Origin of the sequence: Pseudomonas sp. MWU13-2105, from assembly GCF_023242315.1 — a bacterium.
Taxonomy (GTDB): Bacteria; Pseudomonadota; Gammaproteobacteria; order Pseudomonadales; family Pseudomonadaceae; genus Aquipseudomonas.
In genome coordinates this window covers 168165-268952 of the sequence record NZ_JALLIY010000012.1, presented here as the reverse complement: position 1 = coordinate 268952, position 100788 = coordinate 168165, and the positions used below count along the sequence as shown (strand labels likewise).

Genomic DNA, 100788 nt, shown 5'->3' with positions numbered 1-100788 from the left:
CTTGTCGAATTCGTCCCAGCTGAGCATCAGGTATTCCTTGTGTGGGGTGTTTGTAGGCCTGGTTCACTGCCTTTTCGTCAGACAGGTAGACACGTGTTCAGGGCTCCCGTTCAACAGGATTCACGGCACAAGCAGGCATTGGAAAACCCTGGCGCTCCAGGGTGATGAGAGGTGCCGTAGGAGAAGGCTGGCACATCATGTAGTGTTTTTATTTGTCGTTGGCACACTATATGGTGGTTTTGTCAGGTGGTCAATCCGAGAGACGGCAACAGCGCTGTTTCGTCGCAGCTCTTCGGTGAGCTGTCTAGAGGGCGGCTTTCAGGCCTCGGGTTTTGAACAGGCGCAGGTAAACCGTGAGGTTGAGCGCCAGCACCAAGGCCCCGAAACCAAGCTGTATCGTCGGTGTCAGCCCGGCGGGGTAGATCAGCGGAATCAGGTAGTGCTCGATAAAACCCTCGCCATAACCGCCTTGGCCGGCGGCCTGGCGAAAGAGGTTTTCCCAGCGGGTCAACGGGCACTCCAGATGCAGGACTTCAACGGCCACGCCCCAGGTCGCGGCGGGCAGGTGCAGCCAGATCAGCCGGCGCCATTTGAGCACCAACAGCCCGCCAAACAACACGAACAGGATGAACAGCAGGTGAAACGACACCAGCCCGTCGGCCGCTATCCGGTAGAACATCTCGACTTCCTTTTCTGATTCATGACGTAAGTCTGGATATCCTACTCGGGTCGCTGGTCCGGACTCTACCGGGCGTCGGGCTTGAGCGCCGCGAGGATGTCTTTCAGGCGCCGGACAGTGGCCTCGCTGCTGGTTTGCATGGGCGCGCGCAGCTCGTCACGAATCAATCCCTGGAGGGCGAGGGCGGTTTTCACCGGGCCGGGGTTGGGCTCGACGAACAAGGCCTGGATCAGCGGTGTCAGCTGGAAGAACGTCGCCCTGGCCGCCGCGAGCTGCTGCTCCTGGATCTGTCGGTGCAACTGGACGAACAACTCGGGATGGATATGCGCCGAGGCGGCAATCGCACCGGTTGCGCCGAGACACAGCGCGTTGAATATCTGGTTGTCCTCGCCGCACAGCACATCGACCAGGCCGCTGGCCAGCAATGCCAGGGTGTTGCCCAGGTTGCCGCCGCAGTCCTTGATGGCGACGATGTTGTCATGGGCGACGATCCTGAGCAGGGTCGCCTGCTCGAAGCTCACCCCGGTACGGTAGGGAATGTCGTAGACAATGATCGGTACACTGGAAGCATCGGCGACAGTCTTGAAAAACGCTTCCAGGCCGGCCTGGGACGGGCGGATGTAGTAGGGCGCGGGCACCAGCAGCCCGGCCAGGGGCCGCTTGAGTATCTCGCCCTGGAACTGCAGCAACTCGCTGAGGTTGTTGCCCGCCAGGCCCATCACCACCTGTTGCGGCGGGACCAGCTCCAGCACGGCATCCAGCACCGCCAGCTGTTCGTGCTTGCCCAGTGCGGCGGCTTCCCCGGTGGTGCCACAGACCACGATGCCGTCGACACCACTGTCCAGCAGATGGGTGACGAGGCGCCGCAGGGCGACGAAGTCGATGGCCTGGTTAACGAACGGCGTGACGAGGGGAACCCAGATACCTTGAAACGATGACATGCACTTTCTCCTGATGGTTGACCGTGTCGTCACCGTCAGAAGCATAGAAGGATGTTGGCAAGGAGGAGGGGTGACCCGTCGTCGCGCTCAATGTCCTGTCAGCTCATCTGACGGGACAGCGCGCCCCGGTCACATGAGCGACTGTTTCTTCGATTTAGGGGCAAACGCAACGCACACCGCTGCCTTGGCATTCAAGCCAACGGCGATAGCGATGAGGTTGAGCGTTGCGGACATGTTTGTTTGCACCCTGGATCAGGCGTCCATTTTTAAAAGCTGGCGATGGTTTTGTCAATTGCCGATGCGGATCGAATCTGGCTCAGGCCTCGGCGCCCAGATGTTGTTTCATCAATTCCAGGTTTTCGTCGACCGAGTCGACCATCATCATTCTGTCGGCCTCGGCCGCGGCAAGGGCGGCGCGTTCGAACATCACCCGTTCATGGGCTCGAACCGCGGCTTTCCAGTCCTGGTCGTCCAGCAGCGCATCCGCCAGGTCCACTGCGTCGCGCAATGCCAGGTTGGCGCCTTCACCAGCGGGTGGCATCAGGTGCGCGGCATCGCCCAGCAGGGTGACACCGTCGCGGCGCTCCCAGCGATGGCCGATCGGCAGCACATGAACCGGCCAGGGGCGCACAGGCTCGTCTGCTACATGAAGCAGTTGCAGCAATGAGGCGTCCCAGTCCTTGAACTCGTGGAGCAGGTCGGCCTTGGTTTTAGTCGCCTGGGGGTTCGTCTGCCGGTGCAAGGCCGCATACACGCGGATATGGGCGTTGGCATTGCGTTGGGCAAAGATTGTCTGGCGTTTGCCCTTGGCGATCAGCATGCCGCGCCCCACCCGTTGCGAGACCTCGGGATAACGGGCATCGGCATCGGGGATCGACAGTTCATGCAGCGTGAGCCCACTAAAGGCTGGCTGTGTGGCCGAGACAAGTGCACGGACCTTCGACCAGGCGCCGTCGGCGCCGACCACCAGTTCAAAACGCTGCTTCAGGCCGTTATCGAAGTGCAGTTCGGTATAACCATCGTCCTGTCGTTCGGCTTCCCTGAGGGTGTGGCTCCAGCGCAGGGTGTCGTCCGGGATCGATTCCAGTAGCAGCTCCCTGAGCTGGCCGCGATCGATCTCGGGGCGGTCGCCGCTGGCCGCATCGGCCTTTTCCAGCAGCAGGGTGCCGTGCTGGTCGAACAGCCGCAGGCCCTGGTCTTCGTAGCGGGCCAATTGCTCAAAGGTTTCGAACAACCCACCCAGGCGCAGCGCGTATTGGCCGGTCTCCACGTGCAGGTCGAGCATGCCGCCCTGTGGCCGCTGCGAGACGGACTCATCACGTTCGAAGATCAGGAAAGGCACATTCTTGAGATACAGCATGCGGGCGAGCATCAAGCCGCCGAGGCCGGCGCCGACGATGGCGATACGTGGGTTCGATACCATGGTGTCATTCCAAAGCGCGGTTTGTCATAGGTACCTATGATGTATTAGCATAGGTACCTATGACAAGAGGCCGTTGGATGAGTGATTTAGATTTGAACCGAGTGCCGTCGTTCCTGATCAAGCGTGTATCACAGGCGTTGATCCGGCAGGCCGAGGAGGGGTTGCGGCCCTTGGGCATCGGCATGGCCAGCATGTCGGTGCTGGGGGTGCTGCACCGCGGGGAGGCGCGGACCCAGGCCGAGCTCGCACGCTTGCTGCAGGTCGAGCAGCCGTCGATGGCCCAGACCCTGGTCCGTCTGGAGCGCGATCAACTGATCCGCCGCCGACCGGATCCGGAACACAAGCGGATTCAGATCGTGGAGTTGACCGAGCTGGCGCTCAGCCGAATACCCCAGGCGAAAGAGATTCTCTGGCAGGGCAATATCAAGGCGCTGACCGGCTTCAGTGCCGAGGAGGTGGAGCGTTTTGTGGACTTTCTGCAGCGGGCCAATAGCAATTTGCGCGCTGACTCCTGAAGGGCGTCGCCTGAGGCCTAGGCTTTCTTGAGCATCCGTCAGAATCTGCAGGAGGTGTTCCAGCCGTAACCGATAGGCACCGTAGGCGGGTTCTCGCATGACTTCAGCCAACGTTGGATGCACCTCTTTATGTCCGGCATTTGCCGATTGGTATCAGGCAAATGCCGTAAAACTGAAAGCGCAGTCCGTTTCAGGTTTGGGTGGATTGACTTTCCGTCGACGCCGCTTCGATCACCAGTTCCCGAAATCGCCGCAACACCGACGAGCCATCGCCCACGCGGGTTGCCAGGTGCAGCGGGGCGATCAGTCCCGGGCACTGTGACAGTCCGCGATAGGCGATGCCGTCGCCGCGCAGGCGCTGCATCGAGGCCGGGACGATGGAGACTCCCAGGCCGGCGGCGACCAGGCTCAGGGTGGCGGCCATGCGCGGGGCTTCCTGAATCACCTGCGGGCTGAATCCCGCTTCACGGCACGCCACCAGAATGGCGTCGTAAAGCCCCAACCCCACCCGGCGTCGGTACAGCACAAAGGCTTCGCCGGCGAGCGCGGACAAGGGCAGGGGGGCGCTGGTGTCCTGTGCCAGGGGATGGTCCATCGGCAGCGCCAGCAGCATCGGTTCAACCAGGATCGGTTCGGCCTGCAAGGTCGGTGTGCCGCTCAGGGGCGAGCGCACGAAGGCGGCATCCAGGCGCTCGTGGACCAGCGCGTCCATCAACTCGCCGGTACCGGCTTCTTCCAGGACGACCGAGACGCCGGAAAACGCCTCGCGAAAGTGCCGCAGCACGCCCGGCACAAACGGGTGCAGCGCCGCCGAACTGGTGAAGCCGATACCCAGCCGCCCCTGTTCACCCCGCGCCGCGCGACGCACTACTTCAGTCACACCCTCGGCCCGCGCCAACACGGCACGGGCTTCTTCCAGCAATGCCAGGCCCGCCGTGGTCGGACGAACACCCCGTGGCAGGCGCTCCATCAAAGTCACGCCCATCTCGGCCTCCAGCTTCTGCAGCAGGCGGGTGAGGGGCGGTTGCTGCATATGCAGGCGCTCCGCCGCCCGGGTGATATGGCCTTCTTCGGCGATTACCACAAACGCATGCAAACGACGCAGCTCGAGCATTTCAATACCTTTTCAGTATGGCAGCTTGTCATTATTAGCATTTGTCATCATGGCGCGCAAAACCTACGCTTGTGCTCATTCCCCCCACACAAGAGGAAGCGTGATGACCTGGTCAGCGAAGCAGTATTCGACGTTTGAAGAAGAGCGCACCCGTCCGGTCCGCGATTTGGTGGCCGCTATCCCCACCGGTACAGTCCGTGTGGCTGTCGACCTGGGTTGCGGTCCGGGCAACTCCACCGAAGTCCTGGCCCGGCGTTTTCCCCAGGCGCGGGTCACTGGCATGGACAGCTCCGACGACATGCTCGTCAGTGCCCGGACGCGCTTGCCCGGGTTGAATTTCGAACTCGCCGATATCGCCACCTGGAACCCGGACCAGGCCTTCGATGTGATCCTGGCCAATGCCTCGCTGCAATGGCTGCCGGATCACGCCACGCTCTACCCCCATCTGGTGGGCAAGCTGGCGGCTGGTGGCAGCCTGGCGGTGCAGACCCCGGACAATATGCAGGAGCCATCGCACCGGTTGGCGCGTGAAGTGGCCGCCAACGGGCCGTGGGCGGACAAGATCGCGACGGTCCGGCATCCGCCGCGGCACGAGGCGAGTTTCTATTACGAACTGCTGCGCCCGCACTGCAGTCACGTGGATGTCTGGCGCACCACCTATCACCATCCGTTGGCCGGTGGTCATGCCGCTGTGGTGGAGTGGTTCAAGGGCTCGGCGCTGCGGCCGTACCTGGCACCGCTGGATGAGGAGCAGCAAACGGCGTTCCTGCAGGCTTACCTGACGGTGATCAGCGGGGCTTACCCGGCGCTCGCCGATGGAACGGTGCTGTTGCCGTTTCCCAGGTTGTTCGTGGTTGCGACGCGCTGAAACCCGTCCAAGGGGCCCTTGATGCTGGCTTCGAGGGCGCTGTAATAGCCTTTGAGTGCATCTGACTACTGACGAAATCAGTCCTGCAACGATATGTTGGCGCAGGAGGGCGATCTGTTTGCACCGGCTCGGCAGGTACAAACAGATCGTTGTCGCGGGATCAGCTCACCACGCGATAGCAAGGCACATAGGCCGCGCCACCGGGGAGTTTCATGCGGTGTTGCTCAACGAAGGCCTTGAGCAGCTTGTCCAGCGGTCGCATCACCGCGGCATCGCCGTGGATCTCGTAGGGGCCGTGCTCCTCGATCAGGCGAATGCCCTTGTCCTTGACGTTGCCGGCGACGATCCCGGAAAACGCCCGGCGCAGGTTGGCCGCCAGTTCGTGGGCGGGCAGGCTGCGGCTGAGATTGAGGCTCGCCATATTGGCGTGGGTCGGATCGAACGGGTGCTGGAAGCCACCGTCGATCTTCAGTAGCCAGTTGAAGTGGAAGGCGTCGTTGCGTTCGCGGCGGAACTGTTTGACCGCCTTCAACCCATGGGCCATCTGCCGGGCTACCTGGGCCGGGTTGTCGATGATGATTTCGTAGTGTTTTTGTGCCGCTTCACCCAGGGTCGCGATCACGAAGGCGTTCAGTTGCTCCAGGTAGGCCTGCGCGCTGCGTGGGCCGGTCAGGATCACCGGGAACGGCAGCTCGCGGTTGTCCGGGTGCATCAGGATGCCGAGCAGGTAGAGGAACTCTTCGGCGGTACCGGCACCGCCCGGGAAGATGATGATGCCGTGGCCCACGCGCACGAACGCCTCCAGGCGTTTCTCGATGTCGGGCATGATCACCAGTTCGTTGACGATCGGGTTCGGCGCCTCGGCGGCGATGATCCCCGGTTCGGTCAGGCCCAGGTAGCGGCCGCTGGTGATGCGTTGCTTGGCGTGGGAAATGGTCGCGCCTTTCATCGGCCCCTTCATCACGCCGGGACCGCAACCGGTGCAGATATCCAGGCTGCGCAGGCCCAGTTCGTGGCCGACCTTCTTGGTGTACTGGTATTCCTCGGTGCTGATGGAGTGACCGCCCCAACACACCACCATTTTCGGTTCCAGGCCGGGACGCAGGGTGCGGGCGTTGCGCAGCAGGTGGAAGACGTAGTCGGTGATGCCCTGGGAGCTGTCCAGGTCGATGCGCTGGCTTTCCAGCTCATTCTCGGTATAGACGATGTCGCGCAGGGCGCTGAAGAGCATTTCGCGGGTGCTGGCGATCATTTCGCCATCCACGAAGGCGTCGGCCGGGGCGTTCAGCAGTTCCAGGCGGACACCGCGATCCTGCTGGTGGATACGGATTTCGAAGTCCTTGTAGGCTTCGAGGATGGTCTTGGCGTTGTCGACATGGGCGCCGGTGTTGAGGATGGCCAGGGCGCATTGGCGGAACAAGGTGTAGATGCTGCCGGAGCCGGCTTCGCTCAGTTGCTGCACTTCACGTTGGGAAAGGGTTTCGAGGCTGCCCTTGGGGCTAACCGAGGCGTTGATTACCGATCGTTGGGTCATGCTTTATTCCATCAAGGCGATGTCGCCGGGCTGCTAAGGCGCCGGCTGCACCAGAAAGGCTTCGCGCGCACGCGTTTTCCTAGCATAGCTAAATCAGGCACCCAGGTGGTCGGTGCCGGTGGGTTCAGCTTGCAGGATTTTAACGCGCCGCGAAACCCGCGGGCATGTCGTCAGTGCTCAGCTTGCGTTGGCGTCCAGCTCGAGTTCGGCGCACAGGCCGCCACCGTCACGATTGCTCAGGGTCAGTGTGGCGCCCATGGCAACGGCCAGTTGCTGGGCGATGGCCAGCCCCAGGCCGGTGCCGCCGGTGCTGCGGTTGCGTGAGCTTTCCACACGGTAGAAGGGCTTGAGGACTTCTTCCAGCTCCGCCGGGGCGATTCCCGGGCCGCGATCCAGAACCAGGATCGACAGTCGCCGGTTTTCCCGGGTAGTGATCACGATCTGCGCCTGCCCGGCGAATTTCAGCGCGTTATCCACCAGGTTGACCAATACGCGTCGCAGGGCATGGGGACGGGTGTCGATCAGCACGCCGTTCTTGCCGAGCAGCTCCACGGCTTGCCCGGTGTCCTGGTAGTCGAACACCAGGCTGTCGAGAAACGCGTCGAGGTCGATGCGGCAATTGGCTTCGGTGGCGCCATGCACGCTGCGGGCATAGGCCACGCCTTCGCGGACCAGGTGCTCGATTTCCCCCAGATCCTGCCAGAGCTTGTCCTTCTCGCTGGAGTCGTCCATGAACTCGGCCCGCAGCTTCATGCGCGTGATGGGGGTTTGCAGGTCATGGGAAATCGCCGCCAGCAGTTGCATGCGCTCCTTGAGATAGGCGGCGATGCGCGCCTGCATGGCGTTGAATGCGGCAGCAGCGTGGGCCACTTCGGTCGGGCCGGCTTCGTCCAGGTGTACGCCGTGGGTATTGGGGTCGAGGTTTTCCACGGCGTGGGCCAGGCGGGTCAGCGGGCGTACGGCAATCCGCACCGCCAGCCAGGCACAGCCGAGCATCAGCAGCAACTGGCCGAGCAGGACAAAGGGCAACCAGGGCGACATGGGCATGATCGACGGGGTGACGTCGAGGGTCACCGGGCTGCCGTCGCGCAGTTTCAGGTGGGCCTGGAAGTGTTTGCGCGGGCCGGGAATGTCGGTAAAGCTCAGCGAGTAGTCGTGGCCGATGGCGTCTTCAAGCGTGGGGACGGCGATCGGTACTTCATCCGGACTCATGGGCGTCCCGGGAGCGCCCTCGTTCAGGACGTAGTGGTAGTTGCGCCGGGCGAGGCGCGGCAACCAGCTTTCCCGCTCGTTCGCCGGCAGGCGTTCAAGGATGGCGATGGAGGTCGAGACATCGGTTTCCAGGTTGCCGAGCATGGCGCTCTTGGCGCTTTGATAGCGCTCGTAGGATTGCGCGCCGAAGGACAGCGCCTGGGCGAGGATCAAGCCGGCGAGGAAGATCAGCGACAAGCGCGAGCCCAGGGTGCGCGGCCAGCGCAGAAACCGTGTCATTGGCTTGCACCGAGGATTTCCACCGGCAGCGAGAACACATAACCCTCGCTACGCACGGTCTTGATATAGGCCGGCTCACGGGCATCGTCCAGCAATCTTTGGCGCAGGCGGCTCACCAGCAGGTCGATGGAGCGGTCGAACAGGTCGGCGTCGCGACCCTGGGTAAGGTTGAGCAATTGGTCGCGGTTCAGGACCCGCTGCGGATGGTCGAGGAACACCCGCAACAAGCGATATTCGGCGCCGCTGAGGGCTACCAGGGTGCCGTTTTCATCCAGCAGGTGGCGGGCACTGGTGTCGAGCTTCCAGCGGCCGAAGCCCAGCAGTCGACCGCTTTCGGTGACGATCAGGTTCGGTGGCAGCATCCGCGTACGGCGTAGCACCGAGTTGATCCGGGCCAGCAGCTCGCGCGCGGCAAAGGGTTTGACCAGGTAATCGTCGGCGCCCATTTCCAGGCCGATGATGCGGTCGGTTTCGTCGCTGCGGGCGGTCAGCATCAGCACCGGCGTGGCCTTGTGCTTGCCGGCGCGCAGTTCACGGCACAGCAGCAGGCCATCGTCGCCGGGCATCATGATGTCCAGCACGATCAGGTCCACCGGCGTGGTTTCGAGGAAGGTGCGCATCTGCCGGCCGTCGGCGACCACGGTGGTGCGCAGGCCGTTCTTCTTGAGGTAGTTGCCCACCAGCTCTCTGATCTCGCGGTCATCGTCCACGATCAGGATGTGATCGACATGATCCATGGGGCCGAGCTCCATCAATGTTGGTTTAGAGCACAGTCTAGCGAGAGCGGCGGCGGCTGGCATCGGGCCTTTGTATTGCAGTGTATCTGACGGACTACGGATACACGGGTATGCAAAAACGCCTGGCGGTCGCGGGGCAAGGGCTGCCACTGGGTGAGCGATTTGTATCGATCTGTATCCCAGCGCCCCTGGGACACGTGAGCTTATATCCGGGTCGGTTCGCGACACATTCGGGATACCTCAAGGGCATTCAATGAGCTCCATCGAGGCGATGCAGATCACCTCGGCCTCACTGAACAACTCACCCTTGAACCGATAGGAATCCACCATGAACAGCAAAGCCATCTACGCCGCCTGCCTTTTTGCCGCCCTCAATATCTGCACGCTGTCGGCCCGTGCCGAATCTCAGGTACAGCCTGAGACCTACACCTACGGTAGCCATCTGGATATTCAGAAAGTGTTGTCCATCACCGAGGGTGATGGTGCCGCCTGCAGTGTCATCAATGCCCGGATGACCTACCTCGATTCCCAGAGCCAGGAGCACGTCCTCGATTACCGCAAGTTCTCTGACCACTGCAACGAAGGCAGCTGAGTTGCCTGCGGGTTTTGGCCTCTTGCCAGGCACTGTTGGCAGCGCCATGAAAAAGTAGCGCCCACGACAAGTGCCTTGGATTAATCAAGTTCGATTGCTCGGATAACCCTAAAAAAGCTACCGCACAAAGTGCAGAACACTCAGCGCAGTAGCTAAAACTTACCAAAGGGATGATGAAGTCGAGATGACTCAATAACTGTTCCGGGCAAGTGTCCGGAGAATAGTTGAGGCATAACGTTGCCATCGGCGCGAACAGTACCATTGTCGCCGGATGATGGCTTATCAGCCGTATCGATAGTCAGTATTGATACAAATCTGCGCGATTGTATCGGCGGCGACGTCGCAACATCCGCCGCCGAGCCTCGCCCTCTATCTCCAGCGCATCCATCCGTCAGTCGCTGAAGTTGGCGTACTCGGCCCCCATGCGACCGTTGCGCTTGACCCGGTAGAGCAGTTCATCGACCTTCTCGACAAAACCCAGTGCCTGTTCGTCGAGGGCGGGGCGCGTGGTGCCGACGCCGAGGCTGAGGCTCAGCAGCCCGGAAATCGCCGACTTCTCATGTTCGATCTGCTGCTGGCGAATCAGTTGCAGGCATTTCTCCGCCACTTGCCGTGCCTTGTCCGCCGGTGTTTCGGGCAATAGCCAGATGAACTCCTCGCCGCCGATCCGGGCAATGAAGTCCCGTGGCCGATTGGTCGCCTGGGACAAGGTCTGGGCTACTTGTCGCAGGACTTCGTCACCCTTGATATGCCCGTAGTGGTCGTTGTACTGCTTGAAAAAGTCGATATCCAGGATAATCAGCGACAGCGGCAGTTGATTGCGCTGGGCATGTTCCCACTCTCGGGCGAGCACGGTGTCGAACATGCGGCGATTGGCGATACCGGTCAGGCCATCCTGGAACGAGTACTCCTCCAACTGCTTTTGCAGGCGGATCAGGTGTTCTTCGGTTTTCTTGCGCTCGCTGATATCGAACATGAAGCCGATCAGCGCCTCGACTTCGCCGTCCTTGCGCACCACATGCACCACATCGCGGATCCAGACGTATTCGCCGTCGCGGGTCAGCGCCCGGTAGTCGGCCTCGTGGTCGACGCCGGCCTTGGACTGCGACACACAGAAGTTCACCACATACTCGCGGTCATCCGGGTGCATGCGGGCCACCCAGTCATCGACCCCGACCCAACTGTCCGGTGTCCAGCCGAGCAGGGTCTCGATCTGCGGGCCGATGTAGCTGAAGGTCATGGTTTGCCAGTCAATCCGCCAGGGAATGGCCCTGGTTGATTCGAGCAGGGTCTTGTAAACGTCACTATGGGTTTCGGCGGAGGGCGTGGCGCTCATGGTCGATCAGGCTTCGCTGGCGGGGATGGGCGCTAGAATGTTGTGCACAAGGCGGTTAATCAAGGTCCAGGCGATACATGGCAAGGGAATTTGCTTTCCCCGCGCGGGCCTGTGTTGTAAAAGCAGTGACGCATCGGCTTTTTGAACGTCTATGACTAGAATCCGCGACGCTGCTTACCGCCAGTGTCGATATCGGCCTATGAAAAAAGGGAACCTTATGATCATCAAACCACGCGTTCGTGGCTTTATCTGTGTGACTACCCATCCAGTGGGTTGCGAAGCCAACGTCAAGCAACAGATTGACTACGTCACCCAGCAAGGCCCGGTCAGTGACGGACCGAAGAACGTCCTGGTGCTCGGTGCATCCACCGGTTACGGCCTGGCGGCACGCATCACCGCGGCCTTCGGTTGCGGTGCCAATACCCTGGGCGTGTTCTTCGAGCGCGAAGGCGACGAAGGCAAGCTCGGCACTGCGGGCTGGTACAACAGCGCCGCGTTCCACAAGTTTGCCGAAGCCAAAGGCCTGTACGCCAAGAGCATCAATGGCGATGCATTCTCCGATGAAGTCAAGCGCCTGACCATCGAGACCATCAAGCGCGACATGGGCAAGATCGACCTGGTGGTCTACAGCCTGGCGGCGCCGCGTCGTACCGATCCGAAAACCGGTGAAGTCTACAGTTCGACGCTCAAGCCGATCGGCAAGTCGGTCACCCAGCGTGGCCTGAACACCGACAAGGAAGAGGTCAACGTCACCACGCTGGCCGAGGCGACCCAGGAAGAAATTGACGGTACAGTCAAGGTCATGGGTGGCGAAGACTGGCAGCTGTGGATCGATGCGCTGGACGAAGCCGGCGTGTTGGCTGACGGTGCGAAAACCACCGCGTTCACCTACCTGGGCGAAAAGCTGACCCACGACATCTACTGGAACGGCTCCATTGGCGCGGCCAAGAAGGACCTGGACCAGAAGGTCCTGAAGATTCGCCAGCGCCTGGCGGCCAAGGGCGGCGACGCGCGGGTTTCGGTGTTGAAAGCCGTGGTGACCCAGGCCAGCTCGGCGATCCCGATCATGCCGCTGTACCTGTCGTTGCTGTTCAAGGTGATGAAGGAGCAGGGCTCCCACGAAGGTTGCATCGAGCAGGTCTACGGCCTGTACAAGGACAGCCTGTACTCGCCGACGCCGATCCTCGACGAAGACGGTCGCCTGCGTGCCGACTACAAGGAGCTGCAGCCGGAAGTCCAGGCGCAGGTGGCGAAGCTGTGGGATGCGGTCACCACCGAAAACCTCAACGAACTGACGGATTTTGCCGGCTACAAGGCCGAGTTCCTGCGTCTGTTCGGTTTCGGGGTCGAAGGTGTGGACTACGATGCTGACGTCAGCCCGGACGTGGCGATTGTCAATCTGATCCAGGCCTGAATCGGCGCCCGCGTCCTGCGGGGTTGAGGCGGGCGCTTGAGGAGCTGGTCAATCCAGCTCCTCAAGGCGATTACCGGGTCTGGCCGCGCAGCTTCGAAGGCGCGGCGCAACCTCCAGCCGTTGTTACTTGATGACCTTCCAGTTTTTGTAGAAACCCTGGCGCAGGGTGAACGCCGCGCTGGCGAACGCCGCGATCGCGCCGCTGATAATGCGCGGAGCGTAGGATGGGCGGACGATATCGATGAACAGGCAGTAACGCTTGGCGTCGTTCTTGTTGAAGGACGCATGCAGCAGTGTGTCATCGAAAATGAACAGCGGGTCGTCATGCCAGTAGTGTTTCTGATTCCGGCACTGGATATAGACGCCGTCATGGTGTGGCGCCGGAGCCATGTTGTAGAGCACGCGGAACATCATGCGCAGTGGGCCGAAGTGGAAGGAGGTCGAGCGGTTTTCATTGAATACCGACACACCCACGGTCTTGACGTAGGGGAATTTCTGCTGGAGTTCCGCAATGTCCAGTTCGGTATCGATCTTGCGCCCGTACCATTGGAAGAACAGCATGCCGCGCTTGTTTTCCGCCATCCGCGAATCGAGATACTGGATAATCTCGTCCTTGTGGCTCATTGCCTTGTCGATGACCTGCTGCAGGTCGCGCTGGCAGTCTTCCGGCAGGTCCTGCATCTTGTAGATGCCGCGATTGGGCTTGCTGATCAGGTCGAACAGGGTGTTGAAGGGTGACAGCACCCAAGTGTTGCGCCCGTTGCCGATAAAATATTTCTTCGCCAGCTCGGCGGTGTAGATGCCGTTGCGCAGGAAGTCATAGATACCGCAAACGACAACCAGGAGCAGGAAGCCGAGGATGGTTTTCGGAAAGCAGTAGATCAGCAAGAGTACGGCCAGGGTCCAAAGGGCGGAAACGACTTTCTTGCGGATGTTGCGAATACTCATGAAACACTGCTCCCTAGAGCGACTGCGGCATCTGTGGCGTGCGCCGGGACGGCGCGGTAAAGCCTGGAAAAAAGTGCTGAATGTTACTGTTTTGTAGTGGCATTTAACAGTTTTTGTTAAAAGCGGATCTTGATCTGAAGCTATGGTCATGATGTTTTGAGCGCCATGATGGCGCCCTATGGGATAGGAAAACCAATGAAATTATCTTCTGTAATCGCCTTGTTCATCGTCCTGACGGTGGGCCATGCCGGTCTCGGCGAAGCCCGGCAGTCGAGGCAGCAGACCGAATCGGTGGCGGGGGTCTTCGATTATTACCTGCTGACCTTGTCCTGGTCGCCGACCTTCTGTCTGACCCATGCCAACGATCAGCAGTGCAGTGGCAAGGGTTATGGCTTTGTGCTCCATGGCTTGTGGCCGCAGTATGCCAAGGGCGGCTGGCCGCAATCCTGCCCGCCACTGACACCCCTGACGCAGCAGGAGCGGCAGAAGGGCCTCACGCTGTTTCCCTCGGGCAAACTGCTGGCGCATGAGTGGGACAAGCACGGCACCTGCAGTGGCCTGGGCGCTTTGGGCTACCTGAATGCGGCCGACAAGGCGCTGGGAGCGGTGGTGGTCCCGCAGGCCCTGCAACCCTCGACGACGCCGCGCGAATACTCCGCCGAGCAGATTGTCCAACTGTTCCGCCAGAGCAACCCGGGGCTGCCCGAGGGCGGTGTGACGGTGCGCTGCAGCGGACCGGAACTGGCCGAGGTGCGTGTCTGCCTGACCAAGGACCTGGGCTTCGGCGAGTGCGGCAAGGGCGTCAGGAATCAATGCCGGCAAGGGCCGGTGCGCGTGCCGCCGATTCGCTGATCGGGCCGGGCTACCTGGGCGGCGCTTGAATCGAGGCGCTGCTCAAGTGTCGTGTTGTGCACAAATGTTCAAGACAGGCGCGCGACGGGCTGGCAAAGTCAGCGTCTTTTTCCTTGTGCCCGAGTCTTATGTCCGATCATCTGTTACCTCGCGCCGCTTTCCTGCGCGGCGCCGTGGCCATCCTGCCGTTGTCCCTGGCGACCGCGCCCTGGGGATTGCTGGCCGGCTCCATGGCCATCGAGGCCAACCTGACGCCGCTGCAGGGCCAGGGCTTGTCCGGCATCGTGTTTGCCGGGGCCGCGCAACTGGTGGCGATCGGCATGCTCAAGGGGGGCGCGGGGATTTTCTCGATCCTGCTCACCACCGCGCTGCTGACCTCGCAACACCTGTTGTACGGCATGAGCATGCGCTCGGTGATTTCCCCGTTGTCCGGCCGCTGGCGGGTCGGCTTGGGCTTCCTGCTGACCGACGAATTGTTTGCCTTGACCAGCCAGCACGACAAGCAACGATTCAACCGCTGGTACGCGCTGGGGGTGGGGCTGACGTTCTATATCGCCTGGAACCTGTTCACCCTGGCGGGGATCGTGCTGGGCCGCAGCATTCCCGGCCTTGAACACCTGGGGCTGGATTTCTCCATCGCGGCGACCTTTATCGCCTTGATCACCCCGGTGGTGCGCAATGTGCCGACCGTGGTCTGCGTGGCGGTGTCGTTGTTCTGTTCGGTGCTGTTCAGCTACTGGCAGTTGGGTTCGGCGCTGGTGCTGTCGGGGCTGGCGGGAATGACGGCGGGATTTCTCTGCAACAAGCTGTATCGGGGGCGCGAATGATGGTCTGGGCGGTGATTTTCGGGATGGGCCTGTTGGTGTTCCTCAACCGTTATGTGTTTCTCGAACCGCGCTTGCCGGTGCGCCTGAGCAGCAATGCCCGGCAGTTCCTCGGCTTTGCCGTGCCGGGCATGCTCACGGCGATCTGCGGGCCGATCGTGTTCATGCCCGATCACCAGTTGAACCTGCAATACGACAATCCGTACCTGCTCAGTTCGCTGGTGGCCATCGGCCTGGTGCTCTACACCCGCAACACCTTGCTCAGCATGTTGCTGAGCATGGCGTTCTTTTTCCTGCTGCGCTGGTGGTTGGGGTGATCTTCGGCTGAGCTGCTGGTGCGGCTTATTTGAAGTTGGTATCGGCCACCGGCATGATTGTCGCGACACGCCAGCCGTCGGCGTTGCGCAGCAGGGTCTGGCTGATCAGGAAGGTGTTTTTCTGCGGCGTTTCACCGGCGTGGCTGCGGGTGAAAGTCACGGGCACCAGGATCTGCGCCACCGTGTCATTGAGCTGCGTAGTGCGGAATTTGCTCATGTCCGGGTCCAGTTGCCAGACGCCCTGATAGTAGTCTTTCAAGCGTTCGACCACCGCATCCGGTCCCCAACTGGCGCCGCCCCGGGCGTACCAGAGCATCTGCGGCGAATCCCAGAGCATCGAGCGGATCTGCTTGAGGTCGTGGGCGTTCTGCGCCTTGACGAAATCGCTGAAGAACCCGCGCACCTCGTCTTCGTTCGAGGCGGCGAAGGCGCTGCTGGTGGAGAGGGTGATCAGTGCACCCAGCAGCAGGGAACAGGTGGCGATGCGGGTGGTGGGAAACAGCTTCATGGTTGCTCCTGGCAGGCGTTCTGCGACTCAAAGGACAATGCGTGTTCATCTGTGAGCCAGCCTAATCGTCCGAGGACCATGAAAAGTGCCGTTTAACCCTCGTTTCGGGACGTCCAGGCGGGTGGGTCACTCAAAGGTGAACGCGGTTTTGTGGCGAGCGGGCTTGCCCGCGCTCGGCTGCGAAGCAGTCGTTAAATCGGATATCTCGCTCTTTCTGAAACACCGCGTTCGCCGGTTTTAGGGCCGCTTCGCGCCCCAACGCGGGCAAGCCCGCTCGCCACAAGTCCATGTTCATCTTCAGGTTTGAGGTAAGCCCAGCTTGCATTTCGACTCAAGAAATGGCTTCGCGCTGTTGCGTCGGCCCGGTCTTGACTCGGGCATTGCGCCGCATGGCCCGTGGCGGTTCGCCGAACGCCCGGACAAAGGCGCGGCGCATCCGCTCGCTGTCACCGAAACCGGGAAAGGTGATGAGACCGATACGCAGGATACTGACTCCGAAGCACCCTGGACCTGCGGGAAGAATAGATTACCTCAATCATGAAATCTGCAGAGTGAGTCCAGACCGAGTTGTTTCCCCTTCACGGCCCCGCGTGCTTCAACAACTCCTTGCGCAACTTGCCCGGTGACAGGCCGAACAGGCTCTGGAAATGCCGGATGAAATGCGGCGCGTCGGCAAAGCCGCATTCAAAGGCTATTTCGCCGATCTGCCGATCCGAGCTGACCAGCAGCCAGCGCCCGAAGCGTAGCCGCACCTGGCGGTAGAACTGCGCCGGGCTGGTATCGGTTTCCGCCATGAACAGCCGTTCCAACTGGCGTTTGCTGGTGCCGACCCAATGGGCGATGGCTTCGATTTCCAGCGGTTCGGCCATGTGTTTTTCCATCAGCATCACCGCCTCGTGCAGGCGCCGGTTGGACGAGCTGGCATAACCCAGGGCCTTGCGCCGCTCGAGAAAGCTGCCGGTGCCGCTCTTGGCCACGGTCATCTGGTGCACCACCTTGCCGGCGCGGTCCGGCCCGCAGTGCATGCCAATCAGATGCACCGCCAGCTCGATCACCGAGACACCGCCGGCGCAGGTAATACGGTCCTTGTCGATCAGGAAGTCGTTGTGGGTGATAAACCGCAGCGTCGGGAACAGGCGTTTCCAGTCATCGGCATGGTAGGCATGCACACAGGCGGTGTGACCTTCCATCAGGCCGTGGCGGGCCAGCACGAAGCTGCCGGTGCACAGGCCGATCAAGGGCACACCGGCCGCCGCGGCCTGGTGCAGGAACGCCGGGTAGCTTTTCGGCACATCGGCCAGCGAGTCCAGCAGGCCGCCGATCACCACTATGTAGTCGAAGCGTTGCGGGTCGCCCATCTCGCTGTCGATGGGCACATCCAGCCCACCGCTGGAGGCGACGCGTTGCCCCGGCGTGCCCAGCACTTTCCATTCGCAGCGGATCGGCCGGCTCTGGTCGCCGGTGTCGGCGGCATGGCGCAGCGCGTCGGTCAGCCCGGACAACGACAGCAGCGGAAAACGCGGCCAGAGCACGATGCCCACCGACAGTTCCGCCGTTCCGCGACGCTTGCGCGGGGCGGGGGCCGGTTGCTGGTCAAGGCGCGCCACCAGGCTCGGCTCGCCGGCCTCGTTCGCGGTTTCATGCAGATGTCGCAAATATTCAATCATTCGTGCAAAGCATCCAACTGATTCAGGTGCCCTCGGCCCTAGGATGAAGGCCTGCCCAACATCCTGTCGTTCAATAAGAAAACCAACGAGGTGCACACGATGAACAAGCCTGACATACAACGTTTTACCGGCCTTTGTGCCGGATTGATACTGTCCCTGCTGGCCGCGGGCCCGGCGTTCGCGCTGGACACCGTGGAGCCGGGCAGCCTGACCATCGCCTTCAGCGGTGACATGCCGGGGACCGGTTATCAAGATAGCAAGATGGTCGGCTACGACGGTGAAATCCTTCAACAAATTTCCGAGAAGCTCGGGATGAAGGTCAAGCCGGCGCTGATGGAGTGGTCGGGGACCATTGCCTCGGTGCAGGCCCGCCGCGTCGACGTCATGGCCGGGACCATGGGCTGGACCGAGCAGCGCTCGAAAATCATGGCCCTGAGCGATCCGATCCACTATTTCAAGAACGGCATCACCCAGACCGACAAGACCGACTGGAAGACCCTCAAGGACCTGCAGGGCAAGAAGGTCGGGACCATCACCGGGTTCTCCTTCATTCCCGAGATGCGCAAGATCCCGGGGCTGCAAGTGACGCTCTACGACACCTCGGACGCCGCCGTGCGTGACCTGCTCGCCGGGCGTATCGATGCGGTGATCGGTGATCCACCGGTCATGCAGTACGCCATTTCCCGCAATGCCCAGTGGCACCTGCACTTCAACGCCTTCACCGACAACGATCCGGATTTCCCCCTGCTGACCGGGCTGGGGCAGGTGGTGTTCGGTTTCAACAAGGACAATCCGCAGCTGCTGGCGGCGGTCAATGCGCAGATCGAGGCGCTCTGGAAAACCTGCGAGATGCGCAAGATCGGCGCTCGCTACGGCCTGACCCAGGATGTCTGGTTCATGCCCCAGGGCAAGGACCTGCGCCTGAGCGTCGACCGTCCGGCGGATTGGAAACTGCCTGGCTGCCAATAATAAAGCGTAGTGCGCAGGGGCAGCTGGTCGACCCTGCGCCAGACCGAGAAAAAGCGGGTGAGCAAGATGTCCAACCTGGTAGAACCTGCGCTGTTGCGCGTGTGTGATCTGTACAAGAGTTATGGCGACCTGGAAGTGCTCAAGGGCATCAGCCTGGAGCTCAAGGCCGGGGAAACCCTGTCGTTGATCGGCCCCAGCGGTTCCGGCAAGTCGACCTGCCTGCGCTGCATCAATTACCTGGAGAAGCCCAGCCGGGGTGAAATCTGGCTCGGCGATGAACTGATCGGGCAAGCCCGCGAGGGTTCGCGCCTGCGTTTGCTCAGCGACCGGGAAATGGCCCCGCAACGGCTGGAGATCGCCATGGTCTTCCAGCTGTTCTACCTGTGGCCGCACTTGAACGTCCGCGACAACGTCGCGCTGGGTTCGATCAAGGCCCGTGGCATGCCGCGCAAGCAGGCTTATGAGCTGGCCGAAGCGATGCTGGAGAAGGTCCACCTGCGGCACAAGGCCGATGCCTATCCCGAGCAGTTGTCCGGCGGGCAACAGCAGCGGGTGGCGATTGCCCGGGCCCTGGCGCAGCAACCCAAGGTGATCCTGTTCGATGAGCCGACCTCGGCCCTCGACCCCGAACTGGTGGGCGAAGTGCTGGCGGTGATCCGTGAGCTGGCCGAAGAGGGCCGGACCATGATCATGGTTACCCACGAAGTCCGCTTTGCCCGCGACGTGGCCGATCGGGTGATTTTCATGGACGGCGGCCATATCGTCGAGCAGGGGCCTTCCGCCCAGGTGATCGACACGCCCAGCCATGAGCGCACCCGCAGCTTCCTCGGGCGCATGGCCATGGAGCAGGCTTGAATGAGCAACCTCCAGACCTTTTTCGGCTTGTTGCCCCTGCTGTTGAGCGGTGCCCTGACGGCACTGGAAATCGCCCTGTGCACCCTGGTGCTGGCCAGTATCGGCGGCCTGGCACTGGCGGTGTGGCTGACCTTCAGCCGTTCGCGGCTGGTGCAGGCGGGCATTGCCTGTTTTATCGAATGGATGCGCAACGTGCCGGCCCTGGCGCATTTGTTCCTGATCTACTTCGGCCTGTCGTACCTGGGGATCAACCTGCCCGCGTGGTTGGCGGCCATCGTCGGCTTGAGCCTGGTGGGCAGTGCCGTGCTCTGCGACATCTTTCGCGCCGGCCTGCAGTCGCTGCATGTCGGGCAATACGAGGCCGGCCTGGCCGTCGGGCTGACCCGTGCGCAGATACTGGCCAACATCCTCTTGCCGCAGTCGTTGCGCCGTTCGTTGCCGGCGTTCGCCAACTACGTCACGCAGCTGATCAAGGACACCTCCATTGCCTCGGCCATCGCCGTGCCGGAAATCATGTTCCTGGCGCGCAACCTGGTGACCTCGACCTTCCAGACCTCGCTGATCTACTTCGCGGTGATGTGCATCTACGCCGCGATGATCCTGCCCATCGGCCTGGGTTTTATCCGCCTTGAACGACATTGGGGGAGCGCACGATGATCAGTTTCTTTGCGCAATACCCCGAGTACTGGAGCGACTGGACCGCGCGCCTGCTGCAAGGCGGCGTGGTCACTGCAAAGCTGTCGCTGGGTGGTTTCGCCCTGGCGGCACTGCTCGGCAGCCTGCTGACCTGGGCCCTGCGCAGCCCGTTTGCCTGGTTGCGGCGCTCGGCGCTGTATTTCATCCAGGGCATGCGTGCGCTGCCTTTATTGGCCTTGCTGCTGGCGCTGTATTTCTCCCTGCCGAGCCTGGGCCTGACCTTGTCCGGTTTCGAGGCCGGCATCCTCGGGTTGGGCTTGCAGGGCAGTGCCTATATCGCCGAAATCCTGCGCGGCGGCCTGGATGCCTTGCACCGGGGCCAGCGTGAGTCGGCGATTGCCGTCGGCCTGACACCGTTCCAGGCATTCACTGCGGTGATCCTGCCCCAGGCGATCCGCGGGATGTTGCCGCCGTTGCTCAACGCCTATGTGTCGATCCTCAAGGACAGCTCGCTGTGCGCCCTGATCGCCACCGATGAGCTGATGCTGGCTGCCCGGGCGATTGCCTCGGAGAGCTTTCTGCCGATGCACATCTTCCTGTTGGTCGGCCTGTTCTATTTCGTGATCGCGTTCCCGCTTTCCTTGCTGTCACGGGTGCTTGAGAAGCGCTTTTCCCGCGGCCGCAAAAGCCTGAGAGGTTGACTGGATGAATTCCCTGGACCACAGCACTTTCCACAGTATCGGCCAGTTGCAGCAGGCGCTGCGCAGTGGTCGCCTGACCAGCGAGGCGCTGGTACGCGGCCAACTGGCGCGTATCGAGCGTTTCAACGGCCAGCTCAATGCCTATGTCGAGGCCTATACCCGACGTGCGCTGGGCGCGGCCATCGCGGCCGACCAGCAGCGGACCGCCGGAGTCGACCTCGGGCCGTTACATGGCATTCCAATGGCCATCAAGGACCTGTTTGAAATCGCCGGGCAGGCCATCACCGGCGGCTCGCTGGCGCAGCCTCCGCGCATCTCGCGCCTCACGGCAACCGCCGTGCAGCGCCTGGAGCGAGCCGGCGCAATTATCCTGGGCAAGACCCACACGGTGGAGTTCGCCTTCGGTGGCTGGGGCACCAATGCGGTGATGGGCACGCCCTGGAATCCCTGGGACCGCGAAGTCCATCGGGCGCCGGGCGGTTCCAGCAGCGGTTCGGCGGTGGCGGTGGCCAGCGGCCTGGCCAGTGCCGCCCTGGGCACCGATACCGGTGGCTCGGTGCGGATTCCCGCCGGCATGTGCGGCCTGGTGGGCTTGAAGACCACCCGTGGGCTGATCAGTCGTCACGGTTTGATCGAACTCTGTCCGTCGCTGGACTCGGTCGGGCCGATCACCCATACCGTCGAGGATGCGGCCTGGATGCTCGATGCCTTGCTCGGCCCCGATCCGCTGGACCCGGTCTCGGCGCAGGCGCCAGTGTTCAGTGCCGCGACTGGACTCAACCAACCGGTGGCCGGGCTCAGAATCTGGGTCTTGCCCCAGGCCGAACGCGCCGCCATTGCGAGCGATATCCTGGCGGCCTACGATCAAGGGCTGGAGCAACTGGCCGCGTTGGGCATGCAACTGGTGGAGCAACCACTGCCGCGCTCGCTGGAGTTGTGCATGCGGGTGGCCGGCGGGCTGATGAGTGCCGAAGGTTATGCCAGCCTGGGGGCCCTGTTTGAACAGCGCGACCTGCGTTTCGATCCTCACGTCCAGCGCCGGGTATTGAGCGGCAAGGCCATCGATTCGGCGGCCTATATCGACCTGCACAACCAACGCCGCGCCGCGCGCAAGGCCATGCAGGAGGCGATGCTGAATGTCGATGCCTGTGTGTTCCCGACCAATGCCGTCGGCAGCGTGCCCGTGGAGCAAGTTGATGAGTACGGCACGCCGCTGGCCCTGCTGGGGCGTTTCGCCAATCTGCTCAACCTGTGTTCGGTGGCGTTGCCGGTGGGTTTTGACGGTCAGGGCATGCCGGTGTCGATGCAGATTGTCGGTCGGGCCTTCGCCGAGCCGCTGATCCTGCGCATCGGCCATGCCTATCAACAGCGGACCGACTGGCACCGGTTGAGCCCGAGCGGCTGGGCCCTGGACAAGGAGGCGGTGTAATGGAGATTTGCGTGGTGGGCGCCGGTATCGTCGGCCTGAGCAGTGCCTGGTTCCTGCACCGGGCCGGGCATCGCGTCACGGTGGTCGACCAGGCGTCGGGCCCCGGCATGGGCGCGGTGGGCGGCAACGGTGCGCAGTTGAGCTACAGCTATGTGCAACCTCTGGCCGATCCGTCGCTGTTGCCGGGAATCCCGAAACTGTTGCTGGATCGTAACGGGCCGTTGCGCTTCACTCCGCAATGGAGCCCGGAGCAATGGCGCTGGTGCATGGAGTTCCTGGCGGCCTGTCGGACTTCGGTGTCACGCCAGACCACGGTGGAGTTGCTGGCGTTGGCAACCGAGAGCCGCCAGGCCCTCGATGGGTTCATGCACGAGCAGCCGCTGGACTGCGATTTCACCCGCACCGGCAAGCTGGTGCTGTACCCGGATGCCGAAGGGCTGGACAAGGCCCAGCGCCAGGTGCGCTTGCAGGCCGGCCTGGGCTCGCGACAACAAGTGCTCGGTGCCAGTGAGGCGGTGGCGATAGAGCCGGCGCTGGCCGGCTATCAGTCGGCGTTTCATGGTGCGATTCACACCGACAGCGAATGCGCGGTGGACGGTCTCAAGCTCTGTCGAGAAATGGCCCGGATCCTGGCCGGGGAGGGCGTGCAGCTGTTGTTCGAGCGTAAGGTCGAGGGGTTCCAGCGCCGTGGTGAACGGATCACTGCGCTGAACCTGAAGCATGTCCGCGACGGGGCCGAAGTGCTGCACAGCGAGGCGGTGGTCCTGGCCGCGGGTGCCCACAGCACCGGCTTGCTGGCGCAACTGGGTAGCCGTTTGCCGGTCTATCCGCTCAAGGGCTACAGCATTACCTTGCCGATTACCGGGCACACCCGGGCGCCGACGGTGAGCATCACCGATATGCGCCGCAAGACCGTGTTCGCCCGCATCGGCGACCGCCTGCGGGTGGCCGGGATGGTGGAGTTGTGCGGGATGGACGCGTCGATTCCGGCGGCGCGGATCGAGCAACTGCAAGCCTCGACCGAGGCGCTGTTCGGCGGCGGCTGGAACACCGCCGATTGTCAGCCCTGGAGCGGTTGGCGGCCGGCGACGCCCACCGGCAGGCCTGTGCTTGAACGCCTCGCAGGCAGTAACCTGTACCTCAACACCGGGCATGGCGCGCTGGGCATGACCCTGGCCTTTGGCAGTGCGCAGCGCCTGGTGCGGTTGGTCGAGCACGCGGCCGGCTGATATTTATCCAAGGAGAAAGACCGATGACGATTCAACGTTTCCAGAGCAATGCGCGGATGTCCGGCGTGGTCAGTCATGCTGATGTGCTGTACCTCGCCGGCCAGGTGCCGGGCGATCTGCAAGGCGATATCGAGTCCCAGACCCTTCAGGTGCTGGAGAAGATCGACGGGCTGCTGGCCCTGGCCGGTAGTGACAAGACCCGGCTGTTGAGCGCGCAGATCTGGCTCAAGCATATCGACCGCGACTTCGCGGCGATGAACGCGGTCTGGGATGCCTGGTTGCCGGAGGGCGGCGCCCCGGCCCGGGCCACGGTCGAAGCCAACCTGGCGCGGCCCGAAGTGTTGGTGGAAATCATGGTCATCGCGGCCAAGGCCTGAGTCATCAGGCGCAACGCGCGCCCCTGTAGGAGCCGGCAAGCCGGCTCCTACAGGGGGTGGATGTTCCAGCACAAAGTCAGCGGCATGGCCAAAACCTGGCGTCGGCTTAACCCAGCGCTTCGCGCAACCGATGCCACAACATCCCCAGCGCCAGCAGCGGCGAGCGCAGGGCCTTGCCTCCCGGGAAGGTCATGTGCGGCACCGCGCTGAAGATATCCATGCCCTTGCTCTGTCCGGCATGGATCGCCTCGGCCAACAACCGCGCGGTCCAGTGGGTCACGTTGACACCATGCCCCGAATAACCCTGGGCATAGAACACATTCGGATGCGCTTGCAGGCGCCCGACCTGGGGGAAACGGTTGGCGGTGATGCCGATCATGCCGCCCCATTGATAGTCGATACGCACGTCGGCCAGCTGCGGCAGCACCTTGAGCATCTTCGGCCGCATATAGGCGCCGATATCCGCCGGATCACGCCCGGAATAGTGACAGGCACCGCCGAACAACAGGCGTTTGTCGGCAGAAAGACGGTAGTAATCCAAGCCGACTTTCTGGTCGCACAGCGACAGGTTCTGCGGAATCAACTCGGCGGCCATCTCGGGTGCCAGCGGTTCGGTAGCGATGATGTAGCTGCCGGCGGGCAGCACCTTGCCGCTCAGGCGTGGTTCCAGATCTTCCAGGTGTGCATTGCAGGCCAGCACCAGGCTGTTGGCGCGCACGCTGCCGCTGGCACAACGCACCTCCACGGTACTGCCATGGATCAGCTCCAGCACCGGACTCTGCTCGAAGATCCGTACCCCCAGCGCCTGCGCCGCCCGGGCTTCACCGAGCACCAGGTTGAGCGGGTGCAAATGCCCCGAGCCCCTGTCGATCAGGCCGCCGGCATACGCCGTGCTGGCCACCACCTGGGCCATCTCCCCGGGCGCGACAATCCGCGTTTCATGGGCATAACCCAATTCCGCCAGATGCTCCTGCTCGGCGCGGAACGCGGCGAACTGTGCCGGGGTGTTGGCCAGTTCGCAGAAGCCCCAGCGCAGGTCGCAGTCGATGGCGTGCTCGCGGATGCGCTCGGCCACCACCTCGACCGACTCGATACCGGCCCGCTCCAGATAACGCACGCCTTCGCTGCCGACATACTTGGCGAAGCCGCTGACATCATGGCCGATGCCCCGAATCAACTGTCCGCCATTGCGCCCGCTGGCGCCCCAGCCGATCCGCCGGCCTTCCAGCAGCACCACCGAGAGCCCGCGCTGCGCCAGCTCGATGGCGGTGTTGATGCCGGTAAAACCGCCGCCGATCACACACACATCAGCACTCACCTGGGATTCGAGCCGGGGATGATCCGGCATCGAACCGGCGGTCGCCGCGTAATAGGAGCGAGCATGTTCCATTGGGCGGGCTCGACTCATTTGTTGGACTTCACTTTGCTCCAGGAGCGGGTCATCAGGCGCATGATCTCAGGTGTCGGTGTGGTGGAGATGTAGAGCTTATCGAGGACTTCCTGGGACGGATAGACCTCGGGGTTGTGCACCAGCGCCTCGTCCATGTACTGCTTGGCCGCCGGGTTGGGGTTGGCATAGCCGACGGTGGCGCTGACCTTGGCAATCACTTGCGGGTCCAGCAGGTAGTTGATGAAGGCATGGGCCTCTTTCACATTGGTTGCATCCGCGGGGATCGCCAGCAGGTCGAACCACAGGTTGCTGCCTTCCTTGGGAATCGAGTAGGCGATGTTCACCCCGTTCTTCGCTTCCTTGGCCCGGTTCGCGGCCTGGAACACATCGCCCGAGTAACCGAAGGCAATGCAGATATCGCCGTTGGCCAGGTCCGAGATGTATTTGGAAGAGTGGAAGTAGGTGATATAGGGGCGCAGGGTCAGCAGCTTGGCTTCAGCCTTCTTGTAGTCGTCGGGTTTCGAACTGCGCGGGTCCATGCCCATGTAGTTGAGCATCGCCGGGAACACTTCGTCGGCCGAGTCCATGAACGAAACGCCGCACTGGGTGAGCTTCTTCAGGTTCTCCGGCTCGAACAGCACCGCCCAGGAGTCGATATGGTCGATGCCCAGCACCTGCTTGACCTTGTCGACGTTGTAGCCGATGCCGTTGGTGCCCCACAGGTAGGGTACCGAGTGTTCATTGCCCGGGTCGTTTTTCTCCAGCAGCTTGAGCAGCTTGGGATCGAGGTTCTTCCAGTTCGGTAGCTGCGAACGATCCAGTTTCAGGAAGGCCCCGGCTTTCACCTGGCGGCCGAGAAAATGGTTGGAAGGCACCACCACGTCGTAGCCGGTGCGGCCGGCCAGCAACTTGCCTTCCAGGGTTTCGTTGGAGTCGAAGACGTCGTAGATCACCTTGATACCAGTCTTGCCCTGGAAGTCGGCGAGGGTGGTATCACCGATATAGTCGGTCCAGTTGTAGACGCTGACGGTCGGTTCGGCTTGTGCGGTGGCACTGAACAGCAAGGCCAGTGCTAGCGGAACGACGGATTTCAATAGACGCATTCGACACCTCTTGGGGTTGTTTTTCGGTCTGGGCAAAGGGTTGGAATCAGACGCTCAGCAGCAGGAACTCGCGCTCCCAGGAACTGATCACGCGTTTGAAGTTTTCGTGTTCGGCGCGCTTGACCGCCACGTAGCCACGGACGAACTGGGTGCCCAGGTAGCGCTCGATGGTCGGGCAGTCCTCCATGTGCGCCAGCGCGTCCTCGATGGTGATCGGCAGGCGCAGGTTGCGGCGCTCATAGGCACGGCCCTCGACCTTGGCGCTCGGTTCGATCTGTTCGACCATGCCCAGGTAACCGCACAACAGGCTCGCGGCAATCGCCAGGTAAGGGTTGGCATCGGCACCGGGCAGGCGGTTTTCCACGCGCATGGCCTCGGGGCTGGAGGTCGGCACCCGCAGGCCCACGGTACGGTTTTCCTCGCCCCACTCGACATTGACCGGGGCCGAGGTGTCCGGCAGGAAGCGGCGGAACGAGTTGACGTTGGGCGCGAACATCGGCAGCACCTTGGGGATGTACTTCTGCAGACCGCCGATGTGGTGCAGGAACAGCTGGCTCATCTGCCCATCCGCATCGACGAAGATCGGCTTGCCGGTGGCGCTGTCGACCACGCTCTGGTGCAGGTGCATGGCGCTGCCGGGCTCGTCGGCGATCGGCTTGGCCATGAAGGTCGCGGTGACGTTGTGCTTGAGCGCGGCTTCGCGCAGGGTGCGCTTGAATACGGTGATCTGGTCGGCGAGGTCGAGGGCATCGCCGTGGCGGAAGTTGATTTCCATCTGCGCCGGGCCGTCTTCATGGATCAGCGTATCGAGGTCCAGGCCCTGGGCTTCGCACCAGTCGTAGACGTCCTCGAACAGCGGGTCGAATTCGTTGGCGGCGTCGATGGAGAATGATTGCCGACCGCTCTCCGCACGGCCCGAACGCCCCAGCGGGGCCTTGAGCGGCAGGTCCGGGTCCTCGCAGCGCTGGGTCAGGTAGAACTCCATTTCCGGCGCGACGATGGGTTGCCAGCCTTTGTCGGCGTAGAGCTTGAGGACTTTCTTCAGGACATTGCGCGGCGACAGCTCGATCGGGTTGCCCTGCTTGTCGAAGGTGTCGTGGATCACGATGGCAGTCGGCTCGATGGCCCAGGGGATCACGTAGATCGCCGACGAGTCCGGTCGGCAGATCATGTCGATGTCGGCGGGGTCGAGCAGGTCGTAATAGACATCGTCGTCGACGAAGTCCCCAGTTACCGTTTGCAAAAGCACACTTTCCGGCAGGCGCATGCCTCGCTCATGCAGGAACTTGTTGGTGGGTGCGATCTTGCCGCGGGCGATACCGGTCAGGTCACTGACCACGCACTCTACTTCGGTAATCTTGTGTTCTTTCAGCCACGAAGACAGCTGATCGAAAGGGGCATTCATAAAGACCTCGTTATTGGTTTTTTTCTGCGCCGGGTGCCGTGTCCACATCCGGGTCGAGCGGCGAGAGACTTCCCCTGCGGCGCATTGGCGACTATCTTGGGTGAGCGATGGGGGTCCCATCTATCCACTTTATGACGCCTCAAGACGCACCAAATGAGTGCGAGCGGTCAGCCGATGACAGAGTCAAACGCCTTGCGGGTCCAAGCGTTCAACACCGCCGACGTGGCCGAGCAGATACGCGCCACACCTGGTTGGGTACAGCATTACCAGCAGATGTCGCCGGGGCATTTCGCCGGGCAGATTCGTTACCTGGATCTGCAAGGGGTGCAGATCTACGAGGAATGCATGAACACCCGGGTCGAGCAGAACTTCAGCGCGCCGTCGGGGGCGCTGGCCTTCTGTTTCGATCGCAGTGACAACGCCTTGTATGTGCTCAACGGCGAGAGCCGCAATATCTGGATCACCCCCGAGAACTACCAGGAAGTGGCGGTGGTGTTCGGTGCGGAATTCGTCCAGCAGCATGGCCTGGACGTGGCGCGGCTGGAGGGGCTGTTCATGGCGCCGCTCAACTCGCAACAGAACGGCTTGTTCAGTCGCTGGTTGAGCGGGACCCTGACCCGCCTGGCGCAGACCTTTGATCCGCCGAGTCGGGAAAACCTCACCCAGCAACTGCTGGACGACTGTCTGTACATTCTCGACAACGCCTGTGTCTGCCTGGACCCGGGCTCGTTGCAGCGTCGCGCCGAGGAGCGTTCGATCATGCAACGCATCGGCGAGTGGGCGGCTGACTCCCCTGAGCAGACCCTCAACCTGCTGGAGCTTGCGCAGTTCGCCGGGGTTTCATTGCGCCAGTTGCAACATACTTTCAAGGCTTACACCGGCATGACGCCGAGCCATTGGCTGCGCCTGCGTCGGCTCAATAGCGCGCGCCATGAACTGCTCGGGCGCAACGCCCAGGACAAGACGGTGGCCGAGGTGGCGATGAATTGGTCGTTCTGGCACCTGGGGCGGTTTTCCAACAGCTATCGGGCGCTGTTCGGCGAGCTGCCCAGCGAGACGCTCAAGCGCGGCCAGCGGCTGCGCTGAGACTGCGTCTCAGGCGTCGCGCAACAGGTCGTTGGCGTTGAGCAGGGCGTAGGCGATCTGCGGGTTTTTCTCCAGCCCACGGCGGATTGCCGCTGGAATCGACTGACGGGTCTTGCGGCACAGGCCGGGGTGTTCGGCGATCTGGATGTCAATGCCGCGCATGGTCCGTACTTCATTGAAGCCCGGGGCGACGGATACCCGCAGGCCCAGCTGTTCGTACATCCGCTGTTGCAGGTGTTCGAGGTCGGTCAGGCTTTTGAGGTTTTCCAGGCGATCGAGCAGAACCTTTTCCTGCTGGCGGGTCAGCGCCAGGATGCGCAGGTCGGCGCCCGGTATCTGCAGCAGTTGTTCCCGCTCGCAAATGCAGGCGCCGGGTGGACAGGGCTGGCGGATCGGTAGGGCGGTCATGGACTCCGATCATAGCCAACCCGGCCGGCCTTTGCCTATCCGCTTACTTGATGGCCTCCAGCGCGTTCAGGATCTGGTAGGCGGCCTTGACCCTGACCGGATTGGGATAGTTTTTGTTGGCCAGCATCACGATACCGATTTTCTTCGCCGGCACGTAGACGACGTAGGCGCCGAAGCCACGGGTCGCGCCGGTCTTGTTGAACAGCGCATTCTTTTGCGGTGGTTGCGCGGGGTTGAACGGCGTCGTGATCTTGTGGGCCTCGTACGCCATTTCCGAGGAGTTGCCCGTCAGCAACTGTTCAAGTTTGACCGGGTAGGGGTAGAACTCCCAGCCCAGTCCCTGGGTAGTCCCGTCGACCTGGTAGTAGCCGCTCTGCGTCAGGTCGATGGCTTTGTGCAGCGGCGCTTCGAGGGTTTCCGGCTGGAGGTTGGCTTCGACAAAACGCAGCAGGTCGGTCGAGGTGGTCTTGATGCCGTAGGCTTCGGCATCCAGTGCCCCGGGGCCGACCCTGACGGATTTGTCATCCTGGGTGTAACCCTCGGCGTAATGGCTCATCTGTGCCGGCGGCACATGGATATAGGTGTTCTTCATGCCCAGCGCCGGCAGCAGGGTTTTCTCCATCAGCACATCGAAGGGCGCGCCCAGGCTTTTCGCTGCCACATAACCGAAGAGTCCCAGGCTCGGGTTCGAATACTGCCGATGGCTGCCCGCCGGATAAATCGGTTTCCATTGCTTGAAGTAGTCGAGCATTTTGTCCTGGGCGTCGAATGCGTCCGGGAACTGCAGCGGCAGGCCACCCGCGGAGTAGGTGCCGAGTTGCAGCACCGTGATGTTGTCGAAGGCGCTGCCTTTCAGTTCCGGCAGGTAGTGGCTGACGCGCTCCGACGGGGCCAGTTTGCCCTGGGCCTGGGCATAGCCGGCGAGGGTGGCGGCGAAAGTCTTGCTGACCGAGCCGATCTCGAACAGGGTGTCATCGGTCACCGCCTGCCGGTTGCTCTTCGAGGCCATTCCGTAGTTGAAGTGATACGGCTTTCCGTTCACCAGGATGGCCACCGCCATGCCGGGAATATTCTGCTCCTGCATGATCGGGCCGATGGCGGCGTCGACGATGGACTGGATGTTGTCCTCGGTCGGGGCCGCGGCGAAGCTGTTGCTTGCGCCGATCAGCAAGAGGGAGGTCACCAGGACTTCCAGTTTGGCAAGGTTCTTCTTGAACATGGTTCAAAGGCTCCCATTATGTTTCATTATGTTAACCGCTCGCCCTGGAGCGATGCTTTGCGTTGAAAATACGCCGGTCTGGTCCCCCATAGTGCCAATGGATAGGGAGGCAGCCCCAGGATTTACGCGGTTCTGCGTGAATTCCAGCTGTCCATGCAAGCGTCTGGACGCCGAATGTAGTCAGCGCGGGGGAAATCGACAAACAATCAAATTTCGGATTAGCTGTTAGAAAAATTAGGGGCTTGATCATGGTGCGACCTCACTTGCCGCTGAATGCGCTGCGCGCTTTCGAGGCGTCCGCGCGGCACTTGAGTTTCACCCGCGCGGCGATCGAACTGTGCGTGACCCAGGCGGCGGTGAGCCATCAGGTCAAGGGCCTTGAGCGTCAGTTGAAGGTGACGCTGTTCAAGCGCATTGCCCGCGGGCTGATGCTGACGGCCGAAGGTGAAAGCCTGTTACCGGTGTTGAACGAGTCCTTTGACCGGATTGCCCTGACCCTGGGACGGTTCGAGGGCGGGCATTATCGGGAGGTGCTCACGGTGGGCGCCGTGGGGACTTTTGCATTGGGTTGGCTGTTACCGCGCCTGGCCGATTTCCGTAGCCAACACCCGTTTATCGACTTGCGTCTGTCGACCCACAACAACCGTGTCGACGTGGCGGCCGAGGGCCTTGATTTCGCTATCCGCTTTGGTGCGGGGGCCTGGCATGGCGTGGAGGCGATGCATTTGCTGGAAACGCCACTCTCGGTGTTGTGCAGTGCACCGATTGCGCGGCAACTGAAAGGCCCGGCGGATGTGCTGAAACAGACGCTGCTGCGTTCTTATCGCACCGACGAGTGGCCTCGATGGTTTCAGGCGGCCGGCTTGCCGGATGAGGGGCGGGTGCCCGAGAGCATCGTCTTCGATTCCTCGCTGGCGATGATGGAAGCAGCGCTTCAGGGGGTGGGAGTCGCGTTGGTGCCGGTGCTGATGTTCTCCCGGCAATTGGAGGCGGAGCTTGTTCGACAACCGTTCGATATCGCGATTACCACGGGCAGCTATTGGCTGACACGTTTGCAGTCGCGTCCTGAAACCGCGGCGATGGCGGCATTCAGGAGTTGGTTGGGCGAGGCCGTGGGCGTTCAGGCATGAAACAGGGCGATGGCGAAGGACACGACAACGGCGCAGGCAATGGCAAAATTGAGATTCATGGGCTTCGTCCGGGACAGTTGGGGGCGGGCTTATCCTGGACGGATCGCGGGAAAATAAAAAATTCTGTTTTGCGATTTGAATGATCAATCGAAATGATGATTCAAACGCCGGGTTATAGGTACGGCGAAGCTGGCAGGGCCGCCACGGGCTCGCGGCTCAGGCGGTAGTACATTTTGAGCCGGCGGTGGTTGCTGGCGAAGCCGCCGGTGGCCGCCACCGTCCCGCTCTGGATATGGTCCAGATAGCGAAACAGCCGGCGCGGGGCAATACACTCGACCCGGTAACCCAGTTCGCTCATACGGTCTTGCAGCTCATAGCCGGGATTGCCGCCGTTCATATGGAAGTGCAACCCGTGCTGCTTGATCAGGCGTGTATTCCACAGCGTGCAAAAGCTCTTCAGGTGTTTTTCCCGGAACGGACTCGGCGCCCTGGCATTCAGACCCAGGGCGCGCAGGCCGCGCCGGGTGTAGTGCTTGGTAAAGCGTGAGATCAGGCGCCAGGCCGAGCGCACGACGCCGCGGTGCAATTGCTCCAGGCAACCGACGGCGACGACGTCCGCCGCGGCCGAGCACTGCCGGATCATCAGGCCGAACACCTCCGGGTCATGGATAAAGGTGTCGGTGTGCAGCAGAAACAGATATTCGGTTTCGACTGCTGCCAGGGCCAGGTCCAGGGCCCGGCCATGCGCGGCGCTGCCGACTTCAGGGGCGAGGCTTTTGCGTTCGATCAGGTTGATCCAGTCCAGGCTGCGCAAGTAGTCGATACTTGCATCGTTCGAATCGTTATCTACCACGAATACCGGGGCATCGGTTCCGCGCAAGGCGGCTTGCAGCAATTCCAGGCAGGTCCGGGTCAGCTCATGGGTCTTGTAGTTGACCAGTGCGATGCTGTAGTTCACTTGCTGGGGAAGGGCGCGCGCCATGGTGGAAGCCTCGTTCATGGGCTGATGTGAGTGCCTGGATGTTCAGGCGTGGGCGCATTCTGTAAGGGGCCAGGTTTCAGGCGTTTCTCCGTTGGGTAACTTTTTTGACATCTGCTGCTACTCTCGCCTGCCCGGTCAGGTTCGGCAGCGCGGTGGGCTGTCAGGTTGGCAACCTATACTTAAGGCAGGTGATGCCGGTAGCACGCCCGTGCTTGAGCCGGTTTTAGGGAGTTGCGACCTTGAGCCCGCGTGTGCTTATCCTTGCCTGGATGCTGCTGCTGGCCGGATGTGCCGGCCTTGTGCGGGTCCACGAAACCGCCGCGCCGACTGTGGTTTCGCCGCAGGTTTGGCAGCAAGTCGATGTCGATCTCCTCCAGGCATCCGAGCAGGCCACGCTGCAAGCCGACGCCTGGGCGCGCAGTACCATGGAGTATTGGCGTACGCGGATCTATCAGCAGACTGACGAAAAATTCATCCCCTGGTTTGACGGTTACTGGACCCAGGAGTGGTTGTCGATCAAGGTCGGCTGGTATCGGCTCAATGACCAGGGCGAGCAGGACCCCTCGGCCAAGCGCCTGGCCAGCTACCTGCAGGAGCAATATCGCGCGCGGGTGCTGGCGCCGGTGGCGTTGGAGATCGATCCTGATGCGATCATGGATCAGGCGGCGCAGTTTTATCTGGAACAGCTGGGCAAGCAGTTGGCGCTGATCGCCCAGCGTTATGGTCTAGCGGCGGGCCAGCTCGACGCACACATCAATCAGATTCCGGCGATCTCCCTGGCCCCGCCGGCCAACCACAGCGTGTCGCTTTATCAAGCGCTGCATGCCGAGTCGTTGCCCCGCTTGCCGGCTTATGTGGCCTTGAACGCGCGCATTCACCTGGCCGGCGGCGCGAATGACGGAACATCCAGCGCGGGGATCGATTCGGTCGCGCGGCAGACCAGCGAGAAGCTCCAGTCCGAGTTCGCCGGTCGTGGGGTGGCCGGCGCGGTCGCGACGGCGGTCGGACGGGTTGCCGGGGCGATGATCTCCCTGGGCGTGGCCGGGGTTCGCGCCATCGCCCACGAGCACGAGCAGCCGGATACCCAGGTGCGGATTCGCAAGAGCCTGGGGGAGGCTTTCGACAAGGCCTGGCTCAAGCTGGTGTCGGACCCCAATGCTGGGGTGATGGCTACCACTCACTACCTGTCGGCCCAGATCGAAGGGTATCTGGCGACGGCGGTGGAGCAGCGGGTGCTGGTCGAACCGCCGGGGAGCCTGACACCGCGTCCCTGATCAAGGTGATGAATGCTCAACACGAGGGTCTCTATAAGGTAGAGTCGGCCAGCTCGCAGATGCCATCATTCGGAACTCGATCCTTTCATGCAAAAAAATGCTCAGCGCCCGCTTTGGCAGATCTACCTGGTTTTTCTGGCACCCATGGTGCTTTCCAATTTCCTCCAGTCGCTCTCCGGCACGCTCAACAGCATCTATATCGGCCAGATGCTCGGTACCCAGGCATTGGCCTCGGTGTCGGGGATGTTTCCCATCGTCTTCTTCTTTATCGCCCTGATCATCGGGCTGGGCGCGGGGGCCTCGGTATTGATCGGACAAGCCTGGGGCGCTCGCGAGCCGGACCTGGTCAAGGCGGTTGCCGGCACGACGTTGGCCCTGGGCGTGCTGATCGGCCTGGTTGCGGCGGTGCTGGGCAGCGTGTTCGCGCGCCCGGCGCTGATCGGCCTGGGCACGCCCGTCGATGTGCTCGACGAAGCAGTCGGGTATTCCCAGGTGATGATGTTGATCATGCCGCTGTTGTTGGTCTTCGTGCTCTTCACCCAGTTGTTGCGCGGTATCAGCGATACGCTGTCGCCGCTGCTGGCTTTGGCGGTCTCCACCAGCAGCGGGCTGCTCCTGACCCCGGCGTTGATTCGGGGCTGGTTCGGCTTGCCCCAGATGGGGATCAGGAGCGCGGCCGTGGCGGGGCTGGTGAGCACGGCCTTGGCGATGCTGTTCCTGGCCTTGCGCCTGCGCCATAAAGCCAGTGTCATGGCGCCGGACCGGACGTTGCTGATGGCGATGCGCCTGGATTGGAGCATCCTGAGCAAAGTCTTGAAAATCGGCCTGCCCACGGGGTTGCAGATGGTGGTGTTGTCGCTGTCCGAACTGGTGATCCTGTCCCTGGTCAACCATCACGGGTCCCAGGCGACGGCGGCCTATGGCGCGGTGACCCAGATCGTCAACTATGTGCAGTTCCCGGCGTTGTCGATTGCCATTACCGCCTCGATTCTCGGGGCCCAGGCCATTGGCGCGGGGCGCCTGGAACGCATGGGGCCGATCCTGCGCACGGGCCTGATGATCAACGCCTGCCTGACCGGTGCGCTGATTGTCCTGGGGTATGGCTTGTCCCACTGGTTGCTGGGCCTGTTCATCACCGAGCCGCTCGCCCGCGCCCAGGCCGAACATCTGTTGCACATCATGCTCTGGAGTATCCTGGTGTTCGGTTTCCAGGCGGTGATCGGCGGCATCATGCGCGCCAGCGGCACGGTACTGGCGCCGGTGTTTATCTCCATTTTCTGTATTGTCGGGGTGGAGTTGCCGGTGGCTTACCTGCTCGATGCGCGTTTCGGGCTGGAAGGGGTGTGGATGGCTTTTCCGGTGGCGTACCTGTGCATGCTGTTTTTGCAGACCGCCTATTACCGGGGCGTGTGGCGGCACAAGCGGATCGAACGGTTGATTTGACAGCGCCACCAGAACGCTTTCGAAGCGATGACAAAGGCCCCTCATGGGGGCTTTGTCATTTATCGGGCCGGCGCTACTGACTCAACCGCTTCAGGCGTGCAGCAATGACTCGCGATAGGCATAGAGGCCCGGTGAGCCACCGGTCATCACGAACAGCAGGTTGTCGCCGCGTTGGTAACGGCCGTCACGCAGGTCGGCGAGCAACCCGGCCAGGGCCTTGCCGGAATACACCGGATCGACCAGCAGGCCTTCGCTGCGCGCCAGCAGGCGTACGGCTTCGAGCATGGCCTCGGTGGGCACGCCATAGGCCGAGCCGCGTTGGCTGCCATCGACCTGGATCGATCCGCGCTCCAGTGTGTGCGGGTGCCCCAGCAGGTCGAGGGTGTCGCGGGTCAACTGCCAGGTGCGCTCGGCCGAGACGCTTTCTTCAGCCAGCACCGACCAGGATTTCACCAGCGCCGCGCCCCGGCCCAGCACCTCGAAACCGGCGGCCAGTCCGGCGTGCGTACCGGCACTGCCGTTGGCCACGAAGACCCGTTCGAAGTGCAAGTCCAGTTGGGTGGCCTGCTGGACGATTTCACTGGCGCAACTTGCGTACCCCAGGCTGCCCAGTGCCGTGGAACCGCCGACAGGGATCACCAGAACCTTGCGCCCGGCATCCCGCAATTGCGTGGCTCGCTCATTGGCGGCGGCCAGAGAGTCGGCACCGGCGGGCAACAGTTGCAACCTGGCACCAAACAGCTCGTCGAGCAGGCGATTGCCGTTGGATTCGTAGTCGAGACCGCAAACCGCTGCCGATCGCGTCAGTAGCAGTTCGCAGTCCAGTCCCAAGCGTGCGGCGGCAGCGGCGGTGAGTCGGGCATGATTGGACTGCACGCCGCCGACGGTAATCAGCGTGTCGATGTGCTGGTGCAAGGCCGCGCCGAGGTGGAATTCAAGCTTGCGCAACTTGTTGCCGCCACCGCCGAGGGCCATGAAATCGTCGCGCTTGAGGTACAGGCCGACGCCCTTGGCCGCTGCTCCCAACTGCTGTTCAAGGCGATATGCGCGCTGGATCGGTGTCGGCCCGTCAAGCAGTCGGGCCCGAGGGAAGGTGTTGAGGGTGTTGTCCAGCGAGGCGGTCATGGTCGGTCTCTGCGTGAATGTGTCGTTCAGGGTAGGGGCCGACCGGGCGAGGATAAAGGCACCCAGCGTTCGTTGATTGCTAACCTTGGGTTAGTAATCGCGCGGTCCGTGCGGCCAGCGTCCGGTTGATTGACTTGCCGTTGCGGCCAGGCATGATGGCGAGCGTATTTTTGCCCGGCTGAAGGTGGCAGTGATGAGCAAGCTCAGGCAAATGGAAGTGTTCGTGGCCGTGGTAGAGGCGGGGAGTTTTGCCGAGGCGGCACCGCTGCTGGGGATGTCGGCGGTGATGGTGGGGCGTCATGTCCAGCAGTTGGAACAGGTCCTCAAGGTGCGCCTGATCCAGCGCACCACCCGGCGCCAGACGGTGACCGCCGAAGGTCGGCTGTTCTATGACGAGGCCCGGCTGGCACTTGAGCAGGTCGATGCCGCCTTTGCCCGGCTTGAGTCCTCCGCGGACAAACCCGGCGGCCTGCTGCGAATAACGGCGCCGATGACGCTCGGGGTTGCCTTGGTGGCGCCATTGGTGGCGGCGTTCATGCGCGCCTTCGAGGATATCCAGGTCGAGCTGATCCTCGGCAATGAGATCATCGACCTGCAGGAGCGCGCCTTCGACCTGGCATTTCGGGTCTCCGAGGGGGTCGATGTCAACCTGATGTCGATGGCCTTGAGCCCTTATCAAATGCTGATCTGCGCATCGCCCGATTATCTGCGCCAGCATGGCACCCCGCTTGACCCCGCCGACCTCTATCGTCATCGCCTCCTCACCCACACCTCCTGGCACAACCGCTTTGCCTGGCCATTGAGCGATGGTACGGAGGAGGTGCCATGGCCGGAAAAGGCCGTATTGAAAAGCAATGACGGGCAGGTGTTGTTGCAAGCCGCGCTGGCCGGCAATGGCATCCTGATGCAGCCGGATTTCCTGCTCGCTTCGGCGATCGCCGAGGGCCGCCTGGTGCGCTTGCTGGAGGCTTTCATCCCGGCGCCCAAGCCGGTGCATATGGTCTATCCCCGCTCCAGGGCACCGGTGCCCAAGCTGGAAGCGTTCGTCGATTTCGTTGCCCGCTGGGGCCGCGAGGGTTGATTGCGCCCGGGCGCAGCAAGGGCTTGCCGTGTCCTCCTGGCGGTGCGTGGCACCAGTAAAAAGTTGCGCATTGGTACTAGGTAAATATCGCGAGAGCGCCTACCTTGGTAAAGGCCTGCGCAGACAGGAGTCTGCGTTCCCAGCAAATAAAAACAAGAGAGTCGGCTTATGAAGTTTGAACCCCTTGCGCGTTCGCTCCTGGCGACGGCGCTGATTCTGGCTATTTCCCCTGTTCAGGCTGCGTCCCAGGCCCCGGTCGCGGGCGAGAATGGCATGGTGGTCACGGCGCAGCACCTGGCCACCCATGTCGGTGTCGATGTACTCAAATCCGGCGGCAACGCGGTCGATGCGGCGGTCGCGGTCGGTTATGCGCTGGCAGTGGTTTATCCGGCCGCCGGCAACCTCGGTGGCGGCGGTTTCATGACCGTGCAGTTGGCTGATGGTCGCAAGACCTTCCTCGATTTCCGCGAAAAAGCCCCCCTGGCCGCCACGGCCAACATGTACCTGGACAAGGACGGCAACGTCGTCCCCAACCTGAGTTCGAAAGGGCACCTGGCGGTTGGCGTACCTGGCACCGTCTCGGGTATGGAACTGGCGCTGGAAAAATACGGCACGAAAAAACGCGCGCAGGTCATGGCCCCGGCCATCAAGCTGGCCGACGAAGGTTTTGTGCTGGAGCAGGGCGATGTCGACCTGCTGCACACCGCCACCGACGAGTTCAAGAAAGACAGTCACGACTCGGGTTCGATCTTCCTGAACAAGGGTGAGCCGCTGCAAGTCGGCCAGAAGCTGGTGCAGAAAGACCTGGCCAGGACCCTCAAGGAAATCTCCGCGAAGGGCACCGATGGCTTCTACAAGGGCTGGGTCGGCAAGGCCATCGTCGATTCGAGCAAGGCCGGCAAGGGCATCATCACCCAGGCCGACCTCGACAAATACAAGACCCGCGAGCTGGCGCCCGTCGAGTGCGACTACCGTGGCTATCACGTCGTTTCGGCACCGCCGCCGAGCTCCGGTGGCGTGGTGATCTGCGAGATCATGAACATCCTCGAAGGCTATCCGATGGCCGACCTGGGTTATCACTCGGCCCAGGGCCTGCACTATCAGATCGAAGCCATGCGGCACGCCTATGTCGACCGCAACAGCTACCTGGGTGACCCCGATTTCGTCAAGAACCCGGTGGCGCACCTGTTGGACAAGGGCTATGCCGAGAAGCTGCGGGCGGCTATCGATCCACAGAAAGCCGGGATCTCCCAGGACATCAAGCCTGGCGTGGCGCCCCATGAAGGCAACAACACCACCCATTACTCGATCGTCGACAAATGGGGCAACGCGGTGTCGGTGACCTACACCCTCAACGACTGGTTCGGTGCCGGTGTCATGGCGAGCAAGACCGGGGTCATTCTCAACGACGAGATGGACGACTTCACCTCCAAGATCGGCGTGCCGAACATGTACGGCCTGATCCAGGGCGAGGCGAATGCCATCGCGCCGGGCAAGACGCCGTTGTCATCAATGAGCCCGACCATCGTCACCAAGGATGGCAAGGCAGTCATGGTAGTGGGGACGCCCGGCGGCAGTCGGATCATCACCGCGACCTTGCTGACCATGCTCAACGTCATCGACTACGGGATGAACATCCAGGAAGCAGTGGACGCGCCGCGTTTCCACCAGCAGTGGATGCCGGAGACCACCAACCTGGAGAACTTCGCGGTCAGCCCGGATACCCGCAAGATCCTCGAGAGCTGGGGCCAGAAGTTCTCTGGTCCGCAGGACGCCAACCACCTGGCGGCGATCCTGGTCGGCGCGCCGTCCCTCGGTGGCAAGCCGGTGGGCAACAACCGCTTCTACGGCGCGAACGATCCGCGGCGTAATACCGGGCTGTCACTGGGATACTGAGGCTCACGCGTAACCTGTAGGAACAGGGCTTGTCGGGGCGCCGCGAAACTTTTAGCGTTCTCACGGACCTCTTCGCGAGCAAGCTCGGCTCCTACAGGGTGCGTATCCGGCCAGGAGTTCTCGAGCCCGGCAGGTACTGCCGGATCGTCGAGTCGGCGGGAAGGGGACATGTCCGTATGCGCGGTTTCATCGCCTCTCCTTGACAGAAAAAAGGGCACCTTGCGGTGCCCTTGTTCATTGGCTAAAGACCTTTGGCCTTGGGGATGTAGGCCACGCTGCCACTTTCTTTCTTCTTGGCCAGCCGCGCGCCATTGGTGAGCTCGGTGGTGACCACTTCATGATCGGCCGACAGATAACTCAACGGCACCTCGTCGTGCTTGCTGTAGCTGGTGACGATCAGGGTGCGTGACGGGTCCCAGCGCTGGCCGCTGGTTTTCTCCAGCCAGGCCATGAACGCCGCGCTGTCGCCGCTGCGCGGGTAGTCCTGGGAGTCCTTGACGTAGTAGAACGGCGTGCCCTGGTTGTTCATGTACATCGGCAGCTTGTTGTCCACCTCGATCATGACGATTTTCCATTCATCCCAAGGCATTTGCTGGCTGGCCTTGGCCCGTACGTCGTCGGCGAACTTGATCACGCCGCCGCCGCTGTTGGTCCATGGGTAGAGTACGCCGATCACCAGCAGCAGAAGCAGCGCCGCCGCGGCGAAGCCTTTCGACCAGCCGGGTCCCGCGACCTTGCCGGCCGCACGTTTCTCTTCCAGGCGTCGGGTTACCCACCAGGCCGCCAGCAATTGGGCGAACGGCACCAGGGGCAGCACGTAGTAGCTACGGCGACTGCCGCTGAGGGTGAAGAACAGGAACAGCAGCCCCAGCCCCCAGACCAGCCAGCGGGTGTTGGGCTCGATCTTCTTCCATTGGCGCAGCGCGACCCACAGGCCGAGGATCCAGAACGGAGCCCAGGGCAGGGTGTAGGCCGGCAGGTAGATCAGGTAGGTGTAGATCGGCCCCATATGGTCGAAGGGGTTGAAGAAACGGACCACGTTTTCCTTGAACACCAGCGCCAGGCCGCTCTCGCCATAAGTCGGCGAACCATAGAAATGCGACAGCACGAACGGAATCGAGTACAGCGCGCCGGCAATCACCAGGGCGACGAACAGCCGTGGGTTGAGATGGCGTTTCCAGCGTCCGTCAGCCAGCACGTGGGGCAGCAGGATCAGGCCCGGCAGGATGAAACCGATCAACCCCTTGAGCAGCGAGGTCAGGGCCAGGATCAGGAAGAACACCGTGTAGCGGCCCAGTCGGGTATCGTCCGGCCCGCGCCAGTACCACCAGATGGCCGCGACCACGCCGAACACCGTGAGGATGTCGGCGGTTGCCACCCGTGCCCAGAACACGAAATAGAAGGTGGTGGCCAGCATCCAGCCGGCGATCAGGCCAGTGCCCTTGCGCCACAGGCGTTCGCCGATCAGGTAGACCAGCCAGACCGTCAGCCAGGCGGCAATCACCGACGACAGGCGCAGCGACCAGTGGCCCAGGCCACCCATCAGCCCGGCGCTGGCGGTGATCAGCCAGTAGGAGGGCAGTGGCTTGTCGTAATAGGGCGCGCCCTTGAGGTAGGGGTCGAAGTAGTTGCCCGATTGCAGCATCTGCAGGGCGATGTTGGCCCAGCGCGTTTCCGCGCCCCACAACTCCCGTTGGCCCAGGCCCGCCAGTAGCAGGATGGCCGAGACGATAAGCAGAAGCGTCAGTGCGCCTTTGTCAGTTTTCCAGAAACTCTGATTCATGGTTGGGTCTGCGGGAAGATCATGATGATGGTATTACCCTTTTGATAACGCTTGCCGTCCAGTGGGAGCTGCTCGACTTCGCGCATTTCGTCTACGCTCTTGACGCGTAGCACTACACCGACCGAGCCCTGTTTACGGGCTTCAGTCATCCATTGTTCGACGTTGGCGGAGTTGACCTGCCGCTCGGCGGCATCAGGATAGTCGAGACCGTACTTCAATTCACCCGCTGTGTTGAACAAATCCACCCGTGGGCGTTGCAGGCGCCAGGCCAGCGCCGACGCGGCCCCCAGCTCGTTGCTCAGCAGGCGGTTGGTCTGGCGCAATTCATTGACATGTTCTGCAATAAATTGGTCCGGCATCCGGTTGTTGACGATGCTGGCCGGCATGCCCGCCGGCAGCAGCGCCACCAGCAGGCCGATCCCCAGCGCCGGCATGGCCCAGAGGGTCAGCGGGCGTAACGCTTGCAGGGCATTGGCGATGATCCAACCCATCAGCATGATGAACACCAGCGAAAGGTTGAAGACCTCCGCATGGCTGTTTTCGTAGATCGAACGGCTGGTTTGCAGGTAGATCAGGGCCGCCATGGCCACTACGCCAAGGACCAGGTTGAGCCAGCCGTTGATCCGCAGCATCCGTCCTTCGGCGCGGGCCACCCGATCGATCAGCGCATTGCCCATCATCAGTGCCAGGGGCAGCAGGCACGGCATGATATAGGTCGGCAGTTTGCCGCGGCTCAGGCTGAAAAAGGCCAGGGGCAGCAGGAACCACAGCCAGAGGAAGCCCGTGCCGGGCTGGCGCTTGTCCTGCCAGGCTTGCTTGAACGTCGGCAGCAGCAGCACCGACCACGGCAGGCAGGACACCACCAGCAGCGGCAGGTAGAACCACCAAGGCCGGGCGTGCTGGGCGTTGTCGCCGGCAAAACGCTGGATATGTTCGTGCCAGAAGAAGAAATTCCAGTAGTCGGGCTCCTGGGCATTGACCGCCAGCACCCAGGGCAGCGCGACGATCAGCGCCACCACTACGGCCAGCGGGCCATAACGCAACAGCTCACCGACGCGGCGTTGCCAGATCATGTAGGGCAGGGCGATCAGTACCGGCAGCAGCAGGGCGAGGAAACCCTTGGTCAGGAAGCCCATGCCGCAGGCCAGGCCGAGTCCGGCCCAGGCGTAGAGGCGCTGGCGCCGCTCGCGGCTGTCGACCGCGAACCAGAAGGCGAAGAGGCTCAGGTTCGACCACAGGGTGAATTGCGGGTCGAGGTTGGCGTAGCTGGCTTGCCCGGCGATCAGACCGAAGCTCATGAACAGCAGGGCCGAGGCGAAGCTCTTGCGCGGGTCGTTCCACAGGCGTCGCGCAATCAGATACGTCAGCAGCACGCTGAGGCCGGTGGCCAGGGCCGATGCCACGCGGACCCCGAAAAAATTCTGGCCAAATATCGCTTGGCCGATGGCGATCATCCAGTAGCCGGCGATGGGTTTTTCGAAGTAGCGCAAGCCCATGAAATGCGGGGAGGTCCAGTTGCCGCTCAACAACATCTCCTGGCCGATCTGGGCGTAGCGCGGTTCGTCGGGAATCCACAAGCCGTGGCCCGTCATGGGCAGCAGGTAGAACACCGCGAAGGCCAGCAGCAGTACCGGTATGGACCAGCGTCTGAGCGTCGCGGCGGAAAGTGGAAACACGTGAGGGTTCATGGGTCGACCTTAGCGGTAAGCGCCGCAGCTAGGGTTTGAGCAGGGCAGGCACAATGCATGGACTTGATGGCCCGATCCAGAGTTTCGATGTTTAAAACTGTAAAGGATAGACAAGGCCCTGTGAGGGCAGGGAGGGGAGTGTAGAGAGGTGCAAGTGGGAGTGAAGTGAAAGTGTTGTGAAAAAATCGGAAATAGCGCCAGGAGCCCCGTATTACCTGGGTTTCATAAACATTTTGACATACTTTATTGGGTGGCCATTGACGTGACGGGAGCGAGTTGGCTCGCTCCGGTCGTGAATCTCTCCGCGGCCGGGGAGGCGGTCTTATTCGCCGCGAATATACTGTTCCAGTTGCCGGATCAGGTCGGCCTGTTCGGCAATGGCCTCTTTCACCAGGTCACCGATGGACAACAGGCCGATCAGTTGCCCGTCCTCGACCACTGGAAGATGGCGCAGATGCTTGTCGGTCATGATGCTCATGCAGGTTTCCACGTTCTGGCGTGAGTCCACGCTGATCACTGGAGCATTCATGATCTCGTGGACCTTGGTGGTGACCGAACTGAGCCCGTGCAGGATCACTTTGCGGGCGTAGTCGCGTTCACTGATGATGCCCACGACCTGGCCGTTCTCGAGTACCGGAAGGGCGCCGACATTTTTCGAGGCCATTAGTATCAAGGCTTCGAACACCGTGTGGTTATGGGCGATCGTATGCACGCCCTGATGCTGGCTACCCTTGAGTTTCAACAGCTCTGCGACGGTTTTCATGGACGGCTCTCTCTTGCTGTTCTGGCTGTTTTTGTTGGGCGGCCACATTCCATCGTGGCCGTTCTTACAGAATCGTAGACGGATACTGTGAGGACGATGCAGAAAGCGGCCTGTAGATGCTGAAAAAACGTCATAGCCCGGTTTTTTGACGTAGAACGCCGCCGTTCACTGAGCCAGGCGCCTCAATCGGCAGGCCGCAAGGGGATAAAACGGTAGTGCCCGGCACCCGATTGAGTGACGGCCGCACCCTGGGCGAGCAATGCCTGGGCGCTGTCTGCATCGGCCAGTTGAAAAGCCCATTGCTGTGTCGTGGGGCTGGGCGTCCGATCCTCGTGAATCTCGTCGATGGCCGCGAGGAACGCCTGCATGTCGGGCAGGTAGGTGGCGAAGCCGTTGCCCTTGAGGGCGGTCGTGCTGATGCCGAGACGGGCACAGATGGCCGCCTTGGCGCCGATATCCTCACGATCGGCCTGGCGCGAGCGCTCGATCAGCCCGGCCAGCTCCTGATCGACCAACTGTCCACCGACGATCAGCGCCGGGCCTTGCTCCCAGGATTCGGGCGGGCAGTCCTTGCGATCCGGGCGCAGTGGAATATGTGGATTGATCTCCGCCGGATAGATACGGCAGACCAGCGGGCGCTGTTCGTAGATGCCGCAGCGGTTGTCGGCATCAAGGTTGCGACAGGGGCCGTTGTTGTAGGCGGCGAAAGTCACGGCCAACCACGCCTGGGTTGTCCCGCTGGAGGCCCGGATCGAACGGCGACGGGCGTGTTCGAATTGCTCCGCGGCCACCCCATGGCCGTTTTCCAGGAACGCTTCCACCAGAATGATCACCGTGCCGCCGTCCGCGGCCCATTGGCGGGACTCCTCGAGCGTCAGCGGAACGTAATGGTCATTGCAGCATTTACCGCAGCCCACGCAGGAAAATCGTCTGTTGATCAACTCGCCACCTCATCCAGCTCTTTTTGAATCGGCACGCGAGCGCCGACCTCCGTGGTTGCACGGAGTTTGAGCTGTGGAGGGTGCGAGTAGCTTTTTTGTTACAGAGTTGGAGAAATAAACTCAGTGGCTGGGATTCAATTGCTTCCAGTCCAGGCCAAATCGAGCCAGGTATTTGCGCAGTCGGTCGGCGTCGTTAGGATTGGCCTTGTTCTGGCGGGAGGCGTTGAATAGTTGACGGCCGGCATCCGACAGGCTGCTGGCTCTGCGACACACGTCAATCACGGCATTGAGCTGCAAGCGATCAAACAGATCGACTTCCGGGGTGTTTTCGCCAAATAGCTGATCCAGGGCGTCTTGCGGTTCAGCCAGACCCCAGGCCCGGCGCAGGCGTTCTATTTCCTCCTCGACCTGGATTTCATCAATGCGACCGCTGTCTGCCAGGGTGGCCATTCTGGTGATCGACGCCGATAACTCTCGGAAGTTGCCGAGCCAGCTCGCTTCGCTGGAACTGGCGAATGTCAGATAGCGACGCCGTGCTTCTGCGTTGAAGCGTGCCAGATGGCCCTGTTCCCGAGCGTGGCGCTCCAGTTCGAAGTCCAGATTCGGCTCGATGTCTTCGCGTCTGCCCGAGAGGCCTGGCAGGTCGAAGGTCCACAGGTTGATTCGGGCGTACAAGTCTTCGCGAAACAGGCCTTCGGCTACACGACTGCGCAGATCCCGGTGGGTGCCGGCGATGATCAGGAAGTTGCTTTCGACTTCCTTGTCGGAACCGAGGGGGAAGAAGCGCTTTTCCTCGACGGCCTTGAGCAGCATCGCCTGCTCGTCCAGGCCCAGCTCGCCGATCTCGTCCAGGAACAACAGGCCGGTGTCGGCCGCCCGTAATAGGCCTTCGCGACTGTTTTGCGCGCCGGTGAATGCGCCCTTGATATGGCCGAACAGCGCCGACATGGCGCCGTCGCCGCGCAGGGTGGCGCAGTTGACCTCGACAAACCGCCCCTGAACCTGATGCCGGCTGCGCTTGAGTTCATAGATGCGCCGGGCGAGAAAGGACTTGCCCGCGCCGGTCGGCCCGATCAGTAGCATCGGCGCACGTGAGCGTACGGCTACGCGCTCGATCTGCTCGATAGTGCGATTGAAGTCGGCATTGCGGGTGGCAATCCCGGACTTCAGAAACGCCAGTCCCTCAAGACGCTTGTGGGTAAAGCGCGTGGCGATCCGGTCATAACGCGACAGGTCCAGGTCGATCAGTGCGTGAGTGCCGGTGACCCGTGCTTCTTCATCCAGGCGTCGGGCGGGGGAGGTCTGGATCAGCCGCGCCGGCAGATAGCGCGCTTCGGTGAGCAGGAACCAGCAGATCTGCGCCACGTGGGTACCGGTAGTGATATGCACGAGGTACTCCTCATGCTCGGTATCGAAATGGTAGTCGGTGGTGAAGTCATGCAGCGTTGCGTACACCTCTTCGAAATCCCAGGGATTGCGCAAGGTCATGGGGTGCAGGCGCACTTCGGTTTCCGGCGATACCTGGCGAATGTCGTGGCTGACCCGTTCAGCCAGGCTTACATCCCGGGCGTCGGTGCCGTGGATCAGTTCGAAGCGGTGCACCAGCAAGTCAGGCTGCTGGCACAAGCCCACACTTGGTCGCCAGTGACCCCAGCGGTTGGCGCCTTTGCCGACGCGATCGAGAGTGGAGCCGATAAAACCGATGGTGACCGTACGTTTGATGGGCATGTTTATCTTTCGGGATAAATGACGATATAAAATAATAAATAAAAAAGGCTTTTTTGTCTGGTTCAAAAATCTGATTTTGATATAAATATAAAAAATTACTTATAAATCATATATTTATAATTATTTTTGGCGAAAATAGAAAAACTGGCACAGCGTCTGCAATACCTCTGGCAACAAACAAGACAGCAGAGCGAGATGCCAAGATGGCCAATACCCAACTGTTCCAGGCCCGTGCCATGCCGGCAGCGTGCGACACACTGAATGCTTCCCAGGCCCCGGCGTATGCCTACACCGCTCGCCATGCCCTGGCACAGTTGGCCGTCACCGGTTGCCTGAACTCAACCTTCTATGCCAGCGCGGAAAGCCAACTGGACGAAGTCCTGAAGCGGGTGACCGAACTTGATAGCGTCTTTGTCGCCAAGGCAGCGATTTATGCCCGTCAGAAAGGGCACATGAAAGACATGCCGGCGTTGCTCCTGGCGGCCCTGGCAGCTCAACACTCGACAATGCTGCCGGTGGTGTTCGCACAGGTGGTGGACAGCGGCAAAATGTTGCGCAATTTCGTACAGATCCTGCGCAGCGGTGTCACCGGGCGCAAGTCGCTGGGCTCGCAGCCCAAGCGATTGGTACAGGAGTGGCTGAACACGGCCAGCGAGCAGCAGTTACTGCAAGCATCAGTGGGTAATCAGCCTTCTCTGGCGGATGTGCTCAAGATGGTTCATCCCAAGCCGAGTGAAGCCTGGCGCGGAGCATTCTTTGCCTGGGTCCTCGGCAAGCCCGTGGCAATCGACACTTTGCCACCGTTGACTCGCTCGCTGCTGGAGTTTCGCGGCGGTGCGACCCGGCAACTGCCTCAGGTGCCGTTCCAGTTGCTTGGCAACGAGACGCTGGACAAGCACCAGTGGGCTGCGCTGGCCATGAGTATGGGCTGGCAGGCTTTGCGGATGAACCTGAACACATTGGCTCGCCACGGTGCCTTTGAGGTCCAGGGTTGTGCCACAGCTGTTGCGGCGCGACTGGCGGACCCGGAGGCCGTGGCCAAGGCGAGGGTTTATCCATACCAGTTGCTCGCGGCCTACCAGATGACCGGCGCCGAAGTGCCGCAGGTGATCCGTGAGGCATTGCAGGATGCATTGGAGCTGTCCCTGGGCAATGTCCCGGTGTTGTGGGGCTCGGTGGTGATCTGCCCGGATGTCTCGGGCTCGATGCACAACCCGGTCACCGGCTACCGCCAGGGTGCGACCACGGCTGTGCGTTGCATCGATGTGGCGGCACTGATCGCGGCGGCCATATTGCGCAAGACACCGGAGGCGAGGGTGATGCCGTTCGAGAACGAGGTGGTGAAGGTGCGGCTCAATCCACGGGACAGTGTGATGAGCAACGCCCAGAAGCTCGCCGCCATCGGTGGCGGGGGCACCTGTTGCTCGGCACCGCTGGCGCAGTTGGCTGATGAAAGGGCCTGGGTGGACACCTTGATTCTGGTGTCGGATAACGAGTCCTGGATGGATGAACGGCGTTATGGCGTTACAGAAACGATGCGGCAATGGGAGCGTATCCGCCAGGTAAATCCGAATGCGCGGTTGATCTGTATCGACATGCAGCCCGGTGTGACCACCCAGGCACCGGACCGGCCAGACATCTTGAATGTCGGCGGTTTCAGTGACGCGGTGTTCGACGTCATCAGCCAGTTCACCGAGGGCTCCTACGGGGCGCGGCACTGGGTGAAGGTGATTGACGCCATGTCGATATGACAAAGACGCATCCGCCCGAAAGGTGTGGATGCAACGATGCTGAATGTCGTGGCAACTGAATGCCGGTGGGACTACATCGAAGATGTCTCACCACACCCTTGTCAGTTGTAACGAAGGTACGAATGCCTGTGGCTGTACATCTGAATGCCGGCTCAAGTCCGGCCCGTGGAAACACGGATCAGTCACTTCTTCTTGTCGTACCGCTTTGATTGATGGTTTTACTCCGGCGAATGCCGGTGGAACTACAGTACGCCGTGGTGGTGGGTTCGATTCCCGCTTGCCGCAAGGTAATAGCTCAGTGGTCAGAGCGCGGTGCCTGTTTCACCCCTTTGTTGTCGCCGTTAACCCAGGACAAGGCCGGTGTTTTGGCCATCAGGAAATGAAGAATATGCAAGACCAGACCTACACCTTGCTCGAAGTCGCCAACGGCAAGCCGATCAAACTCTGGACCCAGGGCGTCCCGGTCGAGCCAGAGGCTCGTGAGCAACTGATGAATACGGCAAGGATGCCGTTCATTTTCAAACATATGGCGGTGATGCCGGACGTGCACCTGGGCAAGGGCTCGACCATTGGCAGTGTGATTCCCACAATGGGCGCGATCATCCCGGCGGCGGTCGGCGTTGATATTGGCTGCGGCATGATTGCCGCCTGCACCTCGCTGACCGCCAGTGATCTGCCGGACAACCTGCACGGTTTGCGCACGGCCATCGAGCGGGCAGTGCCCCATGGGCGTAGCGGTACTCGCGGCGGTCGAGATAAGGGCGCCTGGGATCATGTTCCGAGCGCGGCTGATCTGGCGTGGTCGGCGCTGGAGTCGCGGTTCAAGGCGATCACCGACAAGTATCCCAAGCTTGCGAAGAGCAATAACCGCAGTCACCTGGGGACGCTGGGTTCAGGCAATCACTTCATCGAAGTCTGTCTGGATGAGACGAACCGCGTCTGGTTCATGTTGCACAGCGGTTCGCGTGGCGTCGGCAACGCCATCGGCAACTTGTTCATCGAGATGGCCCGGGCCGATATGCGCGAGCATATCGCCAACCTGCCGGATCGGGACCTGGCGTACTTTGAAGAGGGCAGCCAGCATTTCGACGATTATGTCGAAGCCGTCGGCTGGGCCCAGGATTTCGCCCGGCAGAACCGTGCGCTGATGATGCAGGCAGTGATCGCGGCGACACGCCAGGTGATCAGCAAGCCCTTTGATGTAGCGCTGGAGGCGGTGAACTGCCATCACAACTATGTGCAGAAGGAGCGGCACTTCGGTGAAGAGGTTCTGGTGACCCGCAAGGGGGCGGTGTCGGCGAAGAAGGGCGAACTGGGGATCATTCCAGGTTCCATGGGGGCCAAGAGCTTCATCGTGCGCGGGCTGGGCAACGAAGAGTCGTTTTGCTCCTGCAGCCATGGTGCCGGACGGACGATGAGCCGTACCCGGGCCAAGCAACTGTTCACCGTCGAGGACCAGATCCGGGCAACGGCCCACGTGGAGTGCCGCAAGGACGCGGCGGTGATCGATGAGATTCCGATGGCCTACAAGGACATTGACCAGGTCATGCACGCCCAGCGCGAGTTGGTGGAAGTGTTGCACACCTTGCGGCAGGTGGTGTGTGTAAAGGGATAGAGCGGATTGAAAGGAAATAAAGATGGAACATGCAGAACGTCACCCGCTGGATAGCGCCATGCGCGCCCGGGTGCTGGAGGAGCTTGCGCGGATAGAGCGCGAGCGCAACGTCAAGGTGCTGTATGCCTGCGAGTCCGGCAGCCGCGCCTGGGGCTTTTCGTCGACGGACAGTGATTACGATGTGCGGTTTGTCTATGTGGAAAAACCGGACTGGTTCATCCAGGTCAGTGAGGCTCGGGATGTGATCGAACGGCCCTTGGACGACGAGCTGGATATCAGCGGCTGGGAGCTGCGCAAGACCCTCGGGTTGTTGCGCAAGTCCAACCCGACCTTGCTCGAATGGCTCGACTCGCCCTTGGTGTATCACAGCGAAGAGGTCGCGACCCGGTCGTTGCGTGAACTGGCTGAAGCGTTCTATAGCCCGCCAGCCGCGCGCAATCACTACCTGTCGATGGCCAGGAAGAATTTCCGCGGCTACTTGCAAGGCGAGACAGTGCGTTTCAAGAAATATTTCTACGTGCTGCGACCTTTGTTGGCGGTGCGCTGGATCGACATGGGATTGGGTCGCCCGCCCATGACGTTCGATGCCCTGCTCAAGACCGTCGACGATCCGCTGTTGCTGGAGGAGGTTGATGAGTTACTACGGCTTAAGCGCAGTGCGGATGAATCCGCCTACGGCCCTCGGCGTCCGGCGCTGCACGGGTTTATCGAAACACAATTGGAGCGTCCGGTACCGGTATTGCCGCGTACCACTGAAGACAGTCAACGGCTGGATCGCTACCTGAGGGAAATGGTTTACAGCTATGCATGAAGGAAGGATATGGAAAGGGATGTGATTGACCTGGATGGCGCCATGGGAGGCGGGCAGGTATTGCGTAGCGGGCTGAGTCTGTCGATGGTGACGGGGCGTTTCACTACGCCCGGCATGACTGAGCATCTGTACAGCAATATTCGCGTGATCGAGAGTTTTCTGCCGCTGAGGATTACCTGTACGACAGCGGCGGACGGGGTGTTGCACGTCGAGTGTCGGGCCTGATTCAGGATTCTTGCCGCTGGCGCCGAAACTGCCCCGGTGGCAGGCCCTGGGTGGCCTTGAAACGGCGTGAAAAGTAGGCCTCGTCGGCAAAACCACACAGTTGCGCAATCTGGCTCACCGGCTTTTCGCTGTTGAGCAGATGCGTGCGCGCCAGGCGCATGCGGCGTTCCAGGACCAGCTCCGAGAAGGTGCTGCCGGTTTCCTTGCGCAGCAAGTGGGTCAGGTAGTTGGGCGACAGAAAGGCTGCCTCGGCGGTGTCCTTGAGGTTCAGCGCCGGGTCGGCGATATGCTCGCGCAGATAACTCGAGACCCGCGCCAGTGCATCCCGTCGGCCGCGTCGTGCCGCCTTGTTCGCCGACAGGGCCTGCAACTCGTCTGCATACAGGCTGCAGATCTTGCCGGTCAGTTGCAGCAGGCAGCCCTTGAGCGCCTGGCGGGTGCCAAGATCGCGACCCTGATCCAGCTCGCGCATCTTTTCCAGCAGGAGCAGGACTTCGGCGAAGTCATGGTCGGCGAGGATAAAATCCAGGTGCTCCTGATGCTGGAACGGTGATAGCTCCGGCAGGTCATGGATAGAGAGGTCCTCCAGATCCAACGGGTCGCAATGCAGGTGCGGCAGGAAAAACGCCTGGGAAAAGTTGATCAGGACAAAATTGCCGTCTTCCGGGTGCGGGATCAGGTGCAGGCGATGGGGCAGGATAAACGCCAGGGCCTGGCGCGGATAAGGTCGGATGGCGCCGCCGATGTGCTGCACGGTGTCGCCGCCCAGGTTGATCTGGATCTGGAAATAGTCATGCCGGTGTGGGGTGACGATGGCCGGGCGGGCCTGTTTGTCACGGATATAGAAGTCCGGGCGGTCGCTGCGTTGCTGCATGCCATAGGTGCGCACACGGGAGGGGCTCGACATCGACACTGTCCTTAACGACTGACCGGATGCCGACATTCTAAGGGGCGAGGGCGGTCTTTGCGACGCTATGCGGGATTTTGGTTTGTGCGGGGTTGTCGTCGCCGGCTCGTTTGTTTCTCTGGGATTCGGAACTTTCCTGAGTCGATGTATCTAATTGTTTCGCTCTTGTCGGTTCTTCAATACAAGTGCTCGACAATGCGCTGACTCATGGTGCATTGCAGGACGTTTTATTCTCAGGGATGTGTCGTGTTTTTCAAGCCTCGTTTGTGTGCCCGGTTGCATGCCAGTGTGACCGGTCGGTCAGTTTTGCAACGCTCGTTTTACCCTTTCGCAGTCATCAGCCTGTCTGCCAGCCTCACGGCCATGGCGGCCGAGCCGGTGGCACCGGAACAGCCGTTGCTGCGCCAGCAAGAGCGCGAACGTGTCCTGCGTGAGCAGCTCGACTCCTCCCCTGACGTACGCCTCAAGGCTTCCGCCGATGATGGCCAGGGCCTGCTGCCGGCCCATGAAGCGCCCTGCTTCACCATTCGCCATATTGTGCTCGAAGGCGAGGATTCGGCGGCTTTCCAGTGGGCCCTGCGTGCCGCCAACCCGGCGTCTGATCCCGCACTAGGTCGTTGCCTGGGTGCTGCGGGCATCAACCTGACCATGAAGCGCATACAGAACCTGATCATTGCGCGGGGCTTCGTCACCACGCGGGTGCTGGCAGCACCTCAGGACCTGAGCCAGGGGACGCTTTCCCTGGTACTGATTCCGGGACGCATCAAACATATCCGGTTTGCCGACGGCACCTCGTCGCGGGCGACACTGTGGAACGCCATGCCCGCCCAACCCGGTGAGCTGTTGAACCTGCGGGACATCGAACAGGCGCTGGAGAACTTCAAACGGGTGCCCACGGCCGAGGCCGACGTGCAGATCACGCCGGCAACCGACGCCGATGCCAAACCGGGTGAAAGCGATGTGGTGATCCTCTGGAAGCAAGCTTCCATTGCGCGCGTGAGCCTGTCGATGGACGACTCGGGTAGCAAGGACACCGGCAGGTATCAGGGCAACGTCGCGTTGTCGCTGGACAATCCGCTGAGCCTCAATGACCTGTTCTATGCCAGTTTCAGCCACAACCTGGGCGGTGGCAAAAGTGGTGATCGTGGTTCCGAAGGGCACACCCTGTACTACTCGCTGCCGTACGACTACTGGCAACTGGGGCTGACCTCCAGCGAGTACTACTATCACCAGACCGTGGCCGGGAACAATCAGAGTTATGACTATCAGGGCCACAGTAACAACAACGAGCTGAAACTTTCTCGACTGCTCTACCGTGACGCCGTGCGCAAGACGTCGGCCTGGGTCAGTGGCTGGACGCGGACTTCCAGCAACTACATCGATGACACCGAAATTGAAGTGCAGCGCCGGCGCATGGCCGGGTGGCAGATGGGGCTGGATCATCGCGAGTTCATTGGCAGCAACACCCTGGATCTGGGCTTGAGCTATCGACGCGGTACCGGGGCGTTCCATGCCTTGCGCGCACCGGAAGAAGACCTCGACGAGGGGACTTCACGGTCGAAGATCATCAGCGCCAGCGCTCAACTGCAAAGCCCATTCCGTATCGGGACACAGCAATTTCGCTACATCGGCGCTTGGCGTAGCCAATGGGACCGCTCGCCGCTGGTGGCCCAGGATCGCTTCTCCATCGGGGGGCGCTACAGCGTCCGCGGGTTCGATGGCGAACAGATCCTCTCCGCCGAACGGGGCTGGACCTTGCGCAATGACCTGGGCTGGTTTGTCTTCCAGAACAGCCAGGAACTCTATCTCGGCGTCGATTATGGCGAGGTCGGCGGACACTCCGCCCAGTACCTGTCCGGGAATCGACTCGCCGGTGCGGTGGTCGGTATGCGCGGTGGCTACAAGCAGGTGTCCTACGACCTGTTCCTTGGCCAACCACTTATGAAACCCAAGAACTTTGAGACGGCCGATGTGACTGCTGGTTTCAATCTCAGCTGGTCATTTTGACGGAGGCAGATATGCGTTTTGGCAGTCTTGAAATCCTTGCACCCCAGCTGTTCGACGAACCCTGGAACGAAGCGAGCGTGCTCGGCTCCGCCGTCTGGCTGTGGATGCACTCGGCGGCTCATCGCGATGCGCCGTTGCATAGCTTGTCGGCGCTGCTGCTGCCGGCGATCAAGCAGCGCCAGTTCATGCTTGCCAGCGAGCAAGGCAGGCCGGTGTTCTATATGGCGTGGATGAACCTCAGTGCCGAGGCCGAACAGCGCTATCTGCACAACCCGCCGGTGTGCATGCCGGAGGCCGACTGGAACAGTGGCGAACGTCTTTGGATCAGCGACTGGGTCGCGCCTTTCGGGCATACCAGGCAGCTATCGAAATTGCTGCACAGTCGTCTCTGGGCGCAACGCTTCGGCCGTCACCTGGGGCATCGGGGCGATGAGCGTGGCTTGAGTATCAAGACCTGGCAGGGCATCGGTGTCCTGCCTGCCGAAGCGCGTGCCTGGTTCGCCACCCACCCGCTGCCTTAGGTCTCACAACCCGCAGTTTTTTATCTTGATATCTGGCGCCTCTACGGATTGGCGCAGCTCAAAAGGAATTGGAACATTAACAAGCATCTGTATCGGATCATTTTCAACAAGGCGCGCGGCCTGTTGATGGTGGTGGCCGAAAATGTGAGCAGTGGCTCGAAATCAGCTGGCGGTCATGTGGCAGGCGCAGCGCCTGGCGTCGGCTGCGTGGTACGACTGACACCCCTGCGTTTTGCCTTGATGGCGGCGCTCGGCCTGATCCTGCTGGACGCCTCGTCGGCCCAGGCGGCGGTGGTCGCCGACCCCGGCGCACCTGCCGCGCAGCAGCCGGGCATCGGGGTGACCGGGAACGGCGTCACCCAGGTCAATATCACCGCGCCCAGCGCGGGTGGTGTGTCGCGAAATACCTATCAACAGTTCGATGTCGATCGGCGTGGTGTGATCCTCAATAACTCGGCGACCAACAGTCAGACCCAGCTTGGCGGTTGGGTGGATGGCAACCCGGCGCTGGGCAGGGGCACGGCGCGGGTGATCCTCAACGAGGTCAATTCGAGCAATCCGAGCCAGCTCAACGGTTATGTCGAAGTGGCCGGCTCCCGGGCTCAGGTGGTGATCGCCAACCCATCCGGGATCAGCTGTGACGGCTGTGGATTCATCAACGCCAATCGCGCGACCCTCACCACCGGCAAGGCGCAGCTCGAGAACGGCGAGTTGCGCGGCTATCAGGTCACCGGCGGCAAGGTCTCCATCAACGGTGCCGGGATGGATACCCGCGACAGCGACTACACCGAAATCATCGCGCGCACCGTCGAGGTCAATGCCGGTATCTGGGCCAAGGACTTGAGTATCCAGGCCGGCAAGACCGCCGCCGACAACAGCACTGCGGCTGTACCCGTGGTCGGCATCGATGTCGCGCAACTGGGCGGCATGTATGCGGGCAAGATCGTCCTAGTGGGCAATGGCGCCGGTGTCGGGGTGCGCAATGCCGGGCAGATCGGCGCCAGTGCCGGCGAGGTGGTGATCCGTGCCGACGGACGTCTGGAAAACAGCGGTCAGATCAGCAGTGCCGGTTCGACGCAGGTCGATGCAGGTAGCGGAGTCCAGAACAGTGGCACGCTGTACGCCAAGGGCGATCTGACGCTCAAGACCACGGCCGATATCGACAACAGCGGTATCGTCGCTGCCCAGGGCAATACCCGGGTGACGGCCGTGAACCTGCGCAGCACCAGTGGTTCGACCCTGGCCGCCGGGGTCGACAGCAGTGGCAAGCTGGGGCAGACCGGATCATTGACCCTGGACGCTTCGGGCCAGCTCAGCGCCAAGGGTCAGAATATCGCCGCCGAAAGTCTGCAGGCCCAGGCGGCGGCCGTCGACTTGAGTGACAGCCAGACCTCCGCCGCCCAACTGACACTCACCAGCGGGCAGGGCGATATCGACGTCAGCCGGGCCCGCGTGTCCGCGAAGGGCATGCTGACCGCCACCGCAGCGAAGGTATTGCGCACCGATAGCGCCACAGTCAGTGCGGCTCAAGTAGGGATCAAGGCCGCTCAGTTGTCCAACGTGAAAGGCGAAATCCTGCAGAGCGGCCTGTCACTCGCGAGCATTGACTTGCAGGGGGCACTGGATAACAGCCAAGGCGTGATCGCCAGTCAGGGGGCACTGAATATCACTGCCGCCTCGCTGAGCAACTACCAGGGCAGTATCGGTTCGGTGAAGTCGAGCCTGGCACTGACGGCCACGGACGGGTTGCTGGACAACAGTAACGGTCACCTTCAGGCGCTGCAATCGATCGCGCTGGTCTCGGGCCAGTTGCTCAACACCGCAGGTTTCGTCGGTGCCGGGCAGGCCCTGGACATCACGGCAGGGAGCATCGGCAATGGCGGCGCTGGGCAACTCCAGAGCGGTACCGATGCGACAATCGCGGCAACCAGCCTTGACAATCACGGCGGGCGCATCGAAGCACTAGGTAACCTCAAGTTCACCATCGACGGCAAGCTCGATAACAGCAGCGGCCTGATTCGCACCGGTGCCGATCTGTTGATGACCGCGGGGCAGATCGACAACGCCGGCACCCAGGGCCTGGATCAAGGCATTGAAGGGCGCACTCTCACCCTTACCGTCGATCAGTTGGGCAACCAGGGCGGCTCGATCATTGCCGATCAGGCCTTGACCGTGACCGGCAGCGGTGTGCTGGACAACCAGTCCGGGAAGATCTCGGCCGGTACCCAGTTTCTGCTGACCGACCGTAACCTGGCGGCTAAAACCCAAAGCGTGAGCAACCAGGGCGGTACGTTGGTCGCGGGGCGCTCGTTGACGCTCAACAGCGCGAGCTATACCGGCAACGGCCGGGCCTTGAGCCTGGGTGATCTGTCCTTCACCCTCAATGGTGATTACCTCAATACTGGCCTGCTGCAGGCCAACGGCAATCTGACCCTGGCAACCATGGGGGGACTGGGTAACCAGGGCAGCTTGCAGGCGGGTAACCTGCTGACGCTGTCGGCCCGGCAAATCGATAACGCAGCCGCCGCTGAGATCAGCGCCTTGCAGGTACAACTGAGTGCCAGCGAGTCGCTGGTCAACCGCGGCCTGATCGACGGCCAGTACACTCGGCTGAGCGCGCCGACCTTGAGCAACCTGGGCACCGGACGAATCTACGGTGACCAGCTGGCGCTGGCGGCGGGCACATTGACCAATACCGTCGAAAACGGTACGGCGGCGGTGATCGCCGCTCGTGTGAGCCTGGATATCGGTGCGCAATACCTGAACAACAGCGAACATGGCCTGATCTTCAGCACCGGTGACATGGCCATCGGCGGGGCGCTGGATAGCGCCTACCACGCGACCGGTCAGGCCCTCGAACTCAATAACGCGAGTGCGACCATCGAGGCCCTCGGTGCCCTGACGTTGAACGCGGCCTCGGTGCGCAACACCAACGAACACTTCTCGACACGTGAAGTCGAGGTCTCGCGCCAGGCGCTGCAACAGTATCAACTGACGGGCTCGGTCAATCGCTACGATCCGAATCAGATTTCGACCTATAACAACGAAGTCGACATTCTGGTGACACCCGAAGGCAGTAATGACGACTGGAACCGCTACGACCTGACCCGTGTCGTGACCCAAACCCAGATTGCCAGTTCCGATCCCGGGCAAATACTCGCCGGCGCCAATCTGACGATCAACGCCGGCCAGGTCCTCAACGACAAGAGCCGGATCATCGCCGGTGGTGTGTTGCAAACCAACGCCAACAGCCTGACCAACACCGAAGTCGCCGGACAGCAGGTCACCACGGACAGCGGCGCACTCGAACACTTCTATCGCATCCAGCGCAAAGGCCGCGACCGTCAGGGGATCGACTCTACCGCCTACAACCCGGCGCCCAGCGTGCAGGCTATTTCCTTGCAGCCGACGGTCTATGAACAGAACACCGCGCCTCAAGGCAGTGGCCCCCAGGTTGCAAGCTTGAACCTTGGGGCGGTGGGCGCTACCGAGGTGTCCAGCCGCACGATCCAAGCGCCAAGCCTCACGCCGATCAGCGAAGTATTGGCCAATTCCACCAACAATGTCGGTGGCGTGGCTGAGCGTATTCTCACCGGCGGGGTGAACAGCGCCTTGCCGGACAACGCGCTGTTTCGTTCGATGCCCGGCAGCACCTCCCGTTATCTGATCGAAACCGATCCGCGCTTCACCAACTATGGCCAGTGGCTGTCCTCGGACTACATGCTCGGCCGGCTGAACCTGGACCCGGCGGCGACCCAGCAACGCATGGGTGATGGTTTCTATGAGCAGAAATTGATTCGCGAGCAGGTGGCGCAACTGACCGGTCGCCGTTTTGTCGACGGTTATGCCAGTGACGAAGCGCAGTATCGCGGCCTGATCGACAACGCCGTCACCTACGCGAATAACTGGAAGCTGATTCCCGGTGTGGCCCTGACCGCGCAACAAATGGCCCAGTTGACCAGCGATATCGTCTGGCTGGTGGCCAAGGATGTGACGCTGGCCAGTGGCGAGGTACGCAGTGTGCTGGTGCCGCAGGTCTATGTGCGGGTCCGTGACGGCGACATCAACGGCGCCGGCGGCTTGATGGCCGGGCAGCAGCTGAACCTGAACGTGACGGGCAATCTGGTCAACAGCGCGAGCTTGTCGGGACGGCAAGTGGTCTCGATCAAGGCGGACACGCTCAATAACCTGGAAGGGCGTATTCAAGGCAGCGCCGTCAGCCTTGACGCGACGCAGGACCTGAACAACCTCGGTGGCCAGATCTCCGCCGACAAGAGCCTGATGGTCAGCGCCGGGCGTGATCTGAATGTGCAGTCCAGCACGATCACCACCCACAGCGCGCAGGGTAGCCAGACCAATCTTTCGCGGGTCGCCGGTCTGTTCGTTTCCGATCCGGCGGCCAACCTGATGGCCACCGCCGGACGTGATATCAACCTGCAGGGCGCGCAAGTGGTCAATAGCGGCAGCGCGGGCGTCACCAGCCTGTCCGCCGGTCGTGACCTGAACCTGACAACGGTCATCGAGAGCCGCGACCAGAGCAACCACTGGAACGCGGACAACTGGCGCACCGAAGCGAGCCGCAACGAGAGTGGCAGCAGCCTGCAGACCCAGGGTGACCTGGGCCTGCGCGCTGGCAATGATCTGAACACCCGCGCCGCCGAGGTCAGTAGCGCCGCTGGAGCCGTGACTGCCAGCGCGGTACGCGATATCAACATCGAGGCGGGTGAGCGCTTCAATAGCGCCGACGAGGCACACAAGTTCAAGGGCAGCAATGGCCTGTTCTCCAGCAAGACTACCACCACGCGTGATACGGTCAGCCAGACCAGTGCATTGAGCTCGACCCTCAGTGGTGAACAGACGGTGGTACAGGCCGGGCGCGACATGACGATCAATGGCAGCAACGTGGTATCGACTTCGGGCACGGTGCTGGCGGCGGGTAATGACATGAAGGTGCAAGCGGCCACCGAGCATCTGAGCGAACAACACGTCAGGGATGTGAAAACCAGCGGGCTGTTCAGCGGCGGTGCGATTGCCGTCACCGTGGGTTCCCAGCAACAGATGGACGACAACCGAAACCGCGAAAGCACTGCGGCTGCCAGCAACATTGGGGCAACTGACGGCAACGTGCAGATCGATGCCGGCGGTCAGTATCGTCAGGTTGGTAGCAATGTCACGGCGCCCAAGGGCGACGTTTCGATCCGGGCTTCGGAGGTCAATATTCTTGAGGCGCGTAACCTCACTCAGCAGCAACAGGAGAACCGCTTCAAGCAGTCCGGTATGACGATCACCGTGACCAATCCGGTGGTCAGTGCCGTGCAGACCGCACAGCGGATGAAGAAAGCCTCCGATCATACCGATGACAAACGTATGAAAACCCTCGCGGCGCTCAGCACGGTGTTCGCCGCTAGCGATGCCTATACCCAGGTGATGGCGGATCCCGCCTCGATGGGTGGGATCAATATCAGTATCTCGTTGGGTGCGAGCAAGAATCAGAGTAACAGCGAACAGAATGGCAATACCGCAGCCGGTTCGACGGTCGCGGCAGGTGGTGATGTGTCGATTGTTTCCAGCGGTGGAGCTCGCAGTAACGACCTGACGGTCCAGGGTAGCCAGGTTACGGCCGGGCGCGATGCGTTGTTGAAGGCCGATGGCAATATCCTGCTGGTCGGCGCGCAGAACACTATGGAGCAGCACAGCACCAACAAAGGCAGCAATGCCAGCATTGGTATCGGTATTTCCTTTGGCGGTACGAAAAATGGTATCAGCTTCAACGCTTCTGCTTCCCAGAGCCGGGGCAACGCAGATGGCAACGACCTGGTCTGGAGCAATACCCATATCGACGCCGGCAATCAGGTGAGCCTGGTGTCGGGCAAGGACACGAACGTGCGAGGTGCGGTGGTTTCCGCCAACACGGTCAAAGCCGAGGTCGGGGGGAACTTGAACATCGAGAGCCAGCAGGACACCAGCACCTTCGCCTCCGAGCAGAAAAGCATGGGGGCCGGCATCAGTCTGTGTATCCCACCGATTTGTGCAGGGATGTCTAGTGCCAGCTTCAGTTCCAGTAACACCAAGCAGAAGTCCAACTTCGCCAGTGTGATCGAACAGTCGGGGATCCGTGCCGGGGACGGTGGCTTCGACATCACTGTCAACGGCAATACCGATCTCAAGGGCGCCCTGATCGCCAGTTCGGACAAGGCCATTGCCGAGGGCAATAACCGGCTGATTACCGATACCCTGACCGTTGCGGATATCCACAACGTGTCAGAGGCCAGTGCCAAGGCATCGGGGGGTGACCTGGATACCCAGATGCTCGATGGCAAACTGGGCATGGCCAAGGCGCTGCTCGCCAACAGCCTCAATAACGCCTCGGAGTCCGACTCCAAGTCGAGCGACACCCGCAGTGCCGTCAGCGCCGGGACCTTGGTGATCACCAACGCCGAACGCCAGCGGTTGCTCAACGGGCTGAGCGTCGACGAGGCGATTACCAGCCTGAACCGTAACACCGAGACCGCTCATGCCGCCGTGGACCGGCTGAATGTGGCGGAAATGGGGCGCACGGTGGAGGCCGAGCAGGAGATCAAGCGTGAGCTGTATCGTCAGGTCGCGTTGTTGGCCGATGAGGCCTATCGCAAGATTTTCGTGGCGAAGGCCCGGGTCTATGAGGTGGAGAAGGATGCCGATGGCAAGGCGCTGCGCGATGAAAACGACAAGGTTCGCTATCGTGAGTTGAATGACGAGGAAAAGCAGAACCTCAAGCCGGGACCGGACGGTAAGGTCCATATCGCCAACAACGGCATCTTCAACGATGCCGACGGTGCGGCCAAGTATGCAGAACAGCACAGTACTGCCGATACGGGGCCGCAGTACTTGATCCACTTCGAGAAGGCCAACAACTTTACGTCCGAGTTGATGATCGCGGCGTATCAGAAGTCCTTCGAAAATGATTTCTGGGGCTTGTCCAATGCCACCCTGCAGAGCAAGGACTATATGGCCCAGTATGGTCAAAGTGGCTTGCATATCGACGGTCACAGCCGGGGCACGATGACGACGGGTAATGCCATGGAGTCGTTTATGCGCGACCCGTCGAACATCGGCATCCTGAGTGATACTTCCATGAACTTCTTCGGCGCCGCCTATGGTGTTGAAAAGGCCGATAAGCTGTTGGGGGCGTTGCAGGGTCGGGATAGTTTTAGTCTCCAGGCTCAACGGGACTCAATGGCCTTGCAGTACCAGATTCATAACTACGATCCGGTAGGGCGGATTCCGGTGGGGCTTAACCCGGGGACCGGAGGAACGATTCCGCCAGGTAGTAACGCCGTATGGGAGGTGCTGAGGGTGTTGGGCGGTGACAATACGGTCCACAACTGCTACGGCAATGGGGGAGTGGCATGCCGGGCTTACTGGGAGGACTCTCCCACCGGCAAGCCACATTTTGTCCAAGTCAAGTCCCAACCTTGAGATGTCGAATCATGACCAAGTGTAATTTTCTATTCAGCCTCGGCCTACTGCTGCTCAGTGGCTGTACCCCCTTTCAGCCGCCGCCACCGGATTTCACCTATTGGTACAAGAACGGTGTATCCGTTGAAGGGGTCAAGAGCGCCATGCGGGGATGCGGGTACACCAATCTTGATGGTGCTGGAGATCAGACACCGATTGATCTCGAGCTCAAGCACTTTTACTGCATGAAGGATTCGGGGTTCTCCCGGCGAGATAACCTGGACCTGTGCAAGCTGGGCCGTATTGGCGAGTCACCGGTGTGCGAAGGTCGCCGATAAATACTGATGGATGGATAACAGGGAGTGACTGGCATGCAGATCGAAAACAAGGGCGTGTGCGGGCGCAGCCGCTCGATTGTGGCGCTGTGTTTCGGCGTCGTTGGCCTGGGGGGGTGTGCTTCGTCAATGTCTACCACCGGTGAGCCGGGCGTGAGGATGGGGGACAGCTACGCCCAGGTTTTCGCGGTGGTGAGCCGCAACAATACCGTGACCAAGGAGGTCGAGGGGCAGGGATTCAGGGCTGAGGGTTACTCGCCGACGTTCAGGGATTGTCGTAGCAAGTATTTCATCTTCCAGGGCGTCAATGGCTTGCAGCAAGTGCGCTTTGAGCCTGCACCGCAGTTGTCGGTCAACCAGAACTGCCGCCAGCCGTGACGGGCTTACATTCCTCTACGAGTCGAGTCTTCATGATGGTTTTACGTGTTGTCCCCGCAATGCTTCTAATATTGCTCAGCGGCTGTGGCCAGTTGTCCAACGTCCGCTCCTTTTCGACCGCTTATACCTCGCCACAGGCTGGCGAGACCGCCCGGTTGCGCGTGGTCAGTGACGGTATGGTGCGCGCGGTGCCTGGGCGTGATTGCCTGGACTGGAACAGCCCGGGAGCGGGCGTGATGGTTTCGGCGCAATCGGGTTTCACCGACCGCAACGACGAGCGCCTGGGTATGCCTGGCTCGGCTCAACAGTGGCCGGGAGTCGTGTCCTCGGAACTGGTTATCCCGGCGAACAAGCCGATCGCATTTCATTACCTGGCGCAACTGCAATTTTCCCGGCGGTGTTTCAATTCCCTGACCTTCGTACCCCTGCCTGGTATGGATTATGTGTTGCAGGCATCAACGTCCGGAGAGTGCTTGATCGAATTGGATGAGCTTCGGGCCGGTGATGGGCGGTTGGTGGCTGTCGAGGCGGGGCGGGTTGGAAAGGCTTCGATGTGTAACGCGATGGATAACTTCTAGGTGAGCTGTTCTCGGTCAGTGGTGGGACATCGAGCCCCGAAGGTTTTCGCACCATTGAAGCGACAAAACCCATCCATTTGGTACTGCTAGGATGGGCCAGCGGTAACCGCGCCTGCCGGGTCGATTTTGTCAGTGAGTTCATTCCGGGAGCCCGCTATGTGATCAAGGGGGGCATCGCAGATGGCCTGAATAATTTCGGCACCTGCCAGGTCAGCATCTTTGATCAGGATTCCGGTGTTCGACTCCCTCTGAGCAGCCAGGAATTGCCGAAGGCCGACGGCTGCACCCTGGATCAGTGGTTACCGCCGGTGCTTTGATTGCTCTGATGACACTTTGGCAATCGATCTAAAAGGGAGCGGATTTATTTTTTTGGTGAGTAAAGCGGTGGTCCTGTCAGACGTATCGAAAATAAATTCGTACCCTTTTTAAGTCACCTTATCAGTAATTTCTTACAGTGATCCGGCAGTCAAGAGATAACATGGAGTTCAGTATGGATGGACACGCACAGAAACACTCTCCCAATTTGGCCAGCCCAATTCGTCGATTAGCTGCTCAGATCATTGACTCAATCATCGTGCTTTTTCTGATGTCTGTCATCATCACGGTTTTGAGCTTTGTGGGCCCGTACAGTATCGCCTCTCTCGTGGGGATGGTCGTCGGCGGCGGATATTTTTTATTTTCTGACGCTATTTGGGATGGCCAAAGCATTGGTAAAAAAATGATGAAGATTTCAGCTGTTGATGAGTTCAGCCTTTTAGGCTGCAGCTATCTTCAATCATTTGTTCGGAATTTTTTGAAGTTTAATCTGCTATTTATAGATTGGGTGTTCGTATTTTTTGGAGGGCGGAAAAGATTGGGGGACATGCTCGCGTCGACAGTAGTGATCAACGCAGAATAGGTGTTATATCTTTCGATATTGCAGAGTATTGAAAACGGTCGATTCCTCTCACAGCTGCTGATGAGGTGCAAAAGGAAAGGGCAACGTTGTCTGCTCCTGAAGTACCTCAGTCGGGCGGCAAGTAATTTTTAATGATGTACATGGAGTGTTTATGAAAAAAACGTCGCTGCTAATGTTGAGCCTGATTCTGACATTGCCTGGGTGTAAATCCAATGCCAGAGACTCTTCCCCCAGTTTGCTCAAGGACGGTATCCAACTGCGCCAGAACAAGGTGGCCGTCGATGCACAGCACGCCAAGGTCATCATGAAAGCGTCGGGTGCCACCCACCCAGTAGAGTTTTCGATCAGGCGCGCAACGGATCCTGACCAGCGCATGGATGTACAGGGAACTGTGGTGGATACCGGTCGGGGTAAGGTGTTCGGCTGGATTGCCACGCTCAACGAAACGGTTAGCAGCGCAACTTTGAAGCGCTTCCCGCAGTTGGAGGTACAGGCCGACGCCGATCAACCGTTCGTGGTCTCGGGTTACGCCAGTGACGAGAGCATTGGGCGTATCTACCGATGTGGCCCGGTTAGAAGCACATTCACACCGGAGCGAAGCAAGGTCTATCTGGTGGAGTTTCAGTTTGTGGATGACCGCTGTGAACAGCATGTCTACGATGTCACCCAGTCAGAGGTGCGTATTCCCGTTGCGAGCGTATCGGGCCTTTGAGTCCGATTTGAGAAACCAAAGGCTACCTCTCAAGGGAAATCATGCAGAGATTTTTTACCTGGGTCATAACCTTCTTCTCTGGTATTCGTTCGATTGTTCTCATCGTGTTCGGGATCGTCTTCCTCGTTTGTGCTGGCATGGGGCTTTACGATGCCGCCACGCTTTGGCAAGCGCGTGACTGGCCGTCGGTTGCGGCTCGCGTCGATCAATGTTCGATGAACATGCGCTACAGCAAACAGGACTCGTGGTGGGACGTCTCGGCTACGTTCAGCTACGGGGACGACTTCGCTCGTCACTATCAGGAAACCTGGACGCCGCCAGATACGCCGAGGTATAGCCGTCACCCCGATCCCGTTATCAGCCAGAGTGAGCAGAACGCGCTGACGAAACGATTCTGCGATAAGGCGGCAGCCGAGGGGTTGAGGGTGTCGCCAGACCATCCGTGGATGGCTTGGAGAAGCGAAGCTGTCGCAACGGGAGAGTGGAAGGCGAATGTTGTGATGATCTCGGTGTGTGGCCTGGGTGCAGTGATTCTTATTGCTCTGGGCGTGTCGCTATGGCCGGGAAGGGAGGCTGCGGTGAAGCCGGCTACTCGGAAAAAACGGCCTCAGGTGGCGAGGAAGAAGGCGTAAAAGCTGACGGACTTCAAGAGATGTACCGTCGAAGATCACGTGTTGTCTGTGGCATGATCTTCGACGGGGTGGGAAGCGCAGAACTTCAGAGTCCTGTCAGTTGCTGACGCTGGCGGTCCGCTTGGCACAAAAGAGCCTGCCAGTATTACCGCAGAGGTAAAGCCTGTCCGGCCACCGATCAGCGTTAGCCAATCGTCAACTCGAACGTCGCGATGCCCTCGATCCCCGCACTGACCCGATCACCCGCCACCAGGGGACCGACGCCTGCCGGTGTGCCGGTAAAAATCAGGTCGCCGGCCTTGAGCTCAACCGAACGCGACACATGGCTGATCACATCCGGCACCGACCAGATCTGGTCTGCCAGGTCGCCGCGCTGGCGCTCGACATCGTTGACCTTCAGCCAGATCGCGCCGCTTTGCGGATGTCCCAGCGCAGTGGCGCGACGCAAGGCCGTGCAAGGCGCCGACTCGTCGAACCCCTTGGCCCAATCCCACGGCCGTCCGAGCTTCTTGGCCTGGGCCTGGATATCGCGCCGCGTCAGGTCAAGACCGACGCCGTAACCCCAGACATGAGCGAGGGCGTCGTCGGGATCGATATCCGTACCACCTTCACCAATGGCTACCACCAGCTCGATCTCATGGTGCAGGTCCTGGGTCAGCGGTGGGTAGGCGATCACGCCGCTGGCCGGCACCACCGCATCGGCGGGCTTCATGAAGAAGAACGGCGGTTCGCGGTCCGGGTCGTGGCCCATTTCCCGGGCATGTTCGGAGTAGTTGCGGCCGACGCAGAACACCCGGCGAATCGGAAAGCGTGCCGACTCGCCTTCAATCGCCAGAGATGGGATGGTCTGGGGGGCGAATACATAGCTCATGGTATTTCTCCTCGTTGGAATCGGGCCGTGGCGCTGTGGCCATGGCTCAAGTGTGGAGGAGTGGGGCGGCGGGAAATTGGACAAATCCAGCACGCTTCTGGATTTTGCACGGCAGTGGGGTGCCGTCGAGTCGCGCCTCCAGAAAGACAAAACCCGGCGATAGCCGGGTTTTGTGTGAGACGCCTTGCGCTACTCAGTTATAGCGAGTCTTCAGGCGCTCTTCGGCAGGGCGTGGTGAGCGGCCCATTCCGACTTCAGCGATTGCAGCACGCGAGCCATGAAGTCTTTGTCGGCTGCGGCTTTCTTGCCGACATAGCCCTGGCCCCGGCGGTACATCTTGATGCAGGCGAACAGCGCGGGCTGGGCCTGGCTGAAGGCGCGCTCGTCGGCGTAAGGCGAGCGAGGGTCGAGTTTCACGTCTCCGGTCTGGCTGATCCAGAGAATATGGTCGTCAAGGCTGTCTTTGCGCGATGCGAACAGGCCAGCCAGTTGATCGATAGTCGTTTGATTGTTCAGATTCATGTTAAAGCCCCTTTGACCACTCGTTAATCTGTCTGGTTTACGTGTGTATCGTTGCCAAGACGGCGAATTGCTGCGGTGCCGCACACGGACAATGGTGTCCGTCGAGTGTGGCGCCGGCCCTGGGCGCGATTTATGTAGCGGGGTTCAAACCCTGCTACACGCAACGTTTCAACGATAAGAAGCAACAGCGCGATCCTTAGAACGGCGCTGACGACAGTAACGAAGTCAGCCACAAGCATTTTGAGGACGTTAGGCCAGTGCTTCTCGCCCGTTGGGACGATCACGCCAGGTCAGCTTCATCAATCTGCCTTGTGGGCAGTACAGATCCGGAACAGCTCGACGGCTTGTCGAGCCTGTTGTTACAACAGCTTTTGCGGCGCTCCCGATCGGGGAGGCAGGTCCATCATGCAAGGGCCGAAAGAAGGCGTCAACCATTTTGTAGTGAATATTTTTAAGCACTACATATTGCAAAATCGTGATTTCTTACAACATTACAAAAGGGCCGGGTGGACGAAACGTGACCGGCAAGTCTTGATTCCAAGGGCTCGACGGTCGCAGCCCGCGAATTTAAAGGAGGTTGCACTGTTGCAGTCTGCGTAACAGACCTTTCTGGATCTGCCGATGTAAACCGGCGCAATACTGGCTTAAGCTCGGCAGCTTCTGAATCTGCCTCGGGAAACACGATGTCCCAGCTATTTCCGACGACGCGCCTGCGTCGCCTGCGCCGAAATGAAAGCCTGCGTGGCTTGTTCCAGGAAACCGAGTTCAGCCTCAACGACCTGGTGCTGCCGATCTTCGTCGAGGAAGGCATCGACGATTTTGTGCCGATCACCAGCATGCCCGGGGTGATGCGGATCCCGGAAAAGAAACTGGCCAGTGAGATCGAGCGTTATGCCCGTGCCGGGATCAAGTCGGTGATGACCTTCGGCGTCTCCCATCACCTGGACGCGACGGGTAGCGACACCTGGAACGAAGAGGGCCTGGTGGCGCGCATGGTGCGGATCTGCAAGGACACCGCGCCGCAAATGGTGGTGATGTCCGACACCTGTTTCTGCGAATACACCTCCCATGGTCACTGCGGCGTGCTGCATGGCGACGTGGTCGACAACGATGCCACCCTGGCAAACCTTGGCCGCCAGGCGGTGGTCGCGGCACAGGCGGGGGCGGACTTCATCTCGCCGTCGGCGGCCATGGATGGACAGGTCCAGGCCATTCGCAGCGCCCTGGACGCGGCCGGTTTTCTCGACACCTCGATCATGGCCTACTCGACCAAGTTCGCCTCGGCGCTCTATGGCCCGTTCCGCGAAGCGGGCGGTACGGCGCTCAAGGGCGACCGCAAGGCTTACCAGATGAACCCGATGAACCGGCGTGAGGCGGTGCGCGAGTCGCTGTTGGACGAGCAGGAAGGGGCCGATGTGCTGATGGTCAAGCCGGCCGGTGCCTACCTCGACATCATCCGCGATATCCGCGAAGCGTCGCGCCTGCCCCTGGCGGCGTATCAGGTCAGTGGCGAGTACGCGATGATCAAGTTCGGTGCCCAGGCCGGGGCCATTGACGAGCACCGTATCGTTCGCGAAAGCCTGGGTGCCATCAAGCGCGCCGGAGCGGACATTATTCTGAGTTACTTCGCGATGGACATTGCTCGCGACGGGATGTGACCCAGACAGCGCGCAAAGAAAAAGCCCGGCTGATAAGGCCGGGCTCTTGGCTGGATGCTGCGGTAACGCGACTCATGCACGATTCTGGATCAGACGGTCGGAACCACCTTCGGCAACGCGACGGTCGATCAGACGATCAGAGCCACCTTCGGCAACGCGACGGTCGATCAGGCGATCAGAGCCACCTTCGGCAACGCGACGGTCGATCAGACGATCAGAGCCACCTTCGGCTACGCGACGGTCGATCAGACGATCGGAGCCACCTTCGGCTACACGACGGTCGATCAGCCGATCGGAGCCGCCTTCAGCTACGGCCTGTTGAGTGTGGGCGACCACGGGTTGAGCCGAGGAGGCGGCGAAAACGTTGACGGCCAGTACCGAGAAAGCGAGGCCGAGAAAGAGTTGGCGTTTCATGGTGGTGTGCTCCGGGTGTTATGTGTTGGGTATGGAGCAAAGGTTACGCGCCTGGATTTTTAAGAGAACTTCATTGGGTCGATGGTGACCATCGATGGCAATGATGGCGATGCCCGGCAGGTGTAGGGGCTGAAAAGGGTAAGACTGTGTGGGTCCAAGAGCAGGATTGTGTGATGAAATCCCTGAGCTGACCGCCGACCATTTTTCGCCAAGGAGCCCGACCATGAGCCAGCACGATTTCAAGCAACTGGATGTTTTCAGCCGCGAACCCTTCAAGGGCAACCCGCTGGCCGTGGTCTTCGCCGCCGAGCAACTGACTGACGAACAGATGCAGGCTTTCGCGACCTGGACCAATCTCAGCGAAACCACCTTCCTGCAGGCGCCCCGCGACCCTCGGGCAGACTATCGGGTGCGGATATTCACCACGACCCGGGAATTGCCCTTCGCCGGTCACCCGACCCTCGGTTCCTGCCATGCCTGGTTGGAGGCGGGTGGCGTAGCCAAGGGTGAGGAGATCATCCAGGAGTGCGGAATCGGCCTGGTGCGGATTCGTCGCCAGGGCGATGACCTGGCGTTTATCGCACCACCGTTGCGTCGTGCCGGCCCCCTGGACCAGGCATTGCGCGAGCAGGTCCGCCTGGGCCTGGGACTGGCTCCGGAGGAGGTGCTCGATGCCCAGTGGGTCGACAATGGCGTCGATTGGCTGGTGCTGATGTTGCCCGAGCGGGCGCGGGTGCTGGCGGTAAGGCCCGACTATGCCCAGTTGAAAGGGTTGGCGGTCGGGCTGGTCGCTCCCTGGAATCCAGCACTGGACGGTGACGAGTGCCAGTTCGAGGTGCGGGCCTTTATCGCGGGTGATGGCATGTGCGAAGACCCGGCCACCGGCAGCCTGAATGCCGGCATTGCGCGCTGGTTGCTGGGAGAGGGGCGGGCGCCGCAGTCGTATCGGGTCAGCCAGGGCACGGCGATGGGCCGTGCCGGGCGGATCCGGGTCGAGCAGGTGGGGGACGAGATCTGGGTCGGCGGTGCCGCCGTGACCTGTATCGCCGGCAGCCTGACCCTATAAGGCTTCCGGCGCGTGGGCGATCAGCAGCATCGCGGCCGACAAGGTATGGCCGTCGGTAATCTTGCCCGCGGCAATCATCGCCTTGAGTTGGGCCAGTGTGACGAACAGCACCTTGTCGACTTCGCCATCGGTGCTGTCGACGGCTTCGCCATCAATGTCCACCCGGCAGACGGCAACCGCGCTGGCGATCAGCGAGGTGTTGCTGTGCAGCAGGCCCAGTTCCGTGACCTTGCGCGCCGACCAGCCGGTCTCTTCCCGCAGCTCGCGAGCGGCGGCATCGCTGGCGGTTTCACCGCGGTCGATGGCGCCGCGGGGGAACTCGATCGATTGGGCGCCGATGGCCCGGCGTTGCAGCACCGCGAGCATCAGGCGGCCATCCGGCAGGACGGGCACCGCGACCACGCCATTGACGGCCTGGGCTTCCTTGACGATGAAATAACCCCGCTCCTTGACCACATCGAAGTAGGGGGTGTGCAGCAGGCATTCGGATTCGGTGTCGGGCTTCATGCGTGGCGTTACTCCAGAAAGCAGCGGTCGAACAGATAGAGCGCATCAGGTTTGAGATTTTCCAGGGTGGCTTGCGGCCGGCCGCCGTCGCCCTGTTTCTTGCGTCCGGTTTCGCGCAGGTAGCCGGCTTCGATCATCTTCAGCAGGCGTTGCCGGGTGCTGGTCTTGAGCACCGGACGCCCCAGTACCCGGGAAAAGATCGCGGTGGCTTCCGGGGCACTGAATTCGGAGCCGAGGAACATCAGCGGCAGGCTGCTGTACAGCGATTTGGACAACAGTCGCTCCTGTGCCGCCGCGACCAGTGCATTGTGATCGAAGGGCAGGCGCACCGAAGCGTCGGCGACGCTGTCGAGGGCGAACCAGGCCTGTTGCTCGTTCAGGGTCGGCTCTTCACTGACGATGGCCAGGTAGAAGGTCGAGGATGACCAGCAGCGCGGGTCGCGAAAGGCATCGCCGACGGTGCCGACCTGTTCGATCCAGGCCAGCGGCAGATTGACTTTGGCACTGGCGCGCAGGCGTTCCACCGCGTCGTCCAGCGTCAGGTCGGCCACCGCGCCGTTGACCACCACACCCGGCAATGCCCAATGGCCCTGGAAGGGATCGGCTTCACGTTTGTGCAGCAGGATCTTCAGGGTCTGGGAGTCACGGCAGTAGAAGAGCACGCACAAGTCGACGGTGTGCAGGTAGTCGCTTTTCCTCGGCATGGTGGCGGAACGGTCCGGCATATCAAGTCCTGTGTACGGCATAGAGACCGTAGTCTACCGGATCCATCCCCGGTGCCATCCAGTCGGCGGGCAATGTTTCGCCCTGCGCCAGCCGTGCGCGCAGCAATGTGCTGCGTACGCCGGCCTGTTCCTCCACGCACAGCACTGAAAAACGTTCGAGCAACTGCACACCGAGATGGAAATCCGGCAACTGCGCGGCGACATCGTGCCCGACCACCAGGGCGATCTGCCGGGTGGGTAGGCCGGTCATCTCGGCCAGGGCGCACAGAAGCTCATAGCTGTAGATGGGTGTCTCGGTATTTTCGGCCAGTTGCTGTTCGATCCGGGACACCGAAATTGCCGACGAGCAGGCCGGTCGCACCCGCTCGACAATCGATTGCAGCCAACCCGCACGCCGCTCGTATTCGGCCATGCGCTTGCCATGGGGATGCCTGAAGGATGGTACCACCCACACCGACCGCGCCCGACGGGACGCTTCGATCATCACCTGGGCATGACCGGCGTGCGGGGGATTGAAGGCGCCGCCGTAGATAGCGAGCTCGTACATGGATGGGTCTCCTTTGTTCTTTAAAGTACTCGTCATGTACTTTCTGATCAAGTGGATAGCTCAAGGTTACACTCATTTAAATATGGATCATAAAAAAGCGATTACATCGTGCTTGATTTGAAAGTACATGACATGTACCTTTGATTCATCGCAAAGGGAGAACCCGCCATGAACGCTCAAGTGATCAAGACCGCCGCCTTCGATGTCGATGCCCAGAAGGGCTTCACGCCACTCTGCCCGGATGAACTGCCGGTGGTGGGCGGTCACCTGATCGGTGCCGAGTTGAACTTCATGGCTTCGCTGGCCGATCTCCGCGTCGGCAGCAAGGACGCCCACAGTCCCCAGGCGCCCTGGGTGGTGGGGTCCCATGAGCAGATGCTCAAGCCCACCGGCCTTGAGCATGCCGACCTGACCTGGGTCAGCCACTGCGTGCCGGGCACCGAAGGCTTCACGCTGCTCGATGAGCTGCCGGCGCCGCAGGACTACGATTATTTCGTCTGGAAGGGCGTGGAGCCGGCACTGCACCCTTATGGTGCCTGCTTTCACGATCTCCAGCACAAGCTCTCCACGGGGGTGATCGAGTACCTCAATGCCCAGCAAGTCCGGCAGGTGATCGTCGGCGGCCTGGCCCTGGATTTCTGCGTCAAGACCACCGCGCTGCAACTGGCGGGGGCCGGTTTCCAGGTCATCGTCTATCTGCCGGCCTGCCGCGCCATCAGTGCCGACGGCGCGCAGCAGGCGCTTCACGACCTGCAACAGGCGCGTATCGAAGTCGTCAACAGTCGCGAACAGCTGGCCCGCGCGGCGAGCCACAAGGAGTAAGTCATGGAAAGTGCATTCAACCGCGAAGGCGGCATCATCCAGGGGCTGCTGGATACCGACTACTACACCTTCACCATGATGCAGGCGGTGCTGCACCAGTACCCCAACGTCGAGGTGGAATATCAGTTCATCGTGCGTTCCCGGGAGAAGCTCACGCACCTGATCCCTGAGCTGCGTGTCGAGCTGGAAAAACTCGCCGGCCTGCAAATGCGCGAAGGCGAACTGCGTTTCCTGTTCAATCGGCGTTTCCGTGAGTACCTGACGCCGGATTTCGAGCAGTTCCTCGAATTGTTCCGGTTCAACCTGCGCTACATCCAGGTCAGTGAAGTCGACGGTCAGTTGAGCATCCGCGTTCGTGGGCCGATGTTGCACTGCATCATGTTCGAACAGCCGGTGTTGGCCCTGGTCAGCGAGTTGCGCAACCGCGACAAATACCCGGAAGTCGCCCTGGAGGACGTCAGCCGCAAGCTCTACCAGAAGTTCGAGTGGCTGGAGAAGAACCTCAGCCGCGACGAACTGGCCGACCTGCGGGTCTCGGACTTCTCGACCCGCCGGCGCTTGTCGTTCCGTGCCCAGCGTGAGGTGGTGGATATCATGCGGCGGGATTTCCCCGGGGTGTTCGTCGGCACCAGCAATGCGCACCTGGCCTATGAGTTCGATCTGCCGCTGATCGGCACCATGGCCCACCAATGGCTGATGGTGCACCAGCAACTCGGTCGCCTGCGCGAGAGCCAGAATGCGGCGCTGGAGAACTGGGTGCGCGAATACCGTGGGCGTCTCGGGATCGCCCTGACCGATTGCATCAGCACCGATTTTTTCCTCAAGGACTTCGACCTCTACTTCGCCAAGCTCTACGACGGCCTGCGCCAGGACTCGGGGGATCCGCTTGTCTGGGCTGACAAGGTGTTGGCACGTTATGCGCAGCTGGGAATCGATCCGCTGACCAAGGAGCTGATGTTTTCCGATGGCCTGAACTTCGAGAAATGCCTGCCGATCCTGCGTCACGTTCGCGGCAAGGCGCGGTTCGGCTTCGGTATGGGTACCAGCCTGGCTTGCGATGTCGATGGCGTCGAACCGCTGAGCATCGTGATGAAGCTGGTACGGGTCCACGGCGAACCGGTGGTGAAGTTTTCCGATGACCCGGTGAAAAACGTCTGTGAAGACCCGTCGTTCCTGCGCTATGCGGCGCAGGTGTTCAACGTGACTGAATTCAACCAGAAGCTGGAGGTATGAGATGGGAACCGAGAATCAGGATCGTATTGCCAAGGCGCTTGGGGTGAACCGGCAACTGGCACAGGGTGATGAGGCGGCGGAACTGGTGCGCCGCGTCAATTTCATCAAGGCGCTGTTGAAGCGCTCCGGTTGTGAGGCGCTGGTGCTGGGGATCAGTGGTGGCGTCGACTCACTGACGGCCGGTCGCTTATGTCAGTTGGCGGTGGAGCAGTTGCGCGAGGAGGGCGGTAAGGCGCGCTTTATCGCCATGCGCTTGCCGTACCGGACCCAGGCTGATGAACGCGATGCCCAGGCGGCCCTGGCGTTTATCCGGCCGGACCAGGTCAGCAGCGCGAATATCTCGGCTTGCGTGGACGGTTTGATGGGCAGCCTTGACGTCGACGGCCTGGAGGCGACGCCGGCGCAGGTGGACTTCGTCAAGGGCAACGTCAAGGCCCGGGCGCGGATGATGACCCAGTACGCCCTCGCCAACTTCGTCAACGGGCTGGTGGTCGGCACCGATCATGCCGCGGAGGCGCTGATGGGCTTTTTCACCAAGTTCGGGGATGGGGCCTGCGACCTGGCGCCCTTGTCCGGTTTGACCAAGGGCCAGGTGCGGCGGCTGGCCTCGGCCCTGGGCGCGCCGGAGCCACTGGTATACAAGGAGCCGACGGCCGATCTGGAAGAACTGGTGCCGGGCAAGCCGGACGAGCTCGCCTATGGCTGCACCTATGCCGAGATCGACGCCTACCTGTTGGGGCAGCCGGTGTCGGCGCAGGCCAGCGCGATCATCGAGGCGGCCTACGGCAGGACCGCACACAAACGGGCCCTGCCTTATTCGCCGGTGTGAGGCGGGATCAGCGCGGGGTGTCGAGGGTCTTGTTCAGGGCCACATACTGCAACAGCATGATGGTCTTGGCATCGACGATGTCCCCGCGCCGGACGGCTTGCAGCGCGTCGTCCAGGGACAGCTCCAGCACCTCAAGGTCCTCGCCCTCGGCTTCCAGGCCGCCACCGTGGCTGACTTTGCTGTCGCCGTCGTATTCGCCGAGGAAGAAATGCAGTTTCTCGGTCACCGAGCCGGGGCTCATGAAGGCTTCGAAGATTTTCTGCACGTTCTGCACGCGGTAGCCGGTTTCTTCTTCGGCTTCGGCACGGATGCGGTCTTCGGGCGAAGCGTTTTCCAGCAGGCCGGCGGCGGCCTCCACCAGCATGCCGTCGTGACCGTTGACGAACACCGGGAAGCGGAATTGCCGGGTCAGCACCACGGTCTGTTTTTCGCGGTTGAACAGCAGGATGGTGGCGCCATTGCCGCGGTCGTAGGTCTCGCGGCTTTGCCGCTGCCAGGTGCCGTCGCTGCGCAGGAAGTCGAAGGTGGTTTTCTTCAGCAGGTACCAGTCGTCCGAGAGGACGGTGCTATCGATGATACGAACCCGGTCTTTCGTTGCAGTCATGATCCACGCCCTGTGGTGTGCAAAGCGCAGATCATACTAGGGAGTGTTGTTTTTGTCGGGGTTCTGCGGCGTTTGTGAGGGCCCTTTCGCGGGCAAGCTCCGCTCCCACATTGGATTGGGGTAACCACAAGTTCTGTGTGCGCCGCAATCTGTGGGAGCGGAGCTTGCCCGCGAAGAGGCCCCTGAAACCGCTAGAGATGCCGGCAGACCTCAACCATCCGTTATGCCACCGCCATCTGCCGCTTCCGACGGCTCGCAACCATCAGGAAACTCAATAGCGCCACCAGCGGCATCGCACTGCCCAGCGCCATGATTGCCAGCCAACCGCCTTGCTCATACAGCGCGCTGGCCAGGGCCGAGCCGGTGGCGCCGCCGATGAAGATGCTGGTCATATACAAGGCATTCAGGCGACCCCGGCTGGCCGCATCGAGGGCATAGACCGCGCGCTGCCCGAGCACCATGTTCATCTGCACCGCGAAGTCCAGCAGCACGCCGGTCACGGCCAGGCCGATCACACTGTAGGCCGGATGAATCAGCGCCGGTGCGAAGCTCAGGGTTGCCAGCAGCATCGCCAACCAGGACGCCCGGTGCGTATGCCCGGCATCCGCCAGTCGACCGGCCATTGGCGCCGCCAGGGCACCCATCGCCCCGACCAGGGCGAACAAGGCTATCTCCGACTGCGACAGGCCATGCACCCGCGACAGCTCCAGCGGCACGGCGGTCCAGAACAGGCTGAAGGTGGCGAACATCAGGCCTTGGTACCAGGCGCGCTGGCGCAGTACCGGTTGGTCGCGGAACAGTTTTCCCAGCGACCCCAGCAGTTGCCCGTAGGTGGCGCTGTGGTTGGGCTGGCGCTTGGGCATGGTGGTGAGGATCACCAGCATGATGAACAGCATCAGCACGGCGGCGGCGATAAACACCGTACGCCAGCCGAAGTGGTCGGCGACCACGCTGGACAGAGGTCGCGCCAGCAGGATGCCCAGCAGCAGGCCGCCCATGATCCCACCGACCACGCGCCCACGTGATTCTTCAGGCGCCAGGTGCGCGGCCAGGGGAATCAGGATCTGTACCGAGACCGAACTGAAGCCGATCAGCAGCGACACCACCAGGAATACTCCCGGCTGCCGCGCCAGGCCGGCGGCTATCAGGCTGATGACCGCGATCAGCGCGGTGCCGATCATCAGCTTGCGGTTTTCCAGCAGGTCACCCAGCGGCACCAGGAAGAACAGGCCCAGGGCATAGCCGATCTGGGTCAGGGACACGATCAGGCTGGCGCTGTGGGCGGAAATGCCGAGGTCGGGGGCGATCAGCTCGATAATCGGCTGGGCGTAGTAGATATTGGCCACGATGGCGCCGCAGCAGAAGGCGAAGAGCATCACCAGGGCGCGGGTCATCACGGGGGCGGGGTGGGTATTCATCGGCGAAGGCTCTGGAACGGACGGAAAACGAGTCTAGAGATTGGCGGGCGGCGGAGTAAGAGGGTCACAGGCATAGTCGATATCAGCCTGGTTGATTGTCCCGAGGTTCTTGTAGCTCCGTCACATTCACCGCTGCAGCCACAGGGAGTTGTTCGAAGATGTAACAACTTGCCCGCAGCAGCGACCTCTATTTTTTAAAAAACCATTTTTAATCAATGGCTTGCCTTTTTTATTCGCAGCCCTGCGGACTTTTCCGAAAGATTGCGGTGTTACTGAACACTTGTTTAGTATCGACCGCAACGCTTCACCTCACGCTCAAAAACAATAAGACGAGGGCCCTTCATGACCTCCCACCCGACACTGCTCAACACGGTCGAGGCCGGTATCGCCTGGATCACCCTCAACCGTCCCGAGCAACGCAATGCGCTGGATATTCCCACCCTCAAGGCCCTGATCGACCTGCTCGATCGCCTCGAAGCCGAGCCGGCGGTACGGGTGCTGGTGCTGACCGGCAGCGGCCGCAGCTTCTGCGCCGGCGCGGACCTGGCCGAATGGGCCGATGCCGAACGTCGCGGGACCCTCGAAAGCTACGGCTGGACCGAAACCGCCCACGTGCTGATGAATCGCCTGCATAACTTCGCCAAACCGACCATCGCCGCCATCAACGGCACGGCGGTGGGGGCCGGGATGGACCTGACCCTGTGCTGCGACTTCCGCCTGGCCGCGCAATCGGCGCGTTTCAAGGCCGGCTACACCAGCATGGCCTATTCGCCGGACGCCGGAGCCAGTTGGCATTTGCCACGCCTGATCGGTACCGAGCAGGCCAAGCGCCTGCTGTTCCTCGATGAGCTCTGGGGCGCCGAGCGTGCCCTGGCCAGCGGCCTGGTGAGCGAAGTCTGCGCCGATGAGCAACTGGCCACCGCCGCCAGCGATCTGGCCGCCCGACTGGCGGCGGGCCCGACCTTCGCCTTTGCCCAGACCAAGCTGCTGATCCGCGACGGCGCGCAGCGCAGCCTGGCCGCACAGCTCCAGGCCGAACAGGCCGCCGGCCTGCTCTGCGGCCGCAGCCGCGATGGCGCCGAAGCACTCCAGGCCGCGGTGGAAAAACGCGCCCCTCATTTTATCGGCCAGTAACCGACCAGCAGGTATCCCATGAATTTCCAACTGACCCAAGAGCAGGACATGCTGGTGGACGCGGTGCGCAGCTTCGTCGAGAAAGAGCTGCTGCCCCACGAAGAAGCCGTTGACCGCGCCGACGCCGTGTCGCCGGAGCTGGCCGCACAGATTCGTGCCAAGGCGATTGCCGCCGGCTTCTATGCCTTCAATATGCCGGAAGAGGTCGGTGGCGGCGGCCTCGACTACCTGTCCCAGGCGCTGATCGAGCGCGAGCTGTCCAAGGTGTCCTGGGCGCTGCATGTGTTTGTCGCGCGTCCGTCAAAGATCCTCATGGCCTGCACCGGGGCGCAGATCGAGGACTACCTGTTGCCTTGCGTGCGCGGTGAAAAGGTCGACTGTTTCGCCCTCACCGAGCCGGGTGCCGGCTCCGATGCCAATGCGATCAAGACCCGTGCGGTGCGCGACGGCGATGACTTCGTTGTCAACGGCAGCAAGCATTTCATCAGCCATGCCGGGCACGCGGATTTCGCCATCGTCTTCGCGGTGACCGACACCTACGAACACAACGGCCGCAAGCGCAACGCCGTGACCTCGTTCCTGGTGGATCGCGACACCCCCGGCATGACCATCCGCCGTGGCCCGAAATGCGTCAGCAACCGCGGTTATCACACCAGTGAGATCTTCTTCGACGACTGCCGGGTCCCGGCGGCCAAGGTATTGGGTGAAATCGGCAAGGGCTGGGAAGTCGCCAATGCCTGGCTGACCGCCGGGCGGGTGATGGTCGCCGCCAACTGTATCGGCCAGGCCCAGCGGGCGCTGGATGTGGCATTGCAATGGTCGGCCGATCGCAAGCAGTTCGGCCAGGCCATCGGCACTTACCAGGGCATCTCCTTCAAGCTGGCGGACATGGCCACGGAAATCCGCGCCGCCGAACTGATGACCCTGCACACCGCCTGGAAAATGGACCAGGGCACCATGACCGATGGCGAGGCCGGCATGGCCAAGCTGTTCGCCAGCGAAGTGCTGGGCCGCGCCGCCGACGAAGCGGTGCAGATTTTTGGCGGCATGGGCTTGATGGACGAAGGGCCGGTGGAGCGGATCTGGCGCAATGCGCGGATCGAGCGGATCTGGGAAGGCACCTCGGAAATCCAGCGCCACATCATTTCCCGCGAACTGCTGCGGCCGCTACTGCGCTGATCGGACCAGGAGAACAGTATGTCCATCAGAGACAACCTCAAGCGCCTGCTTGCGCCGCGCCACCTGGCGTTCGTCGGTGGGCGCAGCATGGCGCGGGCGTTCAAGCGCTGTGCCGACGGCGGCTTCCAGGGCCAGATGTGGCTGGTCAACCCGCGGCATGCCGAACTCGACGGGATTCCCTGCGTGGCCTCGGTGGCGCAGTTGCCCTGTGGACCCGATGCGGTATTTATCGCGACCAACCGCGAGCTGACCCTGGCCTGTGTCGCCGAACTGGCGGCCAAGGGCGCGGGCGGGGCGATCTGCTATGCCTCCGGCTTTGCCGAAACCGGCGACGCGGGGCAAGCCCTGCAGGAGCAACTGCTACAGGCGGCGGGCGAGATGGCGCTGCTTGGGCCCAATTGTTATGGCCTGCTCGACTACCTGCACAATGTCGCCCTGTGGCCGGTGGCCCATGGCGGCAAGGCGGTGGAGAAGGGCGTGGCGGTGCTGACCCAGAGCGGCAACTTCGCCTACAACCTGTCCATGAGCGACCGTTCCTTGCCATTGGCCTATATGGCCTCGGTGGGCAATCAGGCGCAACTGGGCGTGGCCGAGTTGATGGACGTGCTGCTCGATGAGCCACGGGTCACCGCCATCGGCCTGCACCTGGAAGGGCTGAAGAACGTCCAGGGTTTCGCCCGGGCGGCGTACAAGGCGCTGGAGAAAGGCATTCCGCTGATCGCCCTGAAAACCGGGGTGTCGCAGATCGGTGCCGAGCTGGCCCTCAGTCACACCAGTTCCCTGGCCGGTTCCGATGCGCTGTACGACAGCCTGTTCGCGCGTCTCGGGGTGATCCGGGTCAGTGGCCCGGTGAGTTTTGTCGAAACCCTCAAGGCCGCGGCCTGCGGTCATCTGCCGACGGGTCCGAGCCTGACCGGGCTGGCCTGCTCCGGGGGCGATGCCGGCTTGATCGCCGACTATGCCGAGCGTAACGGCCTGAGCTTGCCGGCCCTGGACGAAGGCCAGCGCGGCGAACTGGCGCAGGTGCTGCCCAGTTACGCCAACCTGGTCAACCCGCTGGACTTCACCACGGCGATCTGGGGTGATCGTGACGCCTTGGCAAAGATGCTGGAAACGGCCTTGCGTACCCCGTCCGATGCCGCCTTGCTGGTGCTCGACTACCCGGCGCAATTTACCGGCGAGCGTAAGGAGTGCGACCTGCTGCTGGAGCTGTATTGCGAGTGCCTGGAGCGGCATGGCAAGAGCGGTTTCGTCGCGTCGGCCTTTCCCGAGTTATTGCCGGCCCATGCCCGCGAGCGGCTGCATGCCCACGGCGTACCGGCGCTGCAGGGGGTGGAAGATGGGCTGGCGGCCTGGGGCCGGATCGCCCATTACCGCCAGCGACGCGCGGCCTTGTTGAATGGCGGCGAGGCGCTGTTGTTGCCGCTATGCCCCGATGTTGTGGTGGGTAACGGGCGGCTGCTGGATGAATGGCAATCCAAGCAGGCCCTGCGGCGCTTCGGCCTGCCGTTGCCCGAAGGTCGATTGTGTCGGCCGGAGCAGGCCTTGGCCGAGGCCCGCAGCCTGGGTTACCCGCTGGTGCTCAAGGTGGTCAGTGCCGATTTGCCGCACAAGACCGAGGCCGGTGGTGTCGCCCTCAATCTCAAGGACGAGGCGGCGTTGCGGGCGGCCCTTGAGACCATGCGCGGCAACCTGGCCCGACAGGCGCCGGGGCTCGCGTTCAATCAGGTGTTGCTGGAACGCATGGCGTCGGCGCCTTTGGCCGAGCTGATTGTCGGCGTCAAGCGTGAAGCCGGCTTCGGCCTGGCGCTGGTGATCGGCGCCGGGGGGATTCTGGTGGAGTTGCTCAAGGACAGTTGCAGCCTGTTGCTGCCGACCACCGACCAGGCCATTCAGCAGGGGCTCCTGGGCCTGCGCTGCGCGCCGTTGCTGACCGGCTTTCGCGCTGGGCCGGCGGTGGACATGTCGGCCCTGGTCAAGGCGATTCGCGCGGTGGCGGATTACGCCTGCGAGAACGCCGGGGCATTGCTGGAGCTGGATGTGAACCCACTGCTGGTCAACGCCGAGGGCGCGGTGGCGGTGGATGCGTTGATCCGTTTGGCTTGAGTTTCTTGGCGATCTTGCGGGCCCTATCGCTGGCAAGCCGGCGCCTACAAGGGCCGTGGCGATCCGAAGGACCGGGGATTTACCGTAATACCGCATCTGCAACCGAACCCTTTTCCCGCAACGTAACAGGGGTAATTCGATGAGCGATAATAACAACAAGATTCCTCAACTTTCCCACGGCCTCTCTCTGGAACGCCGCGACTTTCTCAAACTCGGCGCCGTGGCCGGGTTGGCCGGTGCCGCCGCGTCCATGGGCTTTCCGCTGAATGCCTGGGCTGCCGAGGCCATGCCCAAACCCGGTGGCACCCTGCGCCTGGGCCTGGCCGGCGGCAGTACCTCCGACTCCTATGACCCTGGCTCCTGGAGCGACACCTTCACTTTCGTCGGCTTCTCGGCGATCTACAACACCCTGGTGGAAATCGCCGTGGACGGCTCGGCGATCCCGGAATTGGCGGAAAGCTGGGAGTCCTCGCCGGATGCGCGGATCTGGACTTTCAAACTGCGTCCAGGGGTGCAGTTCCACAATGGCAAGCCCCTGGCCGTCGAGGATGTGATCGCCTCGATCCAGCATCACCTGGGCGAAAAATCCACCTCGGCGGCCAAGACCGTACTCGGTGATGTGGTCGCAGTACGCGCCGCCGGCAACGACAGCGTGGCCTTCGAACTGCACTCGGGCAATGCCGACTTCCCCTATGTGGTCGCCGACTATCACCTGGTGATCATGCCCGCCAAGGACGGCCTGGCCGACTGGCGTGCCGGCGTCGGCACCAGCGGTTATCGTCTCAAGTCCTTCGAACCCGGCGTGCGCATGGCCCTGGAGCGCAGCTCCGGTTACTGGAAAGCCGGTCGCGCGCATTTCGATACGGCGGAACTGCTGGCCATCTCCGACGGCGCGGCGCGGATCAACGCACTGATCACCGGGCAGGTCGATGTGATCAACAAGGTCGACCTGAAGACCGTCGGCCTGCTCAAGCGCAACCCGAACATGGTCATCGAGGAAACCAAGGGCGCCCAGCAGTACACCTTCCCGATGCTCTGCGACAGCGACCCGTTCAAGAACAACGATATCCGTATGGCGATGAAACACGGCATCGATCGCGAGGCGCTGCTCTCATCGGTGCTCAAGGGCTATGGCGCGGTGGGCAACGACCATCCGATCCAGCCCGGCAGCCGTTTCCTCAATACCCAGCTACCGCAGCGCAAGTACGACCCCGAGCAGGCGAAATTCTACCTGCGCAAGGCCGGGGTGGACTCGCTCAAGGTCCGCCTGCAGGCCAGCGACGCGGCCTATTCCGGGGCGGTGGACGCTTCGGTGCTGTTCAAGGAACAGGCCAGGGCGAGCGGTATCGATATCGACGTGGTCCGTGAGCCGGCGGACGGCTTCTTCTCCAATGTCTGGAACAAACAGCCGTTCACCACTTCGTTCTGGTACAGCAGCCTGACCGCCGACCGCATGTTCAGCATCGGCTATGCCAAGGGCGCGGCGTGGAACGAATCGCACTGGGACAACCCGCGCTTCAACGTCCTGCTCAACCAGGCCCGCGGCGAACTCAACGAGCCGTTGCGACGCGAGATGTACAACGAAATGCAGGCGATCTGCCGCGACGATTGTGGCGCGATCATCCCGTTGTTCGCCAGCTCCGTGGCGGCGCGCTCGACCCGCGTGGCCCACGGCGGACTCACCGCGCCCTATGGCGAGCTGGACGGCCTGCGGCTGATCGAGCGCTGGTGGCAGGCCTGAGGGGGATTCCATGTTGCAGGATAACCGCCTGGTTTCGTGTCGCCTGTGCCGCTGTCGTCGCGGCGGTGCGGGGCCCCGACAAGCTCCGCTCCTACAATGTTCGAGTTGTAACGGCGTCTCGAGGGCAAGCAAAGAGCCCTTGTGGGAGCGGAGCTTGCCCGCGAAGAGGCTCTTGAGGTCGCCGCTGGTTTCAGCGGTCATCCTCATGCTACTGGTCGCGGAGAGAGGGGGCCGAGTATGAACAGCCTTCTGAAGTTACTCTCCCAGCGCCTGGCGCTGGGGCTGCTGTCGTTGTTCGCGGTGTCGGTGATCATCTTCCTGGCGGTGGGCCTGCTGCCGGGCGATATCGCCCAGGCCATGCTCGGGCAGTCGGCAACCCCGGAGACTCTGGCGGCGTTCCGTACCCAACTGGGCCTGGACCAACCGCCATTCTGGCGTTTCCTGCACTGGATCGGGCACCTCCTGCGCGGCGACCTGGGCACCTCGCTGGCCAACCAGCGGCCGATCGCCGAACTGGTCGGCGCTCGCTTGGGCAACACCCTGTGCCTGGCCGGCCTGGCGGCGCTGGTATCGGTGCCCCTGGCGCTGTTGCTGGGGATGCTGGCGGCGCTGTACCGCAATTCGTGGTTCGACCGGCTGCTCAATACCTTGGCCCTGAGCGCGGTGTCGTTCCCCGAATTCTTCGTCGCCTACCTGCTGATCCTGTTGTTCTCGGTCAAGCTCGGCTGGCTGCCGAGCCTGTCGAACCTGCCGCCGGATGCCTCCTTCGGCATGCTCCTGGAGCGCTCGGTGCTGCCGGTGGCGACCCTGAGCCTGGTGGTGGTCGCGCAGATGATGCGCATGACCCGCGCCGCGCTGATCAACCTGCTGGCCAGCCCCTATATCGAAATGGCCCGGCTCAAGGGTATCAGCCAGGGCCGGATCATCTTTCGCCACGCCTTGCCCAATGCCCTGGCACCGATCGTCAACGTGGTCGCGCTGAACCTGGCGTACCTGGTGGTGGGCGTGGTGGTGGTCGAAGTGGTGTTCGTCTATCCGGGGCTGGGGCAGTTGCTGGTGGACTCGGTGGCCAAGCGCGATATCCCGGTGGTCCAGGCCTGCAGCCTGATCTTCGCCGCGACCTACATCGTGCTCAACACCCTGGCCGACGTGCTGTCCATCGCCAGCAACCCACGCCTGATGCATCCGAAGGGGTAGCCCATGAAATCCATTTTCAAAGAGCTGGTCCACGCGCCCTGGAGCGCGAAGTTCGGTGTCTGCGTGATTGTCCTGTATGTGACGGTGGCGCTGTTGGCCCCGCACCTGGCGCCCTACGGGGAAACCCAGGTGGTCGGCGACGGCTTCGCCGCCTGGGGCGCGCAGTTCCCGCTGGGTACCGACAACCTTGGGCGCGACATGCTCAGCCGTCTGCTCTATGGCGCGCGCAATACCGTGGGCATCGCCTTTCTCACCACCGCATTGGCGTTCCTGGTCGGCGGCCTGGCCGGGCTGGTCGCGGCGCTCAAGGGCGGGTGGGTCGATATGGGCCTGTCGCGGCTGGTGGATATCCTCATGGCGATTCCGCAACTGATCTTCGCCTTGCTGATCCTCAGCGTGGTCGGCACCACCGCGACCTCGCTGGTGCTGGTGATCGCGCTGCTGGATTCGACCCGGGTGTTCCGCCTGGCGCGGGCGGTGGCGATGAACGTGGTGGTCCAGGACTTTGTCGAGGCGGCCCGGCTGCGCGGCGAGGGCACGGTCTGGCTGGTGACCCGGGAAATCCTGCCGAATGCCGCGGCGCCGCTGATCGCCGAGTTCGGCCTGCGCTTCTGCTTCGTCTTCCTGTTTATCAGTGCGCTGTCGTTCCTCGGCCTGGGCATCCAGCCGCCGACCGCCGATTGGGGCAGCATGGTGCGCGACAACGCGGTGCTGATCACCTTCGGCGATCTTACGCCGTTGCTCCCGGCATTGGCGGTGGCGTTGCTCACGGTGGGGGTCAATTTTGTCGTCGACTGGATGCTCTATCGCTCCAGCGGGCTGAAGGAATGTTGAGCATGAACGAAGCGAACCCGAGCTTGTTGCAGATCCGCGACCTGCATATCGAAGGGCACTACGACGACGCCTGGCATCCGTTGGTGCGGGGCATCGACCTGAGCCTGGCGCGGGGCGAGGTGCTGGGCTTGATCGGCGAGTCCGGCGCGGGCAAGTCGACCCTCGGGCTGGCCGCCATGGGCTACACCCGCGACGGCTGCCGGATCAGCGGTGGCTCGATTCATTTCGACGGCCAGGACCTGCGCCAGTGTTCCGCCGAGGTCTTGCGCAAACTGCGCGGCCTGCGCATCGCCTATGTGGCGCAGAGCGCGGCGGCCTCGTTCAACCCGGCGCAGCGGCTGATCGACCAGCATGTGGAAAGCGCCGTGATCAATGGCGGGATGAAACGTTCCGCGGCCGAGGCCCAAGCGGTGGAGCTCTACCGGGTGCTGCGCCTGCCGAATCCGCAAAGCATCGGCCAGCGTTATCCGCACCAGGTCTCCGGCGGCCAGTTGCAGCGGGCGATGACCGCCATGGCCATGGCCTGCCAGCCGGACCTGATCATCTTCGACGAGCCGACCACGGCCCTCGACGTCACCACCCAGATCGAGGTGCTGGCGGCGATTCGCGATGCGGTGAAGCGCTTCGGCATGGCGGCGATCTACATCACCCATGACCTGGCAGTGGTCTCGCAGATGGCCGATCGGATCATGGTGTTGCGCCACGGGAAGCTGGTGGAGGAGGCGGCGACCCGGCAGATGCTCGCGGCGCCGAGCGAGGACTACACCCGGTCGCTGTGGGCGGTGCGCTGTTTCCGTACCGAGCCCAAGGGCCGCCCGGAACAGGGCGGGCCGTTGCTCGAAGTGCGCAACGCCTCGGCCAGCTACAGCCGACAGCCGGTGCTGCACGATGTCTCGATGCGTCTCTATCGGGGCCAGACCCTGGCGGTGATCGGCGAGTCAGGCAGCGGCAAAAGCACCACGGCCCGGCTGATTACCGGCCTGCTGCAGCCGAGCAGCGGGCAGGTGCTGTTCGACGGCGAGGTGTTGCCGGCGGACTATCGCCGCCGCAGCAAGGCGCAATTGCGCGGCATCCAGATGATCTACCAGATTCCCGATACGGCCCTCAATCCGCGCCAGCGCATCGTCGACATCATCGGCCGGCCGCTGGCGTTCTACCTGGGGCTCAAGGGCAAGGTCCTGCGCCAGCGGGTGGCCGAGTTGCTGGAGATGATCGAACTCGATCCGGGCAAGTTCATGGAGCGCCTGCCGTCGGAGCTGTCCGGCGGGCAGAAGCAGCGGGTCTGCATTGCCCGGGCGTTGGCCGCCGAGCCGCGGTTGATCATCTGCGACGAAGTGACCTCGGCGTTGGACCAATTGGTGGCGGAGGGCATCCTCAAATTGCTGGATCGGGTGCAGCGGCAATTGGGCGTGTCCTACCTGTTTATCACCCACGATGTGGCGACGGTGCGGGCGATTGCCGACGAGGTGGTGGTGATGCAGCGCGGCAAGGTGGTCGACGCCGGCGCCCGGGATGTGATTTTTACCCCGCCACACCGCGACTACACCGGCCTGCTGTTTTCTTCTGAGCCGGAGATGGACCCGGATTGGTTGGATAGGATTCTGCAACAGCGTGCTGTGACGCCATGACTTTTCACTTTGGAACACAACCTTCTTTGTGGCGAGCGGGCAAGCCCGCTCGCCACAACAGGCCTGCTTTCCACACTGAGCATGTTTATTCCTTCAGATTGATGAGTGACTCCCATGAACGTACTGATCATCCACGCCCACCCCGAACCGCAATCCTTCACCGCCGCATTGCGTGACCAGGCTGTCGAGACCCTGCAAGCCCAGGGCCACAACGTCAAGGTTTCCGACCTCTACGCCATGCACTGGAACCCGGTCGCCAGCGCCGAGGATTTCTCCGCCCGGGACAACCCCGACTACCTGGTCTACGCCCTGGAACAACGCATGGGCGTCAAGACCCGGAGCCTGGCGCCGGACATCCAGGAGGAACTGGACAAGCTGCTCTGGGCCGACCTGCTGATCCTCAATTTCCCGATCTACTGGTTCTCCGTGCCGGCCATTCTCAAGGGCTGGATCGACCGCGTGCTGGTGTCCGGCGTCTGCTACGGCGGCAAGCGTTTCTACGACCAGGGCGGTCTGGCGGGCAAGCAAGCGCTGGTCACCGTCACCCTCGGCGGCCGCGAGCACATGTTCGGCGAAGGCGCGATCCACGGCCCGCTGGAAGACATGCTGCGCCCGTTGCTGCGCGGCACCCTGGCCTATGTCGGCCTCGACGTGCTACCACCCTTCGTGGCCTGGCACGTGCCCTACATCAGTGCCGAGGCCCGCGAACAATTCCTGGTCGGTTACCATGAGCGCCTGGAAAATCTCGAACAGGACAGTCCACTGGTCTTTCCGCACTTGTCACAGTTCGACGAGGCGCTGTATCCCATCCGCTGACCGCACGCTGTACAGTCAGCCATCGACGTTGAAGAGGGCAGGAGCACTATGGCCGAGGAAACGCGTTTTCTGCGTATGGACCCTGAATTGCGCAAGGCCAATCTGGTGGCGGCCACCTTGCGCTGCCTGAAGAAGTACGGCTTTGTCGGCACCTCGATCCGCAAGATCTGCGCTGAAGCCGGGGTCTCGGTGGGGCTGATCAGCCATCACTACAGCGGCAAGGACGAACTGGTGGCCGATGCCTACCTGCATATCACCGGGCAGGTCATGAGCCTGCTGCGCGAGTCGGTGGCGAAGGCGGGCAGTGGTGCCCGCCGGCACCTGTCGGCGTTTTTCGAGGCCTCGTTCTCCGAAGGCATGCTCGATCCCGAGCTGCTCGAAGCCTGGCTGGCGTTCTGGGGGGCGGTGAAAACCGCCGAGGCCATCAACCGCGCGCACGATCATTCCTATGGTGAGTACCGCACCATCATGGGCAAGGCCCTGACCCTGCTGGCTGAAGAAGAAGGCTGGAGCGGTTTCGACAGCGGCCTGGCGGCTATCGGCCTGAGCGCCTTGCTCGACGGCCTGTGGCTGGAATGCGGGCTCAACCCCAGCACCTTCACCCCGGCCCAGGGCGTGCAGATCTGCGAAGCCTGGGTCGATGGCCTGCAAATGGGCGGCTACCGACGTTTCATCCAATAGCCTTTCGTGGCTTGTTGATCAACTGTTCAGTAAGCGCTACAGTGCATCGAAAATTCCTACCGCTTCGCATAATTCCAAGAATCGGCCGTTTGCGGCACGAACAGGAGCCAGGTGATGAAGGTGATGCCGCGCGTGCTGGTCGTCGAGGACGATCGGCTGATCCGTGAACAACTGGAGGCGTGTCTGACCCAGGATGGGTATGAGGTCCACTGTGTCGAGTCGGCCGAGCAGGCCGAGGCCTATCTGAGCCAGGTTCCAGTGGCGCTGGTGTTGCTCGATATGCAATTGCCGGGGCCGTGCAGCCTGCATCTGACCCGTCAATGGCGAGGGCGCTCGGAGGTTGGGATCATCCTGATCTCCGAGTGCAACGATGACGGCGAGCGGATCGCCGGCCTGGAAGGCGGCGCCGACGATTATCTGGTCAAACCCCTGAACCCTCGTGAGCTGGTTTTCCGTGCGCGAAACCTGACGCGGCGGGTGTGTCATCTCCAAACCACGGTGCAGACCGGGGCGCATCTCAGGTATTTCGCCGACTGGACCCTGGACACCCACCGTCGCCGCCTGAAGGCCTGCGACGGTAGTGAAACCCTGCTCAGCCACGGTGAATTCCAGCTGCTCAACGTGTTCATGCGCAACAGCGGCCACACCTTGAGCCGTGACCAGTTGATGGACCAGTTGCGCAATCGCGAATGGATGCCCAACGATCGTTCCATCGATGTGCTGGTGGGGCGTTTACGGCGCAAGCTGCATGACAATCCGGCCGAGCCGGAACTGATCATCACTATCCACGGGGCCGGTTACCTGTTTACCGCCAATGCCTCGATGGCGGCCTAGCAGGCCGCCAATGCCTCTGAAAACACCACGAACCCTGTGTAGGAGCCGGCTTGCCGGCGATGAGGCCAGTGAGCCTTGCAGCGTCTGATCCGTCGCCATCGTCGGCAAGCCGGCGCCTGCACGGGATGGTGTCGTTCATGAAAACACGTCCGGCTTCAATCGACCGATAGATGTTCGAAGATGTAACAACTCCCGCCTGACATTTCGTGTTTTTCAATAAAAAACATTTATAAACAAATAGATAAACGATTTCCTAGGTGTGATTTCAGGATCCGGAAGCCTGTTGCTTCCTTATTGAACGAGTGTTTAATATCGTCTGGCGGTCCCCCATCACCCCACCCCAACAAGACGAGGGCTAGCATGAGCTCCCAATCGACCCTGCAAGCTTCTTCCACCACGCTCACCGGCGGCCAGGCCCTGGTGCGTCTGCTGGCCCATTACGGTGTCGACACGGTGTTCGGCATTCCCGGCGTGCACACCCTGGAGCTCTACCGCGGCCTGCCCGGCAGCGGCATCCGTCATGTGCTGACCCGCCACGAGCAGGGCGCCGGTTTCATGGCCGACGGTTATGCCCGGGTCAGCGGCAAGCCTGGCGTCTGTTTCATCATCAGCGGCCCCGGCGTGACCAACGCCGCGACCGCCATCGGCCAGGCCTATGCCGACTCGATTGCGCTGCTGGTGATTTCCAGCGTCAATCACACCGCCAGCCTCGGCAAAGGCTGGGGTTGCCTGCATGAAACCCAGGACCAGCGGGCGATTACCGCGCCCATCACCGCGTTTTCGGCGGTGGCCCTGAGCACCGACGACCTGCCGGAACTGATCGCCCGCGCTTTCGCCGTGTTCGACAGCGAGCGGCCACGCCCGGTGCATATCTCGGTGCCGCTGGATGTGCTGGCCGGGCCGATCAGCCGTGACTGGAGCCGTGAGGTGGTGCGCCGCCCCGGACGCGGGCTACCGAGCGCTCAAGCCCTGGAAGAGGCCGCCCGGCGGCTGCAACAGGCCAAGCGGCCGATGATTATCGCCGGTGGCGGTGCGTTGGCCGCCGGGGCCGAGTTGCAGGCCTTGAGCGAGCGCCTGGCCGCGCCGCTGTTCACCAGCGTCGCCGGTAAAGGCTTGCTGGCACCCGATGCGCCGTTGAATGCCGGTTCGAGCCTGTGCGTCGAGCCCGGTTGGGCGCTGATCGCGCAAGCCGATGTGGTCCTCGCAGTCGGCACCGAAATGGCCGATACCGATTACTGGCGTGAACGCTTGCCGTTGACCGGCGAGGTGATCCGGATCGATATCGACTCGCGCAAGTTCAACGATTTCTATCCCTGTGCCGTGGCGTTGCGGGGGGATGCACAGCAGACCCTTGCCGACTTGCTGACACGCCTGCCGGCGCAGGCCCGGGATTCCCATGCGGCGGTCAAGGCGGTGGTGGCATTACGCGCGGCTGTACGCGCCGGCCACGGTCCGCTGCAGACGATCCACCAGCAGATTCTCGACCGCATCGCGGCGGCGATGCCGGCCGACACCGTTATCAGCAGCGACATGACCCAGCTGGCGTACACGGGCAACTACGCCTTTGCCAGCCGGGCCCCGCGCAGCTGGTTGCACCCCACCGGCTACGGCACCCTCGGTTACGGTTTGCCGGCGGGGATCGGCGCCAAGTTCGGCGCACCGCGGCGTCCCGGTCTGGTGCTGGTCGGCGACGGTGGTTTTCTCTACACGGTCCAGGAACTGGCGACGGCTGTCGAGGAGCTGGACAGCCCGTTGGTGGTGCTGCTCTGGAACAACGATTCCCTCGGGCAGATCCGTGACGACATGCTCAGCCTGGATATCGAGCCGGTGGGGGTGTTGCCGCGCAATCCGGATTTCGCCCTGTTGGCCCGGGCGTTCGGTTGCAGCCTGTGTGAGCCGCAGAGTCTGGATGAGCTGGAACGCGATCTGCGGACGGGCTTTGGCCACGCCGGGGTGACGCTGATCGAGCTCAAGCACGCCTGCGCCCGGTGAAGCGGCTGCGCCTGTGCTGACGCGAAAGGGCCCTCAAGCCTGACAAAACTCCACCGGTAAACCACGTTCTCCCCGATGATGGAAAACAATAACAATGACCACCTACACCCATCTTTACATCAACGGCGACTGGGTCGTGCCCCATGGCAGTGGCGTCGCCGAAGTGATCAACCCGGCCACCGAAACCGTGACCGGGCATGTCCCCCTCGGCGATGAACGGGATGTCGAACGCGCCGTCACCGCCGCGCGCCGGGCCTTCTCCAACTGGTCACGAACCCCGGCCAGCGTACGCGCCAGCTACATCCGCGCGCTGGGCCAGCAACTCAAGGCCCGCGCCGGGGAAATGGCCGCGCTGATCACCGCCGAACTGGGCATGCCGGTGCAATGGTGCCAGTCGGTCCAGGTCGACGGCCCGCTGGAAGGCCTGCTCAGCTACGCCGAAATCGCCGCGCTGATGGAGCAGCCGCGCGAGGTCGGCAACTCCCTGGTGATTCGCGAGGCGGTAGGCGTCTGCGCCTTTATCAATCCGTGGAATTACCCCCTGCATCAACTGATCGGCAAACTCGCGCCGGCCCTGGCGGCAGGCTGCACGGTGGTGGTCAAGCCGAGCCAGGAAACCCCGCTGCATGCTTTCCTGCTGGCCGAAATGATCGACGCCATCGGCCTGCCGGCCGGGGTCTTCAACCTGGTCAGCGGCCCCGGCGCCAAGGTCGGCGAAGCCCTGGCCCGGCACCCGGACGTGGACATGGTCTCGTTCACCGGCTCGACCGCCGCCGGCGTGCGGGTGTCGCTGGCCGCCGCGCCGACGGTCAAGCGCGTGTGCCTGGAGCTGGGTGGCAAGTCGCCCTTTCTGATCACCGCCGATGCCGACCTCGGCGCCGCCGTGCGCCATGGCGTGCAGGACGTGATGATCAACTCCGGGCAAACCTGCACCGCCTTGACCCGCATGCTGATTCCCCACAGCCGCTACGCCGAGGCGCTGGAACTGGCGCGGGCCGAAAGCGAAAGCCTCAGGGTCGGTGATCCGCTGGACCCGCAGAGCTTTCTCGGCCCCATGTGTTCGGCGTCCCAGCGCCGTACCGTGCTCGATTACATCCGCGTCGGACAGCAGGAGGGCGCCCGGCTGTTGAGTGGCGGCGCCGCAGTGCCGAGTGGACTGGAACGCGGTTTCTACGTGCGCCCAACGCTGTTTGCCGAGGTCGATAACGGCATGCGCATCGCCCAGGAGGAAATTTTCGGCCCGGTGCTCTGCCTGATGCCCTACGAGGACGAAGAACAGGCCGTGCGCCTGGCCAACGAGTCGCCCTTCGGCCTGTCCAGCGCAGTCTGGGCCGGCACCCCGGCCCGCGCCCTGGAACTGGCGCGCGGGTTGCGCGCCGGGCAGTGCTTCGTCAACGGCGCGGCCTTCAACTACCGCGCTCCCTTCGGTGGCTACAAGCAATCGGGCAACGGTCGCGAATGGGGTGAGGAAGGGCTGGCGGAATTCGTTGAAACCAAGGCGATCCAGTGCTGAAAAACGGCACGACTGTCGTGAAAACGACCTGTTTGCGCTGAACGCGAAGCTGGCGCTTTTTTGCTATTGAACGACTGTTCAGCTTCGACTATGTTGGCTCCATCCCGGCGGGTTGCGGGCTTGCGTTTCTTCAAATTCGAACGAGGCACTGGCATGCGGTTTTCACCTTTTGTTGAGCGGATCTCTGGTGACGGTGTGGCCGCCTGGGACATTCATCACGCGGCGTTCGAGGCCCAGCGTCGCGGCGAGGATGTGATCATCCTCAGCGTCGGCGACCCGGATTTCCCCACCCCCGACTTCATCACCGAAGCGGCCATCCAGGCGCTTCGCGAAGGCGACACCCACTACACCGAAATCGCCGGTCGCCTGGCCCTGCGCGAAGCCATCGCCGCGCGCTATAGCCAGCGCCTGGAGCGTTCGCTGCAAGCTGAAAACGTGATCACCGTGGCCGGTGCGCAGAACGCCTTGTTCATCACCTCGCTGTGCCTGCTCGGTGCCGGTGACGAGGTGATTGCCCTGGACCCGATGTACGTGACCTACGAGGCCACCCTCAAGGCCTCCGGGGCGACCCTGGTGCGGGTACCGTGCGCGGCGGACAGTGGCTTTCGTCTCGATGTCGCGCGGCTGGCCAAGGCCATCACGCCACGCACCCGGGCGATCTTTTTCTCCAATCCGAACAACCCCACCGGCGTGGTGCTCAGCCGCGAGGAGCTGCAAGGCATTGCCGAGCTGGCCATCGCCCATGACCTCTGGGTGGTGGTGGACGAGGTCTACGAGAGCCTCGCATTCGAGCGCGAGCACGTCAGCCTGGCAGCGCTGCCGGGCATGGCCGAGCGCTGCGTGACCGTCGGCAGCCTGTCCAAGTCCCATGCCATGACCGGCTGGCGGATCGGCTGGATCATCGCCGACCCGGTGCTGGTCGCCCATGCCGAAAACCTGGTGTTGAGCATGCTCTACGGCCTGCCGGGGTTTGTCATGGAGGCCGCGCTCAAGGCGGTGTTGGCCCATGACGAAGTGACCCGGGGAATGAGCGAGATCTATCGCCGTCGCCGTGACCTGGTGGTGGCGGGCTTGTCCGATTGCCCGGGCATCAGCGTACTCAAGCCCGATGCCGGCATGTTCGTGCTGGTGGACGTGCGCGAGACCGGGCTGAGCTCCCTGGAATTCGCCTGGCGGCTGTTTCGCGAAGCCGGGGTCTCGGTGCTGGATGCGGCGGCCTTTGGTGAACCGGCGCAAGGCTTTGTGCGGATCTCCTTCACCCTCGGCGAAGAACGCCTGGCCCAGGCCTGCCAACGTGTCCGTGATTTTGTCCGGGTACTCAGGGGCGAGCCGCCGCGGCCGCTGATCAGTGGCGTGACGGTTGAAAACGCTGCGCAACCTGCCGCGACCAAGACCATGATCGAGGTCGATCGCCTGCACAAGCGCTTCGGCAATATCGAGGTGCTCAAGGGCGTGTCCCTGACGGCCCGCGAGGGCGAGGTGATCTCGCTGATCGGCGCCAGCGGCTCGGGCAAGAGCACCTTGTTGCGCTGCATCAACATGCTCGAAGTGCCGGACCAGGGCCGCATCCTGGTGGACGGCGAAAGTATTCACCTGAACTTCGACCGGCCCGGTGCGCCGCTGGTGGCCGATGCCAAGCAACTGGTACGCATCCGATCCAGCCTGGGCATGGTGTTCCAGAACTTCAATCTCTGGCCCCATCGCACGGTGCTGGAAAACCTCATCGAAGCGCCGACCCAGGTCCTGCGTGAGAGTCGGGCGGAGGCCATTGAACGGGCCGAAGCCTTGCTTGAACGCGTGGGCCTCGCGGCCAAGCGCAACGAATACCCGGCGTTTCTCTCCGGGGGGCAGCAACAACGGGTGGCCATCGCCCGGGCCCTGGCCATGCGGCCCAAGGTCATGCTGTTCGATGAACCCACCTCGGCACTCGACCCGGAACTGGTCGGGGAAGTGCTGCGGGTGATCCGTTCCCTCGCCGAAGAAGGCCGGACCATGATCCTGGTGACCCATGAGATGGCCTTCGCACGCGATGTCTCTTCCAAAGTGGCCTTTCTGCATCAAGGGCTGATCGAGGAAACCGGTTCGCCGGATGAAGTGTTCGTACACCCACGCAGCGAGCGTTGCCGACAATTCGTCAACGCTCATCAGACTCGCTAACGCAGCATAAAAAGACGGGACAACATCATGGGAAATCGACGTTTGGCAAATTGGTTGACGGGCGTGGCCTGTGTCCTGCTGGCCGGCATGAGCGCGGCACAGGCCGCGCCCATCCGCTTCGCGGTCGCGGCCGAACCCTATCCGCCGTACACCGAGAAGCAGGCCAACGGTGAATGGAAGGGCTTCGAAGTCGACCTGATCCACAAGCTGTGCAGTGAAATGAAAGCCGAGTGCGAGATCAAGGAAGTGGCCTGGGACGGAATTATCCCCTCGCTGCTGGCGAAGAAGATCGATGTGATCTTCTCCTCCATGTCGGTGACCGAGGAACGTGAAAAACAGATCGCCTTCAGCAAGGCCTACTACGACTCGGTGATCGCGATTGTCGGGCCCAAGGGCGCTTCGGTGAAGAAGTACCCGGATGACCTCAAGGGCAAGATCATCGGCGTGCAGAACTCCACGGTGAGTGCCAGCTACCTGAAGGCCTACTACGAGAAGATCGCCGACGTGAAGTACTACGACACCCAGGACTCGGCCAACGCCGACCTGATTGCCGGGCGCATCGACCTGATGATGGCGGACGGCACGGCCATGACCGCCTTCGTCAAGACTCCGGATGCCAAGGACCTGGCCTACCTGGGCGCGGTGCCGTACGACCCGATCTTCGGCAAGGGCGTGGGTGCCGGTCTGCGCAAGGATGACACCGAGCTCAAGGCGCGTCTCGACAAGGCGATCAAGACCTTGCTGGCGAGCAAGGACTACGACGATCTCTCCCAGAGCTACTTCGGTACCAGCGTCAAACCTGCGTTCTGACGGTGATGCTGTTCGGCCAAGCCTAAACACAAAACCTAAGGAAAACGCAGAACTTGTAGAGCAGGGCTCGCCCGCGAAGCTTTTGGCGTCCTCAAGGGCCCTTTCGCGGGCAAGCCCTGCTCCTACAGACTGAGGTGGCGCTTTCAAGGCCACCGACTGGAGAGCCAGCGATGTTCGAATTGATCGATTTCAGCGAACAGGGATGGGGCAGTGCGCTGTTGAAGGGGCTCTGGATGACCCTGCAGATATCGGCCGGGGCCTTTGCGGTCGGGCTGTTCGTCGGATTGCTGGTGGCCTGCCTCAAGCTGGGCGCGCCGAAACCGATCGCGGCGCTGATGCGCGGCTACACCACGTTGTTCCGGGCGGTTCCGGAGTTGTTGCTGATCCTCTTGCTGTACTACGTCGGCTCCATGTTGCTCAATTCGCTGATGGCCCGGCTCGGCTATGACGCGCTGAATGTCAGCGGCCCGTTGGCGGCGATCCTGGTGCTGGGGCTGGTCCAGGGCGCCTATGCCTCGGAGATTTTCCGCGCGGCGATCCAGGCGATTCCCTACGGCCAGATCGAGGCGGCTAGGGCCTTCGGCTTGAGCGGTTTCGGCCTGTTCCGGCGGGTCACTTTGCCGATCATGGCGCCCTACGCCATGGCCGGGATGGCCAACCTGTGGATCAACCTGATCAAGGACAGCGCGCTGATCAGCGTGGTCGGCACCAACGAGCTGTTGTACACCGCCAAGCAGGGCGCGGGGTCGACGCGCCACTATCTGTTGTTCTACCTCACGGCCGCCGCGCTGTATTACGCGGTGACGCTGGTGTCCAACTACCTGTCGGGACGGCTTGAGCGACGGACCCGTCGCTGGATGCCTTTGGCTGAGTGAATGAAATGATTCCAGCGTGGATACTCGAATACGCGGCGTTGTTGGGCCGTGGCTTGCAAACGACCATTACCCTGTTGCTGATTTCCAGCGTGCTGGGCTTCGCGCTGGCGGTGCTGGTGGCCTTGGCCCGGATGTCGAAAAACCGCCTGCTCGCCAAGGCCAGCCTGTTCTATACCAGCGTGCTGCGCGGGACGCCGCTGCTGATCCAGATCTACATCTTCTACTACGGGCTGGGCAGCCTGTTCGCGCAGTTCCCGCTGATTCGCGGCAGCTTCCTCTGGCCTTACCTGCGCGACGGCTACTGGTACATCGTGTTCGCCCTGGTGCTGTCGGTGGGCGCCTATGTCGGCGAAGTGATTCGCGGTGGCCTGCTGGCGGTGCCCAAGGGCGAAATGGAAGCGGCCTCGGCCTTTGGCATGACCCCGCGCCAGTCGCTGTTGCGGGTCCGCCTGCCGCGGGCCATGCGCTTGCTGCTGCCGACCCTGGCGGGGGAGAGCGTGATGCTGCTCAAGTCCACGGCGCTGGCCTCGACCATTGCGGTGATCGACCTGCTGGGGGCGGCCAACGTGGTACGGGCGCAGACATTGCAGGTCTACCAGCCGTTGCTGCTGGTGGCCGGGGTCTATGTCTGCCTGACCTTCCTGATCGAGGCGCTGTTTGCCTTCGCCGAACGGCGCGGAACGCCGATGCGCAGGTCGGTGTGATGAACAATGCGCCACGGGTTGATCGTTCGTTGCAGGGCATCGGCCTGTGTACCTTGGGCTATGCCTTCCTGGCCTTGCAGGATGCCGTGATCAAGTGGCTGGTGGCGGATTATTCGGTGATCACCGTGCTGTTCTGGCGTGGCCTGGTGGTGGTCGCGGCCTGCCTGCTGGCCGGGCGCTGGTGCCTGGTCCGGAGCGCCTGGCGGTCGCCGAGCCGACGCCTGCTGGTGGTGCGCGGGCTGCTCTCGATCGTCGCCTGGCTGCTGTATTACACGGCGGCGCGGGACCTGACCCTGGCGGAGATGACCACCCTGTATTTCTCCGCGCCGATCATGGTCACGGTGCTGGCGGCGCTGATCCTCAAGGAGCGCGCCACGGGTTGGCAGTGGGTCACCCTGATCATCGGTTTTACCGGCGTGATGATCGCCTGTCGCCCGAGCAACATGAGCGACCCCTGGCCCATCGTACTGACGTTGCTGGCGGCGCTGTGCTGGGCCTTTACCTACATCCAGCTACGGCAGGTCGACGAACAGACTTCGGTGCTGGAACAGATGCTGATCACCAATGTGGTGTTTGTCATCTGCATGGCCCTGGCGCTGCCCTGGACCCACACACCGCCGTCGACCCCGGCCTGGCTGGGGATGCTTGGCGCCGGGCTGGTCGGGGGGATCGGCCAGTTCCTGCTGTTCGCCAGCTTCCAGCGGGCCACCGCGACCCTGCTGGCGCCGTTCGAGTACACCGGGCTGATCTGGGCCTTCCTGCTCTCGAACCTGATCTGGGGCACGCTGATGGATGTGTCACTGATCACCGGCGCCGGGCTGATCGCCCTCAGCGGCACCCTGGCGATGGTCTTCGGTCGTCACGCCTCACAGGACATCGTCGGTGCCGAATGCTCCGTGACGCAAGCCCTTTACCCAGCAGCGGCAGATGTGCAGTCCGTTGGCGGGACTGAAGGTCTCGGGGTTGAGGCACCACTCGAGCCAGAGTCCGTCGAGCATCGCCGATAGGCCGATGGCGGCCAGGCGGCTGTCGTGGATGGTGAAGCCTTCGGCGCTGGCCAGGTCGTCGAGCAGTTGGCGGATCAGTTCGAGGTAGGCGCGGTAGCTTTTTTCATGGGACTGGCTGACGTGCTCGGAGTGACGGATCAGGCTCCAGAACACCACCCAGACCCCGAGCAGTTGCGGGTCCATGATCCGTGGCGAGAAGGACCCGACGAGGAACGCCTCGAGCTTTTCCGCGGCGCTACCGGCCTGGCGGACCTCTTCGAGCAGAGTGCTGGTCAGTTCGCTGGCGAGCTTGTGGTAGGTGTCGGCGATCAGCGCGTCGATGCTGCCGAAATGATGGTTGAGCAGACCGACGGAGACGCCGGCCTCGGTGGCGATACGGCGCACGGAAATGCCCGCATGGCCGTCCCGGGCCAGGCAGCGCAGGGCGGCGGCGATCAGCAGGTCGCGACGCTCGTCGGGTTCGGCGCGGCGAAATTTGCGGGTGTCGATGGGCACGCGGTGATCCTTTGTTTTGGAAGAAATCAGTGGAGGCTGTGGTGTTTTTACGGACGTCTTCGCGGCGGTTCGGCGCCCCGACAAGCTCCGCTCCCACATTAGGTTTTGCTGCGCACACAGAACTTGTGACTGACTTAGATCTAGTGTGGGAGCGGAGCTTGCCCGCGAAAACGTCCTGGAGAGCACTGGAGATCCAAGGTTGGAGAAGTTTAGTTGAACGTACGTTCAATTTCCACTGTCGAGGCTGGCGACGAATTGATTTTCAACGTTCATGAGGGGAGGGCAAGGCTATGGCGCGGGATGTTTCGTTCAGTGTCCGGGGCAATAACGGCGAGGACCTGCGGGTCGGCGCCTGGCGTTTCGAGGGCCGCGGCGAGGGTCCGGAAGTGCATCTGCAGGCCGGGGTGCATGCCGATGAGATCGCCGGCATGCTGGTGCTGCACCTGCTGATGCCGCGTCTTCAACAAGCGGAGTCCGAAGGCCGTCTCAAGGGCCACGTGACCGTGCTGCCCCAAGCCAACCCGCTGGGCCTCGGGCAGTTCCGCCAGGGGCGGATTCTCGGGCGCTTTCATGAGGCCACCGGGCAGAATTTCAACCGCTCATTCGACCAGTCGCAAGCGCTGGTGCGGCCCGCGACCAATGTCCAGCACTGGCAAAAAAGCCTGGTGGAACTGGCGGCCACGGCGGACATGGTGCTCGACCTGCACACCGATGACGAAGCGCTGCCCTACGTCTATATCCACCGTGCGTTCTGGCCCAGGGGCCAGGCATTGGCGGCGGCGCTGAAGATGGACCTGGCGATCATCTGGGACGACGGCGGTGACGGCTCCTTCGAGGAAACCCTTATCGCCCCCTGGCTGCGTGACGGCGATAGCGCGCAACGCTTCGCCGCTACCCTGGAGCTGCGTGGCCAGGGCGATGTCAGCGATCACCTGGCCGGGCAGGATGCCGATGGCTTGTATGCCTGGCTGTGTACCGTCGGGGTGATCGACGAGGCGTCGGCGCTGGCGGATTGGCCGGTGCAGGCGGTGGAGATGGGGCATATGGAGACGATCCTGGCGCCACGCCCCGGGGTCCTGGTCTTTGAAGCGGAACTGGGCGATTTTGTCGAGGCGGGGCAACGTTTTGCCCGGATCATCGGGCGCCCGGGGGACGCCTCTTCCGAGGTGATCCTGTACGCGGCCCAAGCTGGCAGGATGGTCACCCGCTACCGCGACCGCCTGATAGCGCAAGGTTCGGTGGTGGCGAAATTTACTGGCAGCCGGGTGTCCCACAACTGGACGGGCGGGTTGCTCGATCCCAACTAGGCCGCCCGTCCGCGCCGGTTTCTACACGACCATGCCCAGGGCCGGCGTGCTGCCCGCCGTCGCGCTCGGCCGGCTCAGCAGGCCGGCATGGCGATTCTGCAGGGCATGCACCTCCTGGGCGAGATTGTCCATGAAGGTCCGGCCACGGGGGGTGAACTCATCGCAGGCTTCCAGCTCCGGCAGGGCCTTGAGCAGACCACGCAGGATACCGAGCATCCGTTCCTCGGCCCGCTGCATTTCCACGGCCGGGCGCTGACGCACGCGCTCCAGGTATTTGACCTGGGCAAGCGCGGCGAAGAACCCATGGACATAACCCGGGAGATCGCGTGGCAGGCCGGACCAGGGCAGGCTGAACAGGCGTTCCGTGACCCGCTGTTCATCAATGATCGGGCAGACCTCGACCAGGCTGTACAGCAGTTGGTGGGTGGTTTCATGGACCAGCGATTCTTCGATATCGAGGATCGAGTGGTCCTTGGCCGAGAGCAGGATCGCGCCGGTATAGCGCGCCGCCGAACAGCTGCGGAAGGTGCCGTCGGGCAGGTAGCAGATCAGCTTGACCAGGTGGCGGAACTGCTCGTAGCAGGCCGGCCAGGTATTGGCGATGCGCGACAGGGCGACGCTGACCACGTCACGGAAGAAGTGGATGGAATAACCACTGCGCTCCAGGTGCTTGCGGGTACCTTCGTCTTCGGGGAACTCATAGCTGGGCGGTGTCGCGGCGGCGATCAGCGGATCGACATTGAAGCGCCGGATCGGCGGGTGGTTCGAGTACTTGTGGTCGGCCGCCGTCTGGGTGATGCGTTGCAGGGCCGCCGGCAACCCCAGGAGCATGTCCTGCAAGGACGCGGTGTCGTCGACCTGTGCGCTCAGTACCGCGTTGGCATGCTGAAGCGCCAGGGCCATCCAGATCTGGAACACCGGATCGTTGATGATCAGGCGCCGCTGGGTGACCGGCAGCAGGATCAGGTGCACCGCGCTGGAGAAAAACGGATTGAGCCGGGGGCTGCCCGCGAAGTGCTGGAAGCATTCGCCGTAGAGCGCGGCGAAGGTGCTGTAGCGCTGTTGGCTGAGCCGATCGAGCAAGCGGTGAAAACGGTCCGGGGTGGCATCGGGTAAAAACGTGTTGTACTGGAAAAGTTCGTCGAGTTGGGATTGCAGTCGGGTGGTCATGTCGGTGTCCTCGGGATGTCACTTGATGAATGACGAGCGCGCAATAACCCGCCTTCAGGAAAGAGAGGGGTCGGGGGTTGAAGTGTTGGCCATATGGGGGTGGCGGCGAGAGTCAATGACCGTGCGTTGGAAGTTTGTTTATTGCGGCGTAACGGACACGGCGTGATATTTGCCCGAGTGATAT

General features: G+C 62.1%; 90 protein-coding genes and 1 pseudogene. 57 read left to right on the top strand and 34 right to left on the bottom strand.

Translation table 11 applies throughout. The annotated features are described in order from the left end of the window. Nucleotides 1-304 precede the first annotated feature (304 nt). The 3 genes from M5B96_RS19460 to M5B96_RS19450 all read right to left on the bottom strand — a co-directional run bounded on the left by M5B96_RS19460 (nucleotide 305) and on the right by M5B96_RS19450 (nucleotide 3043). Entirely contained in the window at nucleotides 305-679 is a 375-nt protein-coding gene (locus M5B96_RS19460; RefSeq protein ID WP_248798343.1) for a DUF2784 domain-containing protein, read from the bottom strand. A 65-nt stretch (nucleotides 680-744) separates the two neighbouring features. Then, on the bottom strand, nucleotides 745-1620 hold the full coding sequence (gene dapA, locus M5B96_RS19455) for a 4-hydroxy-tetrahydrodipicolinate synthase (RefSeq protein WP_248798341.1): 876 nt from the start codon (nucleotides 1618-1620) through the stop codon (nucleotides 745-747). A 316-nt stretch (nucleotides 1621-1936) separates the two neighbouring features. Beyond that, on the bottom strand, nucleotides 1937-3043 hold the full coding sequence (locus M5B96_RS19450) for an FAD-dependent oxidoreductase (RefSeq protein ID WP_248798338.1): 1107 nt from the start codon (nucleotides 3041-3043) through the stop codon (nucleotides 1937-1939). 77 nt (nucleotides 3044-3120) lie between these two features. Between M5B96_RS19450 and M5B96_RS19445 the strand changes: the two genes are divergently transcribed. Beyond that, entirely contained in the window at nucleotides 3121-3558 is a 438-nt protein-coding gene (locus M5B96_RS19445; protein WP_248798337.1) for a MarR family winged helix-turn-helix transcriptional regulator, read from the top strand. A 190-nt stretch (nucleotides 3559-3748) separates the two neighbouring features. Here M5B96_RS19445 and M5B96_RS19440 read toward each other — a convergent pair whose 3' ends face one another. Next, the gene (locus M5B96_RS19440) at nucleotides 3749-4672 is read right to left on the bottom strand and encodes a LysR family transcriptional regulator (protein ID WP_248798336.1); all 924 of its coding nucleotides are present in this window, start codon (nucleotides 4670-4672) and stop codon (nucleotides 3749-3751) included. A 103-nt stretch (nucleotides 4673-4775) separates the two neighbouring features. Here M5B96_RS19440 and tam point away from each other — a divergent pair, with 103 nt between their 5' ends. After that, nucleotides 4776-5540, top strand: a complete 765-nt coding sequence (gene tam, locus M5B96_RS19435; RefSeq protein ID WP_248798335.1) for a trans-aconitate 2-methyltransferase — start codon at nucleotides 4776-4778, stop codon at nucleotides 5538-5540. Between the two features lie 160 nt (nucleotides 5541-5700). Here the strand turns inward: tam and ppnN are convergent, their stop codons facing one another. The 3 genes from ppnN to M5B96_RS19420 all read right to left on the bottom strand — a co-directional run bounded on the left by ppnN (nucleotide 5701) and on the right by M5B96_RS19420 (nucleotide 9302). After that, a complete protein-coding gene (gene ppnN / locus M5B96_RS19430) occupies nucleotides 5701-7074 on the bottom strand; it encodes a nucleotide 5'-monophosphate nucleosidase PpnN (RefSeq protein WP_248798334.1) in 1374 nt (457 codons plus the stop codon). A 177-nt stretch (nucleotides 7075-7251) separates the two neighbouring features. Continuing rightward, the gene (locus M5B96_RS19425) at nucleotides 7252-8565 is read right to left on the bottom strand and encodes a sensor histidine kinase (RefSeq protein ID WP_248798333.1); all 1314 of its coding nucleotides are present in this window, start codon (nucleotides 8563-8565) and stop codon (nucleotides 7252-7254) included. Continuing rightward, nucleotides 8562-9302 carry a response regulator gene (locus M5B96_RS19420; RefSeq protein WP_248798332.1) on the bottom strand — a complete coding sequence of 247 codons (741 nt, stop codon included), beginning with the start codon at nucleotides 9300-9302 and terminating at the stop codon, nucleotides 8562-8564. Before M5B96_RS19420 ends, M5B96_RS19425 begins: the two co-directional genes overlap by 4 nt. A 328-nt stretch (nucleotides 9303-9630) precedes the next feature. Here M5B96_RS19420 and M5B96_RS19415 point away from each other — a divergent pair, with 328 nt between their 5' ends. Then, the gene (locus M5B96_RS19415; protein WP_248798331.1) at nucleotides 9631-9894 is read left to right on the top strand and encodes a DUF2790 domain-containing protein; all 264 of its coding nucleotides are present in this window, start codon (nucleotides 9631-9633) and stop codon (nucleotides 9892-9894) included. 391 nt (nucleotides 9895-10285) lie between these two features. Here the strand turns inward: M5B96_RS19415 and M5B96_RS19410 are convergent, their stop codons facing one another. Then, the gene (locus M5B96_RS19410) at nucleotides 10286-11230 is read right to left on the bottom strand and encodes a sensor domain-containing diguanylate cyclase (RefSeq protein ID WP_248798330.1); all 945 of its coding nucleotides are present in this window, start codon (nucleotides 11228-11230) and stop codon (nucleotides 10286-10288) included. 217 nt (nucleotides 11231-11447) lie between these two features. Here M5B96_RS19410 and fabV point away from each other — a divergent pair, with 217 nt between their 5' ends. After that, on the top strand, nucleotides 11448-12644 hold the full coding sequence (gene fabV, locus M5B96_RS19405; protein WP_248798329.1) for an enoyl-ACP reductase FabV: 1197 nt from the start codon (nucleotides 11448-11450) through the stop codon (nucleotides 12642-12644). Between the two features lie 123 nt (nucleotides 12645-12767). On the opposite strand, the gene M5B96_RS19400 is transcribed toward fabV, so the two are convergent. Then, nucleotides 12768-13592, bottom strand: coding sequence for an aspartyl/asparaginyl beta-hydroxylase domain-containing protein (locus M5B96_RS19400; RefSeq protein ID WP_248798328.1), 825 nt, complete (start codon nucleotides 13590-13592; stop codon nucleotides 12768-12770). Between the two features lie 195 nt (nucleotides 13593-13787). Between M5B96_RS19400 and M5B96_RS19395 the strand changes: the two genes are divergently transcribed. From M5B96_RS19395 to M5B96_RS19385, 3 genes are all read left to right on the top strand, one after another. After that, nucleotides 13788-14444 (top strand): ribonuclease T2, encoded by a 657-nt coding sequence (locus tag M5B96_RS19395; protein WP_248798327.1) that lies wholly within the window; start codon nucleotides 13788-13790, stop codon nucleotides 14442-14444. A gap of 128 nt (nucleotides 14445-14572) precedes the next feature. After that, nucleotides 14573-15271, top strand: coding sequence for an AzlC family ABC transporter permease (locus M5B96_RS19390; protein WP_248798326.1), 699 nt, complete (start codon nucleotides 14573-14575; stop codon nucleotides 15269-15271). Beyond that, on the top strand, nucleotides 15271-15585 hold the full coding sequence (locus M5B96_RS19385; protein WP_248798369.1) for an AzlD domain-containing protein: 315 nt from the start codon (nucleotides 15271-15273) through the stop codon (nucleotides 15583-15585). Before M5B96_RS19390 ends, M5B96_RS19385 begins: the two co-directional genes overlap by 1 nt. Nucleotides 15586-15610: 25 nt before the next feature. Here the strand turns inward: M5B96_RS19385 and M5B96_RS19380 are convergent, their stop codons facing one another. Both M5B96_RS19380 and M5B96_RS19375 read right to left on the bottom strand, forming a co-directional pair. Next, the gene (locus M5B96_RS19380) at nucleotides 15611-16093 is read right to left on the bottom strand and encodes a nuclear transport factor 2 family protein (protein WP_248798325.1); all 483 of its coding nucleotides are present in this window, start codon (nucleotides 16091-16093) and stop codon (nucleotides 15611-15613) included. A 578-nt stretch (nucleotides 16094-16671) separates the two neighbouring features. Next, entirely contained in the window at nucleotides 16672-17760 is a 1089-nt protein-coding gene (locus M5B96_RS19375; RefSeq protein WP_248798324.1) for a GlxA family transcriptional regulator, read from the bottom strand. Nucleotides 17761-17859: 99 nt separating this feature from the next. Between M5B96_RS19375 and M5B96_RS19370 the strand changes: the two genes are divergently transcribed. The 7 genes from M5B96_RS19370 to M5B96_RS19340 all read left to right on the top strand — a co-directional run bounded on the left by M5B96_RS19370 (nucleotide 17860) and on the right by M5B96_RS19340 (nucleotide 23956). Further along, a complete protein-coding gene (locus M5B96_RS19370) occupies nucleotides 17860-18729 on the top strand; it encodes an ABC transporter substrate-binding protein (protein WP_248798323.1) in 870 nt (289 codons plus the stop codon). 66 nt (nucleotides 18730-18795) lie between these two features. Beyond that, nucleotides 18796-19584, top strand: a complete 789-nt coding sequence (locus tag M5B96_RS19365) for an amino acid ABC transporter ATP-binding protein (RefSeq protein WP_248798322.1) — start codon at nucleotides 18796-18798, stop codon at nucleotides 19582-19584. After that, a complete protein-coding gene (locus M5B96_RS19360; protein ID WP_248798321.1) occupies nucleotides 19585-20241 on the top strand; it encodes an amino acid ABC transporter permease in 657 nt (218 codons plus the stop codon). It begins immediately after the preceding gene. Continuing rightward, nucleotides 20238-20921: an amino acid ABC transporter permease gene (locus M5B96_RS19355; RefSeq protein ID WP_248798320.1), complete on the top strand. Its 684-nt coding sequence runs from the start codon at nucleotides 20238-20240 to the stop codon at nucleotides 20919-20921. Before M5B96_RS19360 ends, M5B96_RS19355 begins: the two co-directional genes overlap by 4 nt. Nucleotides 20922-20925: 4 nt before the next feature. Continuing rightward, a complete protein-coding gene (locus M5B96_RS19350; RefSeq protein WP_248798319.1) occupies nucleotides 20926-22350 on the top strand; it encodes an amidase in 1425 nt (474 codons plus the stop codon). Continuing rightward, nucleotides 22350-23579, top strand: a complete 1230-nt coding sequence (locus M5B96_RS19345) for a D-amino acid dehydrogenase (RefSeq protein WP_248798318.1) — start codon at nucleotides 22350-22352, stop codon at nucleotides 23577-23579. Before M5B96_RS19350 ends, M5B96_RS19345 begins: the two co-directional genes overlap by 1 nt. Before the next feature lie 23 nt (nucleotides 23580-23602). Beyond that, nucleotides 23603-23956 carry a RidA family protein gene (locus M5B96_RS19340; protein WP_248798317.1) on the top strand — a complete coding sequence of 118 codons (354 nt, stop codon included), beginning with the start codon at nucleotides 23603-23605 and terminating at the stop codon, nucleotides 23954-23956. Nucleotides 23957-24062: 106 nt separating this feature from the next. Here M5B96_RS19340 and M5B96_RS19335 read toward each other — a convergent pair whose 3' ends face one another. The 3 genes from M5B96_RS19335 to M5B96_RS19325 are packed head-to-tail and all read right to left on the bottom strand — an operon-like array spanning nucleotide 24063 to nucleotide 27854. After that, nucleotides 24063-25346, bottom strand: coding sequence for an NAD(P)/FAD-dependent oxidoreductase (locus tag M5B96_RS19335; protein ID WP_412548624.1), 1284 nt, complete (start codon nucleotides 25344-25346; stop codon nucleotides 24063-24065). Nucleotides 25347-25360: 14 nt separating this feature from the next. Next, the gene (locus M5B96_RS19330) at nucleotides 25361-26449 is read right to left on the bottom strand and encodes a polyamine ABC transporter substrate-binding protein (protein WP_248798315.1); all 1089 of its coding nucleotides are present in this window, start codon (nucleotides 26447-26449) and stop codon (nucleotides 25361-25363) included. 46 nt (nucleotides 26450-26495) lie between these two features. After that, nucleotides 26496-27854, bottom strand: coding sequence for a glutamine synthetase family protein (locus M5B96_RS19325; RefSeq protein ID WP_248798314.1), 1359 nt, complete (start codon nucleotides 27852-27854; stop codon nucleotides 26496-26498). Between the two features lie 174 nt (nucleotides 27855-28028). Here M5B96_RS19325 and M5B96_RS19320 point away from each other — a divergent pair, with 174 nt between their 5' ends. Continuing rightward, entirely contained in the window at nucleotides 28029-28940 is a 912-nt protein-coding gene (locus M5B96_RS19320) for a helix-turn-helix domain-containing protein (protein ID WP_248798313.1), read from the top strand. A gap of 9 nt (nucleotides 28941-28949) precedes the next feature. Here the strand turns inward: M5B96_RS19320 and M5B96_RS19315 are convergent, their stop codons facing one another. Both M5B96_RS19315 and ampC read right to left on the bottom strand, forming a co-directional pair. Then, nucleotides 28950-29348 (bottom strand): hypothetical protein, encoded by a 399-nt coding sequence (locus tag M5B96_RS19315; RefSeq protein WP_248798312.1) that lies wholly within the window; start codon nucleotides 29346-29348, stop codon nucleotides 28950-28952. Nucleotides 29349-29391: 43 nt separating this feature from the next. Further along, on the bottom strand, nucleotides 29392-30567 hold the full coding sequence (ampC, locus tag M5B96_RS19310; protein ID WP_248798311.1) for a class C beta-lactamase: 1176 nt from the start codon (nucleotides 30565-30567) through the stop codon (nucleotides 29392-29394). Between the two features lie 248 nt (nucleotides 30568-30815). Here ampC and M5B96_RS19305 point away from each other — a divergent pair, with 248 nt between their 5' ends. Further along, nucleotides 30816-31697 carry a LysR family transcriptional regulator gene (locus tag M5B96_RS19305; protein WP_248798310.1) on the top strand — a complete coding sequence of 294 codons (882 nt, stop codon included), beginning with the start codon at nucleotides 30816-30818 and terminating at the stop codon, nucleotides 31695-31697. A gap of 172 nt (nucleotides 31698-31869) precedes the next feature. On the opposite strand, the gene M5B96_RS19300 is transcribed toward M5B96_RS19305, so the two are convergent. Next, entirely contained in the window at nucleotides 31870-32679 is an 810-nt protein-coding gene (locus M5B96_RS19300; RefSeq protein ID WP_248798309.1) for a glycosyltransferase, read from the bottom strand. Between the two features lie 239 nt (nucleotides 32680-32918). Between M5B96_RS19300 and M5B96_RS19295 the strand changes: the two genes are divergently transcribed. Together M5B96_RS19295 and M5B96_RS19290 are read left to right on the top strand one after the other, a co-directional pair. Further along, entirely contained in the window at nucleotides 32919-33953 is a 1035-nt protein-coding gene (locus M5B96_RS19295; protein WP_248798308.1) for a hypothetical protein, read from the top strand. 87 nt (nucleotides 33954-34040) lie between these two features. Continuing rightward, nucleotides 34041-35396 (top strand): MATE family efflux transporter, encoded by a 1356-nt coding sequence (locus M5B96_RS19290; RefSeq protein ID WP_248798307.1) that lies wholly within the window; start codon nucleotides 34041-34043, stop codon nucleotides 35394-35396. Nucleotides 35397-35486: 90 nt separating this feature from the next. On the opposite strand, the gene M5B96_RS19285 is transcribed toward M5B96_RS19290, so the two are convergent. Then, the gene (locus M5B96_RS19285) at nucleotides 35487-36521 is read right to left on the bottom strand and encodes a D-cysteine desulfhydrase family protein (protein WP_248798306.1); all 1035 of its coding nucleotides are present in this window, start codon (nucleotides 36519-36521) and stop codon (nucleotides 35487-35489) included. A 193-nt stretch (nucleotides 36522-36714) separates the two neighbouring features. Here M5B96_RS19285 and M5B96_RS19280 point away from each other — a divergent pair, with 193 nt between their 5' ends. Together M5B96_RS19280 and ggt are read left to right on the top strand one after the other, a co-directional pair. Beyond that, nucleotides 36715-37602, top strand: coding sequence for a LysR family transcriptional regulator (locus tag M5B96_RS19280; RefSeq protein WP_248798305.1), 888 nt, complete (start codon nucleotides 36715-36717; stop codon nucleotides 37600-37602). Between the two features lie 168 nt (nucleotides 37603-37770). Then, nucleotides 37771-39498: a gamma-glutamyltransferase gene (gene ggt / locus M5B96_RS19275; protein WP_248798304.1), complete on the top strand. Its 1728-nt coding sequence runs from the start codon at nucleotides 37771-37773 to the stop codon at nucleotides 39496-39498. A 241-nt stretch (nucleotides 39499-39739) separates the two neighbouring features. On the opposite strand, the gene M5B96_RS19270 is transcribed toward ggt, so the two are convergent. From M5B96_RS19270 to rtcR, 5 genes are all read right to left on the bottom strand, one after another. Next, the gene (locus M5B96_RS19270; protein ID WP_248798303.1) at nucleotides 39740-41281 is read right to left on the bottom strand and encodes an ArnT family glycosyltransferase; all 1542 of its coding nucleotides are present in this window, start codon (nucleotides 41279-41281) and stop codon (nucleotides 39740-39742) included. Next, the gene (arnT, locus tag M5B96_RS19265; RefSeq protein WP_248798302.1) at nucleotides 41278-42969 is read right to left on the bottom strand and encodes a lipid IV(A) 4-amino-4-deoxy-L-arabinosyltransferase; all 1692 of its coding nucleotides are present in this window, start codon (nucleotides 42967-42969) and stop codon (nucleotides 41278-41280) included. Before arnT ends, M5B96_RS19270 begins: the two co-directional genes overlap by 4 nt. A 322-nt stretch (nucleotides 42970-43291) precedes the next feature. After that, nucleotides 43292-43732 carry a CBS domain-containing protein gene (locus M5B96_RS19260; protein WP_248798301.1) on the bottom strand — a complete coding sequence of 147 codons (441 nt, stop codon included), beginning with the start codon at nucleotides 43730-43732 and terminating at the stop codon, nucleotides 43292-43294. A gap of 182 nt (nucleotides 43733-43914) precedes the next feature. Continuing rightward, nucleotides 43915-44670, bottom strand: a complete 756-nt coding sequence (locus M5B96_RS19255) for a YkgJ family cysteine cluster protein (RefSeq protein ID WP_248798367.1) — start codon at nucleotides 44668-44670, stop codon at nucleotides 43915-43917. A gap of 123 nt (nucleotides 44671-44793) precedes the next feature. Next, nucleotides 44794-46395 carry an RNA repair transcriptional activator RtcR gene (rtcR, locus tag M5B96_RS19250; RefSeq protein ID WP_248798365.1) on the bottom strand — a complete coding sequence of 534 codons (1602 nt, stop codon included), beginning with the start codon at nucleotides 46393-46395 and terminating at the stop codon, nucleotides 44794-44796. 209 nt (nucleotides 46396-46604) lie between these two features. On the opposite strand from rtcR, the gene M5B96_RS19245 reads away from it, so the two are divergent. The 4 genes from M5B96_RS19245 to M5B96_RS32760 all read left to right on the top strand — a co-directional run bounded on the left by M5B96_RS19245 (nucleotide 46605) and on the right by M5B96_RS32760 (nucleotide 50803). Beyond that, nucleotides 46605-48152 carry a TROVE domain-containing protein gene (locus M5B96_RS19245; RefSeq protein WP_248798300.1) on the top strand — a complete coding sequence of 516 codons (1548 nt, stop codon included), beginning with the start codon at nucleotides 46605-46607 and terminating at the stop codon, nucleotides 48150-48152. Between the two features lie 388 nt (nucleotides 48153-48540). Then, complete coding sequence (locus M5B96_RS19240; RefSeq protein WP_412548623.1) at nucleotides 48541-49767, top strand: RtcB family protein; 1227 nt, start codon at nucleotides 48541-48543, stop codon at nucleotides 49765-49767. Between the two features lie 22 nt (nucleotides 49768-49789). After that, nucleotides 49790-50578, top strand: coding sequence for a nucleotidyltransferase domain-containing protein (locus M5B96_RS19235; protein WP_177098861.1), 789 nt, complete (start codon nucleotides 49790-49792; stop codon nucleotides 50576-50578). Between the two features lie 21 nt (nucleotides 50579-50599). After that, on the top strand, nucleotides 50600-50803 hold the full coding sequence (locus M5B96_RS32760) for a hypothetical protein (protein WP_412548627.1): 204 nt from the start codon (nucleotides 50600-50602) through the stop codon (nucleotides 50801-50803). Between the two features lies 1 nt (nucleotide 50804). Here the strand turns inward: M5B96_RS32760 and M5B96_RS19225 are convergent, their stop codons facing one another. After that, nucleotides 50805-51710, bottom strand: coding sequence for a helix-turn-helix transcriptional regulator (locus tag M5B96_RS19225; RefSeq protein WP_248798298.1), 906 nt, complete (start codon nucleotides 51708-51710; stop codon nucleotides 50805-50807). Nucleotides 51711-52016: 306 nt separating this feature from the next. Here M5B96_RS19225 and M5B96_RS19220 point away from each other — a divergent pair, with 306 nt between their 5' ends. From M5B96_RS19220 to M5B96_RS19175, 10 genes are all read left to right on the top strand, one after another. Beyond that, nucleotides 52017-53717, top strand: a complete 1701-nt coding sequence (locus M5B96_RS19220) for a ShlB/FhaC/HecB family hemolysin secretion/activation protein (protein WP_248798297.1) — start codon at nucleotides 52017-52019, stop codon at nucleotides 53715-53717. Nucleotides 53718-53728: 11 nt separating this feature from the next. Next, nucleotides 53729-54238 carry a toxin-activating lysine-acyltransferase gene (locus M5B96_RS19215; RefSeq protein ID WP_152742253.1) on the top strand — a complete coding sequence of 170 codons (510 nt, stop codon included), beginning with the start codon at nucleotides 53729-53731 and terminating at the stop codon, nucleotides 54236-54238. A 75-nt stretch (nucleotides 54239-54313) separates the two neighbouring features. Further along, a complete protein-coding gene (locus M5B96_RS19210) occupies nucleotides 54314-61696 on the top strand; it encodes a hemagglutinin repeat-containing protein (RefSeq protein ID WP_412548626.1) in 7383 nt (2460 codons plus the stop codon). A gap of 11 nt (nucleotides 61697-61707) precedes the next feature. Further along, nucleotides 61708-62013 (top strand): hypothetical protein, encoded by a 306-nt coding sequence (locus tag M5B96_RS19205; protein WP_152742445.1) that lies wholly within the window; start codon nucleotides 61708-61710, stop codon nucleotides 62011-62013. 33 nt (nucleotides 62014-62046) lie between these two features. Further along, complete coding sequence (locus M5B96_RS19200) at nucleotides 62047-62388, top strand: hypothetical protein (RefSeq protein ID WP_248798295.1); 342 nt, start codon at nucleotides 62047-62049, stop codon at nucleotides 62386-62388. Between the two features lie 32 nt (nucleotides 62389-62420). Further along, nucleotides 62421-62966, top strand: coding sequence for a hypothetical protein (locus M5B96_RS19195; RefSeq protein WP_248798294.1), 546 nt, complete (start codon nucleotides 62421-62423; stop codon nucleotides 62964-62966). A 158-nt stretch (nucleotides 62967-63124) separates the two neighbouring features. Then, on the top strand, nucleotides 63125-63283 hold the full coding sequence (locus M5B96_RS19190) for a hypothetical protein (RefSeq protein WP_248798293.1): 159 nt from the start codon (nucleotides 63125-63127) through the stop codon (nucleotides 63281-63283). A 161-nt stretch (nucleotides 63284-63444) separates the two neighbouring features. After that, a complete protein-coding gene (locus tag M5B96_RS19185; RefSeq protein WP_248798292.1) occupies nucleotides 63445-63864 on the top strand; it encodes an RDD family protein in 420 nt (139 codons plus the stop codon). Nucleotides 63865-64015: 151 nt separating this feature from the next. Further along, on the top strand, nucleotides 64016-64576 hold the full coding sequence (locus M5B96_RS19180) for a hypothetical protein (RefSeq protein ID WP_248798291.1): 561 nt from the start codon (nucleotides 64016-64018) through the stop codon (nucleotides 64574-64576). 41 nt (nucleotides 64577-64617) lie between these two features. Then, nucleotides 64618-65208, top strand: coding sequence for a hypothetical protein (locus tag M5B96_RS19175; protein ID WP_248798290.1), 591 nt, complete (start codon nucleotides 64618-64620; stop codon nucleotides 65206-65208). A gap of 184 nt (nucleotides 65209-65392) precedes the next feature. Here the strand turns inward: M5B96_RS19175 and M5B96_RS19170 are convergent, their stop codons facing one another. Both M5B96_RS19170 and M5B96_RS19165 read right to left on the bottom strand, forming a co-directional pair. Next, the gene (locus M5B96_RS19170) at nucleotides 65393-66079 is read right to left on the bottom strand and encodes a fumarylacetoacetate hydrolase family protein (RefSeq protein WP_248798289.1); all 687 of its coding nucleotides are present in this window, start codon (nucleotides 66077-66079) and stop codon (nucleotides 65393-65395) included. Nucleotides 66080-66289: 210 nt separating this feature from the next. Next, nucleotides 66290-66601: a hypothetical protein gene (locus M5B96_RS19165; protein ID WP_103499261.1), complete on the bottom strand. Its 312-nt coding sequence runs from the start codon at nucleotides 66599-66601 to the stop codon at nucleotides 66290-66292. 683 nt (nucleotides 66602-67284) lie between these two features. Here M5B96_RS19165 and hemB point away from each other — a divergent pair. Further along, nucleotides 67285-68259 carry a porphobilinogen synthase gene (gene hemB / locus M5B96_RS19160; RefSeq protein ID WP_248798288.1) on the top strand — a complete coding sequence of 325 codons (975 nt, stop codon included), beginning with the start codon at nucleotides 67285-67287 and terminating at the stop codon, nucleotides 68257-68259. A 72-nt stretch (nucleotides 68260-68331) separates the two neighbouring features. Here hemB and M5B96_RS19155 read toward each other — a convergent pair whose 3' ends face one another. Further along, nucleotides 68332-68673: a hypothetical protein gene (locus tag M5B96_RS19155; protein ID WP_248798287.1), complete on the bottom strand. Its 342-nt coding sequence runs from the start codon at nucleotides 68671-68673 to the stop codon at nucleotides 68332-68334. A gap of 223 nt (nucleotides 68674-68896) precedes the next feature. On the opposite strand from M5B96_RS19155, the gene M5B96_RS19150 reads away from it, so the two are divergent. Continuing rightward, entirely contained in the window at nucleotides 68897-69739 is an 843-nt protein-coding gene (locus tag M5B96_RS19150; protein ID WP_248798286.1) for a PhzF family phenazine biosynthesis protein, read from the top strand. Here M5B96_RS19150 and M5B96_RS19145 read toward each other — a convergent pair. Genes M5B96_RS19145 through M5B96_RS19135 form a run of 3 tightly spaced genes read right to left on the bottom strand, consistent with a single transcriptional unit; the run spans nucleotide 69734 to nucleotide 71518 of the window. Beyond that, a complete protein-coding gene (locus M5B96_RS19145; RefSeq protein ID WP_248798285.1) occupies nucleotides 69734-70246 on the bottom strand; it encodes an NUDIX hydrolase in 513 nt (170 codons plus the stop codon). The two genes, M5B96_RS19150 and M5B96_RS19145, sit on opposite strands and share 6 nt — an antisense overlap. A gap of 8 nt (nucleotides 70247-70254) precedes the next feature. Further along, nucleotides 70255-70971 carry an NUDIX hydrolase gene (locus M5B96_RS19140; RefSeq protein WP_248798284.1) on the bottom strand — a complete coding sequence of 239 codons (717 nt, stop codon included), beginning with the start codon at nucleotides 70969-70971 and terminating at the stop codon, nucleotides 70255-70257. Between the two features lies 1 nt (nucleotide 70972). Beyond that, entirely contained in the window at nucleotides 70973-71518 is a 546-nt protein-coding gene (locus tag M5B96_RS19135; protein WP_248798283.1) for an adenylyltransferase/cytidyltransferase family protein, read from the bottom strand. A gap of 168 nt (nucleotides 71519-71686) precedes the next feature. On the opposite strand from M5B96_RS19135, the gene M5B96_RS19130 reads away from it, so the two are divergent. Genes M5B96_RS19130 through nadE form a run of 3 tightly spaced genes read left to right on the top strand, consistent with a single transcriptional unit; the run spans nucleotide 71687 to nucleotide 74402 of the window. Next, a complete protein-coding gene (locus M5B96_RS19130; protein ID WP_248798282.1) occupies nucleotides 71687-72340 on the top strand; it encodes an isochorismatase family protein in 654 nt (217 codons plus the stop codon). A 3-nt stretch (nucleotides 72341-72343) separates the two neighbouring features. Further along, nucleotides 72344-73573, top strand: a complete 1230-nt coding sequence (gene pncB / locus M5B96_RS19125; protein ID WP_248798281.1) for a nicotinate phosphoribosyltransferase — start codon at nucleotides 72344-72346, stop codon at nucleotides 73571-73573. A gap of 1 nt (nucleotide 73574) precedes the next feature. Continuing rightward, a complete protein-coding gene (gene nadE / locus M5B96_RS19120) occupies nucleotides 73575-74402 on the top strand; it encodes an ammonia-dependent NAD(+) synthetase (protein WP_248798280.1) in 828 nt (275 codons plus the stop codon). Between the two features lie 7 nt (nucleotides 74403-74409). On the opposite strand, the gene M5B96_RS19115 is transcribed toward nadE, so the two are convergent. Together M5B96_RS19115 and M5B96_RS19110 are read right to left on the bottom strand one after the other, a co-directional pair. After that, a complete protein-coding gene (locus M5B96_RS19115; RefSeq protein WP_248798279.1) occupies nucleotides 74410-75006 on the bottom strand; it encodes an NUDIX domain-containing protein in 597 nt (198 codons plus the stop codon). A gap of 221 nt (nucleotides 75007-75227) precedes the next feature. After that, on the bottom strand, nucleotides 75228-76424 hold the full coding sequence (locus M5B96_RS19110; protein WP_248798278.1) for an MFS transporter: 1197 nt from the start codon (nucleotides 76422-76424) through the stop codon (nucleotides 75228-75230). A gap of 342 nt (nucleotides 76425-76766) precedes the next feature. Here M5B96_RS19110 and M5B96_RS19105 point away from each other — a divergent pair, with 342 nt between their 5' ends. The 17 genes from M5B96_RS19105 (at nucleotide 76767) to M5B96_RS19020 (ending at nucleotide 97632) form a co-directional block, all read left to right on the top strand. Continuing rightward, a complete protein-coding gene (locus M5B96_RS19105; RefSeq protein WP_248798277.1) occupies nucleotides 76767-77558 on the top strand; it encodes an enoyl-CoA hydratase/isomerase family protein in 792 nt (263 codons plus the stop codon). Between the two features lie 18 nt (nucleotides 77559-77576). Then, the gene (locus M5B96_RS19100) at nucleotides 77577-78737 is read left to right on the top strand and encodes an acyl-CoA dehydrogenase family protein (RefSeq protein ID WP_248798276.1); all 1161 of its coding nucleotides are present in this window, start codon (nucleotides 77577-77579) and stop codon (nucleotides 78735-78737) included. Between the two features lie 18 nt (nucleotides 78738-78755). After that, the gene (locus M5B96_RS19095; RefSeq protein WP_248798275.1) at nucleotides 78756-80843 is read left to right on the top strand and encodes an acetate--CoA ligase family protein; all 2088 of its coding nucleotides are present in this window, start codon (nucleotides 78756-78758) and stop codon (nucleotides 80841-80843) included. Between the two features lie 139 nt (nucleotides 80844-80982). Continuing rightward, entirely contained in the window at nucleotides 80983-82584 is a 1602-nt protein-coding gene (locus tag M5B96_RS19090) for an ABC transporter substrate-binding protein (RefSeq protein ID WP_248798274.1), read from the top strand. A gap of 237 nt (nucleotides 82585-82821) precedes the next feature. Beyond that, nucleotides 82822-83781, top strand: a complete 960-nt coding sequence (locus M5B96_RS19085; protein WP_248798273.1) for an ABC transporter permease — start codon at nucleotides 82822-82824, stop codon at nucleotides 83779-83781. A gap of 3 nt (nucleotides 83782-83784) precedes the next feature. Continuing rightward, complete coding sequence (locus tag M5B96_RS19080) at nucleotides 83785-84615, top strand: ABC transporter permease (RefSeq protein WP_248798272.1); 831 nt, start codon at nucleotides 83785-83787, stop codon at nucleotides 84613-84615. A gap of 2 nt (nucleotides 84616-84617) precedes the next feature. Next, nucleotides 84618-86243, top strand: coding sequence for an ABC transporter ATP-binding protein (locus M5B96_RS19075; RefSeq protein ID WP_412548622.1), 1626 nt, complete (start codon nucleotides 84618-84620; stop codon nucleotides 86241-86243). Between the two features lie 114 nt (nucleotides 86244-86357). Further along, nucleotides 86358-87059, top strand: coding sequence for an NAD(P)H-dependent oxidoreductase (locus tag M5B96_RS19070; protein WP_248798270.1), 702 nt, complete (start codon nucleotides 86358-86360; stop codon nucleotides 87057-87059). Between the two features lie 48 nt (nucleotides 87060-87107). After that, nucleotides 87108-87740 carry a TetR family transcriptional regulator C-terminal domain-containing protein gene (locus tag M5B96_RS19065; RefSeq protein ID WP_248798269.1) on the top strand — a complete coding sequence of 211 codons (633 nt, stop codon included), beginning with the start codon at nucleotides 87108-87110 and terminating at the stop codon, nucleotides 87738-87740. Nucleotides 87741-87860: 120 nt separating this feature from the next. Continuing rightward, nucleotides 87861-88574 (top strand): response regulator transcription factor, encoded by a 714-nt coding sequence (locus M5B96_RS19060; protein WP_318654852.1) that lies wholly within the window; start codon nucleotides 87861-87863, stop codon nucleotides 88572-88574. 360 nt (nucleotides 88575-88934) lie between these two features. Next, entirely contained in the window at nucleotides 88935-90566 is a 1632-nt protein-coding gene (locus tag M5B96_RS19055) for a 5-guanidino-2-oxopentanoate decarboxylase (protein WP_248798267.1), read from the top strand. A gap of 94 nt (nucleotides 90567-90660) precedes the next feature. Further along, nucleotides 90661-92079 (top strand): aldehyde dehydrogenase family protein, encoded by a 1419-nt coding sequence (locus M5B96_RS19050; RefSeq protein WP_248798266.1) that lies wholly within the window; start codon nucleotides 90661-90663, stop codon nucleotides 92077-92079. A 153-nt stretch (nucleotides 92080-92232) separates the two neighbouring features. Continuing rightward, nucleotides 92233-94236 (top strand): aminotransferase class I/II-fold pyridoxal phosphate-dependent enzyme, encoded by a 2004-nt coding sequence (locus tag M5B96_RS32605; RefSeq protein ID WP_318654850.1) that lies wholly within the window; start codon nucleotides 92233-92235, stop codon nucleotides 94234-94236. A 27-nt stretch (nucleotides 94237-94263) separates the two neighbouring features. After that, entirely contained in the window at nucleotides 94264-95046 is a 783-nt protein-coding gene (locus tag M5B96_RS19035; protein WP_248798265.1) for a transporter substrate-binding domain-containing protein, read from the top strand. A gap of 170 nt (nucleotides 95047-95216) precedes the next feature. Then, entirely contained in the window at nucleotides 95217-95921 is a 705-nt protein-coding gene (locus tag M5B96_RS19030) for an ABC transporter permease (protein ID WP_248798264.1), read from the top strand. Between the two features lie 5 nt (nucleotides 95922-95926). Further along, on the top strand, nucleotides 95927-96625 hold the full coding sequence (locus tag M5B96_RS19025) for an ABC transporter permease (protein ID WP_248798263.1): 699 nt from the start codon (nucleotides 95927-95929) through the stop codon (nucleotides 96623-96625). Continuing rightward, nucleotides 96625-97632, top strand: a complete 1008-nt coding sequence (locus tag M5B96_RS19020; RefSeq protein WP_248798262.1) for a DMT family transporter — start codon at nucleotides 96625-96627, stop codon at nucleotides 97630-97632. Before M5B96_RS19025 ends, M5B96_RS19020 begins: the two co-directional genes overlap by 1 nt. Here the strand turns inward: M5B96_RS19020 and M5B96_RS19015 are convergent. Further along, nucleotides 97588-98226, bottom strand: a pseudogene (locus M5B96_RS19015) (TetR/AcrR family transcriptional regulator); the annotation flags it as partial. The gene M5B96_RS19020 and the pseudogene M5B96_RS19015 sit on opposite strands and share 45 nt — an antisense overlap. A 191-nt stretch (nucleotides 98227-98417) precedes the next feature. On the opposite strand from M5B96_RS19015, the gene M5B96_RS19010 reads away from it, so the two are divergent. After that, a complete protein-coding gene (locus M5B96_RS19010) occupies nucleotides 98418-99434 on the top strand; it encodes a succinylglutamate desuccinylase/aspartoacylase family protein (protein WP_248798261.1) in 1017 nt (338 codons plus the stop codon). Nucleotides 99435-99455: 21 nt separating this feature from the next. On the opposite strand, the gene M5B96_RS19005 is transcribed toward M5B96_RS19010, so the two are convergent. Further along, a complete protein-coding gene (locus M5B96_RS19005) occupies nucleotides 99456-100604 on the bottom strand; it encodes an aKG-HExxH-type peptide beta-hydroxylase (protein ID WP_248798260.1) in 1149 nt (382 codons plus the stop codon). Nucleotides 100605-100788: the final 184 nt, after the last annotated feature.

Coding starts and splice junctions, on each gene's coding strand:
- M5B96_RS19155 (WP_248798287.1), bottom strand. CDS start 68,673: ATGAAACGCCAACTCTTTCTCGGCCTCGCTTTCTCGGTACTGGCCGTC.
- M5B96_RS19110 (WP_248798278.1), bottom strand. CDS start 76,424: ATGAATACCCACCCCGCCCCCGTGATGACCCGCGCCCTGGTGATGCTC.
- M5B96_RS19140 (WP_248798284.1), bottom strand. CDS start 70,971: ATGCCGGACCGTTCCGCCACCATGCCGAGGAAAAGCGACTACCTGCAC.
- M5B96_RS19165 (WP_103499261.1), bottom strand. CDS start 66,601: ATGAATCTGAACAATCAAACGACTATCGATCAACTGGCTGGCCTGTTC.
- M5B96_RS19175 (WP_248798290.1), top strand. CDS start 64,618: ATGCAGAGATTTTTTACCTGGGTCATAACCTTCTTCTCTGGTATTCGT.
- M5B96_RS19035 (WP_248798265.1), top strand. CDS start 94,264: ATGGGAAATCGACGTTTGGCAAATTGGTTGACGGGCGTGGCCTGTGTC.
- M5B96_RS19245 (WP_248798300.1), top strand. CDS start 46,605: ATGGCCAATACCCAACTGTTCCAGGCCCGTGCCATGCCGGCAGCGTGC.
- M5B96_RS19090 (WP_248798274.1), top strand. CDS start 80,983: ATGAGCGATAATAACAACAAGATTCCTCAACTTTCCCACGGCCTCTCT.
- M5B96_RS19300 (WP_248798309.1), bottom strand. CDS start 32,679: ATGGCGCGCGCCCTTCCCCAGCAAGTGAACTACAGCATCGCACTGGTC.
- fabV (WP_248798329.1), top strand. CDS start 11,448: ATGATCATCAAACCACGCGTTCGTGGCTTTATCTGTGTGACTACCCAT.
- M5B96_RS19235 (WP_177098861.1), top strand. CDS start 49,790: ATGGAACATGCAGAACGTCACCCGCTGGATAGCGCCATGCGCGCCCGG.
- M5B96_RS19085 (WP_248798273.1), top strand. CDS start 82,822: ATGAACAGCCTTCTGAAGTTACTCTCCCAGCGCCTGGCGCTGGGGCTG.
- M5B96_RS19075 (WP_412548622.1), top strand. CDS start 84,618: ATGAACGAAGCGAACCCGAGCTTGTTGCAGATCCGCGACCTGCATATC.
- M5B96_RS19095 (WP_248798275.1), top strand. CDS start 78,756: ATGTCCATCAGAGACAACCTCAAGCGCCTGCTTGCGCCGCGCCACCTG.
- M5B96_RS19330 (WP_248798315.1), bottom strand. CDS start 26,449: ATGCGTCTATTGAAATCCGTCGTTCCGCTAGCACTGGCCTTGCTGTTC.
- ggt (WP_248798304.1), top strand. CDS start 37,771: ATGAAGTTTGAACCCCTTGCGCGTTCGCTCCTGGCGACGGCGCTGATT.
- M5B96_RS19025 (WP_248798263.1), top strand. CDS start 95,927: ATGATTCCAGCGTGGATACTCGAATACGCGGCGTTGTTGGGCCGTGGC.
- M5B96_RS19145 (WP_248798285.1), bottom strand. CDS start 70,246: ATGAAGCCCGACACCGAATCCGAATGCCTGCTGCACACCCCCTACTTC.
- hemB (WP_248798288.1), top strand. CDS start 67,285: ATGTCCCAGCTATTTCCGACGACGCGCCTGCGTCGCCTGCGCCGAAAT.
- tam (WP_248798335.1), top strand. CDS start 4,776: ATGACCTGGTCAGCGAAGCAGTATTCGACGTTTGAAGAAGAGCGCACC.
- M5B96_RS19215 (WP_152742253.1), top strand. CDS start 53,729: ATGCGTTTTGGCAGTCTTGAAATCCTTGCACCCCAGCTGTTCGACGAA.
- M5B96_RS19030 (WP_248798264.1), top strand. CDS start 95,217: ATGTTCGAATTGATCGATTTCAGCGAACAGGGATGGGGCAGTGCGCTG.
- M5B96_RS19345 (WP_248798318.1), top strand. CDS start 22,350: ATGGAGATTTGCGTGGTGGGCGCCGGTATCGTCGGCCTGAGCAGTGCC.
- dapA (WP_248798341.1), bottom strand. CDS start 1,620: ATGTCATCGTTTCAAGGTATCTGGGTTCCCCTCGTCACGCCGTTCGTT.
- M5B96_RS19070 (WP_248798270.1), top strand. CDS start 86,358: ATGAACGTACTGATCATCCACGCCCACCCCGAACCGCAATCCTTCACC.
- M5B96_RS19450 (WP_248798338.1), bottom strand. CDS start 3,043: ATGGTATCGAACCCACGTATCGCCATCGTCGGCGCCGGCCTCGGCGGC.
- arnT (WP_248798302.1), bottom strand. CDS start 42,969: ATGAACCCTCACGTGTTTCCACTTTCCGCCGCGACGCTCAGACGCTGG.
- M5B96_RS32605 (WP_318654850.1), top strand. CDS start 92,233: ATGCGGTTTTCACCTTTTGTTGAGCGGATCTCTGGTGACGGTGTGGCC.
- ppnN (WP_248798334.1), bottom strand. CDS start 7,074: ATGACCCAACGATCGGTAATCAACGCCTCGGTTAGCCCCAAGGGCAGC.
- M5B96_RS19170 (WP_248798289.1), bottom strand. CDS start 66,079: ATGAGCTATGTATTCGCCCCCCAGACCATCCCATCTCTGGCGATTGAA.
- M5B96_RS19305 (WP_248798310.1), top strand. CDS start 30,816: ATGGTGCGACCTCACTTGCCGCTGAATGCGCTGCGCGCTTTCGAGGCG.
- M5B96_RS19290 (WP_248798307.1), top strand. CDS start 34,041: ATGCAAAAAAATGCTCAGCGCCCGCTTTGGCAGATCTACCTGGTTTTT.
- ampC (WP_248798311.1), bottom strand. CDS start 30,567: ATGTTCAAGAAGAACCTTGCCAAACTGGAAGTCCTGGTGACCTCCCTC.
- M5B96_RS19135 (WP_248798283.1), bottom strand. CDS start 71,518: ATGTACGAGCTCGCTATCTACGGCGGCGCCTTCAATCCCCCGCACGCC.
- M5B96_RS19005 (WP_248798260.1), bottom strand. CDS start 100,604: ATGACCACCCGACTGCAATCCCAACTCGACGAACTTTTCCAGTACAAC.
- M5B96_RS19180 (WP_248798291.1), top strand. CDS start 64,016: ATGAAAAAAACGTCGCTGCTAATGTTGAGCCTGATTCTGACATTGCCT.
- M5B96_RS19380 (WP_248798325.1), bottom strand. CDS start 16,093: ATGAAGCTGTTTCCCACCACCCGCATCGCCACCTGTTCCCTGCTGCTG.
- M5B96_RS19195 (WP_248798294.1), top strand. CDS start 62,421: ATGATGGTTTTACGTGTTGTCCCCGCAATGCTTCTAATATTGCTCAGC.
- M5B96_RS19425 (WP_248798333.1), bottom strand. CDS start 8,565: ATGACACGGTTTCTGCGCTGGCCGCGCACCCTGGGCTCGCGCTTGTCG.
- M5B96_RS19055 (WP_248798267.1), top strand. CDS start 88,935: ATGAGCTCCCAATCGACCCTGCAAGCTTCTTCCACCACGCTCACCGGC.
- M5B96_RS19200 (WP_248798295.1), top strand. CDS start 62,047: ATGCAGATCGAAAACAAGGGCGTGTGCGGGCGCAGCCGCTCGATTGTG.
- M5B96_RS19410 (WP_248798330.1), bottom strand. CDS start 11,230: ATGAGCGCCACGCCCTCCGCCGAAACCCATAGTGACGTTTACAAGACC.
- M5B96_RS19445 (WP_248798337.1), top strand. CDS start 3,121: ATGAGTGATTTAGATTTGAACCGAGTGCCGTCGTTCCTGATCAAGCGT.
- M5B96_RS19285 (WP_248798306.1), bottom strand. CDS start 36,521: ATGACCGCCTCGCTGGACAACACCCTCAACACCTTCCCTCGGGCCCGA.
- M5B96_RS19365 (WP_248798322.1), top strand. CDS start 18,796: ATGTCCAACCTGGTAGAACCTGCGCTGTTGCGCGTGTGTGATCTGTAC.
- M5B96_RS19020 (WP_248798262.1), top strand. CDS start 96,625: ATGAACAATGCGCCACGGGTTGATCGTTCGTTGCAGGGCATCGGCCTG.
- M5B96_RS19260 (WP_248798301.1), bottom strand. CDS start 43,732: ATGAAAACCGTCGCAGAGCTGTTGAAACTCAAGGGTAGCCAGCATCAG.
- M5B96_RS19080 (WP_248798272.1), top strand. CDS start 83,785: ATGAAATCCATTTTCAAAGAGCTGGTCCACGCGCCCTGGAGCGCGAAG.
- M5B96_RS19375 (WP_248798324.1), bottom strand. CDS start 17,760: ATGATTGAATATTTGCGACATCTGCATGAAACCGCGAACGAGGCCGGC.
- M5B96_RS19010 (WP_248798261.1), top strand. CDS start 98,418: ATGGCGCGGGATGTTTCGTTCAGTGTCCGGGGCAATAACGGCGAGGAC.
- M5B96_RS19325 (WP_248798314.1), bottom strand. CDS start 27,854: ATGAATGCCCCTTTCGATCAGCTGTCTTCGTGGCTGAAAGAACACAAG.
- M5B96_RS19350 (WP_248798319.1), top strand. CDS start 20,926: ATGAATTCCCTGGACCACAGCACTTTCCACAGTATCGGCCAGTTGCAG.
- M5B96_RS19100 (WP_248798276.1), top strand. CDS start 77,577: ATGAATTTCCAACTGACCCAAGAGCAGGACATGCTGGTGGACGCGGTG.
- M5B96_RS19385 (WP_248798369.1), top strand. CDS start 15,271: ATGGTCTGGGCGGTGATTTTCGGGATGGGCCTGTTGGTGTTCCTCAAC.
- M5B96_RS19440 (WP_248798336.1), bottom strand. CDS start 4,672: ATGCTCGAGCTGCGTCGTTTGCATGCGTTTGTGGTAATCGCCGAAGAA.
- M5B96_RS19370 (WP_248798323.1), top strand. CDS start 17,860: ATGAACAAGCCTGACATACAACGTTTTACCGGCCTTTGTGCCGGATTG.
- M5B96_RS19130 (WP_248798282.1), top strand. CDS start 71,687: ATGAACGCTCAAGTGATCAAGACCGCCGCCTTCGATGTCGATGCCCAG.
- M5B96_RS19320 (WP_248798313.1), top strand. CDS start 28,029: ATGACAGAGTCAAACGCCTTGCGGGTCCAAGCGTTCAACACCGCCGAC.
- M5B96_RS19315 (WP_248798312.1), bottom strand. CDS start 29,348: ATGACCGCCCTACCGATCCGCCAGCCCTGTCCACCCGGCGCCTGCATT.
- M5B96_RS19050 (WP_248798266.1), top strand. CDS start 90,661: ATGACCACCTACACCCATCTTTACATCAACGGCGACTGGGTCGTGCCC.
- M5B96_RS19335 (WP_412548624.1), bottom strand. CDS start 25,346: ATGGAACATGCTCGCTCCTATTACGCGGCGACCGCCGGTTCGATGCCG.
- M5B96_RS19065 (WP_248798269.1), top strand. CDS start 87,108: ATGGCCGAGGAAACGCGTTTTCTGCGTATGGACCCTGAATTGCGCAAG.
- M5B96_RS19420 (WP_248798332.1), bottom strand. CDS start 9,302: ATGGATCATGTCGATCACATCCTGATCGTGGACGATGACCGCGAGATC.
- M5B96_RS19105 (WP_248798277.1), top strand. CDS start 76,767: ATGACCTCCCACCCGACACTGCTCAACACGGTCGAGGCCGGTATCGCC.
- M5B96_RS19205 (WP_152742445.1), top strand. CDS start 61,708: ATGACCAAGTGTAATTTTCTATTCAGCCTCGGCCTACTGCTGCTCAGT.
- M5B96_RS19185 (WP_248798292.1), top strand. CDS start 63,445: ATGGAGTTCAGTATGGATGGACACGCACAGAAACACTCTCCCAATTTG.
- M5B96_RS19280 (WP_248798305.1), top strand. CDS start 36,715: ATGAGCAAGCTCAGGCAAATGGAAGTGTTCGTGGCCGTGGTAGAGGCG.
- M5B96_RS19355 (WP_248798320.1), top strand. CDS start 20,238: ATGATCAGTTTCTTTGCGCAATACCCCGAGTACTGGAGCGACTGGACC.
- M5B96_RS19240 (WP_412548623.1), top strand. CDS start 48,541: ATGCAAGACCAGACCTACACCTTGCTCGAAGTCGCCAACGGCAAGCCG.
- nadE (WP_248798280.1), top strand. CDS start 73,575: ATGGGAACCGAGAATCAGGATCGTATTGCCAAGGCGCTTGGGGTGAAC.
- M5B96_RS19270 (WP_248798303.1), bottom strand. CDS start 41,281: ATGAATCAGAGTTTCTGGAAAACTGACAAAGGCGCACTGACGCTTCTG.
- M5B96_RS19340 (WP_248798317.1), top strand. CDS start 23,603: ATGACGATTCAACGTTTCCAGAGCAATGCGCGGATGTCCGGCGTGGTC.
- pncB (WP_248798281.1), top strand. CDS start 72,344: ATGGAAAGTGCATTCAACCGCGAAGGCGGCATCATCCAGGGGCTGCTG.
- M5B96_RS19115 (WP_248798279.1), bottom strand. CDS start 75,006: ATGACTGCAACGAAAGACCGGGTTCGTATCATCGATAGCACCGTCCTC.
- M5B96_RS19395 (WP_248798327.1), top strand. CDS start 13,788: ATGAAATTATCTTCTGTAATCGCCTTGTTCATCGTCCTGACGGTGGGC.
- M5B96_RS19415 (WP_248798331.1), top strand. CDS start 9,631: ATGAACAGCAAAGCCATCTACGCCGCCTGCCTTTTTGCCGCCCTCAAT.
- M5B96_RS19360 (WP_248798321.1), top strand. CDS start 19,585: ATGAGCAACCTCCAGACCTTTTTCGGCTTGTTGCCCCTGCTGTTGAGC.
- M5B96_RS19390 (WP_248798326.1), top strand. CDS start 14,573: ATGTCCGATCATCTGTTACCTCGCGCCGCTTTCCTGCGCGGCGCCGTG.
- M5B96_RS19400 (WP_248798328.1), bottom strand. CDS start 13,592: ATGAGTATTCGCAACATCCGCAAGAAAGTCGTTTCCGCCCTTTGGACC.
- M5B96_RS19150 (WP_248798286.1), top strand. CDS start 68,897: ATGAGCCAGCACGATTTCAAGCAACTGGATGTTTTCAGCCGCGAACCC.
- M5B96_RS19460 (WP_248798343.1), bottom strand. CDS start 679: ATGTTCTACCGGATAGCGGCCGACGGGCTGGTGTCGTTTCACCTGCTG.
- M5B96_RS19225 (WP_248798298.1), bottom strand. CDS start 51,710: ATGTCGAGCCCCTCCCGTGTGCGCACCTATGGCATGCAGCAACGCAGC.